Source organism: Rheinheimera sp., assembly GCF_036782235.1.
Lineage (GTDB): Bacteria > Pseudomonadota > Gammaproteobacteria > Enterobacterales > Alteromonadaceae > Pararheinheimera.
This window is the reverse complement of record NZ_DAIPZL010000013.1, coordinates 1-86597: the sequence shown is the minus strand read 5'-3', so window position 1 is coordinate 86597 and position 86597 is coordinate 1. Positions and strand designations below refer to the sequence as shown.

Below are 86597 nucleotides of genomic sequence, written 5' to 3'. Positions count from 1 at the left end.
TGAAAACCGTTACCAAGAACGGCTGGGAAGTGTCTAGTTTATTGGTGGCGATTCAAGATTTTTGGGGTGGTGACCAATGTTCTGCGGCAGATGAATCGTTCATCTAAAGGCTAAATGTTATGGATAAAGTCTTTGCATTAGTAGACTGCAATAACTTTTATGCTTCGTGTGAGAAGTTGTTCTGTCCAGATCTGACTGATAAGCCCGTTGTAGTTCTTTCCAATAACGATGGCTGTGTTGTTGCACGATCCAAAGAAGCAAAAGCTTTGGGAATAAAAATGGGGGTTCCATACTTTCAGATCCGTGAACTGAGGGAAAGCATGGGATAGTGGTGTTATCGTTGAATTACGTGCTCTATTCAGATATGTCATCGTGAGTGATGACTAAGGTTGAACCATTAGTATCGTCAGCTGAGCGCTACCCTATAGATTAAGCGTTTTTGGATCTAACCGGTGTTGCTTTATGTTTAGACTTAAGTGAGTTTGGTTATAAGCTCAGAATCGAGGATATTTTTCGTTACATGCAAAAATAGCGTTAAAAAAAATTGACAAATTTGAATTTGGTAAATATCTTGTTTCACTCTTGATTTCAAAGGTGTTGATAGTGTTTTTTTAAGGTTAATTCAAATTTTTTCACTAAATTATTTCATCATATTGTGTCAGAAAGAATAGATGTTAGTGCTGTAAGTAGTTAGTGAAAATTTTTCAAAATTCAGTATGGATGACAACGCAAGCATGGATGCTATAAAGTTAAGAAATAGCTTTGATTTGCTACTATTTTGCAGCAGATTTATATCTGGTGGCAACTCACTAAAAGAACAACGACTAGTTTCAAGAAAAAGATTCTTGCTCGCTATGTGTGGTATATCGAAATTTGACTCTGAAGCATTGAATCTTTGGTTACAATCTAGCAGCTTTTGTAACGCGGTAAAATTTCTTTCTACAAGAGATTTAATAGATTTAGAATCTTTATGTACTGTGAACAAAATGACTTTGCGAGGACATCACTTGGCCGGCAAGGTTAGAACTTTTCAAAATTGGGTTGGCCCCTCTTTAGATAAAGCAATTTATGTCCCCCCCTCTCATATAGATCTTGAATATTTATTGGACAATTTTATAGTTTCCTTAAACTCCAATAAGAATAATGGTCTAGATGCAATAATAAAAATTTACTCTGACCTTATCAAGATTCACCCCTTTGTTGATGGAAATGGAAGATGCTCCCGAGTTGTCTGGCTATCTCTTTTAAAAAGACCAACGCAATGTGTACCGCCTTTTATATATAGGTTAATTTGCTCGGATCCGGTAAGTCATGATGTTGCAGTAAGAACATACCCAGAACATATAAATGATTATTGGAATAGTATGAATCAATGGGGAGGCAAAAAAACCAATGAGATTATTACTTATATTGATCTAAAAATGAATGAATTGATTAGTTTGTTTTCTTTTTTTTTATTGAGCGAAAAATTATGCAATTTAATATCGCACCTTAGTAATTTTCCATATGTAGAAATAAACGGCGATGTTGAAATTTTTGGGTATTCCTTAAATGATTTGAAATATGAATTTTCCTTATTGGAAAGTATTGGCTTTGTTAGCAAGAGAGGTTTGAGAGCTGAAAATAAAACATTTTACGAATGTAGTTTTTTTTACAAAATGCATATAGAAATGGAAGATATAATAATGTGTAGGAGGCAGAGTTGAAATTACTAAATTCTAAAGTTGCATTTGCAATTTCATTGATTTTAGCAGGGAATGTTGTAGTGCAGAGCTTTATCGACGATGATAATGATTACGCCAACAATACAACACTAAAGTCAGGTTGGGGTTGGCTTGGGATAAATTCAGCTAACGCTGCAATGTCTTGTGATACGGATGATAATGGAGGTACTCGCTGCAGTATTGTTGTAGATCCTTGTGATGTGTATAATTGCAATCCTCCTCCGCCACCGCCACCTTATGACCCAGCCCCGCCACCAGAAGATCCTCCAGAAGATGGAGGCGGAGGAGAAGGCGGTGCTGATGCTCCGCCTGTTGATCCTAACCTAAAGGATTCCGACAATGATCGTAAAAATGACTGCTGGAAAGGTCTTGTAGGTGATAATGCAACAGGAATTAATTTAAGCAGCGACTGGGGGTGGAGAGGCTATGACTTCCACCCTGCTTGGGATATAGCAACTGCAGGGCAAACAGGAGTTAAGGCACGTTTTTGGGGCGATGCAAAGGTTTTAAATTACGGTTATGATAATAACAATGGATGGTATGTTGAATATGAAACTACTTTATCGAAGCATTTTGTTAAAGTGATTCATTTGCAAAGTATCGATAAAGGTGTCGAAAGAGGCAAAAATTATTTGATGGGTGATTTCTTTGGTGTGGTAGGAGGAACTCCGTTGAAGGAAGATGGAACTAATAAATACCCAATTCATTTGCATATGGCTATTTATAGTAGCGAAGCCAGTTATAATGAGTCCCGTATTAAACGCAGAGCTGCTGATACAGAATTCAAAAAAGATTTAGTAGATGCACAGTATTCTATTGATCCTGCAAATTTATTTAAAAATAATATATGCATTTTTCCTTCGTCAGTGAAGAGCTCAAATAATATGGCTCCACCAGACCCAGACGCACCGAAGCCTCCATGCTCCAACTGTAGTATTCCATAATTAAGGAGTTTATAATGAAAAATTTAATGTTATCGTTAATCCCATTTTTATCTTTTTTTTCTGTTGCTGATGTTCAAACAACAGCATACGGAAAAAATAATTACTGCGAAGTAACTTATGAAAATAACTCTTCTGCTTTAAATTCCATGCAAAATGGAAAAAAGTTGAAATCTATATTGCTAGAAAAAAATGTTAAGCTGAGTAAGTTTCGTTCTAAACATTATTGCGTATTGATTGATGATGCCACTAAGTCAGTGTCATTTTTTAACAAACAAACCGGTGAATTGTTTTCTTTCAAAAATTTTTCTTCTGTTGAAGAATCACCAGATGGTGATTTTGTTGCTATTGCAGAAAAGTCACTTAAAGAAAATAACGAATACATTAGCAAAATAACTTTATTATCAAAGAAAGGGAAATTTTCAATAAACAAGAATTTTGATGAGGTCATACAGCCAAGTGATTTCTATATGATATTTTCTTATGATAGCAATTTTCTGAATTTTTATGGTGTTAAGGACGGAGAAATATCATACAATACTATCGATCTGAAAAAATCTAAAGTGTATTCTAATCTTGCCAGCAATGAACTAACATACGACCGATGGCTTGCTGGGCAAGTTGAACAGAATTTTTCATTTACTGGACACTACCCGATAAATAATAATGAATACGTTGCGAAAACAAATCTTGGCGATATTTTGTACGTTGTAAATAATGATATAGTTTGGAAAGTCACCCCAAAAAGTAATGTGTCAACGACTGCTATCTTAGCTGTAGGAAGTATTTATGTCGTGGCAAAATCACCAGATGAAGGGTTGGTTTTGTATCGTAAAATAGATGGAAAGAAATTTAATGTAATAAGTGAGAACAATTTAAATATTTCTAGTGATGAAATTATTTTTAAAACGGACTTTAAATCTTCTAACATTGTAATAATTTATGCCAAAGATATGGAAGCAAACCATGTTAAAGTCTATAAGTTGAATCTAAACAATAAAAAAATGAAAATAATGGATGAAAAAGAAAATTGTGGATTTGATTTAGACTGCTAACTTCTGCGGCTAAGTAGAAATTATCTACCAATTTCATTCGTCAAATTTGCAAATAGAGATCTGATATTCTCAGATCTCTATTTTTCACTGGAATAACTTCTCGGTTACCCTTCCGGAAAGGGCAAGCAGGCTCTGTTCGAGCCCGCTTACATTTTAATCTTCCTCTTCTATATCGATTTCAACACCGAAGTAATCGTAGCCTGCGCAACTAATCCGCTCAGAATTTACACCACAAGCAACCAGACTTTGAATAAAACCAGCAGATTCATTTTCTGAATAATAGATAACATGCCATGACATATCAGGCAGCACATCGGCGATTCGTCTGAAGTAAGGATGGTCAATCTCGTTCAATGAGTTACCAATTACAACTACGGTTTCGATATCCTTAAGATTTTCAAAAAATTGACTGTGACGGGCCAAAACTTCATCTACTGGCTTTTTGAGTGCATGCAGTGGGTAGCGAGCGTTCCCTAATGCATCAGAAAACATGTCACGCGTTGAATCACCATTTTCATCAACATCTGGAACATCGTGAATTTCTCTTCCATGTCCAAAAATTAGCTCATCATGGTTGTCAACATTTCCATGAATATGCAATACACGATTACTATTGATCCCATATACAGATTGCAGCGTTGACGTATAGTTAAATGATATAAATAAGGCATCTTCCGGAAACTCAATCTTTGCAGCAGCTTCACTGACATCAATCTGTTGAATCCATTCAGCAAATTTTTCTCGAATTGATTCTACATGAGCATCGGTTTGTTCGGTCATTTCATCTTCCAGACCATAAACAAAGCTTGGCCTGAAATCATCTGCAGTCACATCTATTTCATTATATTCAGCTAATAGAATCTCGGGATCAAAAGCACCAAGTGCATTCTCAAAATCATACCAAGGGTTGTTGTTATTGAAATCAAGCGAATAGTAGTTTTCTATGTCAGAGAGTAATTTCTGTGCGAAGTCTGCAAAGTGCCCATAACTCGTTGGCAATTTATGCCACATATCAAAACCATTTCCGATGATATAAAGTGTACTCATCAATTCCGACCTAACCTGGGATGTTCAAGGGTTGTTTTTTTAAATGATGCCGCTACCTTACCCCAATATCATTAATTCGAAAACACCTTATCTATCTGAATTGACTAGATTTATTCGTCATTTGTGCTTGCAGACTACAATCCAGAAAAGTCCCAACGGTTCCTAAATCAATTGAAAAATAGCCATTTAAATCAGACATCTAACTCCATCACCCCTTGAGGCGCATAACACAATGTAATTGCATGGTGTTTCGTCATATCCAAAAGTGGCCGTGCTCCGGTTCATCCCCTTGCCAAACCCGGTACTTCCGGACAGACACAATCCGACTTAGATCATAGAAAATCGTCATCTTTCACCAAAAAAAGATAGCCAGGTTGGTTTTGGCTATCTTTGGGTGGATTTAGTCTTCTACCGTGGTTACCACGTCGAACACTTCCATCCGTACGTACTCAATGAAGTTCTGTTCGAACAAACGGTACATTTCTTCACCAACGGCAAGAACTTGTGGCCGGTAGCCGCGCATCTCAAAGCAGTTCTGGCCGAAGTCAAAATCCAGCTCTTTGGCAAGCTCTGCACACCAACCCAGCCCCACAAACGAGAAGCTGGTGATGTAGTCAAACTGCCAGGCGTTGTTTTTCCAAACCAGTCTGACTTCAACTGGATGATAACCACCAGCATTTGCTGAATAGTCCGGGTCCCGAAAGTTAATCGTCACTGCAGTTAGGGCATCAAGACCTTCTGTTGCTGTGATTAACCGTTGTAGCAATGTTTGCGCGAATTCATTGCTGACAGGCAAAGCAAGGCCATTCAGCACAATCGTCTGTTCCATAATGTATTCTCTTCGTTGATTTTCAGGGCTACGGGGTTGCAGCCTTTGCGGTATGAACAGGGTTAATTGCTCAGCCAGCGAGGGCCAGCAGGGTTTTGCATTTCAGCTCAAAATCAGCGGGAAGCTCGTGCAAGAAGGTTCCTTCCGGGCTTGGTTGGATAAGGCCGATATCAGCGCTTCGTAAAATGCCCGATAAGAAGGACACGTTGTTACTGCTTTTACCGACCATCACTTTTCTGAACACATTACTTTTGAAGTGCTGGTCTTTCAGTGGCTTCAACAGTTCAATGATGGCAGTGACACTGACCCATTCTTTTGAGTGCAGGCCACCACCTTCATTACCGCTAATTCGCAGATGTAAGCTGTTGTCTTCATCTTTTAAGGCCAGTTGAAAGAACACGGCCCCGGTTGATTTTGGACTGAGCTTACTGGCCACACCCTTATCAATTAAAAAGGTGTATCCCGCATCTGGATTGATAGCGTCAGTTGTTTCAGTCGCCTGGTCAGCTGCAACTGGTTCTTTTACTGCTTTAGTTGTCTTTGGTTTCATATCAATTTCCTTCAGATTTCAGTGTGCATCTGACTGGCGGATGCGTGATGGTGGGGTTTAATCACATTGCTTAGCGCGGCAATCGCGCTCATCAACACGGCTAAATCATCGATGTAACCGGCCCATATCAAAGGATCAGGCATGGCATCAAATGGATTTAGAAGGTAGAGGAGGGCAGCGACCACAACAGTCTTTGCCCAGGCAGGGCAGTCAGCATCGAGCAGCAGCGCATATAACAACAAAGCGGCCAGCATTAACTGCTTCAACCCTTTAATGTCTTTGAGCTTCTTGAGCATCGACTCATGAGGGACGCCGCTCATGGCTGGGCCCTTGTGCGTGCATCGGGCGTTAAAACAAGATAGGTCCCTGTGCCACTATCTGTGGTAATTGCCATCAACAGCTCATAACTGTCTGGCAAATACTCCACAACATCCGGCACAGATAACGCCTGCATCAACCGGTGATAGGTTGCTTCTCTGGGTAATACAGACAGCTCCAGCAGGTCATCACAGATAGCTAATAAGCAACCTGTTTCAGTCCAAAAGCCAATAGCACTGTCTTCGTCGCCAAAAGGCTCAATCAGGATTTGTTTCACCACAGCAAACACATGGTGCGGTAATGAGACGTTGTCTGGTGAAGGCCAGGCTTCAATCAATTGCATAGGTTTTGCTCCATAAATGAAAAAGCCCCAATCCGCGAACAGCAAAACTGTTCGACGGATTAGGGCTTCTGGGTTAAAAGTAACTGTTAGATTTGAAACAAGTCAGAGACTTTCTGACTGGTGTTCTGGATAGAGCGTAGGCTCAGTTTGGCGTAACGCTCTGAGCTTTGAATGGACTGGTGCGCAAGCTGGGCTTTCACTTCATTAAGGGAAAATCCAGCTGACACCATGTTACTGGCTGTTGTATGTCTTAACGTGTGAACACAGATGTTTTCCACATCGGTAATACCAGCCTCCAGTAACATCGTCCTAAACGAAAAGCGGATATCGCAAATCGGGCGTCCTTTCTTTATTCCGGGGAAGATGTAGGGGTTACCACGAACCTTAGGCACCATAGCCAGAGTTTCCAAAGCTAAGTCGGTCAGGTAAACAACCCGGCCACGCTTATTTTTAGTTTGCTCTGGTGGGATGATAAGGGTCCGCTTGTCCAGGTCCAGATTGTCATAAGTTGCATAACGCATTTCCGACGAGCGGCAACCCGTTAACAGCAACATGATAACCAAAGCCCCGACAGCTGGTTTCTTATAGTTTCGCGCCACTTTGATGAGTGCCTGCGACTCTTCCAAGTCCAGAAACCGGGTTCGGACATTGTTTTCCCGAAATAGCTGGATTTTGGCAGCCTGGTTCACCTCCACCAAACCAAGCCTTACTGCATGTGCACAAATTGTTTTTAACAACGCTAAGATGCGATTACAGGTAGCAGGGGTGTAGGGTTTACCATGTCGCTTGCGTAACTTTAAGCCCAGCTGAAATTGCTGCACCTGGGCCGCAGTCACTTCTTCAAAGCGCATATCGCCAAACGCCGGACCGATGAAATATTCAAAGCGCTGCTGATCTAATTTCCAGGATTTGTTCTTCCCCTTGATTAGCGGAAGATAGATATCCCAGAAAAATTGACTCACAGTCGGTATCTTCTTTATTTCATCCCGTTCAGCCTTTGGGTCATGACCTTCAGCGATCTGTTGTAGATGCTTCCGGGCAATCTTGCGAGCAAGCGTTACATCAATATCCGGGAAGCGTCCGATAGCTATTGAAGTCTTGCGCCCAGAATTGGTACTGTAACGAAGTAACCATCGTTTATTGCCTGATTTGCCAGAGAGGCACTTAAGTCCAATAACTTCAGTATCTGACACTTCTAAGTCAGTACCTTTTGCATCAGGCGGATTAGCGGGAAGCGCTTTAATACGCTCGTTGGTGAACTTGAATTTTTTCTCCATCTGAATACCTCACAGTGACAGTATCAGGTGGATTAATATATATTTAAAAAATCAGATAATTCTTCACTTTACCTTAGGCAAAGGAATGACACTAATAATCGCAGGTTATAAGCAAAAACAATTTTTATGGGGAAAGCCGCAGGATTATATTCCAGATCGAAAATCAGGAATTTTTATGGTGGCTGATAGCCTTATTAGCACTCAAACCCCCGGAGGTAGAAGAGCTCTTCTCTCTGAATTTAGGAAAATTGTAGAAATTCCAATTCAAATATGGGAACCACATTTTGTAGGAGAACATTTTAGCGATTACATTAAAGTGTTCACCACTTACAAATGCCTGGTGGCATTTGCTGGAAGCACACTTACTGCTCAACACATAATTAATAACATTTCAGGACATCTGGCTAAGTTAAGAATCGATTTTGAGAATATAGAAGAATTTAAATGTATAGTAAGAATGATCTGCGAAAAAAACAATCTTGTTAAAAATGGAATCTCGTCAGTATATGACGATGATATTTTCATTCCTGAGCGTGACTATCAAAATCTTGTGTCAGCCGAGTTTGTATCCGATGTCGTCGAACACTCAATTAACAAAGCTCTTGAATCCAAAATGAAGCATGTCATTGATATAGAGGCTCTTACTGCTATGCGAACAGAGATACTTCTCGGTCTCACTTGCCCTGTCAGCCGAATTGACCACCTATACAAATATCATTTTCTGTATCGAGAAATCCCTGGCGAAGGAGTAGAAACTTACTGTCAAAAAGAGTTGATTCAGGCAGATGAAGTTGGCGTTCTGGGGATGGTGAATACGTATAGTACAGAAGCATTAGAAATAGCTAGAAACTCGTTTAGAACAGGCACTACATTTCAAGAAGACATTACAAAATTTGTTGTTGAATCTGTAAGGAATGACAATACCAATGAAATTGGCCTTCCAGTCGCGGTTAAAACTATTGAAGGGAACAGCGTGAAGCAGGAATTTATTAAATAGAATAAATAATATCATTTTGGTAAAAGTACTTTAAAGGCAATATGTTTCATTTAAATTACCGGCTTCTTTCAAATTAACCACTTACAGGGGACATATTGTGTCGATAGCAAAGCATATTGAAAACGTCAAAGAACGTTTACGTAGAGGTGAGTACACTTCTGAAGCTGCTGTATCACAGGGTATCGTACTCAAAACGCTAAATGAACTGAACTGGCCGGTTTTCGATACTAGCATTGTCATTCCTGAATACTCACTTGAAAACCGCAGAGTAGACTATGCGTTATGCCACCCAGCAAATCGTCCATCTGTATTCATTGAAGTAAAGAAGGTTGGTTTTTCAGATGGTGCTGACCGTCAGCTTTTTGAATATGCATTCCACCTGGGCGTACCCATGGCTATCCTCACTGATGGTCAAGAATGGAGTTTCTATTTACCCGGTGAACAAGGGAGATACGATGAGCGACGAGTTTATAAACTTGATCTACTTGAACGCGACGTTGAAGAGGCTGTAAGCCGACTGCAAAGATATCTGCAGTATCAAAGAGTTTGCTCAGGTGAATCTTTACGATCTGCCAGAGAAGATTACCAAAATGTCGCACGGGGTCGAGAAGTCGAAAATGTTTTACCAAAAGCATGGTTGGCATTACTTGAAGAACCCGATTCTCTTCTTCTTGAGTTGTTAGCTGAAAAGGCTGAAGATCTTTGCGGTTATAAACCAGATTTGGACGCGTGTAGCAGGTTTCTAGCCAGGAGCCAACCACAAGCCTCAACTGTACAGATAGCTCAAACTGTGGTGCTTAAGAAACCACAAAATCCGGTAGTTAAAACCGAAAAGTCATCAGTAGTTAAAGCAATACCGCCAGTCACATTAAAACCCAATGATAGTTTCTCATATGTAATAGGCGATACCACGTATCAGGCGAATTCGGCGCGCGAAGTGATGATTAAAATATTTCAGTACATTGCTAAACAAGATACTGGTTTCCTAGACAGATATGCGTCCCGTAAGCATGGAAAAAAACGGCGTTACCTCGCGAAGAATAAGTTTGAGTTATATCCGGGACGAACAGACTTATGTGAAGAACATTCAATTGAGGTCATGCCGGGTTGGTGGATCGGAGTCAATTACAGCAGAGTGAATATTCAACAAATTATCGACCTGGCATTGGAGGTGGCTCGACCAAATGTTAGAGGCGCTATAAAAGTTAATGTCCTGTGATTATAAAGATCTCACGCATAGAAGTAATCGTATATTTGTTTGGGAGGTAGGGATTGACTGAACTCGATTTATATCTATTGGCTACGCTGTTTTGCTGCGTTTCAGCCTTTTATATGGGATTAAACGGTAGACTCCTGGAACTAAATAGAAAATCCCACATAGACGAGAACGGTAACCCTACGATGCCAAAGAACTCGGTATGTTTAGCAACTTATTTAGCGTTTTTTGTTGCGCTTGGTTACTATATTGCTTGGCTTGACCTTACTAATCAACCTATTTGGAAACTAGCCCCCATTTTCATACTCAGCTTCGTTAGCGCTTCTGCCGGAAGCACAACGATGACACCCAGTTTAAATATTGCAGTGCCTACTGCGGGTATTTTTGCTATCCCAGGGTTTTATCATGCAGTCCGTTACCTAGGAGTTATCTAAACTCGAGCATTATCGGAAACGTGCCATTATTTTAAGTCCGCGAACTATTACTTAATATTACATTTAACTTCATCGTATCAACATCTTAAATGATTCATGAAGAACACATGCGAACTATAGAATCAAATTTGCAGCACTCAAAAAAACGACTTATCTCTGTAGGTAGAGTTGCCGAAAGATAGTCAATTATTAGCGAGTTAATGGATTTTAAGAAGTTATCCAGCGACTGAATAAAAGGTTTGGAGTAAGAAATGGCAGATTTCACATTCATATCTGGTCAAAGTTATAAAAAATCCGATATTTACAAAATCTGTCATGTGCCGACGGATAAACAAAAGGGTAATTGGAATACAGGCTATACACAATGGAACGGGGATTGGTTCATTTTTTGTAATATCGGCACTGCGGGCCGAACAGGTCACGACTATGCAAATCGATTTGAAAATGAACTTCTACATTGGTATGGCAAAACAGCGTCACATGTTGACCAAGATTCTATTAAGAGTTTGTTAAGTAGGCAAAACAAAGTTCATGTTTTTTATCGCACAGATGACCGGAGCCCATTTAAATACGCAGGTGAAGCAAGCCCTCATAGCCATAAGCGAACATCGCCCGTTCAGATCACATGGTCTTTCCAAAAGAATTTAACGCAGACAAAGCATGCAAATTCAGCTTTAAATGAAACGCCAGATTTGCCGATGAGCATATACAACAAACAAGATCAAAGCTTTCCAGAAGAACTATCTGGAGGTACTACTTACCCCGAAGGAGCAATTAAGCAAATTTATGTGAACGCATTCGAGCGAAATGCAAAGGCAGTGTCGGATTGCAAAGCACATTATGGAACGTCCTGCGTAGTGTGCGGGTTTGATTTTGGTAAGATCTACGGGGAATTAGGTCAGGGCTATATCCACGTTCACCATCTAGTACAGTTGGCAGATATATCAAAAGAATACAAAGTAGACCCAATAAAGGATCTTCGCCCAGTTTGCCCAAATTGCCATTCGATGTTGCATCAACGTCGCCCCCCATTATCAATTGAAGAGCTAAAAAAGATTATTGGTCTTAATTAAGCAAGTAGAAAAATAAATGCAAGTCTGAGTTCAATCTGAACGAGGCATATAAGCAGGCACAGATCGTAAACGTTCTCCATAAAACAAGACTTGTACCGGAAGTACTGGAATTTTAGTGGGATGTTCAAAATACATTAAGCAAGCATCCCGTTCCTAAAATGTCATTCGTTTGCAAGTGATTGCAATTAATGCGAGCTAAAAACTAGACAAAACAAAACAGGGTATGGACCGGAGCGTCCATAGCTCTAGTTAAAAACTGCCAAAAATAAACTAATTTTAAGCTTTAATTCAGTCAAATTTTTTCAATGAAATCAAAAGCGTAAGGAACATTTGCAAGAGCAAATCCTAACAATGAAAGAGGTAATTGAAATAAGGGAATTTGGTGCCTGGGGTCGGACTCGAACCGACACGATATTTCTACCGGCGGATTTTGAATCCGCTGCGTCTACCGATTTCGCCACCCAGGCTTTGAGGGGTCTTGCGGGGTAAACAGCGCTGATTATACAAAGCTGGGCTGGCTTCGCAAGCAAAAAATCAATGACAACAGTTAATTGCGTAATTTTTAAGCGTGGCCTGTTTGGGCTTTGGCTGTTGTTGCCGCGCCTTGCCATGTTAAACTGCGGGTTTTCCGGCTTGAGCCGGCGAAGTGCGGGCCAGAATAAGTTGGGCTCAGACAAACAATTCGCCCGGCAAAAAAACGAGAGTTCAGATGATGTTTGCAGATACGCCAAGGGCGGGGCTGGTGCGCAGATTAGGCGTGCTGCTCTATGATTTTATGACGCTGATCGCTTTATTAATGCTGGCTATGTTGCTGGCGTTGGCGCTGGTGGCCGGTTTGGAAAAAGCCGGTGTACTGTCGTTGGTTGGTTATCAGGATGCCGCTGAATATATTCAGCGCCATGCCCTTTGGTTTCAGTTGTATTTGCTGGTGTGGGTGTTGTGGTTTTACCTGTATTTTTGGTGTAAAGCCGGCCAAACCCTTGGCATGCGCGCCTGGCGCTTATTGCTGGTGCAGCAAAATGGTGCGCCTGTCACCTTTAAACAAGCGCTGATCCGTTTATTTACTTCACTCGGTGGCCTTGGCAATTTATGGTTGCTGGTGCGCTGGAAACAAAAACTGGCGCTGCAGGATCAGCTGTCTGGCACCATGGTGCTGGTCTTAAGCAAAGAGCAAAGCCAGCAATTAAATGTACACCGTCAGGCGCGTTGATCTTTCTGGCTGCATTTGCTGTTTTAGCCGCCGTCACAGAGGCGATGGCGGGCTAAAACTGATATTTAACCCTGTTGCCGCTGTTTTTGGTTAAAAGCCGGTAAAACTGACAACCAACTGCTGCTTTGCACGCTGTTTTAGTCTGTGTTTTTAATCCACTGCTGAAAATTACAACAATTCTGTTTGAACCTAAGCTGCTGCAAGCTGCACAGGCGGCAACTTTGTGCCAGCGTTTTTTTCTGCTGCAGCTCTAAGCAACAAAGCCCTGCAAACCGCGGCTGGTAAGGGAAGCGTCAAGTTGTGCGTTGCTGCTGCCGTTTTGCTGGTTTGGCCTTTTTATTGTTTTAGTTAAAACACAGCTCAAGTTTTGCCGTGGGCGCCCGATATAAAAGTATCAGGGATCAGCAACGGGACCATATCATGCAAGAACATCAACGCCTGCAAAAAATTCGCGACATAGGCATTCGTTTGCATGAACTTGGCCTGGTCAGCAAAAAAGCTGAAGCCTCTTACGCATCTCTTGCAATTAACTACTTGTTTAGCTTGTATAAAATGCCAAAACCAAGCGGAATGTCCTTGCAGGAAACTTTGCAGCTGCTGGCTGAAGCTGTAGTGCAGGAGCACAAACTGGCGTACCGCCGGTTAAGTGCAGATTCTGTGCTGGAGTTTTTTAGTCACAGATATCAGGTGTCTGCTGCCTCACCTTTGGTGCATCCTTCTTATCGTCGTCGGAATACGGCATCAGCTAGCCTGCAATTTGCCTGATCTTGAAGTTTTGGGCGGGGAACGAGTGGCACTGAGCAGTTCACTGCAACAAAAAGGCTAAAAGTTAAAAAAGGAAAATATCAGCCGCTGCAGCCATATTTTTTGCGACGCATGTTGGCAGGGGTGGGACAGGAACCCCGGGCAGGAACGCCAGACTGATATTTTCCAAAACAGAAATAAACACCCGGGCCTGAACCCGGGCAGTAAAAAGTTACGTTAAATCAATACCTCCGGCAAAGCTGCGATATAAAGCCACCAATAACTGAAAATTCTGCTGACTTAACCTGGCTTGTTCATCCCGCGCCGCCAGTAGCTCCCGTTCTGCATCCAATAACTCCAGAAAATCGGCATTACCTGCGTCAAAACGGGCTTTGGAAAGCGCAACAGCTGTGCTGGTGGCGGCCACTTGTTGCTGCTGAATGAGCTGCTGGCGCCGGCTTAGGTTGTAACTTTCCAGGCTAAATTGCATATCACGCAGTGCATTAAGTACCTGCTGGCGAAAATCGGCCAGCGCCATTTGTTCACTGGCTTTGGCAGCTTTAATTCTCGCCTGCACTGAAGTCCAGTCGGCACCTTGCCAGCTTAAACTTGGCGCAACACTCCAGGCGCGTTGATCGCTGCCCAAAGTTAAACCCGGCGCTGAGATAAACCCCAGAAAGCCGCTGACCGAGACATTTGGATATAAATCAGCGGTGGCCACGCCAATATCGGCAGTGCTGGCGGCTAATTGCCGCTCAGTCTGTGCTATATCAGGTCTGTGGCGCAGCAGATCTTTGGCAACAGCTATCGCCTGGGGTTGTTTTAGCTCTGGCAAGGCTGGTGTGCCTGCTGCAGTTTGTTGTAACTGCAGCTGCTGCGGGCTCAAACCAAGCAAAGCCGCCAGCGTGGTGAAAGCGCGGCTTTTAGCGGTTTCAAACTGCGGCAAGCTGGCTTCCAGCTGATACAGCTGGGCTTTAATACGCGCCAGCTCTAAATCTGACGCCATACCAGCGTCGCGTCTGGCCAGAATTAATTTTTCAGTTTGCTGCATATTGGCCAGGTTTTGTTTGGCCACCGCCAGGCGCAGCTCGGCGCCCCGGTAATCGCCATAACTTTGTGCCACCTGGGCAATAATGCCAATTTGCGCATCTTGCCAGGCAAAGACCGCACTTTCTGCTCTGGCATTGGCCGCTTCGCTGGCGCGTTTTAACTTGCCGGTTAAATCTAAATCCCAGCTTAAAGTGCCGCGCAGTTGTGATTGGCGGTTGTAGAGTGCATTACCATCCTGGCTATTGGCAGCGCCTGCCACTTCGGCCGGTGTGCGAGTTGCCTGATAGCTGCTATCCAGCGCAGCTTTAGGCCAGAGGTTGTCGTTGCTGTCGGCAAATACCGCATAAGCCCTGGCCACATTGGCCTCTGCTTTAGCCAGCTGCTGGTTTTGCTCAAGCGCAATTTGAATAAGCCGGTTCAGCTCGGCGTCCTGAAACTTTTGCCACCATAAAGTGGCGTTGTCAGGAAGCGCCATGGCGCTTCCGACTTCAGGCATCGCCATGCTGGTGTTCAGTTCAGCAGGGCGCTGATAATCAGGGCCAACAGTGGCACAACCCAGCACAGTGCTGACCACCAAAGCCAGCAGCGCCAAGCGGGGTTTGGGCAGCAGGCTATTGCTGGCCATATTGAGTGTTGCACCGAATTTTGTGTTTAAGTTTGTATTAAAAAGCTTAGCCATGAGTCAGCTCCTGCGCGGTGGCCGCAGTGGTGCGGGCAGCTCTTTTAGCCAGCACATAATAAAACAGCGGGGTTAAAATCAGACCAAAAATGGTGACACCAATCATGCCGGCAAATACCGCCACCCCCATGGCCTGACGCATTTCAGCACCAGCGCCGGTAGAGAACACCATAGGCACTACCCCCATAATAAAGGCAATGGACGTCATCAGAATGGGGCGCAGCCGTAACCGTGCTGCTTCTAAAATGGCCGCCAGTGGCGCCATGCCGTGGTCTTGTTTTTCCTTGGCAAATTCCACCATCAAAATGGCGTTTTTGGTGGCAAGGCCAACCAGCACTATGAGGCCAATTTGGGTGAAAATATTGTTGTCACCGCCGTATAACAGCACACCGCTGATGGCTGACAGCAAGGTCATAGGCACTATTAAAATAATGGCCAAAGGCAGACTTAAACTTTCGTATTGCGCTGCAAGCACCATAAACACCAGCAGCACCACCAGCGGGAACACCAGATATTCGGCACTACCGGCCAGAATTTGCTGATAAGACAGTTCTGTCCACTCGTAGGTCATGCCGGCTGGCAGGGTTTCGGCCAGAATTTTTTCAATAGCGGCCTGGGCTTCGCCAGAGCTAAAACCAGGCGCCGGACCCCCGTTAATTTCGGCAGTGGTGTAACCGTTGTAGTGCATCACCCGGTCCGGGCCTGCGCTGTGCGCCACCTGCACAAATGAACCCAGCGGTATCATATCGCCTTGATTATTCACAACTTTAAGCGCTGCAATTTGAGCAGGGTCCTGCCGGAAGCTTTCATCAGCCTGCACATTCACCTGATAGGTGCGGCCAAACTGGTTAAAGTCGTTGGCATAGGTCGTGCCCAAATAACCCTGTAACGTCTGGAACAGCGTGTCTAAAGACACACCCTGAGCTATGGCTTTGCTGCGGTCCACGTCTAAATCCAGCTGTGGCACATTCACCTGGTAACTGGAAAATACCCCAGCCAGTTCAGGCGTTTGCCAGGCTTTCATCATCACTTGTTGCGTCACTTTGGCAAGTTCGACATAACCTAAGTTGGCTCTGTCCTGAATTTGCAGGCGGAAACCCCCAATGGTGCCTAAACCCTGTACCGGTGGTGGCGGGAATATGGCAATAAAAGCGTCCTGAATACCGGCAAATTTGGCATTTAAATCCGCAGCTATGGCCTGTGCCGACAGCTCCGGGCTTTGCCGCTCGTCAAAGTCTTTCAGCGGTGTAAACACAATGCCGCTATTGGGGCTATTGGTAAAACCATTGATGCTAAGACCAGGGAAGGCCACTGAGTTGGCAACACCAGGGTGCTCCAGTGCAATACGCGACATTTCTTTGATCACAGCTTCTGTGCGTTCTAACGAAGCCGCGTCCGGCAACTGGGCAAAGGCCACCAGATATTGTTTATCCTGGCCCGGCACATAACCTGTGGGTGTGCTGTGGAATAAGCCTGCGGTTAAAACCAACATACCCACATAGATAATACCAACCAGAGCACCAAAACGAATCACTTTGCGCACCAGCAGGCCATAACCTAAAGATGCTCTATTAAACAAGCGGTTAAATGGCTGGAATAACCAACTGCCTAAAGTTCTGTCTATCAGGCGGGTCAGTTTATCTTTAGGTGCATCATGGGCTTTTAACAACAAAGCCGACAACGCCGGGCTTAAAGTTAAAGAGTTAATAGCCGAGATAAAGGTAGAAATCGTAATGGTCAGTGCAAACTGCTTATAAAACTGGCCTGTTAAGCCTGTCATAAAAGCAGTTGGAATAAAGACCGCCGCTAACACCAAAGTGGTGGCAACAATTGGGCCTGTCACTTCTTTCATCGCTTTTTGTGTGGCCTCAAGCGGGCTTAAACCATCGGCAATATTACGCTCAACGTTTTCAACGACCACTATGGCGTCGTCCACCACAATCCCAATGGCCAGTACCAGACCAAATAAACTTAAGGCGTTCAGCGAAAAACCCATTAAGTGCATAAAAGCAAAGGTACCGACCAGCGACACCGGCACTGCCACCAGCGGAATAATAGAAGCACGCCAGGTTTGCAGGAATAACACCACCACCAGCACCACCAACAGCACAGCTTCGAGCAGGGTTTTGACTACAGCTTCAATAGAACCACGCACAAACACCGTTGGGTCGTAGACGATGTCGTAACTTAAACCTTGCGGGAAACTTTTCGACAGTTCCGCCATTTTGGCGCGCACATCATCAGAGATTTGAATGGCATTAGAGCCCGAAGCCTGAAACACCGGAATGGCCACAGCGTCTTTGTTATCCAGCAGAGATTTCAGCGCATAACTGCTGGCTCCCAGCTCTAATCTGGCCACATCTTTTAACCGGCTGATTTCACCTTGTGGCCCCACTTTAATAATAATGTCGCCAAATTCTTCCACTGAAGTCAGCCGGCCTTTGACATTGATAAGGAGCTGAAAATCGCTTTGGCCTGAAGGCTGGGCACCTAAACTACCGGCAGCTGCCTGTTGGTTTTGTTCACGAATGGCGGCCACTATATGCTGAGGGGTGAGATTCAGCGCTGACACTTTATGTGGGTCCAGCCACACGCGCAGGCTGTATTCACCGGCACCAAATAACCGCACAGCACCCACACCTTCAATGCGTGCCAGTTCGTCTTTGACGTTTTGCGCCGCATAGTTGGATAAATACAGCATGTCGTAGCGGTTATCCGGCGACGTTAAATGCACCACCATGGTTAAATCCGGTGAGGATTTTTCGGTGACAATCCCCAGGCGTTGTACTTCCTGTGGCAAGCGTGGTTTAGCGCGGTCAACCCGGCTTTGTACCTGCGTCTGGGCGCGGTCGACATCGGTGCCAATGGCAAAAGTAATGGTCAAGGTCATCCGGCCATCAGAAGTGGCCTGGGATGACATATACAACATATTTTCCACACCGTTAATTTCCTGCTCTAACGGCGAGGCCACGGTGTCGGCAATCACTTTTGGATTGGCGCCAGGGTAGTTGGCGGTCACCACCACTGTGGGTGGCACTACTTCCGGATATTCGGTAATAGGCAGTTGCCACACAGCTATGGCACCACTGATAAAAAACAGCAGCGACAGCACAGCGGCAAAAATCGGTCTTTTAATAAAAAATTGCGAAAGCATAAGGGCTCCTTAACCGCGGCTATTGCCAGTGGTATTGCTGTGTTGGCCGTTGTTTTGGCTGAGTGAGACCGGCGCTGTGTGCAACGGCTCTTTGCTCAGTAACTCTGTTGCCTCATCCAGTTGTTGCTGACTGCTTTTGAGTGCCTTTAAGGTTTCAGCAGAGGTCATGGCTACAGGGTTGGGTGTGATCTGCATGGTGGGGCGTACACGTTGTAAGCCATTGACCACTATGCTTTCATTGCCCTTGAGTCCTTGTTTGATAATGCGCAGGCCCCCGACTTTTTCACCCAGAGTGACAGCGCGGTATTGCAGTTGTTGTTTGTCATCCACCACCAGCACAAACTTGTTGCCAAGGTCGGTGCCCACCGCTTTGTCGTCAATCAGAATGCCGTTGTAGCTGGCGCTGCCCATCAGTTTGATTTTGGCAAAAAGACCTGGGATCAACAGGTTATCTTTGTTGTCAAACACTGCTCTGGCGCGGATGGTGCCGGTTTGCGGGTTCATACTGTTATCGAGAAAATCCAGCGCGCCGCTAAAGCGGTAGTTGTTGTCAGACGCCAATGCCATTTGCACCGGAATAGCGGCGCGGCTGTCAGCACGTTCACCTGTGGCAGCCTGGGCCACATATTTCAGATAACTTTGTTCGTCGGCATCAAAATACGCATAAATTTTGTCGGTAGAGACAATACTGGTCAGCTGGCTTTGGCCGGCATGCACAAAGTTGCCGCTGGTGATCAGCGCATTAGACACCCGGCCGCTGATCGGCGCTGTTACTTTACTGTGGGTTAAATCCAGTTGTGCTTTATCAAGGGCCGCACTGACAGCCGCCACCTGGGCTGCACTTTGTTCCAGCCTGGCGCGGCGGGCGTCCAGCAGTTCTTCGGCAATAGCGTTTTGCTTGCGTAATTGTTCAGCGCGCTGCAGATCATTTTTGGCCAGCTGCAGCTGACTTTTGGCTGCTGTTAACTCGGCGCTCAGTCGTTTGACTTCAGCGACAAAAGCACGATCATCAATCTGAAACAACAAATCACCCTGTTGCACCAGCTGACCTTCCTGAAACAACACCTGGGTCAGGTAACCCGATACTCTGGGCACCAAAGCCACAGTTTGTGGTGCCTGTAAGCGACCGGTAAATTCGTCCCATTCGGTAATGCGCTGTTGCACCACAGTGGCGACATCAACAGTGGGGCCAGCCTGGGTGGCTGTCGGCGGCGCAGCTTCAGGTTGACTACAGGCGGCGATAACCACAGCGCTGATGCTGGCGAGCAAAAAGTTTCTGACAGGATGTAAGTTACGCATAACAAGGTCCTTATAAGCTTGAGCTAACGGCAATCACTTCAGATTGCTGGATTCTGTACTGAATGGTATATTGTACTGGTCGGTAAATATATAGGATGTGATGTCGGAGTCAACCTTTATTTGTACCAAGTGGTAAAAAATGACAGACGATTTTCTGCTAAGCACAATGCAGTTTGGTTCTATCAAAAATGATCTCTGGCGCAGGGCATCGTTTAACTGGTTGAATTGCCTGAGTGTTGCGGCTGCTTTTTTACTGAGCCTTTATAAGTGGCAATATTTTTGTACCGCTTGGTAGATATCGCTGACTTTACAAGGCTTTTAAAGCTGTTTACTCTGTCGGCATTAAATTACCTTGTTGTCGTTATGGTTATTGAGGAGTTTTGTGATGTCAGACAGCCAGACTCAGGTAGGGCGCCCACGCGCTTTTGACCTGGATAAAGCTTTGCAAAAAGCCCTCGAGGTGTTTTGGGAAAAGGGTTATGAAGGGGCGTCGCTGCCGGATCTCACCGAAGCCATGGGCATTAACAAACCCAGTTTATATGCTGCTTTTGGTAATAAAGAGCAGTTGTTTTTAAAAGCGATTGAACTGTACGAAAACCGCCCTTGTGCTTTTTTTAAGCCCGCTTTATTACAACCAACAGCGTATCAGGTGGCCGAACATATGCTGTTTGGCGCAGCGGCGGCCAATGCCGATCCAAGTCATCCAAAAGGTTGTGTGGTGGTGCAGGGCGCTTTGTCGTGCAGCGACAGCGCCAATAATGTGAAACAGGCATTGATTGAAAAACGCCGGAACGGTGAGCTGCAATTACAACAACGGCTGGAACAGGCCAAAGCTGCCGGAGAGTTGCCCGCTGACGCCGACTGTGGTGCGCTGGCCAGTTATCTGGTGGTGCAAATTCAGGGCATGTCGATTCAGGCGGCCAATGGCGCCAGTGCCGAACGGCTGCAGCAAGTGGCTGCTATTGCACTGCAAGGTTTTAAGGCGATGTTGCAACAGGTCTAAGTTTATTTCATCAGTTGTTTTACCTTAAGGTTTGGTTTTTTGGCGGATCGCCTGTTTACAATGCCCTGCAGTGGAAAAACTGCCCGCCAGTTGTGACCAGCCATCCCCAGGGCTGTGCTGGGCACAAATAACACCGCCGGTGACGTTGCTTTGCCACAAAAACCAGGGCGCCGGCGCAGCTACGCCCAGAGTGCTGCTGGCTATCCCCAGGAATATCAGCCATTTGATGCGGTTTTTCATCTGAACTCCTCTATACAAGCTGAAACTGCAGTAAGCTTCTGCGCGATAAAACTGCGCTGAGATATAAAGCCACGCTGATACACAACACTGCGCCAATATTGGCTAGCAAAGCCGATGCCAGTTCGCAGCGTCAATTTTTCCTGCAAGTCAAGCCCGCCGCCATTCTGACTGTTTTGCCAGCAAATTGAACCCGCACTGCAACTTTGCAGTCAGAGTAAAACATGCGTCAGTTGAGTTGTGGTTTTCACCTGTGGTAGCGAAGACCTGATTGCACGCGTGACACCTGAGAGCAACACAAGGAGTCACACGCTATGTATCATGCCACTATCCCCGACAATGAGCCGATGCGGCTTGCCACTTTACACACTTCACAGTTATTAAATTGCCGTGGTAGCGAGCAGTTTAACCGCTTGATCCGGCTTGGCAGGCGCTTATTACAAATGCCGATGTGCGCCATTCATCTGGTGGATGCTGAGCAAATCCGTGTATTGGCGGCACAGGGTTGCAATTTATCCGGTAGTGCGCGGCAAAGTTCCTTTTGTGGTCACACTATATTGGGCGACGATGCTTTAGTGATCCAGGACACCCGCCATCATCCGTATTTCTTTGACCATCCGCTGGTGCAGGGGGCCGATGGCATACGCTGTTATGTTGGCGTACCGCTGCGGGCTTTTAATGGCTGCAAAATTGGCACCTTATGTTTGATGGACAAAATCCCCCGGGAAATTTCGGCGGATGATTTAGCTGCGCTTAGAGATCTGGCGCTGTTAACAGAGCAGGAAATGGCGTCCTGTCAGCTGGCCATTATTGACGACTTAACCAGTCTGGTGAACAGGCGGGGCTTTGAAACCATGGCCAGATTGCTGCTCAACAGCAGTGAAAGGCAGGGGTTGCCGGCAGTGTTGTTGTATTTTGATTTAGATGGTTTTTCTACACTCAATCATGCTTATGGTGAAGCTGAAGGCGACAGGGCTTTGATGCGTTTTGCCCGGTTGCTGAAACAAACCTTCAGAGGCAGTGATGTGATAGGTCGGCTTGGTGATGATGAGTTTGCCGTGCTGGTGGCGAACAGTAATGCGCTGCAGGCCGAGCAGATAGTCGACAGGTTACGTCAGAGCACCCAATTGCAGCAAAGTCAGGAAAGCTGGAGCAGCCCGCTGCAATTTAGTGTGGCTGCGGTGCATTATTTGCCGGATCAGGGGCCCAGCCTGGAGCATTTATTAAGCCGGGCTGATCAACTGATGTATCAGCGTCAGCAAGGCCAGCGTTTGTGCTGACCGCCATGCGGTTTGTGCAAATCTGTTTTAAAAAGCCATAAAAAAACCACCGCAAGGTGGTTTTTTTATGGTTCTGTCGGCGCAGTGTGAATACAACCTAATCACTGCACTTAAGCGTAACAGCTTAAGCTGCTGTTACCGGCAACTTTTGAATTAAAGCGCCAATGCGGTCCAGTGAGCTGAAGTGTGCGTAAATAGCTGGTAATACACCAAATTTACGCAGTGACAGGAATTGTTCATCGCTCAGGGCGTCAAACTTTTCACGGTTAATCACAAAAAAGCCATCTAAACGGTGCTGATTGCCGGCGGCATCTGTGTATTGCAGGCCATCCGCTTTAAATAAGTCCATTTCTTCCATCTGTTTAACAATATTACGGCTGACAGTGTTGGAATCGATATAATCGCGGAAGAACTTATTTACACCTTCAAAAAACTCAGTATTGCTGCCATCTTCGTTAAACATCGGCTGACCTTCGGTGCGGCTGACGTTTTCGGCTTGCTCGTTCACGCAAAGTACCAGCTGCTCATCACTGGCTTGAGCCAGAGTGAAAGGGTAAGTGCGGATAGAAGCCGGCAGGTAACCGCCAGTGTAAGTGTCGTTTTCAACAAACAGGTTTTGCTGTTCTTTTAAGCCATACACTGCTACCGCGTTGTAACCGCTGTTGTCCTGGTTTTTTAAGAAGAAAATCGGGAAAAAAGGCGCAGCAGCGACAAATTCCTGCAGCATCAGCGGCGCCACATTACGGCCGTTGACGGCTTCTAATGAAAATTTTGGTAATATTTTTAAGTCTTTGTGAGTTTCATTGCTTAATGGGACTGGCTTAGCGAGCATAATGATTCCTTTAGAATGTCAGGGGGCCGGGCAGACAGCGGTCGAATTCGCAGCGCGCCAGCGCAGCAGGCGTAAGCTGTGGCGCCATTGCCGGCCTTTTTTAAGATACCGCAGCACCATACTATAAAAATATGACAAAATACCAGTGCAGTTTTGCAGAAATATGCTACCTAAAACGGCATCATCAGCGCCTACCAAAGCAGGTGCAGAATTAACGATCTGAATTTACAAATGAAAGCCAGGCTCGACCTAGAGCAAAGTGCACAATAAAAGTAGCAAATCAGCGCAACAGTCCGGCCTGAACCGCTATGAAGTGCTTATAACAGTCATTAGATCCCAGCCTGAATCTTTGCAGGAACTGGCAAGTTAAATCAGAAGATTTTATGAATTTATTGCTAAAACATCGTATGACCTTGCCAACGACATTGTTGTTGTTAGTGCTGTTGATTTTGTCCCCGCAGCTGTATTTGTTGATGCAAAAAGGCAATGTGCTGACGCTGGTGCAACATGGCATTTTGCCAGCGTTGCTATTGCTGTTATTGCTGCTGTCCGTCAGTCGCAATCTCGCTACCGGTCTTTGGCTCTGGTTACCATTTGCGTTATTGGCGCCGCAGGAGTTGTTTTATCTGTCGACTTATCAAAAAGTGACAGACGCCCATGCCATGGCCATTATTGCTGAAACCGATTTGGCCGAAGCCGCCGGTTATTTGTCGGGCCTTGGCTGGCTGATTTTACCGGCCATTATGCTGGTACTAATGCTGGTCGCGGTCGCCAGCGCAGTCTGTAAAGTGCAGGGGTTACAGTGGCCCCGTTATGGCCGGCCTCTGGTGTGGCTGCTGACGTTGTGCTGGGGCGGTTGGTTGTATCAGCAAGAGCTGGTGTATCGGGACTTGTATCCGGTAAAACAGGGCCGTAATGCCACTGAAACTGAGCTTTCTAAACGCCCTTTGCCCAATAGCCATAATTTGTATCATCAGAGTTATCCACTGAACTTACTGCTGGCGGCCAATGAATTCAGAGTGCAAAAAGCGGCTCTGGCCGAGGTGGCCGCCACTGTGGCCGATTTTCGCTTTGGTACCAGTCAGAGCCTGCCTGTCAGTGCACAGCCGCCCGCAGCAGAGCGACAGATTTATGTGCTGGTGATTGGCGAAACCTTAAGGCCGGACCGGTTGCAACTGAATGGTTACCAGCGCGCCACCACACCTAGGTTGGCTGGCCTTGGCGATGTGGTGAGTTTTACCAATATGGTCAGCCCCTGGGCCTGGACCCGGATGTCGGTGCCGGTGATTTTGTCGCGTAAGTCGGCGCAGGATCACAGCTATTTTTCGCGGGAAACCTCGTTAGTGGCCGCATTTAAAGAAGCAGGTTTTGCCACCGCCTGGTTATCCACCCAAAGTCCGCTCGGTGTACATGACAGCTCTGTGGCTTTGCACGCCAGCGAAGCGGACGAAGTGCAATATTTAAATCCGGTGGGCTATAAAAAAGAAGGTTTTTACGATGATGTGCTGGTGGGTGCTTTTACCAGGGTACTGGAAAAAGCAGCACCTAAGCAGCTGATTGTATTACATACATTGGGCAGTCATTTTAGTTATGCCGACCGTTACCCCGACAGTTTTGATTTATTTCAGCCTTCAGGGAAAGGCGAGGCGCTTGGTATGCACCAAAGAGCCAATAAAGAAAAACTCAATAATGCCTATGACAATACAGTGGCTTATACCGATTTTCTGCTGTTTAACCTGATCCGTCAGCTGGAAAAACAACAAGCCATCAGCAGCCTGTTACTGGTATCGGACCATGGTGAAAACCTGTTTGACGGTGATTGTGATAAAAGCGGCCATGGCCATAACACTGAGTTTGACTACAGGGTAGCGGCTTTGTGGTGGGGCTCGGCTCAGTTTAAAGCACAGTACCCTGAGCAAACACAATTGCTGCAACAGCGGCGTGACGCACCTTTAATGACCAGTCAGACTTTTCATACCATGCTGGATTTAGCCCAGCTCCGATATGCCGACGAACGGCTGGCACAAAGTTTTGCCTCCACGCAGTTTGCACTGCCGCGCCGTATTCTGGCCTCCGGCATCGACTTTGACGCTGCCACCCGGCTCGGCGCCTGTAAAACTTTACCCAGCCCGGTCCAGCCCTGAGTATGGCCCGTTGTCAGCAAGGGCCACATCACAGCGCAAGCCGCCCTAAGGCTGGCAATTCGTTGTCATTCACAGCAACAGCCAATACAGCGCCGACACTGGTCGGTGCTGCATTGTCATATTGTTGTCATATAACAGCCATAAAATAGCCATCCGAACGACATGAAAATGACGCTAAAGTGTCACTTTACAGACACTTAACTGTGATAATGCGGAAAATTTCCGTGCTGTTGCCGGTTTCTCCCTTGAATTTTAACCAGAGCGGTTATACTCAACGGGTTTGAGCTGTCGAACCTTTTTCCTCAATGCTGAGAAGGATTTACCTATGTTCGCCCACTATGCCTTTGCTAAAAACACCTTTGTTAAAAACACTTTGTTGCTTGCGCTGTTGTCCGGCTTGTCGTTACCACTGCAAGCTGATCCGCTGACGGTTTACGGTAAAATTAACGTCACAGCCCAAAACTCCGATGAAGGCGAAGGTTCGTTCAGCGAGTTAAAAAGCAATGCCTCACGTTTTGGTTTAAAAGGTGATTACGCCCTGGATGGCGAACTGACGCTGGTGTATCAGCTGGAGTGGGAAGTAGATCCATCTGATGAAGCCAACGAAAAAAATATCAAAGCCCGTGACCAGTTTATAGGCATTAAAGGCAGCTTCGGTACCATTAAAGCCGGCCGCAACGACACTGCACTGAAGCTGTCACAAGGCAAACTGGATTTATTTAACGATTACGAAGCCGACATTAAAACCCTGTGGCGTGGTGAAAACCGTATGAGCAATTCGCTGGCTTATGTCAGCCCGTCTTTTAACGGTTTTTCAGTGCAGGTGAGCCATGTGATGGAAGATTCGGCCAAAGGTCAGGATGGTCAGTCAGTGGCGCTGATGTATGGTGACGATGGTTTAAAAGACAGCGCCATTTTTGCATCAATTGCAATGGACAACGATATCAGCGGTTATGACACCAGCCGTGCTTTTGTACAAACCAAACTGGCCGGTTTTAAACTGGGTGCCGGTGTGCAGCAGCAGGAACCTATGGCCGGTGGTGCCAAAGATGACGGTTGGCTGGCAAACGTAGCTTACCCAATTGAAAACTATGAATTAAAAGCGCAGTTCCAGACGCTGGAAGAGCATGAAGGTTACAGCCTGGGTGCCGACTATAAACTGGGTAAAGACACCAAGTTATTCGCCTGGTACTCCAGCTTTGATTTTGATAACAAAGCCGACAGCGATTATCTGGCCATTGGTTTAGAACATAAGTTTTAATTCAGCGCAGCTGTATTATTAAACAAAAACAAAACCCCACTTTTACAGTGGGGTTTTTGTTTGCAGCCTATTGTGCTGTTGAACTGATCAGATTTACAACCCGGCTTATAACCAGCCTTTGCGTTTAAAAAACAAATAAGGTGCCAGACCCGCCATTAACATCAGCCCAATCGCCAGCGGGTAACCAAATTGCCAGTTAAGCTCCGGCATAAACTGAAAGTTCATACCATAACTGCTGGCTACCAGGGTGGGCGGCAGGAAAATCACCGACACCACAGAGAAAATTTTAATAATGCGGTTTTGTTCAATATTGATAAAACCCATGGCCGATTGCAGTAAAAAGTTCACCCTTTGTGAAAACGACTCGTTGTGTGGCAATAACGACTCAACGTCACGCAGTACATCCCGCGCCTGCTCCAGCTGATCTACCGGCAAACGAGCTTTACGCAGCAAAAAACTCACCGCACGCTGGGTATCCATCAAACAAAGCCGTACTTTCCAGCTCATATCTTCAAGTTCTGTTAAACGTGACAAACTGTGTTTAAAAGCTTCGTCCTGTTTGCCTTTTAAAATCACCTGACTGATGACTTCAAGCGCCAAAGATATTTCTTCAATAGTATCTGCCAGCTGCTCAATTTTGATTTCAAATAAATCCAGCAGCAGCTCGTAGGCATTGCCCACCGACAATAAATGGTTGCGCGCGCGCATACGGTAGAGGCGGAACACCGGCAACTCACGTTCGCGCAGCGTAAACAGCCGGCCGTCGCGGATGGTAAAAGCAACTGTGGTGGTGCCGGCTAAAGCTTCCTGATAAAAAAACAACGAGTGAATATGCAGACCGTCTTCGTCTTCAAAAAAACGGGCTGACGCTTCAATGTCATCCAGTTCCAGTTTTTCCGCCAGTTGCTGACCAAACTGGTCGTTGACAAACTGTCGCTCCTGCAAATCCGGCTCTTGTAAATCCAGCCAAATAGCCTGTGACACATCGGCATGTTGTTGTAATTCCAGCCGCTGTAACCGTTGTTGTTGCAGGTTAAAAATTCTGAGCATGGCCTTCTCCTGCCAAAGCAGATCCAGCTGAGCAAACCCGGTAGTGATTTTGATGTGAGAAGAAAAAACTCACGCGCCCCGGTCAGGCCGCATGATGGCTCGGACAGGAGTCAGTTAAAACCAAAAAATTCGACTGGGTATGTCCAAGGCATGGGTCTCTGAATAAAAAGTTGCGGCGATCATAAGAAGGCGGTTGGTTGCCGTCAAGCTGGAAATACCAGCGGGTGGTTTGGTTTTCTGCTTGCGGCAGGATCTGGTTGTCAGCTGGCAGCTGAGGTTGCTGTAGAAGCGGGGTCTCGCCCCCGCAGGCGAGTCACTTTTTGTATCGACAAAAAGTGACACAAAAAACGCCCCCGCATCAGCGCCATGCTGCAGGCGCTAAATAAACCAATAAAATCAGTGTCTTACATATTTTGCTGCTAGTGCGAGCACCGCATCAGCAGCCATGCTGCAGGTGCTAAATAAATAAATCAAATCAGTAGTTTACATATTTTTACTGCTAGTGCGAGCACCGCATCAGCACCATGTTGCAGGCATTACAGAGCAACGTCAGCGGTTGAGGGACTGCAAGTACAATTTACGCTGTCAGTCATAAAAAAGCCCCGGTTTTTACCAGGGCTTATTCTCTATTCACAGTGTGCAGCCACTGTCGCTAAACTCGGCAACGGCTGCGATGGTTGCTCACAACTGCTGAACGCAGCAAAAGCATTAAAACCTCTGGCTATAACTTAAACCCACACTGCGGCCTTGCTCGCGGCGCTGTAAAATTTCGCCTTGTTGCAGAATTTCCACGTCTTTATTCAGCAGGTTTTTTGCCGACACTTTAATGGTGCCTTCTGGCAACACATTGTAAGAGTACACAAAGTCCAGCGAGTGGAATGGCTGCTCATAAGCGTCATCTTTGCCGTCGATACCGGCAAAGGCAATACGTTTACCAAAGACGTTGTAGGTTAAAGTAGCGGTGTGCGCTTCGTTGTCAGAGTCAAAACCCAGCTGCATATTCACCACATATTTGCTGTGGCCGGTCAGCGGGCGCTTTAAGTTGGTCAGGTTGGTTTCACCCAGCGATTCAATTTCAATTTCGGATTCGCTGTACGTGAAGTTACTGACCACAAAGAAGTTGTCCATCAGCTCGCCAACACTGCCTTCAAACATATCCAGTTTTTGCAAAGCTTCAGCTTCCACACCGTATACTTCACCGCCGAGCGCATTTCTGAATGACATCAGAAGGTTACCGTCAGAGCCTTTGAGTTCAACCGCTTCAATAGGGTTGGTTAAGTCTTTATAAAACACACCCAGGCTGTAGTTGCTGCCGCTGTCCAGGTATTGCTCCCAGCGTAAGTCATAAGCGCTGATGCTGGTGCTTTTTAAACCGGAAAAGCCAATGACTTTAAAGTCAGTAATAGGGTCGATAAAGAGCACTGGGGTCACTTCACGTAAATCCGGCCGCACTACGGTTTCAGAAAAACCAAAACGGTATTGGTTTTCTTCCGACTGCATCCAGGTCACGGCCAGAGAAGGGTAGAGGTCGTCTTCCTGGCGTGGGAAGTCGCTCAAATTGCCTTCAATTGCGCCTGTGGCCGGGTTCAGCGGAATAGACACCTGACGGAAGTCTTCATAACGCACACCGGCATTGACCCGCCATGTCATGTCGTAAGTGGCTTCTACACCGGCATAAGCGGCATCAGTTTGCTGGGCTGCCACATAATCGTCGGCCTGGGCTGTCACGTCAGATAATAAAAACTTCTTCGCCGGGTTGCTGATATTGGCATCGGAGAAAATCGCCGAATAAGCCTGGCTTAACTCTTCGTTGCTAAAACCGCGGGTGTCCATTTTAAATCTGTTGGTGCTGGCGTTACGCTGGCGTTCAAAATAGGCATAACCAGTGCTCAGGGTCAGCTCAGTGTCCCCTAATGTCATGGGGTATTTGGCATTCCAGCTGGCATTTTCGGTGTTGTCTTCCAAAGTACCAAATTGATAGATAGCGGCGTTGTCGCTGCGGCGCATAGTGCGGTTTTCCAGGCTGCCATCGTTGGCCAGCTGGCGCACATAACGGTATTCCACTTCGTTTGGCGCATAACGTTCGGCTTTGGCGTCTGTGTATTGCCAGTCCAAAGCTAAATCGTTCAGGAACGTCAGGGTATGACGGCCACGGATCTGATTGGTCAGCATGGTGCGTTCTTCATACAACACTGAATAATCTTCGTTTTCGCGGTTTTGTTCGTTGATGGTTTCAATCGAATCACCGGTTTTGATTTTCAGCTCATCTTTGGTGTCGGCCAGATAAATGCTGGAGGTTTCAAATCTGTGGTTTTCGTCCCATTCCAGACCAAAGTTCAGCATGCCCGACAGTTTCACCTGATGTTCGGTACCACGGATATCGTCGTAACGGTTCAGTGGTGTTAAGTTGTTGCCCGAGCTGATGGAATAATAGCGTTCCTGCTCTTTAAAGTTTTCTGAGGATTTGTCGTAACTTACACCCGCCATCAGACCAAAAACCGTCTGGCCTATGTCAAATCTGTTGCCATAAGACAGGCTGCCATCGTACTCAGGGCCAATGCTTTTTTTGCGAAAATCCATATTGCGGTTGAGCTCAAGGCCCAGGCTGCGGTTAATGGCTTCGGCTTTGGCCAGGTTGTCAGCACTAACACCGCCAAGGCCCTGGGCAATTTTCACCACATCCAGCGAACCGTACTGATCCAGCGCTTGGGTAAGGCCAGCTGATAAACCGCGCGAACCATCGTCTTTACCGCGCCAGTCATCACCACCGCCCTGATAATCCAGACCATCGTCTGAGCTTAAGCTGTTATAACCGGTGCCAATAGAGAAGTTAAAAATTTCCTCGCGTGGGATACTGACGGTGCGGATATTCACATTACCCCCACCAAAGGCAGCCGGTAATTCAGGTGAATAAGCTTTTTGTACCACCATACTTTCAATAATACCGGCCGGGAACATATCCAGCGGCACCACGTTGCGGGTTGGATCGGGGCTGGGTACCTGGGCGCCGTTGAGTAAGGTAGACGAATAACGTTCACCTAAACCACGCACGTAAATAAATTTGTCTTTGACCAGCGTCAGGCCAGTCACGCGGCGCAGTGCACTGGCGGCATTGCTGTCACCGGCACGGGAAATTTGTTCCATGCCTAAAAGTTCAGCCACATAAGGCTGTTGGCGGCGCTCTTCGGCTGTGGCTGCTGCCGAACTTAATAAACGGCCTGATACATTAATACGTTCAACCTGCTCGGCCAGCGGTTGCAGTGCAACCGGCGCGGCATCCGGGGTCTGGCTTTCGGTAGCAGAGGCGGGCATCAAAACTACGGCAGCGCTGGTGGCTAAAGCCAAAAGCACACCCAGGTTCACGCGACTGTATTGAAAACTATGCTTGCTGCTCATCTTTATTTATTCCTGTGGGCTCACTTGGTGGCTGGGCATCAGATGCGGTGCAGCCGGCGTCAAATGTAGCGAACTGTTGTCTTATCAGTGTCTTGTGTTTGTCTTGCTGTTGTCATAAGGCCGCAGCAAAAACAAAGCCGCCGGTCATCAAACCGGCGGCTTTTGACTTATTGGCCTAAACCAACAGTCCAGCCTTTGGTCCAGTCGCTGCTGGCATCTACAGCACCCACAGTGGCGGATTTGCTGAAGAAGCTGTTTACAGCAGACATATCTTTTGGTGTTGTGGTGTCGATGGTGTAAATGCCATTCAGCACAGCTGCCTGATCGGCCGCCGTTTTGTTGCCTTGCTGGCCTTCAAACCATTGTTTCACTGTTTGGTTGGCAGATACTGTGCCTTTGAATGGCTCAGGGCAGCCAATCACAGAGTGCGTCATCACCAGGGCACCTGATGCGGCCAGCGCCTGAGACTGGGCAGTTTCAATTTCCAGACACTCACCCATGCCGGTTGGGCCTGCAATGACAAAGTTATGCAGCTGGGCATTGGTGCCGGCGCGTAATAACACACCTTCAGAGTCTTTTTCGGCCGACTTGTAGCTGTTGCCGATAATGGTCATATTGGCGATAGTCGGGTTAGAAACCGGCGTGGCCGAGAAGTTAGATGACTGGTTGTCAGCTTCAATACCCCGGTTGGCTTCGCCGTTGTTGGCGTCGTGTTTCACCAGCACATACTGGCCTTTACCTGTCCAGCCATCTGCCCAGTCCAGTGAGTCGTCACCATTGCTGGTCAAAACCAGGTACTTCACGTTGACAGTACCGCCGAAGAACTCAACACCGTCGTCCAGGTTCTGGTGTACCTGAATGTGGCTCACTGTAGTGCCGGCACCCACACCGGCGAAGGTAATGCCGTTTAATTCGTTGTCCTGCAGTACTTCATAGCCTGCGTGTTTCACCCGCACATATTTCAGTACGCCTGAGTTGTCGTTCACATCAGCACCACCATAAGGGCCGGCGTTGCCTTCAGCTTCAATTTTACAAGCGGCCAGATTGGCCTGGTCACACTTGTTGCTTGGTGCTTTGCCCAATAACACCATACCGCCCCACTGACCGGCCGCTGTTGGTGCGCCAATCACATCTTGCAAAGAGGTAAAGGTGATAGGGTTTTGCTGGGTGCCTTCGGCGTTAATTTTTGAACCTCGGGTTACCACCAGGAAGTCTGCACCTGAGCGGCCATAGACGGTCACCCCAGGTTGTACTGTTAAAGTGGCGGCTGTGGTGTTGTCCACACCAATACGCACCCGGCCATTTAACACATAATCAGCACCGGCCACTAAAGTGACGTTGCTGGTGATATCACCTTTGAGCTCACAGTTTAATTTACCGGTTAAAGAAGCAACTTCAGTGGTGCCGGCAGGGCAAGCGGCAATGGCTGTGGCTGGATGCAAGCCAAAAGTCCAGCCTTTGGTCCAGTCTGATACACCATCAAAAGCACCGATGTAGTCGACATCGTCAAACCAGGCGTCAACAAAGTTGGAGACGTTGTAACCGTTTTTCAGTGCAGGCGAAGTTGAAGCTGGCATATAACCACCCAGCAGCGCGTCAGTGGCCATATTGCCAGGCTGCGCCATAAACCAGGCTTTTACATCCAGTAAAGTATTGCCGGCTGCATCTTTTGGATTTTTAAACGGCTCTTTACAGTCGATAATAGAGTTGCGCATTAACAAAGCGCCGCTTTGTGCGTGCTGTACTGACTGTGGCGTTTCAATTTCCAGACATTCGCCCATACCGGCCGGGCCTTTGATAATGGCGTTGTAAATTTCACCTGCGGTACCAGCGCGCAGCAAAATACCTTCAGAGTCGGCGTCGGCAGATTTGTAGTTGTTGCCAAGAATTGTGATGTTGGCGATTTGCGGTTTGCTCAGCGGTGTTGCTGAAAAATTACCGGACTGGTTGTCGGCTTCAATACCGCGGTTGGCTTTGGCGTCGGTTTTGCTGTGCTGGATCAGCACATGCTGCATTTTACCTGTCCAGCCATCTGCCCAGTCTAAGGAGTCGTCACGGTTACCGGTTAACACCACATGTTTGGCATTGACGGTACCGCCAAAAAACTCCACACCGTCATCCAGGTTGTTATGCACCTGAATGTAATCCACAGTGGTGCCTGAACCCACACCGGCGAAGGTAATGCCGTTTAATTCGTTGTCGGTTAATACTTCAAAACCGGCATATTTCACCTGCACAAACTTTAAAATACCGCTGTTATCTTCCGGCTTGTCTCCGCCGTATGGGCCGGCGTTGCCTTCAGCTTCAATTTTGCAGCTGGCAAGAGCGGCAGCGTCACATTTGTTGCTTGGCGCGCGGCCTAATAACACTAAACCACCCCATTGGGCAGTGGAGTCTTCGTTCACAGAACCGATCATGTCGTTGACTGAGGTAAAAACGATTGGACTTGAGCTGGTACCTACAGCACGGATTTGTGAGCCACGGGCAATCACCAGATAATCTGCCCCTGATTTACCAAATACTGTGGTGCCTGGTTCAATGGTTAATACTGCGCTATTGGCATTGTCATTACCCACCGCAACTTTGCCGCTTAAAGCCCAGGCAATATTGGCTGTTAAAGTGGCATCCGCGGTTAAAGTGCCGCTGATTTCACAGATAGGTTTAGTCACCCCCCCTAAAGCAGCACCTTGTTTGGCAAAGGCCGGGCAGACAGAAGCTGGTGGTGTGGTTGGATTGGTTGGGTTCGTTGGATTGGTTGGGTTGCTGCTGCTGCCGGTATTGATCACAATATCACCACCGCCACAGCCGGCCAGCGCCAGCGCTGAAGCCATAGCGCTTAATTTCAGAATTTTTGCAAAAGCCATCTTCTTCTCCATAGAGCCAGAAATCAAAGTCAGGGATTAAAAAACTGAGCTGAAGGTAAAAGAAGGCTGTGACTCTTTTGTGACAGAAAATCGACACTGAGATGACAATGTGACACAGGGCAGCAATGACAAGGGCTGGCGCTCTGTTGGCAGAAAAAACTTCATAAAACTGTCACAGTTTGTGCTGTTGTTGGTGGTGAGGTTTTCGGGAAGATGTAATAAATATCAGTGCTGGCATAGGACAAAAACAGTTTCACAGGCAAGCCCGACAATGCTGGCTTTGGCGGCTGGCAATGACATTTCATTCGCAAAAAACGTGCTTTTGGAAAAAGCCGCGCTTTCTTTCATAAAATTGTCATAATGGCAGCAGATACTAAGTCCAATACAACAGGACAGGTGGGTGACAGGTTATGTCGAGAAGAATTTTGATAGTGGAAGATGAAGCACCAATCCGCGATATGCTGTGTTTTGTGCTGGAGCAAAATGGTTATCAGGCCAGCACGGCCGGTGACTTTGACGCTGCAATCAACCAGCTGGTCGAACCTTATCCGGATTTAGTATTGCTGGACTGGATGTTACCTGGCGGCAGCGGTATTCAGATCGCCAAAAAGATGAAACAACACGAGTTAACCCGCGCTATTCCTATTATTATGATCACCGCCCGTGGTGAAGAAGAAGACAAGGTGCGGGGGCTGGAAGTGGGCGCTGACGATTATGTCACCAAGCCATTTTCACCCAAAGAGCTGATGGCGCGCATTAAAGCGGTGATCCGCCGTGTGGCGCCAACCAGCCTGGATGAAGTGATTGAAGTGCAGGGCCTGAAGCTGGATCCGGTGTCACACCGCGTGATGGCCGCGGAAAATCCGCTGGAAATGGGCCCAACTGAATTTAGATTATTGCACTTTTTTATGACCCATCCGGAGCGGGTGTACAGCCGCGAGCAGCTGCTGGACCATGTCTGGGGCACCAATGTATATGTAGAAGACAGAACAGTGGACGTGCATATCAGAAGGTTACGCAAAGCCATTTCAGTGGCAGGGCATGACAGATTAGTGCAGACAGTGCGTGGCTCTGGCTACCGTTTTTCGGTAAAGTAACACGAAGTTTTCAGGCTGTCTGACAGCTGAGCCGGTCCCTGATGTTGGCTGGCAGCTGCACAAAAGCCGGTAAGCCAGCAGTCGCTGGCTTTTATCCCAAAGCAGGTGTTATGCGGTTATTACTCTCCAAACGCACAATAGCGCTGCGGCTGATTGGCCTGGCAGCGCTGGCTTTATTCTTCGGCTGGTTGTTTAACCTGGCCACCGAATTTTTATTATTGTTGTGTGTCGGCATTATTGGCTGGCATTACAAGCATTTGTTTTTACTTGATAAATGGTTGTGGCGTGACAGAAAACTGTCGCCGCCGGCCGGTGATGGCAGCTGGCAACAAGTGTTTGATGGTATTTATTACCGTCAGCGCAAATCCCGCAAGAAAAACAAAGAATTACGCGCTTTAGTGCGCAGGTTTCGCGACGGCGCTGAAGCTTTGCCCGACGCTATAGTGGTGCTTAGCAACGACTGGACCATCGTCTGGTGTAACAAACTGGCGCAGCAACTGGCCGGTTTACGCTGGCCGATGGACGAACGCCAGCGTATTGATAACCTGATCCGCAATCCTGAGTTTCAACAGTTTTTGCAGCTGCAGCAGTTTGATACTGCGCTGGAGCTGGTGTCGCCTTTAACTGAGGATGTGACACTGGAATATCGCATGCTGCAATACGGTGAAAAACAACATTTGTTGATCATCCGCGACATTACCCAGCTGAAACAACTGGAGCAAATCCGCAAAGATTTTGTCGCCAATGTGTCGCACGAGCTGCGCACCCCACTGACAGTGCTGCAGGGTTATCTGGAAATGATGGACGCGAGCAGCATGCCGCCTGGCCCAGTCTGGCAAAAAGCCCATGGTGTGATGCTCGATCAGACCAAAAGAATGGATGCGCTGGTGCAACAGCTGCTGACGCTGTCGCGTATTGAAGCAGCCGCCAAAGTGCATTTTGATGAAGTGGTGGACGTGCCGGCCATGCTGGCGCTGCTGGAGCAGGAAGCCCACAGCTTAAACCGTGATAAACAGCATCAGCTGTTGTTCCGGATAGACCCTGATTTAAAAGTGACAGGTATCACCGAAGAGCTGCGCAGTGCTTTTTCTAACTTAATTACCAATGCCATTAAATACACACCAGATGGCGGCATTATTGAAGTAGTGTGGCAGCGTGAACACCAAAAAGCGCTGTTCAGAGTCACTGACAATGGTGAGGGCATTGCCGCCCATCATGTCAAACGTTTAACAGAAAGGTTTTATCGGGTGGATGAAGCCCGCACCCGCACCACAGGCGGGACTGGTCTGGGCCTTGCAATTGTGAAGCATGTGTTGTCGCGCCATCACTCCAGGCTGATGATTTTTAGTGAACCCAAACATGGCAGCAGTTTTTCTTTTGCCTTGCCGCCAGAGCTGGTATTGCCGGTGACAACAGCCGCAAAAAACAGCCGTAAATCTTCGGCCTGATTGTTAAGGTTTGAGTTTAAGGTTTGAGTTTTGGCAGCTGTGACTGATTAAACTTTTTGTTTTAGCGATGCCGGCGCAGCAGTTTTTCCACTTGCTCTGGCGCTTTGATGGCTTGTTGCTCCATAACACTAATAGCGCCTTGCTGCAGATACTTCAGCAGCAAGGGTTCAGTTTTTTGCTGCAATGGCTGTTGTGAAAACGCCAGTCGGTATTGCACCTGAGGTAACACGTCAAAACTACGCACCAATGAGCTTGGTTGTTGCAGCTCAGCCAAACGCCGGTAAAAGGTGTTTTTGTTCAGTACCAAGAGTTCAGTGCGGCCTTTGAGCAACAGCTGCACCGCCTGAATATGGTCAAATACTTCCCGGTACGACGGCGCCTCGCGGCTGACTTTGGCAAATTCCTGCCCCAAAACATGGCTGGCATTTTGAAAACCAACCAGCGGATAGGCTTTTAAATCTTGAATCGTTTTGATATTGCCGGAGAAGTCCTGCCGGGCGAACACCAGATTATGCACCTGTAAATAGACCGGACTGTAATACAAAGTATCAAGCAACTGGCCCGACTGGCGGGTAGCGACATCAATCTGGCGCTGTGCTAACAACTGCGTCAACTTGGCATAAGGCGCCACAATAAATTTCACCTGATATCCCAGTTCGGTAAACAGGCGGTAACACAGCAGTACATCCAGATGATAATTGCTGCCTTTGCGGCTCATATTCACCTGATCGCTGTACCCTATGCCTACCAGCAGTACAGGTTTGGCTGCCAGGGCTGCACTGCTGCAACAGAAAAACCAGCATAAAAGGCTACAGAGCAACAAACGCGGCAACATCATGAAAATCCTTATCACAGAGTGCAACTGAAGTTACCAATCTGCATTCCTGGATGCTTTTGTTTTTGTTTACGAAACAGCTAAAGCATAGCAGAAGGCTTTAAAACTCAAGGCTGGAATGGCAAATTGTGTCGCACGGCCGGGCTGGCGGCCCAGGCTGAGCAGGTAAAAAAAAACGCGGCTTTTGCCGCGTTTTTAGCCTCAGATGTCGTTTGATTAGGTTTTTTGCAGAAAATCCACTGCCAAAGCGGTCAGGGCGCGCACGCCATTTTCCATGGCAGGTTCATGAATTTTAAAAAACGGCGAGTGGTTCGGGGCAGTTTTTTCCACACTGACACCCGGTTCGTTAATGCCTAAAAAGAAAAACACGCCAGGCACCTGCTGTTGATAAAAGGAAAAATCTTCTGAAGCAGTAATAGGTTTAATTGGTGCTACACCTGCATCGCGGCCAGCCCATTGCAGGCTGGGCATGGCCCATTGGGTGAGTTTGACATCATTCCAGGTCACAGCGGCAAAACCACGCTGGCTAAACTCGGCGCTGGCGCCGCTGGCGGCAGCAATATGTTCAGCGGTATGTTTCATTTTGCTCAAAAGCTGTTCGCGCATGTCCGGGTCAAAGGTGCGGACTGTGCCACCCAGAGTCACTTCATCCGGAATAATATTCCAGCGCACCCCGCCATTCACCTGGCCTATCGACAGCACTGCGGGTGCTTTGGTGACATCCAGCTGGCGCGCCGGTATTTGATGCAGCGCTGTGATCAGCTGACCCGTCACAGCCACAGGGTCAACCCCACGCCATGGGCTGGAGCCATGCACCTGCACCCCTTTGACTTTAATTTCAAAGCTGTCGGCGGCGGCCATTATGCCTTCATCTTTGACTTGCAGCTGGCCGCTAGGCCCCGGCCACACATGTACGCCAAAAATGGCATCGGGTTTGAGTTTGCTGAATAAACCCTGTTTTAGCATTAACGCAGCACCACCTTCTTCACCGGCCGGCGGGCCTTCTTCGGCCGGCTGAAAAATAAAGACCACAGTGCCTGTGAGATTTTTTTGCTGTGATTTCAGCACCGTAGCAGCGCCTAATAACATAGCCACATGGGCGTCGTGACCACAGGCATGCATCACACCGACTTCCTGGCCGTTAAATTCAGCTTTGGCTTTGGATGCAAACGGAATGTCCACCTGCTCTGTTACCGGCAGTGCATCCATATCAGCCCGCAGCGCCACCACAGGACCAGGTTTGCCACCTTTTAGAATACCGACCACGCCGGTATGGGCAATGCCGGTTTGTACTTCAAGTCCGAGATTTTTCAGCTCTTTGGCCACCAGCTCGCTGGTGCGGAATTCACGGTTGGACAACTCAGGATGCTGGTGTAAATCACGGCGCCAGCTAATGACTTGTGGCATCAGCTTGCTGATCTGTGGCTCCAGTGCAGGTTTTAAATCGGCGGTGGCAGCTTGTGCATAAAAAGCGCTGAAACAAAACAGGGCAGGCAGGCAAATACGCATGGTCGATCTCCGTGGCGCTGGCCACCGGCAGGTGGTCATCACTCAATAAAAGAACTTCATAAAAGAACTAAATGACAATACTCAGTTACAGCACAAGGTATCGGCTTTTGGCCAGCATCGCAAATCTTGGCTTGCAGCTACTGGGCGCTGGCAATCACAGCCAGCTGTTATTCTTCCAGCAAGGTTTGCCTGAGGCCAGGGCACTGCAGTTCAATACCAACAGTGGCCAGATGCTCTTTTTCTGCCAGCAAATCGGCTGCCAATACACTTTGTTGTTGATACCACTCAGCGGGTATTTGTAATTCCAGCTGGCTGCCTTTGGCGTGCAGCTCAAGTGCCGGTACCACATCGTCACGGCGCTTTTGATTCAGCAAAATGGCCAGACGGAACAAGGCCAGCGCCTGATGTACCTGCTGGTGCTGGAATAAATAAAAAGGCGGAAATTTATCAGGTTTAATTTTGCGACGGTGAAAACGTACCAGGCAAGACAACAGCTGTTGTTGCTCCTGGTTAAAACCCGGCAGGCTGGTGTTTGACAGAATATAAGCGCTGTGGCGTTGCACACTGGACGAATTAATTTGCAGGCCGGTTTCATACAAAGTGGCGGCCCAGCCAAGCAGCTGCGGCCATTCATCGCCAAGTGGCCAGTTGGGTTGTACCTTGGCATGTAACATCAGTACGGTTTTTTTCACCCGCTCGGCCTGCTCTGTGTCTATGGCATAACGTTTTACCAGGCTTGCCACCGTATGGCTGCGGATATCCTGATGTTGCAGCCGGTCGCTCATTTCGTACAACACGCCTTCACGCAGCGCTGCATCCACATACAACATCTGGTCGATATCCAGCATATTAAAAGCGGCGATCAGAATAGCCAGGCCAGGGCAAAGCAGTTGTTTTCTGTCTTCAGTCAGGCCGGGTAAATCCAGTTCGTCGCAGTTTTCGTGCGCCAGGGCCAGCTGTTTTATTTTTTCCAGATGCGCAAGCTCAATACAATGTGGATGCCAGCCCAGGCCACTAATAATGTCTTTAATGGTTTTAATTGTGCCTGAGGTGCCCACCACCTGTTGCCAGCCGGTGGTTTTGTAGTTGTTGACTATATTCTCAAGCTCTTGCTCTGCTTGAATAATAGCGCGCTCAAAACGTTTTTCGCTGATTTTGCCTTTGGCAAAAAACTGTCTGGCGTAACTGACACAGCCCATGTTGCGGCTGGCCAGGCGCAGCGGCTGAAAATCTAAACCAATGGCAAATTCGGTACTGCCACCGCCAATGTCCATGACCAGGCGCTGGCCGGCATAATGTTCAAAATGCGCCACACCCTGATAAATAAAACGGGCTTCTTCCTGGCCGGAAATGACTTCAATAGGGTATGGAAATACCGCTTTGGCTTTATGCAAAAAGCTGTTGGCGTTTTTGGCGCGGCGCAGGGTGTAAGTGGCAATCACCCGTACCGAGCCGGACGGCACGCCCTGCAGCGTGTCGGCAAATTGTTTTAACACCACCAGGCCACGGTGCATGGCCTCGTCGCTTAGCATCAGCTGTTCATCCAGACCATCGGCCAGCTGAACCTTTTGTTTTTCCCGGTGCAATAACTGCAAAGCGCCATCCATGATGCGTGCTATCACCAGATGGAAACTGTTGGAGCCTAAGTCAACTGCAGCAATAAGTTCGGCTGCAGCAATTGCACTGGGAGTTAACTGGGTCATGGTTCTGCCTGAATCGTCGGACCAAACTGCTGACTGGCCAGATAATCATAAATGGCCTGTTGCGAGCGGATATTCTTTTTATTGCCCCGTTTGACGTAGGCATTCTGTTGTAACTGGTCAATGATACGGGCTTTCACGTTGTCGTGCCATTGCAAATCCAGTATCGTCATAATTTGCTGTTTGATCCGCGCATCATAAATAGGCACACCCACTTCCACCCGCTGGTCGATATTGCGGGTCATCCAGTCGGCGGACGACAGGTATAAGTCGATGTCTCCGCCATTGTGGAACTGATAAACCCGCGCATGCTCAAGGTAGCGGTCGAGCACACTAATGACTTTAATATTGTGGCTTTTACCGGGAATACCCGGCACCAGCGAGCACATACCGCGGATGATCATACGGATTTTCACCCCGGCCTGACTGGCTTTGTAGAGTAAATCCACAATGTCGTTGTCGACCAGGTTATTAATTTTCAGCAGAATTTCTGCTTTGCGCCCGCTGACAGCAAAGTCAATTTCACGCTGGATCAGGCCAGTCAGTTTGGCGCGGCTCCAGGTAGGGGACACTATTAAGTGATTAAATTTAAATGGTTTATAGCTGTATTCTATAAACTCAAACACCTGATCCACTTCATCACAAATTTCGCCATGACAGCTGAACAAACTCATATCGGTATAAACCCGGGCGGTTTTTTCATTAAAGTTGCCGGTGCCGATATGGGCGTATTTCACCACTTTGCCTTTTTCCTGCCGGCTGATTAAACAAAGTTTGGAGTGAATTTTTAACGTGGTGAGGCCAAACACCACCTGGATGCCGGCCTGAGTCATTCTTCTGGCCCAGTGAATATTGTTTTCTTCATCAAAACGGGCTTTGAGTTCCACCACCACTGTGACTTTTTTACCGTTACGCACAGCGTCCAGCAGTGAATGGATGACCCGCGAGTTTTTGGCCACCCGGTACATCGTCATTTTGATCGAAGTGACTTTCGGGTCAAAAGACGCCTGGCGGACCCACTCGGTAAAATAGGTAAAGTTGTGATAGGGGTAATGCAGCAGCACGTCATTGCTGCGAATGGCATCAAAAGTGGTGGTGTGCTGCTCAAAATCCGGGCTTGGCAAAGGCGGCAGCGGCGGATATTCCAAACTGGCGTGGCCAATATTAGGGAAGCTGATAAAGTCTTTAAAGTTGCGGTAGCGTGAGCCCGGAATAAGGGAGTCAAAAGAGCTGGCGCCAAGCTGTTTTTTCAGAATTTTCAGCATATGTTCCGGCATAGTGGCGTCGTACACCAGCCGCACCGGCTCAGATTCAAGCCGCTGACGAATACCTCTGGACATTTTATCTAAAAGGCTTTGGTCCAGGGTGTCACTTAAGTTGTATTCGGCGTCTTTGGTCAGTTTGAGTGAAAAGGCCTGAATGTCACAAAATTCAAAAAAACCACGGAATAAGTCGTGCAGACAATGAATGATTAAATCATCCAGCATCATAAACTGGTGACGGTAACGGCCGCGTTTTTTGGTTTTATTTAAATAAATCGGCAGTTCAATAAAACGTGACACTTCTTCGGTGGGCACCTGCACTATGGCGTATTCGGCTTTATTGGCACCGGTCATTTCCACCATCAGATAAGTGGCGTTGTCTTCTAACCTTTTTGACAGCTTTAAATCTTCATTCGACAGCAGAATAGGCGAAATATGCCGAAGCACCCGCTCGCGGAAATAAGTACGCACCCAGGCCGACTGGGATTCATTCAGTTTATGCTGGTCGATAAACTCAATGTTATGTTTACGCAGTTCCAGCAACAACTCCAGATAAATGCCGTTAAATTTGTCACCCAACCGCAGCACCTGACGCTGAATGTCCAGCATCAGCTGTTCAGCATCTTCTTCATCACTCTGGTATTTTTTCAGCAGTATCCGTCTTTTAACATCTGCTACCCGCACCCGGTAAAACTCATCCATGTTATTGGAATAAATACCTAAAAAGCGCAGGCGTTCAATCAGCGGGTTGCGTTCATCTGCTGCTTCCTGCAGCACACGTTCATTAAAGGCTAACCAGCTCAGTTCTTTGGGGAAATAATGCAATTCAGTTACTGTCTGTTGTTGTGCATTCATAAGGTGACCATCATCCGCAGGGGTAGCGGCACTCTATGGCAATTTGATGAAAGATTTATGAACAAGATAGCCGTAGCGGGCTATCTTGTCTGTTTGCTGGTGCTATTAATGCAGATCTTCAACATCAACCACCACATCAGAAGCAATAGCTTCCAGCGCGCGCACCACTTCTTCCTTATTTAAACCTTGTGGTAATTCCACTGTGGCAATAGCGTTAAAGAGCGGCACGCCCCAGTTGGGTGCACTTTGTTTTGAGCTTTCAAAGTGAATAATGTTGGTGCCTTTATGTTTGATCACCGAAGACAGTTCACGCACTATGCCTGGCCTGTCGTTGCCTGTGATGACAAACTTCAGTTGTTGTTGTGGGTTTACTTTGGATTCGATGCCCTGGTGAATTTTTACATCCAGCTCCTGCATGGTTTCCAGCGCCGCTGTTAAAGCAGCTGCATGTTCTTCTGCCACTTCAACCTGTAATATACCGGCAAAATAACCGCCCAGATGGCTGAGATTACTGGCAGTCCAGTTCCCATGATGAGCATTGATCACAGTTGCCAGCTGTTCAACCAAACCTGCTTTATCTTTACCAATCAGTGTCAGAACCAACTGCTTCATAGCGCAATTCCTTGTTTTAAGTTGTACATCATTCACAAACTTGTTGTTGTAGTTTTAACTGCTTAGTGCTGGTATGTCCAGCTCAGGCGGCGGCGTTAGTCGCAAACAGCCGCTGAAATTTAGCAAGCCGAAACTATAGACCTTCAGCTTAAAAACTCCAGAGTGCACAGCGGTAAAATTTATTGGTAGTCATAATATTGTCATATTTACTTCTTATGATTGTCATATTCGGCTCATAAGATGACATGAATTCGAACCACAGGCCGAAGCCTGATTTTGCCAACAGAGGACAGCATAGTGAAAGCTTTGAACATGTTAACTACCGCAACTTTGGTTGCCGCTACTTTATCGTTTAGTGTTGCCGCCAGTACCAAAGTTGATCCGGCGCTGCCAGATTATCAAAAGGCCAGCGGTGTGTCTGGCAATATTTCCAGCATTGGTTCTGACACTTTAAACAACCTGATGACCTTATGGGCGGAAGACTACCGCAAGGTTTACCCGAACGTGAATATTCAGATCCAGGGCGCCGGTTCTTCTACTGCACCAACAGCCTTAACTGAAGGCACTGCAAACTTTGGCCCTATGAGCCGGGCGATGAAACCATCAGAAGTGCAGGCATTTGAAGCCAAGTATGGTTACAAACCAACTGCTGTGCCTGTTGCTATCGACTTACTGGCTGTTTATGTTAACAAAGACAACCCAATCAAAGGTTTAACCATTGCAGAGGTTGACGCCATTTTCTCGGCAACCCGTCGTTGTGCGTACAAAGAAGATGTCACTCGCTGGGGTCAGCTGGGTTTAACAGGCGCCTGGGCCAACCGTGACTTCACCACTTACAGCCGTAACGCTGTGTCTGGTACCTACGGTTATTTTAAAGAACACGCTTTATGTAACGGTGACTTTAAAGCCAGCATCAACGAACAACCTGGTTCTGCTTCTGTAGTGCAGGGTGTTAGTGAATCCATTAACGGTATCGGTTATTCAGGGATTGGTTATATCACCTCTGGTGTCCGTGCTTTACCTCTGGCGAAAAAAGCCGGTGAGCCTTTTGTGGAGCCAACAGCTGAACACGCTTTAGATGGTAAATACCCACTGTCGCGTTTCCTGTACGTGTACGTCAACAAACACCCAAACAAAGAGTTAGCGCCAATGGAGCGTGAATTCGTGAAGATGGTGTTGTCTAAACGTGGTCAGGAAATTGTGGTACGTGACGGTTATGTCCCAGTGCCAAATAAAGTTGCAGCCAAAGTGCTGGCTGAGTTAGGCATTAAATAACAAGACTGCATTAGAACAACTTGCATGCAGAATCATAGCGGCGCCATTGGGCGCCGTTGTTTTTTGGGCAAGCAGTGCATCGATATACAGATAGCCGCCGGCTCAGGTTATTGATTTTTCAGTCATTCTGACATTTTTGTGTCAACTGTGTGACAAAAATGCCCGATGTAATATTTCTGACATATTTCTGCTCTATAGTTTGCAGCATCCTAAAGTCAGAAGTGGATGTGCAACAATGCAACCTAACCAAGCCAGTTCAGCCAGCGCGCAGACCGATATTCAATCGTTGCTGCCCAGCGGTGAACGCCGCGCCCGGTTACGCCGTTGGCGTAGTCTGAAAGATCAAATGTCCCGTTATGGCATCGCCTTTGCCGGTATCAGTGTGGTACTGGCATTTACCACTATTTTTGTGTACCTGTTCTCAGAGGTAGGGCCGATTTTCTCTTCGGCATCAACAGAGCAGCAGCAGAGTTATCAAAGCCCGGAACAAGACGCTATTTTTGCCAACCTGGAGCGTTATGGCGAAGTGGGTTTGTTGGCCAATAAAGCCGGTGAACTGCAGTTTTTTAACGCTCATACCGGTGAGCACAGGCAAAAACTGCAACTGGCCTTGCCAGAAGGCGCCAGCATCACCAGTTTTTCCCGGGGTGAACCCCGCTCCGGCATTATTGCTTTTGGTTTATCCAATGGCCAGGTGCTGGTGGCCAAGCACGAATACAACTTAAGTTACCCTAATGACAAAAGGCAGATAGTGCCGGTGGTGACTTACCCGCTGGGTGAAACACCTTTGCAACTGGATGCCAAACAACAGGCCATTTTATCGCTGGCGGTGCAGGAAGGTCCTTCAGGCACAGCTATTACTGCTTTTACAGCCGATGGTCGTTTGTCTTACAACCTGTTTGAAGCCAAAACCGAGTTTTTAACCGGCGAAACGACCTTAGAACGCAGTGAATATCAGCTGCCGGATGCACCAAAAACAGTGTTAAAAATGCTGGTGGATACCACCTTACAAAACCTGTTTGTCGCTGATACTGAAGGCAATATTCATTATTACGACATCCGTGACCCGGCATCAGCCCGTTATGTAGAAGCCATCAGTGCGGTAAAAGCTGGTCAGCAGCTAACTGCACTGGAATTTTTGGTGGGCTCAGTGTCGCTGATCGCAGGTGGCAGTGACGGTTCTCTCAGTCAGTGGTTTTTAGTGCGTGATGAACACAACAACTTCCACTTAAAACATATCCGCGACTTTGAGCAACATCCGGCAGCTATTGTGCAGATTGAACCTGAATATTCGCGCAAAGGTTTTATGGCCATTGATGCCAAAGGTTATTTGGGCATTCATTACGGCACCTCAGCCCGCACCCTGATGCTGGAACCTTTGGGCGATGGTCTGCAACCTGCACGTATTGCCATTTCACCAATCAACCAGAGTTTCCTGGCTTTTGATAAAAACGGCACAGTGCAGCATTTTGCGCTGGACAATGCCCATCCTGAAGTCAGCTGGAAAGCGATGTGGAACGAAGTCTGGTATGAAGGTCGCGCTGAAAAAGACTATATCTGGCAGGCATCTTCAGGCTCTGATGAATTTGAAGCCAAAATGAGCCTGGTGCCGTTGGCGTCAGGCACCTTAAAAGCGGCATTTTTTGCCATGTTATTTGCCACGCCGCTGGCTCTGATGGGCGCTTTATACACAGCGTATTTTATGGCGCCGGCATTAAGAGGCAAGGTCAAGCCTACCATTGAAGTGATGGAAGCTTTGCCCACAGTGATCCTGGGCTTTTTAGCCGGCCTGTGGTTAGCGCCTTTTATTGAATCTTATTTAAGTGCAGTGTTCTCCATTTTACTGCTGCTGCCGCTGATGATGATTGCAACTGCTTATCTGTGGCGTTATGCCCCGGAAAAACTGCGTTTTGCACTGGGCCATGGCTGGGAAGTGGTGGTGCTTATTCCGGTCATCATGTTGCTGATTTACCTTTGTGTACAGGCAAGCCCGGTGATTGACCACATGTTTTTTGCCGGCAATTTACGTCAGTGGCTGACTGACAACGGTATTACTTATGATCAGCGTAACGCGCTGGTGGTGGGCATTGCCATGGGCTTTGCGGTTATCCCCAATATCTTTTCGATTGCCGAAGATGCCATTTACAACGTGCCAAAACACCTGACGCAGGGCTCATTGGCACTGGGTGCAACACCATGGCAAACCATGATGAATGTTGTGTTGCCAACAGCAAGCCCGGGCGTATTTGCGGCCGTGATGGTGGGTTTTGGCCGTGCCGTGGGCGAAACCATGATAGTGCTGATGGCGACAGGTAATAGCCCTATTGTGAACTTTAACCTGTTTGAAGGCATGCGTACTTTGTCGGCCAATATAGCAGTAGAACTGCCGGAAACTGCAGTGGGTAGCACTCACTTTAGGGTGTTGTTCCTGGCTGCACTGGTGCTGTTGGTCTTTACCTTTATTTTTAACACTGTCGCCGAGCTGATTCGGCAGCGTTTACGTCAACGCTTCAGTAGCCTGTAAGTTGGAGTCATAGTGATGAAAGCGTGGTTTAGAACAGGAACGCCGTGGATTTGGTTAAATGCCGGTGCTATTGCCCTGAGTCTGGTGATGGTACTTGGTGTGCTGGGCCTGATCACTGTGCAGGGTGCCAGTCATTTCTGGCCGGCCGATTTGCAGCAGGTCAAACTGACCAAAGCAGACGGCAGCACACAGATGATTCTGGCTGAGCTGGTCAGAACTGAAGAAGTCAGTGCTTCTGTGCTGAAAGATTCGGGCATAAAGCTTGAAACCCAGGCCGAGTTTTATCAGCGCCATTTGTTAAAAATGGGCAACCGGGATTTATATGGCCGTGACTTCAGCTGGTTTCTGCAGCCGCAGTTATCAGACTGGTCACAACCAGCAAATGCCATTGTGATTGAGCGGCGCGAGTGGGGGAACTTTTATGGTTTCCCATTGCGGTTGTTGCAGGATGGTCAGGTTGTGGCAGAAGGCGACAAATTGTGGCTAGAGCTGCAGCAACGTATTGCGCGTGCCAATGAAATTTACCAGCAAATTGCCCTGATTGAAAAAGGTGATATCGGCCGTATCAACAAAAAGCTGGAAGCCTTGCGGCTTAAGGAAAGAAAACTGCAGCTCGCACAGGCCGATGCCGTGACTTTGCAGGCACACAAGGCCGAAGCTTTAACAGAAAAAGCGGCGCTTGATGCTGAATATGCTGTGCTGCAACAACAATTAGAACAGCTGTACGCCGCAACCAAAAGAGACGTTTTGTTGGTGCAAAGTGCCGAAGGCAAAGAGCTGGAAATTAGCCTTGGCAACATAGTCCATGCCCATTTCCCAAATGCCATGAGCACCACAGACAAACTGCAGCACTACGTTGCTGCAATCTGGAATTTCCTCAGTGACGAACCAAGGGAAGCCAACACTGAAGGTGGGATTTTCCCAGCGATTTTTGGCACCGTCACTATGGTGATCCTGATGTCGATTATCGTCACACCTTTTGGTGTGCTGGCTGCTATTTATCTGCGTGAATATGCCAAAGATGGTCCGCTGCTGCGGGTGATCCGGATTTCGGTCTACAACCTGGCCGGCGTTCCTTCAATCGTATACGGCGTGTTTGGTCTGGGCTTTTTTGTCTACATTATGGGCGGCAGTATTGATGCGCTGTTTTATCCGGAATCCTTACCTGCACCAACTTTTGGTACCCCGGGTTTATTCTGGGCATCTTTGACGCTGGCGTTATTAACTTTGCCAGTGGTGATAGTTTCAACTGAAGAAGGTTTGTCACGTATTCCAAGCACAATCCGGATGGGCAGTCTGGCGTTGGGCGCGACCAAGTCTGAAACTTTATGGAAAGTTGTGGTTCCGCTGGCTACGCCTGCCATGATGACAGGGTTGATCCTGGCTATTGCCCGTGCGGCCGGTGAAGTGGCACCGCTGATGCTGGTTGGGGTGGTGAAACTGGCTCCGACTTTACCTGTGGACGGTAATTTCCCCTTTGTGCATTTAGACCAAAAAATCATGCACTTAGGCTTCCATGTTTATGATGTGGGTTTCCAGAGTCCGAACGTTGAAGCGTCGCGGCCGCTGCTTTATGCCACAGCATTGGTGTTGGTGATCCTGATTATGGTGCTGAACCTGGCTGCCATTCAGTTGCGCAACAGGCTGCGGGAAAAATACCGCAGTGAATCAGACTAAACAGAACACAGATCAAGGGCAAAACTTTGGTTTTGCCGGCAAAAGGCAGGCTTGCTGCCTGCCAGAACAAATTTTGCAGTAATGAGAGAAGAATCATGACCCAACAACAAATGATATTAAATGACGCCGAACTGAACCTGGCAAATGAGAAAATTAAATTAGAAGTCAACGATTTACGCTTATATTACGGCGAGTCGATGGCGCTGAAAAACATTAACCTGCGCATTCCGGAAAAACGCGTGACGGCTTTTATCGGCCCTTCAGGTTGTGGTAAGTCCACCTTGTTGCGTTGCTTTAACCGCATGAATGACCTGGTGGATATTTGCCGTATTGAAGGCAAAATTCTGATGGATGGCCAGAATATTTATGACAAAAAAGTGGACGTGGCTGAGCTGCGCCGCCAGGTGGGGATGGTGTTTCAAAAACCTAATCCATTCCCGAAAACCATTTATGAAAACGTGGCTTATGGTCTGCGCCTGCAAGGGGTCAAAGATCGCCGTGTGCTGGACGAAGTGGTGGAAAACTCACTAAAAGGTGCCGCACTTTGGAACGAAGTGAAAGACCGTCTGCATGACAACGCTTTTGGGTTGTCCGGTGGTCAGCAACAACGTCTGGTGATTGCCCGCGCTATTGCCATTGAACCTGAAGTGTTATTGCTGGATGAACCGGCTTCGGCACTTGACCCTATTTCCACGTTAAAAATTGAAGAGCTGATTTATGAGCTCAAGGACAAATACACCATAGTCATTGTGACCCACAACATGCAGCAGGCGGCTCGTGTGTCTGACTATACTGCCTTTATGTATATGGGCGATTTAATTGAGTTTGACGCCACCAACAAGATGTTTACCAATCCATCGCAACAGCAGACTGAAGATTACATCACTGGTCGTTTTGGTTAAGCGCTTAGGGCTTTGATAAAGAGGAATTGATGATGGATAAGCTGAATCTGACAAAACACATTTCCAGCCAGTTTAATGAAGAAATTGAACAAATCCGCAACCACGTTATGGCGATGGGTGGTTTGATTGAACAGCAACTGTCGGATGCGTTAACCGCTATTGCCCAAAACAACGCAGAGCTGGCGCAGCAAGTGATTGCGACTGATTTAAAGGTCAATGAATGGGAAATCCGTATTGATGGTGAATGTACCCGTATTATCGCCAAACGCCAGCCGGCGGCCAGCGATTTACGACTGATTATGGCCATTATCAAAGCCATTTCCGACTTAGAACGCATTGGTGATGAAGCCGAGCGTATTGCCAAAGTGGCGCTGGAATCATTTTCCAGTGCACAACAGGATTTACTGGTCAATCTGGAAAACATGGGCCGCCATGTTGCCCAGATGTTACATGACGTGCTGGATGCTTTTGCCCGGATGGACGTGGAAGCTGCGCTGGCTGTTTATAAAGAAGATAAAAAAGTCGATCGTGAATATGAAGCTATCACCCGTCAGCTGATGACTTATATGATGGAAGACCCACGTTCTATTCCAAAAATTATGAATGTGCTTTGGTCGGCCCGGGCGCTGGAACGTATTGGCGATCGTTGTAAAAACGTGGCTGAATACGTGATTTCTTTTGTCAAAGGCAAAGATGTGCGTCACAGCGACGAAGACAGTCTTGAGCAAAATGCCCGCAGCTGATCACCATCTCTGCAGCTTAGCAAGGCGTTAAAAAAACAAATAGATAGTGCCTTGTGGCGCTATCAGAAAAATAACCGGCAATGCAGCCAGTTCTGACTAAAATTCAGGCTGGCTTTTGTATTTTCAGCGCAGAATTCGTTTTTATTCAGCACCTGATGCAGTACAATGCGCGCCGACTTTCGTCCATTTAAAAAACCAAGAGGCACACTTATGCCAAGTGCATTTTTAGCTGTTTTTGCTAAATCACCGATCAAGCCGATCGAAGAGCATATTCGCAAAGTATTAACAGCCAGCGAGCAGTTATTACCATTTTTCGCTGCTGTGTATAACAAAGACTGGGAAAAAGCAGCGGAAGTCAGGAAGACAATTGTGGCGCTGGAGAAAGACGCCGACAAGTTAAAACGGGATATCCGTATTCACTTACCCCGAGGTTTGTTTTTACCTGTGGACCGTACCGACATTCTGGAGCTGGTGTCACAACAAGACAAAATTGCGAACAAAGCCAAAGACATCACAGGCCGGGTATTAGGCCGTGAGCTGGAAATTCCGGCGCCAATTCAGGCCGAATTTCACGCTTATCTGCAACGTTGTGTGGATGCGGTGGCGTTGGCTTGTGATGCCATCAATGAGTTAGACGAGCTGCTGGAAACGGGTTTCCGTGGTCGTGAAGTCGATCTGGTGATCAAAATGGTCGAAAAAATCGACGAGATTGAACACGACACCGATCAAATGCAGGTGAGCCTGCGCAAGTTCGTCCGCAAAGCAGAAACTGAGTTAAATCCGGTTGATGTGATGTTCCTGTACCGCACGCTGGAGTGGGTAGGCGACTTAGCCGACACTGCACTGCGCGTGGGTTCGCGTCTTGAAATCATGTTAGCTCGTTAATTCTCAGGGTAGTTAAATCATGGAATTATTGTCTCAATACGGCTTTTATTTGCTGGTTGCCGCCGCTTTGTTCGGCTTTTTTATGGCTTATGGTGTAGGTGCAAATGATGTCGCCAACGCCATGGGCACTTCAGTAGGTTCAAAAGCCTTAACTTTAAAACAAGCCTTAATTGTGGCTGCAGTATTTGAAGCTGCCGGTGCCTGGTTAGCCGGTGGTGAAGTCACATCCACTATCCGCAGTGGCATAGTGGATGCGGCCGCTTTTGCGCCTGTGCCTGAACTTTTGGTGTACGGCATGATAGCGTCTTTATTGGCTGCCGGCACCTGGTTATTGGTTGCTTCTTATTTTGGCTGGCCTGTATCAACCACTCACTCTATTGTTGGCGCCATTATTGGTTTTGCCTCAGTAGGCGTGGGCATGGAATATGTGCATTGGGATGAAGTGGGCGGTATTGTTGGCAGCTGGGTGGTAACCCCTGTGCTGTCAGGTATCCTAGCTTATTTGATTTTTATGAGTGCACAAAAGCTGATTTTTGATACCGAAAACCCATTGGCCAATGCCAAAAAATATGTGCCTTTTTACATGTTTTTTGCCGCTTTTATTATGGCTTATGTGACAGTTTCAAAAGGTCTGAAACACGTTGGTCTTAAATTCAGCACTGCTGAGGGGATCTGGTTATGTTTGGCGATCGCGGCCACTGTTGCTGTGATTGGTAAAATTGCCATTAGCCGGCTCAAGATTGACCCGGATGCCGATAAAGAAATGCACTTTACTAATGTGGAAAAAATCTTTGGTATTCTGATGATTTTTACCGCCTGTTGTATGGCCTTTGCCCACGGTTCAAATGACGTTGCCAATGCGATTGGCCCTCTGGCTGCTGTGGTTGGTATTATCCAGTCGGGTGGTCAAATACTGGATAAAGTCGCGCTGGATTGGTGGATTTTACCTTTAGGTGCCGTGGGTATTGTGATCGGTTTGGCGACTTTGGGTGCCAAAGTGATTCAGACCATAGGTGAAAATATTACCCATTTAACGCCAAGCCGTGGTTTTGCAGCTGAAATAGCAGCGGCAAGTACGGTGGTCATTGCTTCAGGTTTAGGTTTGCCTATTTCCACCACTCAGACCCTGGTTGGTGCTGTATTAGGTGTTGGTATGGCCCGTGGTATTGCTGCATTAAATTTAGGGGTGATCCGTAACATCTTTATATCGTGGATTGTGACTTTGCCGGTTGGTGCTTTCCTGTCCATCGTATTTTTCTATACCATCAAAGGTATTATGGGCTCGCTTTAAGCTTTTAAAAAAATAAAAAACCCGCTGCGGCGGGTTTTTTATTGCTGAAAGGTGCCGCTCTTGTGTTGTTGCTAGTTTCAGTTGTGACTGCTTTAGCAAAATCTGAATTTTCACTTGCTGCGCCAGCGCTTATCCACTAGCATCAATTAATCGTAATTACAGGTAAAAATCTTTCTTTTTAACGGATTTAATGATGAAACGATTGCCCAGTATTAAACAACTGCAATACCTGCTGGCTTTACATGAACATCAGCATTTTGGTCGTGCTGCCGACGCCTGTTATATAGGGCAATCTACCTTAAGTGCCGCCATTGCTAATCTGGAAGAGACAATGAATGCGCAGTTGCTGGAACGCGACCATAAAACCTTTATTTTTACCCCACTGGGCGAGGATGTAGTGCGCCAGGCACGTTATATCATTGAGCAATGTGAAGAGCTGACCGATTTTGCCCGCCATCAGGGCAAGCCGATGACTGGCCCTTTCCGCTTGGGTTGTATCCCAACTATTGCACCTTTTGTGCTGAGCGAAGTGATGGCGCTGTGCCGCGAGCGTTATCCGGAATTACAACTGCTGCTGCGGGAAGACACCTCAGACAATTCACTGCACGCATTGGCCGAAGGCCGACTGGATATGGTGCTGTTGGCATTGCCTTATGAAACCGGTGCTTTGCATACTGAAGTGCTGGCACAGGATGCATTTAAGCTGGTGCTGCATAAAGACTGGCTGGATAGGGGGTTTCAGAACGATATCAGCCAGTGGCCGGATGAAAGTATATTTTTACTGGAGCGGGAACACTGTCTGACCAATCATGCGGTAAAAGCCTGTGAGCTGGAAGACTCACGCAAAGTGAATCCGTTTTTTGCCACCAGTCTGCATACCTTGACCCAGATGGTAAACAACAAACTGGGGGTGACTTTTATGCCCCAAATGGCCATTAACAGCGGTTTGCTGGACGGCACTGAACTGGTTAGTCAAAGCCCGGCGACGGCCGGTGCGTACCGCGATATAGGCGTAGCCTGGCGGCCTACCTCCACCAAAGCCCGCAGTTACCGTATGATGGCTACACTGATTGCCGAAGTGCTGCAAAAAAAATGTACTGTGTGATAAATCTGACGGCTGAAAATAAAAAAACCAGCATCTTTATGCTGGTTTTGCTTTACAGCGTAGAGCTTCAGGGGCGTTGCCGGTATTTACTAAAATACACCTGATGCAGATGGGTATTTTTGTCCGGTAGCAGATACAACAATAACAATGAAAAGAAGTTCAACAGCGGAACCAGGCCAAGTAAGGCAAAAAGCCAGGGCGGGTAACCTTTTTCCAGTGCCAGCTGATGACAATACCAGCTTAAAATTAACAAACTGCAGCCAAATAACCACAGCGTAAACCAAAGTTCCATTTATGCTCCTTCTTGCGGCGTCCTGCCGTATTTTTCACTGCGGCAATTATAGTCAGGCTTTATCAGTGCGAAAAATAAAAATAACAAAAAATAAGCATTTAACGATGAATCTTGATGTTGCACCTGATTTTGCAACAGCATTTTATGTTGCTACCGGTTTGAGTTCAGTGACAAAGCTCAGTACAATGGCGCCCCTTTTTTAGTTTGTCAGTAAAGCGGACTAGCCCCATGTTAAGAACAGACTTTAGTTTTGAGCTGCCCGAGCAGTTGATCGCCCGTTTCCCACAACCAGAACGTTCAGCCAGCCGGCTGCTGCGGTTAAAGCGGCACAGTGGTGAATTATCCCATCATCAATTCAGCGATATCCTTGATGCCATTGCACCCGGTGACTTGCTGGTGTTTAACAACACCAGGGTCATTCCGGCCAGGCTGTTTGGCCAAAAAGCGTCAGGAGGTAAAGTTGAAGTGCTGGTGGAACGACTGCTCGATGAGCGACGTTTTTTAGCCCATGTCCGCGCCAGTAAAGCGCCAAAACCCGGCACTACATTGCTGCTGGAAAATGACGCCGAAGTGGAAATGCTGCAGCGTCAGGGCGAGTTGTTTGAGCTCAGAGTCACAGGCAGCGAGCCTGTGCTTGCCATGCTGGAACGGCTGGGGCATATGCCGCTGCCGCCTTATATCGACAGACCGGACAGCGCCGCAGACCGCGAAAGGTATCAAACGGTTTATAACAAAAAACCAGGCGCAGTGGCTGCACCAACAGCTGGCCTGCATTTTGATGAACCTTTGCTGGCAGCACTGCAAGCCAAAGGTGTGGAGTTTGCTTTTGTGACTCTGCATGTTGGCGCTGGTACCTTTCAGCCGGTGCGGGTGGACAATGTGCTTGAACATCAGATGCATGCTGAATATATCGAAGTGCCGGATGAAGTGGTTGCCGCGGTAAAAGCCTGTAAAGCCCGGGGCAATAAAGTGATTGCTGTGGGCACCACTTCAGTGCGGTCGCTGGAGTCGGCGGCACAAATTGCCAAAAACAACGGCAAGGAACTGGAAGCCTACAGTGGGGACACCCGGATCTTTATCTACCCTGGTTATCAGTTTGCCGTAGTGGATGGCCTGATCACCAATTTCCACCTGCCAGAATCGACGCTGATTATGCTGGTATCTGCGTTCAGCTCCCGTGAATTTGTAATGAATGCCTATCAAACAGCCATTAAGGAGCAATATCGTTTTTACTCTTATGGCGATGCCATGCTTATTCTCTGAATCCTGCCGCTGACTCTGCTGTTGTCGCGGCTAAAAGGCCGTGACAAGGGTAGGGTTCGGCATTTCTTTCTGCTACAATCGGGCGGTTTTTTGACAAGCGCTGGACTGTTTTTCCGGTGATACGAGGTTATTGTGAAATTTGAATTATTAACCACAGACGGCAAAGCCCGTCGTGGCCGTATGGTATTTGACCGCGGTGTTGTTGAAACTCCGGCATTTATGCCGGTGGGAACTTACGGCACAGTCAAAGGCATGACGCCAGAAGAGCTGGAAGCGACAGGCGCTCAGATTTGCCTTGGCAATACATTTCATCTGATGCTGCGCCCTGGCACCGACATTATTAAAAAACATGGTGACCTGCATGATTTTATGCAGTGGCAAAAACCTATTCTGACCGACTCTGGTGGTTTTCAGGTATTTAGCCTGGGTGAACTGCGCAAAATCAAAGAAGAGGGGGTGACTTTCCGCTCTCCGCTCAATGGTGAAAAAATCTTTTTAACACCGGAAAAATCCATGGAAGTGCAGGCTGCGCTTGGCTCTGATATTGTGATGATTTTTGACGAATGTACGCCGTATCCAGCCACTGAAAAACAAGCGAAAAAGTCGATGGAAATGAGCCTGCGCTGGGCTAAACGCAGTAAAGAAGCGCATGGGGACAACCCTTCGGCACTCTTTGGTATTATTCAGGGGGGCATGTATCCAAACCTGCGGGATGTGTCGTTGCAGGGGCTGGAAGAAATTGGTTTTGACGGTTATGCCATCGGCGGTTTGTCGGTGGGTGAACCTAAACATGAAATGATCAAAATTCTCAATCACACCACAGATCAAATGCCGGCGCATAAACCGCGTTATCTGATGGGGGTGGGCAAACCTGAAGACTTAGTTGAAGGTGTGCGCCGTGGTATTGATATGTTCGACTGTGTGATGCCAACCCGTAATGCCCGCAACGGTCATTTGTTTGTGCAAACTGGCGTGGTGAAGATCCGTAACGCCAAATACAAAGACGATGTGGCGCCACTGGACGCAGAATGTGACTGTTACACTTGTAAAAATTACACTCGGTCATATTTACATCATCTGGACCGTTGCAACGAAATTCTGGGTGCAAGGCTCAATACCATTCACAACCTGAGGCATTATCAAATTTTGATGCAAGGTTTACGGGATGCAATAGCCGCAGGTAAGCTGGATGCTTTTGTGGCCGACTTTTACCAAAAACGTGGTCAGGATGTGCCGGCACTGGATGTGCTGCCACCTTTGCCGGTAACAGTACAAGCATAAAAATCTGAGTTTTTTAATTTAAGGGGACAACCATGAGTTTATTTATTTCTAACGCTTACGCCCAAACCGCACCAACTGGCCAGCCAGGTGGTGGTTTAGACATGATCATCATGCTGGTGGCATTTGGTTTAATTTTTTATTTCCTGATTTACCGTCCGCAAGCCAAACGTTTAAAAGAGCATAAAAACCTGATGGCAGCGCTGGCCAAAGGGGACGAAGTGCTGACCGGCGGTGGTTTAGTGGGTCGTATCAGCAAAATTGCGGACGACAAAGATTTTGTCATTATCGCGCTGAACGACACGACTGAAGTGACAGTGCAAAAAGGCGCTATTTCTGCTGTGTTGCCAAAAGGCACGCTGAAGTCGCTGTAACAGCCGCTTTTTTCACAAGGAATTATCCGTGTTAAACCAGAACTCTATCTGGCGGTATCTGACGGTTGTGGTAGTGCTTGCGGTCGCTTTGATCTACGCACTACCAAATATTTACCCGAATGATCCGTCGTTACAAATCAGCGGTACCCGTGGTGCCGAAGTGAGTGCTGACAAAGTGACTGTGCTTGAGCAGGCACTGACAGCAGAAAATATTAATTTTAAAAGTGTGGTGTTAAATAAAGGCCAGATTTTAGCCCGTTTTAACAACACCGAAGACCAGCTGAAAGCCCGTGAAGTAGTTGCGACTGCTTTAGGTGATGAAGTGGTAAGCGCACTGAATATGGCACCGGCTACACCAGCCTGGCTGGATGCGATAGGCGCAGCCCCGATGAAGCTGGGTCTGGACTTACGTGGTGGTGTGCACTTCCTGATGGAAGTGGACATGAAAACGGCGATGGATAAAAACATCAACGATTTAGTGCAGATTTACCGCACTGACTTACGTGAAGCCAAAGTGCGTTACCGTTCGGTCACGCCGGATCTGGTCAATCAGCGTGTGATGCTGGCGTTCAGAACTGCTGAAGATGTGGCAGCGGCCAAAGCCGTGTTGTCGAAAAAAGATGCTGACATGGTATACACCGAAGCCGACGACAACAGCCTGGTGGTGTCATTCAGCGAAGCACGCCTCAAAGCCTTGCGTGAAGATGCGGTAGCACAAAACATTACCATTATCCGTAACAGGGTCAATGCCATTGGTGTGGCTGAACCTTTGGTACAGCGCCAGGGAGCTGAACGTATTGTTGTGCAGTTGCCTGGTATTCAGGATACAGCCCGCGCTAAAGAAATTTTAGGGGCAACAGCCACACTGGAATTCCGTCTGGTCGATGAAACTGCTGATGTACAAAGTGCACTGGCGGGTCGGGTACCTCCAAGCTCACAACTATTTAATGACCGTGCCGGTAACCCTGTGGTGCTGCAAAAACGCATCATGCTGACTGGTAACCATATTGTGGGTGCCAACACCAGTTTTGACGAAAACGGCCGGCCTCAGGTGAATATCGACCTGGACGCCAAAGGTGGTTCAACTTTCTCTAATCTGACCAAAGATGCAATTGGCAAAGCCATGGCCACTGTTTTTATCGAGTACAAACCAACAGATAAAAAAGATGCCAACGGCAAAACCATTATGGAGAAAAAAGAAGAAGTGGTGAGTGTCGCGACTATTCAGGCACGCCTTGGCCGCAGTTTCCGTATTACCGGTTTAGATGCACCGGGTGAAGCCCAAAACCTGGCCGTATTATTACGCGCTGGTGCTTTGATTGCGCCCATTCTGATTGTGGAAGAACGCACTGTTGGCCCAAGCTTAGGTCAGGAAAACATCGACTTAGGTATGAACGCTATTCTGTGGGGCATGCTGTCAGTGCTGGCGTTTATGGTTATTTATTACAAGTGGTTTGGTTTGGTTGCCAATATTGCGTTAACCGCCAACTTAGTGCTGCTGATTGGTGTGATGTCGATGATACCTGGCGCCACTTTAACCTTACCTGGGATGGCCGGTATTGTACTTACTGTAGGTATGGCCGTTGATGCTAACGTACTGATCTTTGAGCGGATCCGCGAAGAGCTGGCCGAAGGGCGTTCCGCAGCACATGCCATTCACGAAGGTTACAACCGTGCTTTTGCCACTATTGCCGATTCGAACATTACGACGCTGTTGGTCGCTCTTATCCTGTTTGGCATTGGTACAGGCCCGGTGAAAGGTTTTGCCGTGACACTGGCACTGGGTATTGTGACCTCTATTTTCACTGCTGTGGTGGTGAGCCGGTTAATTGTCAATATGATCTGGGGCCAGCGTCGCGGCACCAGCCTGCCGGTTTAAGGAGTCAGCAATGAGACTATTTAATTTTAAAACCGCACTGAACTTTATGAAGTTAAAGTGGCCGGCCTTGGTATTTTCTACCTTTCTGGTTCTTGGGTCTTTAGTCAGTCTGTTTACCCAAGGCTTAAACCTGGGGTTGGACTTTACCGGTGGTACTGTGATCGAAGTCAAATTTGAACAGGCTGCCGACTTAAATAAAGTCCGTACCGCACTTGGCAGCAGTGGTTTTGCAGATGCTCAGGTGCAGTATTTTGGCAACAGTCAGGAAGTGATGATCCGTATTGCCCCCCGTGAAGGCGTGGAGCAAAAAACTATTGGTGAACAAATTCTGACCGCCATTCATACCGTAGCAGAAACACCGGTGACAGTACGCAAAGTCGATATCGTGGGTTCTTCGGTCGGTGACGAGCTAAAAGATGACGGTTTTCTTGCCGTTCTGGCCGCGTTGGTTGGTATCATGATTTATGTTGCCGCCCGGTTTGAATGGCGTTATTCAGTAGGTGCTGTTGCGTCTTTACTGCACGACGTTGTCATTACGCTTGGCCTGTTTTCAGTATTCCAACTGGAATTTGATCTGACAGTACTGGCGGCTATTCTGGCACTGATTGGTTATTCTATTAACGATACCATCGTTGTGTTTGACCGTATCCGCGAAATGTTCCGTAAATTACGAGATGCCACAGTGGAAGAAACAGTGAACGAAGCAATCACTTCAACACTGAGTCGTACTACCATGACGTCTTTTACCACGGCGTTAACGCTGATAGTGTTGTTTTATATGGGCGGCGCTATGATCCATGGTTTTGCCACGGCGTTACTGTTTGGTATTGCCATTGGTACTTATTCTTCGGTGTATATCGCCAGTTCTGTTGCTGTTATTTTAGGTGCAAGCCGTGAAGACTTATTGCCAACAGTGATTGAAAAAGAAGGTGAAGGCACTTCTGCTTTATAACAAAATAAGCCAGTCTGATGACTGGCTTTTTTTTGCCCCGAAAGGAAGGTGACATGAGTAAACAACATAGCCCAGGTTTTCTGGCACTGGTTAATGCAGCCAAAAGCCGGGTCAAAGAAATCAGTATTGAAGAATTTTTACAGCATCAACAACCCTGTGTCCTTATTGATGTGCGGGAAGACCGCGAGTGGCAGGCCGGACATTTGCCACAGGCCATGCATCTTGGCAAAGGTATTATCGAACGTGATATTGAACAGGTGGTGCAGGACAAACAGCAAACCATGGTGCTGTATTGTGGGGGGGGGTATCGCTCTGCACTGGCAGCCGATGCGCTGCAGCAAATGGGTTATCAGCATGTGCTGAGCCTGGCCGGAGGTTACAGTGCCTGGGTGGCCAAAGGTTTAACACTGGAAAAACCCGCCAGTTAAATCAGCAGGGCCAGCAGTTAATGTTGGCCTGCTTTTCCTGCTGTTCTTGATAAAGCTCTCTGGCGAAGTTGCTTTGAACTCAAGTTAGGCTGTTCTACTGCTGAGCTGCCAGCTATGGCGGCTCTAGCGCTACCTTCTGGTAATTCGGCCGATAGCGGCTAGACTTGGCTTTATCAAAGGAATGAACAACTCCCGAAGGATGCTTTAATCCAGGTGCAGAGGTTCATATGCAGAAAAAAGTCTTGTGTTTTATCTTGTTGTGCCCTTTCGTTTCAGCCTTTTCGCAGGCAGACATAGCCCTGATAGTTCACCCAAATAATGCGGCCTCAGTGTCAGACTCAGACATCAAAGCCTTGTTTCTCGGTAAACAACGTAGTTTTAGTGACGGCAAGCAGGCGATCCCGCTGGTGGTGGTGGAATCTGAAGCCAGCCGCTCTGAATTTAATACCAAGGTGTTGAGTAAAACCGATGCTCAGCTGAAAGCTTATTGGTCAAAACTGACCTTTACCGGCAAAGGCACGCCACCCCGTGAAGTCAGTAGCGATGAAATGATCCAGCTGGTGTCTGACAATCCCGCCACCATAGGTTTTGTTGACGCCAGTAAAGTCACTGCTGCAGTCAAAGTTGTTGCTACCTATTAGTCGCTAATTACTGAGCGAGGAACTGTTATGAAAACATGGCTTGGTGCTGTGCTGGTGCTGCTTTGCACCATGGGAGCTGCTGTTGCTGATATTCAGTGGAGCGGTTACGGCTCGCTGGTGGTGGGCAAAACCCTGGGTGGTGACCCGGATCCAACAGGTGAGGTCGAGTTCCCGGTGGATTTTTATGATTATGCTTTTTACCAGAATGAATGGTCGATGGAACCTGAGTCGATGATAGCGCTGCAAGCGCGGATGGATGTGATGGAAAATCTGACTTTTACCGCCCAGCTGGTGGCTAAAGGTGCTGATGATTTTTCACCGGATATCGATTGGCTTTATGCCACCTACCGTTTTTCCGATGATTTATACCTGATGCTCGGCCGGCGTAATTTGCCGATGTATTATTTTTCTGAGTATATGGAAGTGGGCTTTGCTTACCCCTGGGTGCGTCCACCAGCCAATTTATACTGGTGGGAAATTACCCAGTTTAATGGTGCCACCCTGGTGAAAGACTTTATGGTAGAAGACTGGAATTTCAGCCTGAGTGGTTTTGTTGGCCATGAAACCCAGAAAAACATTAAATCCCATGATTTCTGGCGCAACAGGGGCGGTTATTATTTTCCGCCTGAAGGCACCTATATTGCCGGTACTGCGGATGTGACCTGGAGCAAAATTATGGGCGCCAATCTGGCAGCCAGCAACGACTGGATAGATTTGCGTTTATCTTATTTCCGCACCTTTTATGAAACCTTCGCCGACGTGATGTTTTTTGATGAACTTGATCTTGATGGTGACGGCGTGACGGATCAGGTGGTGGAAAGGCGCACAAATCCGGATGGTACGCCTATTCGCTCCGGTGCATCGCCTTTGACTGAGTTTGACCTCGACTTTTTTGGTGCCAGTGGCTCCTTTAATTTCACCCATGTCACGCTGTTGTTTGACTACAACTACGTGATGTACGACGACGGTTATGGCTCGCGTTTTCCAACCTACCTGCTGACCGCCATCTACAACCATGATGTGTGGCAGCCCTATATTGGCATGTCGCAGGCGTTGTTAAAAATCACTGAGGATTACCAGGGATTTGGCACCGGGGAGGCGGAAGAGCACCGCATGGTTACAGTCGGGCTTAAATATAACTTCCATCCGAATGCCAGTTTAAAAGTGCAGTATGACGACTTCCAAGATAGTGGCGATCGTCTGCCCTGGTACGACTTTAGTTATCACAATGACGCCAGGCTGTTTAGTGTAGCCCTGGATTTTGTGTTCTGATAAAAGCGGTTGCCGGCACTTTGCTGCCGGCAACTTTGCTACCCGCCACGATGCACTGCTCTGCATGCTGATTGAATCTCTGACTAAAAAACATCCAAAAATTTGATCTGTATTAAAGCTGCTGTTGTTGGCTTGGCTACACTTTTTTTGCTGTAAGTCACCATGCTGAAATTTAGTTGAAAAAGGAGCAACGTATGAGCCTGATCCCGCGTAATTTTCCTGATCTTGATTCGCTGTTTGATAACTTTTTTGCGCCAACGGCCTGGAAATCTGAGCAGAATCAGTTCTTTGCGCCGAAGGTAGATATTAAGGACAACAAAGACCATTACCTGATCAGCGCTGAGCTGCCGGGTGTAAAAAAAGAAGATATTCATATCAGCCTGCAGCAGGGCGTGTTGACGCTGGAAGCAGAAGTAAAGCAGGAAGATAAAGAAGAAAAAGATGGCAAAATTATCCGGCAGGAGCGCCGTTATGGCCGTATTCAGCGCAGTTTTACTGTGGGCAATACGGTGCATGAATCCGATATCAGCGCCAGTTTTACCGACGGCATTTTGTCGATTAAAGCACCGAAAAAAGCTGAGCCCGAGCAGCAAAGCCGCAAGATCCAGATCAGTTAAAACTTAGGCTCGCAAATACGGCAACAAAAAGCCCCGCAATTGCGGGGCTTTTTACATAAAAAACAGAGGATTATTTCATTAAAGAGTCGGTCAGATGCGGACGCATGCCTTTAAGCATCGCAGCCAGCACTTTAGGGTTACCTGCCACAATATTGCCGCTTTTCATTTGGTTATTGCCACCGACAAAATCGCTGACCAGACCACCGGCTTCACGCACCAGTAATTCGCCTGCAGCTGTGTCCCATGGCTTTAAGCCAATTTCCCAGAAACCGTCTAAACGACCGGCTGCAACATAAGCCAGATCCAGAGCGGCTGAGCCGGTACGGCGTACATCTGCTGCTGTGGTAAAAAAGGTTTTAAAGGTTTCGGTATAAGCGTCTAAATGATGTTTGTGCTTAAACGGAAAACCTGTCGCCAGAATAGTACCGCCTAAATCAGTGGCATTGCTGACACGGATACGACGACCATTGAGCTGAGCACCGGCACCACGGCTGGCGGTAAATACTTCACCACGCAGCGGGTCAAAAATAACGGCCTGTTCCAGCTTGCCGCGGTAACGCAAAGCAATGGAAACTGCAAAATGAGGAATGCCTTTGATAAAGTTGGCGGTGCCATCGAGCGGGTCGATGATCCACTGGTAATCACTATTGTTGTTGCTGTATTCGCCACCTTCTTCCGCGATGATATCGTGGTCAGGGTAGGACTTACGCAAAATCTGCACTATGGCCTGTTCGGCTTCTTTATCTACGTTGGTGACAAAGTCATTGGTACCTTTTTGAGTGGTCTGAACCATGTCCAGTTGACCACAGGCCCGGGCGATAATATTGCCTGCGCTACGCGCAGCACGAACAGCGATGTTTAACATCGGGTGCATAGGATTACCTTATTGTATAAAGAACAGTCAAAAGAGCGGCGCGTATTATATCGGCTCAAACGCAAATGTACAGCTGAATTTTGTGTGTTCAGATCCTGTTCCCGAATTCCGAAGGCTGCTGGCAGCATGCCCCCAATAAGCGGCAAACGCCGATGGTTCTTGCGGTAGAGCATCCGGCACAGACGAAGATTAGATGAAGTATTTCTGCCATGAAAACAGTTTACTGGGAAATTTTGCAAACTTGTGTCAATAAGCACATTAAAACTAAATTCACTTTAGATTAAGTTGGTTTTTGTACAATGTTATTAATTAATTAGCTCTGTATTTTATTTTTTTAAGCTATTGTTTTTAAAGTGAAATATTTCAAGTATTTGTGGTTTGATAGTTTTTAATTGAATTTGTCGTTATTCGTCACTATTTTAGTGTTAAAGCTAGATTCACCCTGTTGGCAGCCGGAGGTTTATATTGGATGCAGTTACCATCAATCAGATGTTGCTGATTGGCGCATTTCTGGTCGCGGCCAGCATTATGGTGAGTTCGGTGGCCAGCAAAATTGGTGTGCCTATTCTGGTTATTTTTTTATCGGTGGGCATGATTGCCGGTGTTGACGGTCCAGGTGGCATTAAGTTTGATGATTACAGCCTGGCCTATCTGGTCAGTAACCTGGCGCTGGCGGTGATTTTGCTCGACGGTGGTATGCGCACCAACGCCCGCAGTTTCCGGGTTGCGCTTTGGCCTTCGTTGTCGCTGGCAACTGTGGGGGTGGTACTGACCGCAGGTTTAACCGGTATTGCCGCGGCCTGGTTGTTTAATTTGGAGCTGTTGGAAGGTTTATTAATAGGCGCTATTGTCGGTTCTACCGACGCTGCTGTGGTATTTAACCTGTTAAACGGCAAAGGTTTAAACGAGCGGGTGGGGGCAACCCTTGAAATAGAGTCTGGTAGTAACGACCCGATGGCGATGTTTTTAACTGTTACCTTAATTGCCATGTTGGTCAGCGGTCAAACCGCTTTTGAGTGGACTGTGTTGGTGAGTTTGGTACAGCAGTTTGGTATCGGTATTTTACTGGGCCTGGCTGGTGGCTGGTTTTTGCTAAAGCTGATTAACCGTATTCATATCGCTGATGGTTTATACCCGCTGCTGGCGGTCAGTGGCGGTATTATTCTGTATGCTTTGTCTGGTGCTATTGGCGGCAGTGGTATTCTTACTGTTTATGTCTGTGGTTTGGTGCTCGGCAACCAGCCTATCCGTAACAGGCACGGCATTTTACATATGTTTGATGGCCTCGCCTGGCTCAGTCAGATAGGCATGTTTCTGGTGCTGGGCTTATTGCTGACACCCAGTGAATTATTGCCAATCGCGGTACCGGCTTTGTTGTTGTCGCTTTGGATGATTTTATTCGCGAGGCCGCTCTCGGTATTTATCGGTTTATTGCCGTTTCGCGGTTTTAGCTTTAAAGAGCGCAGTTTTATTTCCTGGGTTGGCCTGCGTGGTGCCGTGCCGGTAATTTTGGCGGTATTTCCACTGATGGCAGGTTTACCCAATGCCCAGCTGTTTTTTAATGTGGCGTTTTTTATTGTATTGGTGTCGTTATTACTGCAGGGCACCACGCTGGGTTTTGCCGCACGTAAAGCCAAAGTGGTGGTGCCTGCCATGCCTACACCCATTTCCCGTGCCGGTATTGAAATTGCGCTGGCCAGTCAGTGGGAGCTGTTTGTATATAAACTGAACGAGGAAAAATGGTGTATCGGTCATGAACTTCGTAGTTTAAATATGCCTGATAACACCCGTATTGTGGCGTTATTCCGTGACAATGTGCTGCTGCACCCTTCGGGCAGTTCTAAACTGATGGCCGGTGATGTACTTTGTATTATCGGACATGATGCCGATTTGCCTGTACTTGGCCGTATGTTCAGTGAAACACCACAACGCAACTTTGACTTTGAGTTTTTTGGTGACTTTATGCTTGATGGCTCAGCCAGACTGGATGATTTAGCCATGTTCTACAGTCTGGATCTGAGTGAGTGTGGTGATTGTGTGCTGCTGAACGAATTTATCGCCCGCAAACATGGTGGCAAGCTGGTGGTTGGCGATACCGTCAGCTGGTCTGGTATGCTGTGGACAGTGGCTGAATTACAGGGGGCTGACATCAGCCGTATTGGTGTGAAGGCGTTACCAGAGCCTGCCAATACAACTCTTGTCTAAAGCAGGGATTTAGTTGCTGCCATAAAGCTGCTGGCGTTTAACCATCACCCAGCAGCAAAAAGGCGGTAATAACAAAAATTTAGCGGTATCCAGTAAACCGGACCACAATAAACCGGACTGTAAATAATGCTCCTGCCCAAAGGGTGGGGTCATAAAAATCAATGGCAACAAAGTTGAGCAACAACTTAAACTCAGCCAGTTGGGTCGGAAAAAGCGCTGAATCAACCAAGCAATCACCAAAGCTGCCAATAACACACCAAAACCATGGGCCAGATGCATCCAGGCGAATAAACCATCCGTTGAAGCAACAAGACCAACAGGCCACCAATCCGGTTTTTGGGCGGCAAGGGTATAACCCACAGTGAACATCAGCAGCAATTGATAAAAAGCACTAAGGCCAAGTGCACTGAGCAAATATCCTAACTTTTGTTTCATAACTTTCCTTTGTTGTTTGTTCAATCCGATCCAGCCAGCAATAACAAGGCTGAACGAATATCCGTTGTTTGTATTTTTACAACACAACTTTGTGCCAAAGCAAAAAAATGTTGTTGGATCAAACTGATAACCTCTGATAAATCAAGCTGCTCATCGCTTAGATAAAGCTGATGTTTTGCATTCAGCCGGTATACCCGACCCACACTATCAATCAAACGGTCTGTATCTGGCAGCAGATGCAATGGTTGTTGCAGCAGCTGTTCCAGCATTTGCTTATCCTTGATCAGTTCCGCTTCCTGCTGTCCCTGATAACTAAGGAGCAGCGGAAACTCGGGCTGTATTTCGGGTAGTCGCATTTTTGTTGTCCTGAGTTTATTGCAGCAAGATTGTGTATCACAGCACATCACCAGCCAATGACCTGGCATTAGAAACACAGATCAGCAGCAAAAAAAACGGCAGCCACAGCTGCCGTTGTATTGTCAGGAACCGATTAATGACGGAAATGACGTACGCCGGTAAACACCATGGCAATATCATGTTCATCTGCTGCTGCAATCACTTCTGCGTCGCGCATAGAACCACCTGGCTGGATCACGGCTTTAATGCCGGCAGCAGCAGCAGCGTCAATGCCATCGCGGAACGGGAAAAACGCATCAGAAGCCATCACTGAACCTTTGACTTCCAGGTTTTCGTCGGCAGCTTTAATACCGGCAATTTTTGCGCTGTACACACGGCTCATCTGGCCTGCGCCAACACCAATGGTCATTGAGTCTTTGGCATACACAATAGCGTTGGATTTGACGTACTTGGCCACTTTCCAGCAGAACAACAAATCACGCAGTTCATCTGCTGTTGGCTGACGCTTTGATACGACTTTTAAATCGTCTAATCCAACCATCTTCTGGTCACGGTCTTGCACCAATACACCACCGTTGACACGTTTAATATCAAAACCTGTTGTTTTATCAGACCACTGACCACAGACCAATAAACGTACATTTGGTTTTTTCGAAATAATTTCAGCAGCTTCACTGGTTGCTGTTGGCGCAATAATCACTTCCACAAACTGACGGCTGACAATAGCTTCAGCTGTCACTGCATCTAACTCGCGGTTAAAAGCAATAATGCCGCCAAAGGCTGAGGTTGGATCTGTCTGATAAGCGCGGTTGTAAGCGCTAAGGATGTCGTTGCCAATAGCCACACCACAAGGGTTGGCGTGTTTGACGATCACACAGGCAGGTTCAGCAAATTCTTTGACACACTCAAGGGCTGCGTCTGTGTCGGCGATATTGTTGTAAGACAGCTCTTTGCCTTGCAGCTGAGTGGCGCTTGCAACTGAGGCTTCCTGAATATTGTGTTCTACATAAAAAGCAGCTTGCTGATGGCTGTTTTCGCCATAACGTAAATCCTGTTTTTTCACAAACTGGCTGTTAAAAGTACGCGGGAATTTACTTGGTTGAGCATCTACTGTGTCATAGGCCGGCAGCATGGCGCCAAAATAGTTGGCAATCATGCCATCGTATTGCGCAGTATGTTCAAAAGCGCTGATGGCTAAGCTAAAACGGGTGGCGTGTGTGGTGGCGCCCTGGTTGGCCGCCATTTCAGCCAGTACTTTGTCGTAATCAGCAGCATTCACCACAATAGTCACATCAGCGTGGTTTTTTGCTGCAGCACGCACCATAGTCGGGCCGCCGATATCAATATTTTCTACCGCATCTTCCAGGGTGCAACCGGCTTTGGCAACAGTGCTGGCGAAGGGGTACAGATTCACCACCACCAAATCAATGGCGTTGATGTTGTTGGCCGCCATCACAGCTTCGTCCTGGCCACGGCGCGCTAAGATACCGCCATGCACTTTAGGGTGCAGGGTTTTGACACGGCCATCCATAATTTCCGGATGACCTGTGTAGTCAGAGACTTCAATTACAGGAATGTTTTGCTCTGCCAGCAGCTTGGCAGTACCACCGGTAGATAACAGTTCCACACCTTGCGCCGCTAAAGCGCGGGCAAATTCAACAATGCCAGTTTTGTCAGAAACACTGAGTAGTGCGCGACGGATTGGACGAGCTGAGGTCATATCGGTTCTCTCTTTAGTATCTTCGCTAAACAAGGGATAAATAAATTCTGCTCTGTGAGCTGTTCTGACTGTGCGGACTTCCGGCGTATTTGTCGGCTTTAAGCAAAACCGGAAAATCGGGCTTCAGCTGCAGAACCTTGTTTGTGGTGCCGGTGCAGCAATTTGCCGGGCGCCAGAAACAAAAAAGCACCCGAAGGTGCTTTCTGGCGGGACTCCTCCCGCGGGGGCATTAGCTCATGCCGTATTGTTTCAGCTTCTTGCGCAGCGTGCCGCGGTTGATGCCCATCAGATTGGCGGCGCGGGTCTGATTACCGCGGGTATATTTCATTACTTCTTCCAGTAACGGTTTTTCCAGCTCTGACAACACCAGTTCGTACAGGTCGTTGACGTCCTGACCGTTTAACTGTTGCAGGTAGTTCGCCACCGCTTTTTGTACCGCGTTACTTAAAGGCTGCGGTTTTTCCTGAGTCTGTACATGGGCGTTGGTGATAAATGGCGAAGTCACGTTTTGATTAAACATTACCAGGTCTCTTTACGTTAGTTGCTGCTAGTTGTTCGAAATAGGTCCACAGAGCATCAAGCTGCGGTTGTTGCTGCTCGATGCCGTTAAATTCACTGCGAAACGCGCCTTCGGCATCATGTTCGGCCAGATACCACCCCACATGTTTGCGGGCGATACGCGGGCCAAGCACTTCACCATACAGCTGGTGTAAGCCTTTGACGTGTTCCAGCATAATATCCCTGACTTGCTGCAAGTCGGGTGCTGCCAACAATTCCCCTGTGGTCAGGTAATGAACCACTTCCCGAAAAATCCAGGGCCGGCCCTGTGCTGCCCGCCCAATCATGATGGCGTCAGCACCGGTGTAATCCAGCACAAACCTGGCTTTTTGCGGTGACGTGATGTCACCGTTGGCGATCACCGGGATCGACACTGCCTGTTTGATAGCGCGGATGGTGTCGTACTCCGCTTCTCCTTTATACATACAGGCTTTGGTTCGGCCATGAACCGCCAGACATTGAATGCCGTTATCTTCCGCTATCCGTGCTATTTGCACGCCATTGCGGTTATCGGTGTCCCAGCCGGTGCGGATTTTCAGCGTGACCGGAACTGATACAGCCTTGACCACGGCCTGAACAATTTTCTCAACAAGATCCGGATACTGTAACAGCGCCGAACCCGCCAGTTTTTTGTTCACTTTTTTCGCCGGACATCCCATATTGATGTCGATGATTTGGGCGCCGTGTTCAACATTAAACACCGCAGCTTGGGCCATCTGATCTGGATCGGCACCGGCAATTTGTACTGAACGAATGCCAGACTCATCACCATGTGTCATCCGATTTAGCGATTTTTCGCTTTGCCACACCAAAGGATTACTCGACATCATTTCTGACACAGCTAAACCTGCGCCAAACCGACGGCAAAGCTCACGAAAAGTGTAATCCGTGACTCCAGCCATCGGAGCACAAATCACATTGTTCGATAATTGGTATGGACCGATGCGCACCGCTATATCCCTAGGCTCTACCCCGAAGGGGCGCTAAGTTTACGGATTTTTGCACACAAAGCAAAGGCTATTATTTAAACAAAAATGCAAATTTATTGGCCTTTGGCGGGTTGACAATCGCTAAACGGCTGAAAATTAGACTCAACAAAATAGGGAACACAGCAAAACAGGCTTTAATAAAATCAGATAATTGTATTGCTGTTGTTTTTTGCAGCAGCACTTTGACCTGTTGCATCTGAACCAGGCGGCTGTTATCGGCCACAGCTTGATAAAAAAGAGCACCTGCAAGCAGGTGCCCAAGTCATCTCCCAGGAACATGAGTGATGAAAATGGTGTGCCCTGATGATGTGGTGATCAGGGCAACTGAGTGTTAAGGGGCTGGTTGGCGGATGCCAAGCCAGGTCATTTTGGCCGGGGTTACCTCAAGCGGCAGTTTGCTCACCGCCAGACTGGTTAAATCAAGCTGCAACAGCTGTTTATTGGCCGGATCAGTAATAAAGATGTCGTCATTCTGACCATTCACCGCAATTACCGGCGGGTTGCTGCTGTCGATATTGTTCAACAATGCCAGTTTGGCTTTGATGCTATAACCTGTGGCGACTTGCTGGATAGTGACAGCACCACTGTTGTCGAGTTGCACAAAATAGTCGCCGTCGGACGACATGGCGTAGCTAACCCTGGTTTGAGTGCCACCCTGGCGCCAGTCCAGTTTTTGCATGGTGAGGCTCACCGGATCGATCAGATACATGTCCTGTCCGGCAAAACCAATTACCTGTGTCAGGTTTTTATGGCCAGTCAGGGTACCGATCCGGCCTGTCATGCCCGCAGGATTGGCCAGTTTTACTGCACTGAGTTCATCGGCTTTTTGTTGTACAACCAGCACACCGTCAATACAGCCAAACAGGCTGTAGTCTTTGACCGAATAACTGCCATGCAGTCCGGGGCATTGTTCGCTAAACCGCTCTTTGAGCTTAAAACTGTTGCCTTCCTGCTGATACCATTCCACCTGGGTCGGCAAGGTATTGGCGGCGTCGGCCGGCCGGTAGGTGGTTAACAAATGCGAACCCCTCGGTTCTGCCGTGCCGTGCATATTCAGTGGCAGGGTCAGACTGGCGCTGGTTTTAGCAGCTGCAATGTTAGCGTCGGTCAGAATGGTGACGCTGGCAGCTTGCATGGGGGCTGCGGCACCATCAAAAAAGATAGCGGCCTGATTGCCATGCACTTCATAGTGGGTGGGGGCAATGCCTTTGAGCACAAAGCTGCTAAGCGCAGGTGCTTGCTGATAATCGTGCAGATGATCTGCATGATCTTCCTGATATAAACCACCATCGATAAAGCTGATCTGATGGTCATTGCGCTGCAGCAATACAGCATAACGTTGGTTGGGGCTGGCATAAATGCTATGCACCGGCTTTTTGCTGTCAAATGAGGTCAGCATTTTTTTATGTTTAATATCATAAACATAAACCAGGTTGTTGCCACTGCTACTAAGCACCAACAGCCCCTGGCTGTCTATTTTATGTTGAGGATGTTCGGGTTGTGCTTTGCCTTCATTGCTGTGTGTTGAAGAGTCACAACCGAAGAGGCCAAGCAGCATTACAGTGGCAAGGCTTGCAGGCTGGAAAAAAACTTTGGACACAATTCATCTCCCTGATTAAAGAGATGTTATATTATAACGATATTGCGCCACTGAATATTGTTTTAAAGACAAAAATACGCACTTGGGCGCAAATCAACCTTAGCCGCCTTTGTTTTGCTGCTTGGTAATAGCGGGATTGGCACAGCCTGATATAACGGCTATCTCAGCGAAAGATTGGTTGTGCAGCCTGTGCCGGCTTTCTCTGGTGCAGTACGAGTGACGCAGATGTATTAAAGCGGTGTTGTTGTGGCTATAAAACGGAGTCTGATAAATCAGCTGGGGCCCACACAGCAGTGGCGCGGACTCTGATGACTGCCATCAATAAGGTCTGGCAGTCTGAACAGTTACGCTGTGATTTCGGTACGCAGTTGTGTAGTTGAGAAGGAGGCGTAACACCTCCTTTTGGCGGTTCATGGGTGAAAGTGTTTTGTTAAGCCTGCTTTTTGCGGGCGCTTAACCGCACCCATTCTTCTTTGACTGCAACAGGGTCAAAATCAAATTCAGCGGCATAAGCATCCATCACACTTTGGGCCTGGCTTTCCAGAATACCGGACAACGCCAGCAAACCACCAGGTTTGACATAAGCGCTGATAACGCCAGACAACTCAGCCAGCGGGCCGGCCAGAATATTGGCGACTACCACATCCACTTCCAGTGTTGGCTGATCTTTGGGTAAATAGAGTTCAATCTGGCCGGCCACGCCATTGCGCTCAGCGTTGGCGGCGCTGGCTTCAATAGCTTGGGGGTCTATATCCACACCTACCACTCTTTTCGCGCCGAGTTTGAGTGCTGCTATACCCAAGATGCCTGAACCACAGCCAAAATCGACCACTGTGGCTTCAGTGAGATCCTGTGCATCCAGCCACTCCATACAAAGGGCGGTAGTAGGGTGGGTGCCGGTACCAAAAGCAAGACCGGGGTCCAGCATCACGTTCACTGCAGTCGGGTCAGGAATATCACGCCAGCTTGGGCAGACCCATAACCTTTTGCCAAACTGAATAGGATGGAAGTTGTCCATCCATTCGCGTTCCCAGTCTTTATCTTCGAGCTGTTCCAGCTTGTACTGCACGCCGTTTTTAAACAGGCTGACCTGCTCTAACTGTTTGATCACTTTATCCATCTTGTGTTCGGCATCAAACAAACCCACCACCACAGTGTTGGCCCAATAAATCACTTCACCAGGCAATGGTTCATAAATAGGGGTGTCTTTGGCATCCACAAAACTAACGGCCTGAGCGCCCCAGCTCATCAGCATATCGCTGACAGTTTCGGCGTGTTTTTCAGTGGTATTTACCCGCAGTTGGATCCAAGGCATGGTGATTTCCGTTTGATGCTGAACATAAAAGAGCGGCAGTTTAGCAGTTTTCTCTGCACAAGGCAGCGCTTGCGCGGCCTTTGCATCATTTTTGCGAAGGGTTGAATGAGGAGCTGCCCGGGCCAAGGTACCACTGGGTTTTGTCAGCATAGGTAAAAACCGCTGATTTTCAGCCATTTTTTTGGGCTCAAAGGCAGATTTTGATAGACTGAGGCCAACAGAGGTTTGGTGATTGTAGGTTGTGATGAAAATTGTTCACATTATTCTGACGCACAGTTTTGCCGGCAGTGAACGTTATGCCGTTGAGCTGGCCAATACGCAGGCAGAGCAACAGCATCAGGTGACGGTGATTTTGCACAAAAGGGGTTGTGAACAAAGAGCCAATGCCATCAGGCACCGGCTTAGCGACAAAGTGCAGGTTCAGGTGGTGGATGGCTGGAAATTTTTTGCTATCTGGCAAGCGCGTAAAATGATCCGCACGTTAAAACCCGATGTAGCCCACGCCCATTTAAGTGCCGGTTGCCGCGTGTTACAAGGGCTCAAAGGTTTATGTCTGAGAGTAGCCACTTTACATATTTGCTATAAAAAACAGCAGCATGCCAAGCTTGATGCTTTAATCGCTATAGCGCCGTGGCAGCTGGATGCGATACCGGCTTCACTTCAACAGCACTGCATTCAGCTGGATAACTGGACCAATACCCAACTGACAGCGCCAGCGGCTAAAACCGAACTGCGGCAAAAGCTTGGGTTGGCGGAAAACGAGCTGATTTTTGGCACTTTAGGCCGGGTGGAAGCGACCAAAGGCCACGACGTGCTGGTGCGGGCTTTTGTCAAAGCCAATATTCCCAACGCCCGTCTGGTGATAGTCGGGGATGGCAAGGCCATGCCTGAGCTGAAAAAACTGGTCAATGACAAGCTCGCCGGTGACAAAGTGTTGCTGGCCGGTTTTTCCACCACACCACAAGACTGGCTTTATAGTTTTGATGTGTTTGTCAGTAGCGCGAGGTACGAGCCTTTTGGTCTGGTATTTTTAGAAGCGATGCAGGCTGGTTTACCTGTGCTGGCCACAGTTTCACAAGGTGCCCAATATTTACAGCCATTATTTGGCCGCGATTTAGTGCCGGTTGATGATGTGGAAGCGCTGGCAAATGCCATGTTGACACTTGCAGCAGCGAAGCCTGAGAAAATAACATACCCCATGCAGCGTTTTGATATTCAGGCGCGGGTACAGGATGTGGTGGATTTTTACCAGCAAGAGCTCGCGAAGTTAAACTAGCTGTGGTGTCGGCACTGATGCTTGTAAGCAAAGTCGTCGCCAACTTATTAAGCCTCTGGTTTTCGTCTTTAGCGTTACAGGCAGCAACTCAAAACCAAAAGGCTCCCGCGGGAGCCTTTTTTACATAACTATGCTTTACAAGCATCGGTGAGTTATTTCATTCCCAGTTTATGTTCCAGGTAATGAATATTGGTGCCACCTTTATTAAAGTTGGCGTCCGACATAATTTCTTTATGCAGGTCGATATTGGTTTTAATACCACCCACTAACAGCTCAGACAGTGCGTTACGCATCCGGGCAATGGCAATTTCACGGCTTTCACCGTAAGTGATCAGTTTGCCCACCATGGAATCGTAGTTTGGCGGTACTGTGTAATCGGCATAAATATGCGAATCCCAACGCACACCATTGCCACCTGGCGGGTGGAAACGGGTGATGGTGCCAGGAGACGGAATAAAGGTTTTTGGATCTTCAGCGTTAATACGGCATTCCACGGCATGGCCACGAATCACAATATCAGACTGCTTAATCGACAGCGGCATGCCAGAGGCAATACGCAGCTGCTCTTTAATTAAATCCACACCTGTGATCATCTCAGTTACCGGGTGTTCTACCTGAATACGGGTGTTCATTTCGATAAAAAAGAATTCGCCGTTTTCAAACAGGAATTCAAAAGTACCGGCACCACGGTAGTTCAAATCGATACAAGCCTGCACACAACGGCCACCGATAAAGTCGCGTTGTTCCTGAGTAATGCCAGGGGCCGGCGCTTCTTCCACGACTTTCTGGTGGCGACGCTGCATAGAACAGTCGCGCTCACCTAAGTGAATGGCTTTGCCCTGACCATCGGCCAATACCTGAATTTCGATATGACGTGGGTTTTCCAGGAATTTTTCCATGTACACCATGTCATTACCAAAAGCAGCTTTGGCTTCAGCTTTGGTCATTTCAATAGAAGACACCAGCTCTTCTTCGCTTCGCACCACACGCATACCACGACCACCACCACCTCCGGCTGCTTTTACGATAATTGGGTAACCAATACGTTTGGCAATAGCTTTGTTGGTGTCCGCGTCATCGCCCACAGCGCCGTCAGAGCCTGGTACACAAGGTACTCCGGCTTTTTTCATCGCTTCAATGGCGGAAACTTTATCACCCATCAGGCTGATAGATTCAGGGCGTGGGCCGATAAATACCAGGCCACTTTCTTCCACTTGCTGCGCAAAATCGGCCCGCTCTGCTAAAAAGCCGTAACCCGGGTGAATGGCCTGGGCATTGGTGACTTCAGCGGCGGCAATTAAAGCCGGGATGTTTAAATAACTTTGTGGAGAAGGCGCCGGACCAATACAAATGGTCTCGTCGGCCAACAACACATGTTTGAGGTTCCGGTCGACGGTGGAATGCACCGCGACTGTTTTAATACCGAGTTCTTTGCAGGCGCGTAAAATACGCAGCGCAATTTCTCCCCGGTTGGCAATCAGCACTTTTTCTAACATGGGTCGGCCTTTTGAATTATTCGATCACAAATAAAGGCTGGTCGAATTCAACCGGCTCGCCGTTTTCTACCAGAATAGCGGTGATGGTGCCTGCTTTGTCAGACTGGATCTGGTTCATCATTTTCATCGCTTCAACGATACACAGGGTATCGCCAACTTTGACGGTTTGGCCCACTTCAGCAAAAGCTTTTGAAGTTGGAGAAGCGGCGCGGTAGAAAGTACCAACCATAGGTGAACGCATCTGATGACCTGTGATGGCAGGTGCGGCTGCAGCAGCGGCCGGCGCTGCTGCAGCTGCAGGTGCTGCGGCTGGCGCTTGCATTGGCGCTGCCTGATATTGCATTGGTGCATAATGCTGAACCGGACCACCGCGGCTGATGCGCACTGACTCTTCGCCTTCGGTAATTTCCAGTTCGTTAATACCTGACTCTTCCAGAAGCTCGATCAGTTTTTTAATTTTTCTAATATCCATGACGATGTTGCCTGACTCTTAGTTGAAATTATGGGTTGATGTTCGTGGTGGTTAAGCTCGACACTGCAGCCTCTAAGGCATAACGGTAACCGTTGGCACCAAGGCCACAAATCACCCCTTTTGCAATGTCGGATAAATAGGAGTGCCGGCGAAATGCCTCGCGGGCATGTACGTTCGACAGATGAATTTCAATAAAAGGAATAGCCACGGCCAATAAAGCGTCGCGAATCGCCACGCTGGTGTGGGTAAAAGCGCCTGGATTGATCAGAATAAAATCCTGTTTGCCAAGGCTTTGCTGAATGGCAGTTACCAGTTCATGTTCTGCGTTGGATTGCAGATGGCTCAGTTGCACATTCAGGCTGCTGGCGTGGCTAGTCAGATCCGCAACAATTTGTTCTAAAGTGGCGGCACCATAAATATGGGGTTCGCGTTGTCCCAGCATATTCAGATTGGGGCCATTCAGAAGCAAAATACGTAAAACTGATGCCATTTGTCGCCTATTCCGTTGAAGATTCATCATCTGCTTTCATCTTGCCAAAGGTTGTCTGAAAAAGCATCTTTTTCAGTAAAAACCGGCAGGGCTGTGCAGAGTTGCCGCTTATTATAGAGAAATCGCAGCAAATGGCAGCAAAATACTGGTCTTATCAGCGGAGGGGAACTTTTTGTGGTGATGTTAGAGCTGCAGGGCAGGTTGTCGGGCTACAAAGGCCAAATCTAATGTTCTGGCGCTCTGTAGCCCTGTTTTAGTGAAGAATTAACCCTGATTCAGTTGTTTTAAATGGGCGGCAAATTCGGCTGGCGGCATAAAACCTGTGACCCTGGATTTGGTCAGTTCGCTGCCATTTGGCGCAAAAAACAATAAAGTGGGCAGGCCAAGCACACTAAATTTATCCATCAGTTCGACATCCTGCTCTGTGGCTTTGGTCACATCAATCCGCAATAACCGGATCTTGGCCATCTCGGTTTTGACGGCGGCGTCGGCAAAAGTAATATGTTCAAACTCTTTACAGGCCACACACCACTCGGCAAATAAATCCAGCATCACATATTGGTTTTGGGCTTCGGCTTTTTTTAGTTCAATGTCTAAATCGGCCAGGGTTTTAATATCAATAAACTGACCTGCACTGACTTGGGAGGTATTGCTGGCAACTGCAGCAGCCGGCGCCGACGAGGGGAGCCAGAAACGCAGGTTCCACTGTGCTGTTGCTATCACTAACAAGGTCGCCAGCAACCAGCACAAGGCTTTGGCCAGCGGTTTTTGTAATTGTTGCTGCACTGTGTGTAAAAACAAGGCGGCGCCAAGCGCAAGGACAGAAGTCAGCACAATCAGCACAGAATCCGGCAAAATACGTTCCAGTAATACCAGCGGCACTGACAATAACAAGAAACCAAAACCGGCTTTGACCACGTCCATCCAGGCGCCGGGTTTAGGCAGCCACTTGCCACCACTGCTGCCAATTAACAACAGCGGCAGACCCATGCCCAGGCTCAGCACATAAAGCACCAAAGCGCCGTAGGCCATATCACCACTTTGCGCTATATAAAGCAGCACACCGGTAAGCGGTGCCGTAGTGCAGGGGGAGGCCACCAAACCCGACAAGGCTCCCATGATGAGTGCCCCTTTTAAACTGCCACCTTGTTGTTTGTTACTTAAAGCACCCACTTTTTCCTGCCAGCTACCCGGCAGTTGCAACGTCAGCACACCAAACATGGCAAGGGCCAGCAGCACAAATAAAATGCTGATGCCAATAAGTACCGCAGGGTGCTGGAAATAAGCCTGAAACTTCACACCGGCACTGGCCACCACTAAACCCAATAGTGAATAGGTAATGGCCATGCCCTGTACATAAGCCATCGACAACCGGAAGGCACGACCCGTGCTGAGTTGCTGGCCTTGTCCGGCAATAATGCTGGTGAGGATCGGGTACATAGGGAATACACAAGGCGTAAAAGCCAGGCCCAAACCGAGTAAGAAAAACAGCCCTAAAGTCCAGAGACTGCGATCATCGGTCAGTCTTTCAGCCAGTTCCACCTGTGATGATTTAGGCGCCGTTATAGCATCTGTTGTTGTAGTTTCTGCTTTGTCTTCTGTTGCAGTCGTGGTTGCACCTATGTCATTCAATACTGCGGCGCTGCTATTGGCAGCCTGTGGCTGAAACAGTGGAATTTCGCGGGTTTGTACCGGATAGCATAAACCGGCCTTGGCGCAGCCCTGATAACGTACTTTTAATACCGCATCTTTATCGATATTCGACAAAGGCACCGACAACACCACCTGATGCAGATAAATTTCCGTTTTGCCAAAATATTCATCTTCATAAGGCATACCAGGCGGATAAGTAGGGTGAGAAAAATTCACCGCCACACCGGCCAGCTTAAATTTATCTTTATACAGGTAATAACCATCGGCAATTTGCCAGCTGATTTTCAGCGTGTTGTCTTGCTGTACAAAGTCCAGCACAAAAGCCTGGTCAACAGGCAAAAACTGGTTACCTTGTAATTTACTTAATAAATCATTGGCTTGGAGCGGCAAACTTGCCAACAGCAGGTAAAGAAAAACAGCAAATTGTTTAAACATCAGGACCACATTCCTTTTTTATTCGGGGGCGCGCTGGTGAGCAGCTGATTATACGCAGCTTGTTACCTTCTGGCTTTTTTTGTCTGGTCAATCAGGCAAAAATCTTCTGCAGTTATCCACCAGACCGGACAAGAGCGCACTTTGTTGCAATAAGCTGAAGAAAAACTTAAGTAACTGATTGATAGCACGAATAACTTCTATCTGAAAAGCCAGGCAGACTGTCATTTACAAAGAATTTTTTAGCAAAGCCCTTGGTTTTTTTAAGGCCTTACCCCATATCCCAGTCACTTTAAAAATTCAGCAATTTGACGGCAACGTTAAAACCCAAAAACGCTTTAGGAGAAATTAAGCATGAATATTCGTCCATTACATGACCGCGTGATCATCAAACGCCTGGAAGCAGAAAGCAAATCGGCTGGTGGTATTGTTCTGACCGGCGCTTCTGCTGAAAAATCGACCCGGGGCGAAGTGGTAGCGGTAGGCAACGGCCGGATCCTGGAAAACGGTACTGTACGTCCATTAGAAGTCAAAGTGGGCGACAAAGTGATCTTCGGTGCTTATGTAGAGCGCTCAGAGAAAATTGACGGCCAGGAATATGTCATCACCAAAGAAGACAACATTCTTGGCATTATCACTGAATAATCCCGGTTTTTATCAAATCATTCTGATTTCAACGAATTTTCGAGGAATTTAAACATGGCTGCAAAAGACGTACGTTTTGGCGATGAAGCCCGTAATAAGATGCTCAAAGGCGTCAACATTTTAGCAAACGCAGTGCGCGTGACCTTAGGCCCGAAAGGCCGTAACGTGATTCTGGACAAATCTTTTGGCGCCCCATTAATCACCAAAGACGGTGTATCAGTTGCCAAAGAAATTGAACTGGAAGACAAGTTCGAAAACATGGGCGCGCAGATGGTGAAAGAAGTTGCTTCTAAAGCCAACGACGAAGCCGGTGACGGTACTACTACTGCAACAGTGCTGGCACAAAACATTATCAACGAAGGCGTAAAAGCTGTTGCTGCCGGTATGAATCCAATGGATTTAAAACGTGGTATCGACAAAGCTGTTGCTGCTGCTGTTGAAGAATTAAAAGCTTTATCTCAGCCTTGTGCCGACAGCAAAGCTATTGCTCAGGTTGGTACTATCTCTGCAAACTCTGACGATGAAATTGGCCAGATCATCGCCAATGCCATGGACAAAGTGGGCAAAGAAGGTGTGATCACTGTTGAAGAAGGTCAGGGTTTAGCCAACGAGCTGGCTGTGGTTGAAGGTATGCAGTTTGACCGCGGTTACCTGTCGCCGTACTTTATCAACAACGCTGAAGCTGGCCAGGTTGAACTGGACAACCCGTTTATCCTGACTGTGGATAAAAAAATCAGCAATATCCGTGAATTACTGCCGGTATTAGAAGGTGTTGCTAAGTCTGGCAAACCACTTTTAATCATCGCTGAAGATTTAGAAGGCGAAGCTTTAGCAACGCTGGTGGTAAACAACATGCGCGGTATCGTCAAAGTTTCTGCGGTAAAAGCCCCGGGTTTTGGTGACCGTCGTAAAGCTATGCTGCAAGACATTGCTGTATTAACCGGTGGTGTGGTGATTTCTGAAGAAATTGGCCTGGAGCTGGAAAAAGCCACACTGGAAGACTTAGGTACTGCGAAACGTGTGGTGATCACCAAAGACAACACCACTATTATCGATGGTGCCGGTGAGCAGGACGCTATCGACGGTCGCGTGAAGCAAATCCGTCAGCAAGTGGAAGATGCCACTTCAGATTACGATAAAGAAAAGCTGCAAGAGCGCCTGGCCAAATTAGCAGGTGGTGTTGCTGTGATTAAAGTCGGCGCTGCCACTGAAATCGAAATGAAAGAGAAAAAACACCGCGTAGAAGACGCGCTGCACGCAACCCGCGCTGCCGTTGAAGAAGGTGTGGTACCTGGCGGTGGTGTGGCTCTGGTACGTGTGGCCGCTAAACTGGCTGAGCTGCGTGGTATCAATGAAGATCAGAACCACGGTATCAAGATTGCGCTGCGCGCGATGGAAGCTCCACTGCGTCAAATCGTGGATAACGCCGGTGAAGAGCCATCAGTGGTGGTCAATCAGGTCAAATCAGGTGCCGGTAACTACGGTTATAACGCTGCAACTGGTGTATACGGCGATATGCTGGAAATGGGTATTCTGGATCCAACCAAAGTGACCCGCTCAGCACTGCAATTTGCGGCATCTGTGGGTTCTCTGATGATCACCACCGAAGCTATGGTGACAGAGCTGCCGAAGAAAGACGCTCCTGCAATGCCAGATATGGGCGGCATGGGTGGCATGGGCGGCATGATGTGATGCTCGCTGCAGCACCTACAAGGGCGCTGCAACCCATCTTTGTGCTGACTTTTTATGTCAGCTGCATAACAAACCCGGCATCTGCCGGGTTTGTCTTTTTGCCCGCAGGAAAAACAGCGGAGCCCTCGGCTGTGTGCTGATAGCTATTTTTGCCGGTGAAAAGTGGCAGGCAATCACCTGTCTTTTGCCGTATTGTTGCAGCTGAATTAAAAAGCCGATTAGCCGGTGCTCGTGCTGGCAGGCAAGCATTCCGTTATGAATTGCATCTCTTTGCATTTATTCACTTCTTGCAACGTTATTTTTTGCAAAAAACGATTATATTAGGTCTGATTATATAAGGCGTGTGAGTTCCGGGAAGCTCGCCCGCGCAAACAGATAAACAAGGGGGCATCTATGCGTAAGACACTCATAATGTTCAGCACCGCAATGCTGTTCAGTGTTGCAGCAACTGCGGCGACAGGGCCGGCTGAAGTGAAACTGACGTGGCAAAATCCGGAAAAGTATACCGATATTCGCCCAGGAACCGGCACCAAAAAAGCCTATCAGCAAAAGGTGATCAAGGCATTTGACAAGATGTGGGCTGAATTTGCTGAGAAACTACCAGCTGGTTACAAATTTGAGGTCGTGATCACGGACCTGGATTTAGCGGGGGATGTTGAACCTATGTACAGTGGTGCAGGCAGAACCATGAATGATATCAGGGTGGTGAAGGATATTTATTTTCCGAAGATGAATCTTGATTATGTGCTGTATGATGCGAATAACGTTGAAGTCGCCAAAGGCACAGCTGTGAAAATAAAAGATATGGGGTTTATGCAATCCGGTTCGCTCGGTCATAACAGCCGTGAATTTGGTTATGAACAACATATGCTGGAAAAATGGTTTGAAAAAGAGGTGCTGCCTAAAGTGCAGACAACTGCGGCAAAATCATAAAATCGCTACAACAGCGTGGCGATTTTTTGATAAATCGCCACTGCTTCTTCTCTGCTCAGTTGACCGCTGCTGGCAGCCCGTCCGATAGTACTACTTACTTTCACCGAATCATTTTTTTCAACTTCCTGTTCATCGGCAGCTTTTGTTGTGCTGGTCTGTGATAACAGAGCAACCGAATTGTCTGTATTGACGTTTGAAACGGTTTCTTTGGTTATGTCAGTGACTCTTGCAGTTTTGTCTTTCGCTGGGAAACGCAGTTCTTGCTCAGGAGCATTGGTGTATCGCAGTTGTGTTGATGAAACTGCAGTTGTAGAAAGATCCATAAGATTCCTCCACTTGCATTGTACCCATAAGACTGCACAGCAAAAACCACAGCAATGCTCATTAATATTAGCTTAACGGCTCAAAGCTGTACGAAATTCCAGCAAGGTCTTGTGCAGCAGCTGTAATTGTTTCACCACCAGCTCCAGTGTGGCGGTATTAAATTGTTGGGTCAGGCGGATAGACGCAACCTGTTCAGCTGTTTCTGACAAGTACGGCAAAAAACGCGGGCTGCTGATTCTGAATAATGAATCTGCTGGAAAAATAGCCTGATGTTTAGCTTGCCCCTGTTGTGCCAGTTCATCCAGCAGGGCATCGGCATCAACTGCTTTGCGATAAAGTTCTTTTAAATTCTGATCAAGTTGATTCAGTAGCTGTTCCATAACAGACCCTCATAAAAATATGTCGGTTATTATGCCACAACCACTGTATTGAGCGGGAGAGTAAGCAAGGTTGCGTTTAGAACTCAGGAAAATGTTGTGGCAGCAGTTTTCATCAGGTCAGATTTGTTATATCATCTCATTTCTTTTTTTGGCAGCAGCAGGCACCCGAATGTTTGATCAAATTCGTCATACTCTGGATAAAGTAGGGATAGCAGTTACATCCTTATGTGCCATCCATTGTATTATGCTGCCGGTGTTATTGCCCGTATTGCCTCTGCTTGGGTTAACTTCGGTACATAACCATGCGCTGGAACGTATCGTGTTACTGATCACTATGGTGCTTGGTTTTATTACTATTTTTGCCGGTTTTCACCGTTACCACCGCAAGTTATATCCGTTTTATTCGTTGTTTTTGGGTGGTTTTATTTATTGGCAAAAAGACTTGTTAGGCCATGAATATGAGCATTATGTGCTGATTGTGGGGGCTGCTTTTGTGGTGCTGGCGCATGTGTTAAATATCCGGCTCTGTAATCATTGCCATAGTTGCGAAAGTCATTAATTTCACTTTGATCAGGTGTAAAAAGCGGACTTAGTCAAACCAGCTTTTGGCTTCATGTGGAAAGTTGCAAAAAATCCCATCAACCCCCAGCTGCTGTAACCTTATGGCTTCACGTTCATTATTGACCGTATAAACAAAAACTTTGAGTCCGCGTTCTTTTGCATCCTTCACCATCCTTTCATCAATAAAAGCCCGGTCACAGTTGACTGAAACAGCGCCAAGTTCAGCCGCAAAAGCACAATAATCAAGTGGAATAGATGCAGTTAGCGCACCAATGGCAAGTTCAGGCGCCAGAGTTCTGATCTGTTGCAAAAGCGGATGATGAAATGACGAAATCAAAAGTGTTGACCAGTCGGTACCCAATTCGCCGCGTGCTTTATGTAGCAACTTGACCAGAAGTTCGGCCGTGTTGTGACCTTTGAGTTCAATATTCAGTACACAGCGGTTTTGCACCAGCTTGAGCACTTGCCACAAAGTAGGTATTTTTTCCCCCTGACCGGCGTCCAGCTGTTGCAGTTGTGGCAGCGAATAATCTTCCAGCTCCCCAGTACCGTTGGTGGTGCGGTTCAGCTCGCGGTCGTGGATCACCACCAGTTCACCGTCAACGGCATACACATCAATCTCAATACCATCAGCGTCACAATCTAAAGCAGCTTGAACGGCTTTGAGAGTATTTTCCGGGAAGTGACCGCTGACGCCACGGTGGGCAAAAATAAACATCGGTCACCTCCGGTAAAATTTAGTGTTTTTTAGCGGCAAAAGCTTCGCCCATACGCGTGACAGCGCCCGGGTACTGTTGTGGCAGGAATTCTATTTTGTCCGGTGCAAAGGCGAGGATCACAGTGGAACCCAGCTTAAAGCGGCCCATTTCAGCACCTTTTTCCAGATGTACGGCATTGGCACCTGTTGCCGGGTAGCTCCAGCGGAAAATCTCTTTGCCTGTGGGTGGGGTAATAGTACCAGCCCAGACAGTTTCAATACTGGCGACAATAGTCGCGCCCACCAACACCAGCGCCATAGGCCCAAGTTCAGTATCAAAAATAGTGACGACACGCTCGTTACGGGCAAATAAACCAGGCACATTGGCGGCTGTTAAGGGGTTGACTGAAAACAGTTCACCAGGCACATAAATCATTTCACGCAAGGTACCGGCAACAGGCATATGAATACGGTGATAATCTTTTGGCGCCAGATAAATACAGGCAAATTCGCCGTTTTGGTAAGGGGCAGCTGTTTCTGCGAGACCACCCAGCAAAGCTTGCAGTGAATAATCGTGGCCTTTGGCCTGAATCAGTTTATCACCCTCAATTTTACCAAGCTGACTGATAGCACCATCGACCGGATGAGCGATGATGTTGTCATCCTGTACTACAGGGCGTAAACCATCTTTAAGCGGTCGGGTAAAAAACTCGTTAAAGCTTTTATAATCAGAGGCATTTTCATACTTTGCTTCGGCCATATTAATGCCATAGGCTCTGATAAAAAGTTTAATCAAAGCATGGCTTATAAAACCCAGGCGGGCTGCAGCCAACAAACCCACCAGACGGGAAATCAGATGTTTGGGCATGATGTACTGCAGGGTGATTTTAAATTTATCCATCAGCGCGGATCCTTAATCAACTTTAAAAAAATTTGGTTTATCCTGTTCCATACTCAGCAGGATTTTATGATAGTTATCAAAACGTTCTTGCGACACTTCCCCAATTTCTATGGCGTGGTGTAAAGCACAACCCGGGTCGTTGCCATGTTTGCAGTCGCGGAATTTGCAACGGCCAAGCCAGGGGCGGAACTCTTTAAAACCCCAGATCACTTCATCAGGCTCTAAGTGCCAGAGCGCAAATTCGCGGATGCCGGGTGAGTCAATCAGATTACCGCCATCGGGCAGATGATACAAACGGGCCACAGTCGTCGTATGCTGGCCAAGGCCAGAGTTATCAGACACTTCCTGTGTTAATACCTGCACCTGAGGCAATAAATTGTTCACCAGCGACGATTTACCCACCCCAGACTGGCCAACAAAAATACTGGTGCCGGACTTTAAATAAGCATCGAGCTGCGTCATGCCTTCGCCGGTTTTGGCGCTCAACAGCAGCGTTTCGTAGCCAATTTTACGGTAAATATCGAGTTGCTGTTCCACTTCCTGCCGTTGCTCAGCAGTTAACAAATCAATTTTGTTTAGTAATAACAAGGGCTTGATTTGCATAGCTTCGGCAGCTACCAGGTAACGGTCAATAATATTCAGCGACAAAGAAGGCAGTACCGCCGACACTATAATCAGCAAATCAATATTGGCTGCGACTGGTTTTAAGCCATCGTAAAAATCAGGCCGCGATAATACTGAGCTGCGTTCCTGTACTGCTTCAATGACACCGCTGATGCCGGCTTGGGGCTGTAGCGCGCGGCGCCACACTACTTTGTCACCACAGACTAACGAGCTGATAGTACGGCGGATATTGCAACGTTCAATCACGCCGTTCTGATCTTCCACATCGGCATGTTGGCCAAAACGGCTGATCACAACACCTGCTTCTGCTTCACCTAATTGGGTGTGCTGCAGTTGTTGTTCGGCTTTGGCGGCTTTTTTTTCCAGTCGTTCCAGCCGTTTTTGCTGGTTACCGGCAATACGATCGGTTTGGCGTTGACTGAGGTGTTTCTTTTTCGTCACTGTATCTCAAGAGCCCTGCGGGCGTTTTCCAGTTGGCGTCAGGCGTAGTATGATACTAGCATTCACTCAAGTAACAAAGTAGCAATGCCACAAGGTGCCTTTTATGTCTGTTAGCGAGAATAATTTAGTCTGGATTGATTTGGAAATGACCGGCCTGGAGCCTGAAGTTGATGTAATTCTGGAAATGGCCGTGATAGTCACCGACAGTCAGCTGAATATTCTGGCCGAAGGCCCGGTGTTTGCCATTAAAACGCCCGACTCTGTGTTGGATAACATGAGCGCCTGGTGTGTGGAGCAACATGGCAAAAGTGGTTTAACCCAGCGTTGCCGCGAAAGTAACACGGATCTAGACAGTGCCGTAGATCAAACTATCGCCTTTTTATCGCAGTACGTGCCGGCAGGTAAATCGCCGATGTGTGGCAACAGCATAGGGCAGGACAGACGTTTTCTGGTGAAATACGCCCCTAAACTGGAGAGCTTTTTTCACTACCGCAATCTGGATGTGAGCACCGTCAAAGAACTGGCCAAACGCTGGAATCCGGAAGTAACCAAGCTGGTGAAAAAATCATCAAGTCATCTGGCAATGGACGACATCCGCGACTCAATTGCTGAATTAGTCACCTATCAGCAGCACTTTTTCCGTTTGCCGTCATAAAATGCTTGCAAACTCAATTTGATTTTGTAAAATGCGCCCCGCTTGGTTGCGAAGTTAATCTCTGGTTGACGCTGCAATCAAGCGGGAAGAAATTGATGCGGGCATAGCTCAGTTGGTAGAGCGCTACCTTGCCAAGGTCGAGGTCACGA

The 86597-nt window shown here is 47.6% G+C and carries 77 protein-coding genes and 1 tRNA gene; 40 read left to right on the top strand and 38 right to left on the bottom strand.

The window, feature by feature from the left end; all coding sequences use genetic code 11:
• Positions 1-119 precede the first annotated feature (119 nt).
• From V7P87_RS13785 to V7P87_RS13770, 4 genes are all read left to right on the top strand, one after another.
• Positions 120-329 (top strand): Y-family DNA polymerase, encoded by a 210-nt coding sequence (locus V7P87_RS13785; RefSeq protein ID WP_333797945.1) that lies wholly within the window; start codon positions 120-122, stop codon positions 327-329.
• 387 nt (positions 330-716) lie between these two features.
• Positions 717-1706 (top strand): Fic family protein, encoded by a 990-nt coding sequence (locus tag V7P87_RS13780; RefSeq protein WP_333797944.1) that lies wholly within the window; start codon positions 717-719, stop codon positions 1704-1706.
• Positions 1703-2668, top strand: a complete 966-nt coding sequence (locus tag V7P87_RS13775; protein WP_333797943.1) for a hypothetical protein — start codon at positions 1703-1705, stop codon at positions 2666-2668. Before V7P87_RS13780 ends, V7P87_RS13775 begins: the two co-directional genes overlap by 4 nt.
• 14 nt (positions 2669-2682) lie before the next feature.
• On the top strand, positions 2683-3720 hold the full coding sequence (locus V7P87_RS13770; RefSeq protein WP_333797942.1) for a hypothetical protein: 1038 nt from the start codon (positions 2683-2685) through the stop codon (positions 3718-3720).
• A 153-nt stretch (positions 3721-3873) separates the two neighbouring features.
• Here V7P87_RS13770 and V7P87_RS13765 read toward each other — a convergent pair whose 3' ends face one another.
• From V7P87_RS13765 to V7P87_RS13740, 6 genes are all read right to left on the bottom strand, one after another.
• Positions 3874-4767 carry a bacteriophage abortive infection AbiH family protein gene (locus tag V7P87_RS13765; RefSeq protein ID WP_333797941.1) on the bottom strand — a complete coding sequence of 298 codons (894 nt, stop codon included), beginning with the start codon at positions 4765-4767 and terminating at the stop codon, positions 3874-3876.
• A 400-nt stretch (positions 4768-5167) separates the two neighbouring features.
• Positions 5168-5596, bottom strand: coding sequence for a DUF2787 family protein (locus V7P87_RS13760; RefSeq protein ID WP_333797940.1), 429 nt, complete (start codon positions 5594-5596; stop codon positions 5168-5170).
• Positions 5597-5666: 70 nt separating this feature from the next.
• Positions 5667-6146: a hypothetical protein gene (locus V7P87_RS13755; protein WP_333797939.1), complete on the bottom strand. Its 480-nt coding sequence runs from the start codon at positions 6144-6146 to the stop codon at positions 5667-5669.
• An 11-nt stretch (positions 6147-6157) separates the two neighbouring features.
• Positions 6158-6466: a YkvA family protein gene (locus V7P87_RS13750; protein WP_333797938.1), complete on the bottom strand. Its 309-nt coding sequence runs from the start codon at positions 6464-6466 to the stop codon at positions 6158-6160.
• Entirely contained in the window at positions 6463-6807 is a 345-nt protein-coding gene (locus V7P87_RS13745) for a hypothetical protein (RefSeq protein ID WP_333797937.1), read from the bottom strand. Before V7P87_RS13745 ends, V7P87_RS13750 begins: the two co-directional genes overlap by 4 nt.
• Positions 6808-6893: 86 nt before the next feature.
• Positions 6894-8084: a tyrosine-type recombinase/integrase gene (locus V7P87_RS13740; RefSeq protein ID WP_333797936.1), complete on the bottom strand. Its 1191-nt coding sequence runs from the start codon at positions 8082-8084 to the stop codon at positions 6894-6896.
• Between the two features lie 85 nt (positions 8085-8169).
• On the opposite strand from V7P87_RS13740, the gene V7P87_RS13735 reads away from it, so the two are divergent.
• From V7P87_RS13735 to V7P87_RS13720, 4 genes are all read left to right on the top strand, one after another.
• On the top strand, positions 8170-9081 hold the full coding sequence (locus V7P87_RS13735) for a hypothetical protein (RefSeq protein WP_333797935.1): 912 nt from the start codon (positions 8170-8172) through the stop codon (positions 9079-9081).
• A gap of 97 nt (positions 9082-9178) precedes the next feature.
• On the top strand, positions 9179-10300 hold the full coding sequence (locus V7P87_RS13730; protein ID WP_333797934.1) for a hypothetical protein: 1122 nt from the start codon (positions 9179-9181) through the stop codon (positions 10298-10300).
• A 53-nt stretch (positions 10301-10353) separates the two neighbouring features.
• Positions 10354-10731, top strand: a complete 378-nt coding sequence (locus V7P87_RS13725; protein ID WP_333797933.1) for a hypothetical protein — start codon at positions 10354-10356, stop codon at positions 10729-10731.
• A gap of 251 nt (positions 10732-10982) precedes the next feature.
• A complete protein-coding gene (locus tag V7P87_RS13720; protein ID WP_333797932.1) occupies positions 10983-11804 on the top strand; it encodes an HNH endonuclease in 822 nt (273 codons plus the stop codon).
• A 380-nt stretch (positions 11805-12184) separates the two neighbouring features.
• Here the strand turns inward: V7P87_RS13720 and V7P87_RS13715 are convergent.
• Positions 12185-12271, bottom strand: a tRNA-Leu gene (locus V7P87_RS13715).
• A 242-nt stretch (positions 12272-12513) separates the two neighbouring features.
• Here V7P87_RS13715 and V7P87_RS13710 point away from each other — a divergent pair.
• Positions 12514-13014 (top strand): RDD family protein, encoded by a 501-nt coding sequence (locus tag V7P87_RS13710; RefSeq protein ID WP_333797931.1) that lies wholly within the window; start codon positions 12514-12516, stop codon positions 13012-13014.
• A 420-nt stretch (positions 13015-13434) separates the two neighbouring features.
• Entirely contained in the window at positions 13435-13779 is a 345-nt protein-coding gene (locus V7P87_RS13705; protein WP_333797930.1) for a hypothetical protein, read from the top strand.
• Between the two features lie 211 nt (positions 13780-13990).
• Here V7P87_RS13705 and V7P87_RS13700 read toward each other — a convergent pair whose 3' ends face one another.
• Genes V7P87_RS13700 through V7P87_RS13690 form a run of 3 tightly spaced genes read right to left on the bottom strand, consistent with a single transcriptional unit; the run spans position 13991 to position 19940 of the window.
• A complete protein-coding gene (locus V7P87_RS13700; protein ID WP_333797929.1) occupies positions 13991-15487 on the bottom strand; it encodes an efflux transporter outer membrane subunit in 1497 nt (498 codons plus the stop codon).
• Positions 15480-18641, bottom strand: coding sequence for an efflux RND transporter permease subunit (locus V7P87_RS13695; protein WP_333797928.1), 3162 nt, complete (start codon positions 18639-18641; stop codon positions 15480-15482). The genes V7P87_RS13700 and V7P87_RS13695 overlap by 8 nt, the downstream gene beginning before the upstream one ends.
• Before the next feature lie 9 nt (positions 18642-18650).
• Positions 18651-19940, bottom strand: a complete 1290-nt coding sequence (locus tag V7P87_RS13690; RefSeq protein ID WP_333797927.1) for an efflux RND transporter periplasmic adaptor subunit — start codon at positions 19938-19940, stop codon at positions 18651-18653.
• A gap of 385 nt (positions 19941-20325) precedes the next feature.
• Here V7P87_RS13690 and V7P87_RS13685 point away from each other — a divergent pair, with 385 nt between their 5' ends.
• Positions 20326-20943, top strand: coding sequence for a TetR/AcrR family transcriptional regulator (locus tag V7P87_RS13685; protein ID WP_333797926.1), 618 nt, complete (start codon positions 20326-20328; stop codon positions 20941-20943).
• 24 nt (positions 20944-20967) lie between these two features.
• Here the strand turns inward: V7P87_RS13685 and V7P87_RS13680 are convergent, their stop codons facing one another.
• Positions 20968-21183 (bottom strand): hypothetical protein, encoded by a 216-nt coding sequence (locus tag V7P87_RS13680; RefSeq protein ID WP_333797925.1) that lies wholly within the window; start codon positions 21181-21183, stop codon positions 20968-20970.
• Between the two features lie 311 nt (positions 21184-21494).
• Here V7P87_RS13680 and V7P87_RS13675 point away from each other — a divergent pair, with 311 nt between their 5' ends.
• A complete protein-coding gene (locus V7P87_RS13675; protein WP_333797924.1) occupies positions 21495-22460 on the top strand; it encodes a sensor domain-containing diguanylate cyclase in 966 nt (321 codons plus the stop codon).
• A gap of 124 nt (positions 22461-22584) precedes the next feature.
• Here the strand turns inward: V7P87_RS13675 and V7P87_RS13670 are convergent, their stop codons facing one another.
• Positions 22585-23292 (bottom strand): SapC family protein, encoded by a 708-nt coding sequence (locus V7P87_RS13670; RefSeq protein WP_333797923.1) that lies wholly within the window; start codon positions 23290-23292, stop codon positions 22585-22587.
• A gap of 383 nt (positions 23293-23675) precedes the next feature.
• Between V7P87_RS13670 and V7P87_RS13665 the strand changes: the two genes are divergently transcribed.
• Together V7P87_RS13665 and V7P87_RS13660 are read left to right on the top strand one after the other, a co-directional pair.
• Positions 23676-25436, top strand: coding sequence for a phosphoethanolamine transferase (locus V7P87_RS13665; RefSeq protein ID WP_333797922.1), 1761 nt, complete (start codon positions 23676-23678; stop codon positions 25434-25436).
• Between the two features lie 325 nt (positions 25437-25761).
• A complete protein-coding gene (locus V7P87_RS13660; protein ID WP_333797921.1) occupies positions 25762-26697 on the top strand; it encodes a porin in 936 nt (311 codons plus the stop codon).
• 105 nt (positions 26698-26802) lie between these two features.
• On the opposite strand, the gene corA is transcribed toward V7P87_RS13660, so the two are convergent.
• The 3 genes from corA to V7P87_RS13645 all read right to left on the bottom strand — a co-directional run bounded on the left by corA (position 26803) and on the right by V7P87_RS13645 (position 34007).
• Positions 26803-27747: a magnesium/cobalt transporter CorA gene (corA, locus tag V7P87_RS13655; protein ID WP_260655775.1), complete on the bottom strand. Its 945-nt coding sequence runs from the start codon at positions 27745-27747 to the stop codon at positions 26803-26805.
• A gap of 708 nt (positions 27748-28455) precedes the next feature.
• Entirely contained in the window at positions 28456-31143 is a 2688-nt protein-coding gene (locus V7P87_RS13650; RefSeq protein ID WP_333797920.1) for a TonB-dependent receptor domain-containing protein, read from the bottom strand.
• Positions 31144-31310: 167 nt separating this feature from the next.
• The gene (locus tag V7P87_RS13645; protein ID WP_333797919.1) at positions 31311-34007 is read right to left on the bottom strand and encodes a hypothetical protein; all 2697 of its coding nucleotides are present in this window, start codon (positions 34005-34007) and stop codon (positions 31311-31313) included.
• Between the two features lie 410 nt (positions 34008-34417).
• On the opposite strand from V7P87_RS13645, the gene phoB reads away from it, so the two are divergent.
• Together phoB and phoR are read left to right on the top strand one after the other, a co-directional pair.
• The gene (gene phoB, locus V7P87_RS13640; protein WP_260655780.1) at positions 34418-35104 is read left to right on the top strand and encodes a phosphate regulon transcriptional regulator PhoB; all 687 of its coding nucleotides are present in this window, start codon (positions 34418-34420) and stop codon (positions 35102-35104) included.
• 110 nt (positions 35105-35214) lie between these two features.
• On the top strand, positions 35215-36552 hold the full coding sequence (phoR, locus tag V7P87_RS13635; protein ID WP_333797918.1) for a phosphate regulon sensor histidine kinase PhoR: 1338 nt from the start codon (positions 35215-35217) through the stop codon (positions 36550-36552).
• 61 nt (positions 36553-36613) lie between these two features.
• On the opposite strand, the gene V7P87_RS13630 is transcribed toward phoR, so the two are convergent.
• The 5 genes from V7P87_RS13630 to V7P87_RS13610 all read right to left on the bottom strand — a co-directional run bounded on the left by V7P87_RS13630 (position 36614) and on the right by V7P87_RS13610 (position 43325).
• Positions 36614-37390, bottom strand: coding sequence for a substrate-binding periplasmic protein (locus V7P87_RS13630; RefSeq protein WP_333797917.1), 777 nt, complete (start codon positions 37388-37390; stop codon positions 36614-36616).
• A 213-nt stretch (positions 37391-37603) separates the two neighbouring features.
• Positions 37604-38896, bottom strand: coding sequence for an amidohydrolase (locus V7P87_RS13625; protein WP_333797916.1), 1293 nt, complete (start codon positions 38894-38896; stop codon positions 37604-37606).
• A gap of 167 nt (positions 38897-39063) precedes the next feature.
• Positions 39064-40599 (bottom strand): exopolyphosphatase, encoded by a 1536-nt coding sequence (gene ppx / locus V7P87_RS13620; RefSeq protein WP_333797915.1) that lies wholly within the window; start codon positions 40597-40599, stop codon positions 39064-39066.
• Positions 40596-42713 carry a polyphosphate kinase 1 gene (gene ppk1, locus V7P87_RS13615; RefSeq protein WP_333797914.1) on the bottom strand — a complete coding sequence of 706 codons (2118 nt, stop codon included), beginning with the start codon at positions 42711-42713 and terminating at the stop codon, positions 40596-40598. Before ppk1 ends, ppx begins: the two co-directional genes overlap by 4 nt.
• 105 nt (positions 42714-42818) lie before the next feature.
• Complete coding sequence (locus V7P87_RS13610; RefSeq protein ID WP_333797913.1) at positions 42819-43325, bottom strand: glycine cleavage system protein R; 507 nt, start codon at positions 43323-43325, stop codon at positions 42819-42821.
• Between the two features lie 312 nt (positions 43326-43637).
• Between V7P87_RS13610 and V7P87_RS13605 the strand changes: the two genes are divergently transcribed.
• The 8 genes from V7P87_RS13605 to V7P87_RS13570 all read left to right on the top strand — a co-directional run bounded on the left by V7P87_RS13605 (position 43638) and on the right by V7P87_RS13570 (position 53727).
• The gene (locus V7P87_RS13605) at positions 43638-44600 is read left to right on the top strand and encodes a PstS family phosphate ABC transporter substrate-binding protein (protein ID WP_296296096.1); all 963 of its coding nucleotides are present in this window, start codon (positions 43638-43640) and stop codon (positions 44598-44600) included.
• Positions 44601-44835: 235 nt separating this feature from the next.
• On the top strand, positions 44836-47124 hold the full coding sequence (locus tag V7P87_RS13600; RefSeq protein ID WP_442967975.1) for an ABC transporter permease subunit: 2289 nt from the start codon (positions 44836-44838) through the stop codon (positions 47122-47124).
• A 15-nt stretch (positions 47125-47139) separates the two neighbouring features.
• A complete protein-coding gene (gene pstA, locus V7P87_RS13595; RefSeq protein WP_333797912.1) occupies positions 47140-48801 on the top strand; it encodes a phosphate ABC transporter permease PstA in 1662 nt (553 codons plus the stop codon).
• A gap of 95 nt (positions 48802-48896) precedes the next feature.
• Positions 48897-49703 (top strand): phosphate ABC transporter ATP-binding protein PstB, encoded by an 807-nt coding sequence (gene pstB, locus V7P87_RS13590; protein ID WP_442967974.1) that lies wholly within the window; start codon positions 48897-48899, stop codon positions 49701-49703.
• Positions 49704-49735: 32 nt separating this feature from the next.
• Positions 49736-50446 (top strand): phosphate signaling complex protein PhoU, encoded by a 711-nt coding sequence (gene phoU, locus V7P87_RS13585; RefSeq protein WP_260655788.1) that lies wholly within the window; start codon positions 49736-49738, stop codon positions 50444-50446.
• 210 nt (positions 50447-50656) lie between these two features.
• A complete protein-coding gene (locus V7P87_RS13580) occupies positions 50657-51331 on the top strand; it encodes a TIGR00153 family protein (RefSeq protein WP_333797911.1) in 675 nt (224 codons plus the stop codon).
• A 19-nt stretch (positions 51332-51350) separates the two neighbouring features.
• Positions 51351-52622, top strand: coding sequence for an inorganic phosphate transporter (locus tag V7P87_RS13575; protein WP_333797910.1), 1272 nt, complete (start codon positions 51351-51353; stop codon positions 52620-52622).
• Positions 52623-52815: 193 nt separating this feature from the next.
• The gene (locus tag V7P87_RS13570; RefSeq protein ID WP_333797909.1) at positions 52816-53727 is read left to right on the top strand and encodes a LysR substrate-binding domain-containing protein; all 912 of its coding nucleotides are present in this window, start codon (positions 52816-52818) and stop codon (positions 53725-53727) included.
• A gap of 67 nt (positions 53728-53794) precedes the next feature.
• Here V7P87_RS13570 and V7P87_RS13565 read toward each other — a convergent pair whose 3' ends face one another.
• Positions 53795-54019, bottom strand: a complete 225-nt coding sequence (locus tag V7P87_RS13565) for a hypothetical protein (RefSeq protein ID WP_333797908.1) — start codon at positions 54017-54019, stop codon at positions 53795-53797.
• A 228-nt stretch (positions 54020-54247) separates the two neighbouring features.
• On the opposite strand from V7P87_RS13565, the gene queA reads away from it, so the two are divergent.
• The 9 genes from queA (at position 54248) to V7P87_RS13520 (ending at position 62723) form a co-directional block, all read left to right on the top strand.
• Positions 54248-55282, top strand: a complete 1035-nt coding sequence (queA, locus tag V7P87_RS13560; RefSeq protein ID WP_333797907.1) for a tRNA preQ1(34) S-adenosylmethionine ribosyltransferase-isomerase QueA — start codon at positions 54248-54250, stop codon at positions 55280-55282.
• A 132-nt stretch (positions 55283-55414) separates the two neighbouring features.
• Complete coding sequence (gene tgt / locus V7P87_RS13555) at positions 55415-56563, top strand: tRNA guanosine(34) transglycosylase Tgt (protein WP_333797906.1); 1149 nt, start codon at positions 55415-55417, stop codon at positions 56561-56563.
• Between the two features lie 32 nt (positions 56564-56595).
• Entirely contained in the window at positions 56596-56934 is a 339-nt protein-coding gene (gene yajC, locus V7P87_RS13550; RefSeq protein WP_333797905.1) for a preprotein translocase subunit YajC, read from the top strand.
• Positions 56935-56962: 28 nt separating this feature from the next.
• Entirely contained in the window at positions 56963-58813 is a 1851-nt protein-coding gene (gene secD, locus V7P87_RS13545; RefSeq protein WP_333797904.1) for a protein translocase subunit SecD, read from the top strand.
• Between the two features lie 10 nt (positions 58814-58823).
• The gene (gene secF / locus V7P87_RS13540; RefSeq protein WP_333797903.1) at positions 58824-59765 is read left to right on the top strand and encodes a protein translocase subunit SecF; all 942 of its coding nucleotides are present in this window, start codon (positions 58824-58826) and stop codon (positions 59763-59765) included.
• A gap of 53 nt (positions 59766-59818) precedes the next feature.
• The gene (locus V7P87_RS13535) at positions 59819-60193 is read left to right on the top strand and encodes a rhodanese-like domain-containing protein (protein WP_333797902.1); all 375 of its coding nucleotides are present in this window, start codon (positions 59819-59821) and stop codon (positions 60191-60193) included.
• 329 nt (positions 60194-60522) lie between these two features.
• Positions 60523-60834, top strand: coding sequence for a phosphate ABC transporter substrate-binding protein (locus V7P87_RS13530; RefSeq protein ID WP_333797901.1), 312 nt, complete (start codon positions 60523-60525; stop codon positions 60832-60834).
• Between the two features lie 27 nt (positions 60835-60861).
• On the top strand, positions 60862-62106 hold the full coding sequence (locus V7P87_RS13525) for a hypothetical protein (RefSeq protein WP_333797900.1): 1245 nt from the start codon (positions 60862-60864) through the stop codon (positions 62104-62106).
• 194 nt (positions 62107-62300) lie between these two features.
• Positions 62301-62723: an Hsp20/alpha crystallin family protein gene (locus V7P87_RS13520; RefSeq protein ID WP_296294451.1), complete on the top strand. Its 423-nt coding sequence runs from the start codon at positions 62301-62303 to the stop codon at positions 62721-62723.
• Between the two features lie 70 nt (positions 62724-62793).
• Here V7P87_RS13520 and suhB read toward each other — a convergent pair whose 3' ends face one another.
• Positions 62794-63597, bottom strand: a complete 804-nt coding sequence (gene suhB, locus V7P87_RS13515) for an inositol-1-monophosphatase (RefSeq protein ID WP_260655802.1) — start codon at positions 63595-63597, stop codon at positions 62794-62796.
• 465 nt (positions 63598-64062) lie between these two features.
• Between suhB and V7P87_RS13510 the strand changes: the two genes are divergently transcribed.
• Positions 64063-65802, top strand: a complete 1740-nt coding sequence (locus V7P87_RS13510) for a potassium/proton antiporter (protein WP_333797899.1) — start codon at positions 64063-64065, stop codon at positions 65800-65802.
• A gap of 9 nt (positions 65803-65811) precedes the next feature.
• Here V7P87_RS13510 and V7P87_RS13505 read toward each other — a convergent pair whose 3' ends face one another.
• From V7P87_RS13505 to prmA, 7 genes are all read right to left on the bottom strand, one after another.
• Positions 65812-66237: a hypothetical protein gene (locus tag V7P87_RS13505; RefSeq protein WP_333797898.1), complete on the bottom strand. Its 426-nt coding sequence runs from the start codon at positions 66235-66237 to the stop codon at positions 65812-65814.
• Between the two features lie 20 nt (positions 66238-66257).
• Positions 66258-66593 (bottom strand): DUF4144 family protein, encoded by a 336-nt coding sequence (locus V7P87_RS13500; RefSeq protein ID WP_333797897.1) that lies wholly within the window; start codon positions 66591-66593, stop codon positions 66258-66260.
• Positions 66594-66727: 134 nt separating this feature from the next.
• Entirely contained in the window at positions 66728-68314 is a 1587-nt protein-coding gene (gene purH / locus V7P87_RS13495) for a bifunctional phosphoribosylaminoimidazolecarboxamide formyltransferase/IMP cyclohydrolase (RefSeq protein ID WP_333797896.1), read from the bottom strand.
• A gap of 229 nt (positions 68315-68543) precedes the next feature.
• The gene (gene fis, locus V7P87_RS13490; protein WP_008897208.1) at positions 68544-68834 is read right to left on the bottom strand and encodes a DNA-binding transcriptional regulator Fis; all 291 of its coding nucleotides are present in this window, start codon (positions 68832-68834) and stop codon (positions 68544-68546) included.
• Positions 68827-69822 (bottom strand): tRNA dihydrouridine synthase DusB, encoded by a 996-nt coding sequence (gene dusB / locus V7P87_RS13485; RefSeq protein WP_333797895.1) that lies wholly within the window; start codon positions 69820-69822, stop codon positions 68827-68829. The genes fis and dusB overlap by 8 nt, the downstream gene beginning before the upstream one ends.
• A 370-nt stretch (positions 69823-70192) precedes the next feature.
• A complete protein-coding gene (locus tag V7P87_RS13480) occupies positions 70193-71461 on the bottom strand; it encodes a hypothetical protein (protein WP_333797894.1) in 1269 nt (422 codons plus the stop codon).
• Positions 71462-71891: 430 nt separating this feature from the next.
• Complete coding sequence (gene prmA / locus V7P87_RS13475) at positions 71892-72776, bottom strand: 50S ribosomal protein L11 methyltransferase (protein ID WP_333797893.1); 885 nt, start codon at positions 72774-72776, stop codon at positions 71892-71894.
• A gap of 244 nt (positions 72777-73020) precedes the next feature.
• On the opposite strand from prmA, the gene V7P87_RS13470 reads away from it, so the two are divergent.
• The gene (locus V7P87_RS13470) at positions 73021-74052 is read left to right on the top strand and encodes a glycosyltransferase (protein ID WP_333797892.1); all 1032 of its coding nucleotides are present in this window, start codon (positions 73021-73023) and stop codon (positions 74050-74052) included.
• A gap of 152 nt (positions 74053-74204) precedes the next feature.
• Here V7P87_RS13470 and accC read toward each other — a convergent pair whose 3' ends face one another.
• The 4 genes from accC to V7P87_RS13450 all read right to left on the bottom strand — a co-directional run bounded on the left by accC (position 74205) and on the right by V7P87_RS13450 (position 78598).
• Entirely contained in the window at positions 74205-75548 is a 1344-nt protein-coding gene (accC, locus tag V7P87_RS13465) for an acetyl-CoA carboxylase biotin carboxylase subunit (RefSeq protein ID WP_296294477.1), read from the bottom strand.
• Positions 75549-75564: 16 nt separating this feature from the next.
• Positions 75565-76020, bottom strand: a complete 456-nt coding sequence (accB, locus tag V7P87_RS13460) for an acetyl-CoA carboxylase biotin carboxyl carrier protein (RefSeq protein WP_296294479.1) — start codon at positions 76018-76020, stop codon at positions 75565-75567.
• 28 nt (positions 76021-76048) lie between these two features.
• Positions 76049-76510: a type II 3-dehydroquinate dehydratase gene (gene aroQ / locus V7P87_RS13455; RefSeq protein ID WP_296294482.1), complete on the bottom strand. Its 462-nt coding sequence runs from the start codon at positions 76508-76510 to the stop codon at positions 76049-76051.
• Positions 76511-76774: 264 nt separating this feature from the next.
• A complete protein-coding gene (locus V7P87_RS13450) occupies positions 76775-78598 on the bottom strand; it encodes a protein-disulfide reductase DsbD (RefSeq protein WP_333797891.1) in 1824 nt (607 codons plus the stop codon).
• Positions 78599-78949: 351 nt separating this feature from the next.
• On the opposite strand from V7P87_RS13450, the gene V7P87_RS13445 reads away from it, so the two are divergent.
• The 3 genes from V7P87_RS13445 (at position 78950) to V7P87_RS13435 (ending at position 81865) form a co-directional block, all read left to right on the top strand.
• Positions 78950-79240 carry a co-chaperone GroES gene (locus V7P87_RS13445; RefSeq protein ID WP_296294486.1) on the top strand — a complete coding sequence of 97 codons (291 nt, stop codon included), beginning with the start codon at positions 78950-78952 and terminating at the stop codon, positions 79238-79240.
• A 54-nt stretch (positions 79241-79294) separates the two neighbouring features.
• A complete protein-coding gene (gene groL / locus V7P87_RS13440; RefSeq protein WP_333797890.1) occupies positions 79295-80932 on the top strand; it encodes a chaperonin GroEL in 1638 nt (545 codons plus the stop codon).
• Between the two features lie 426 nt (positions 80933-81358).
• The gene (locus V7P87_RS13435) at positions 81359-81865 is read left to right on the top strand and encodes a DUF3016 domain-containing protein (protein ID WP_333797889.1); all 507 of its coding nucleotides are present in this window, start codon (positions 81359-81361) and stop codon (positions 81863-81865) included.
• Between the two features lie 5 nt (positions 81866-81870).
• On the opposite strand, the gene V7P87_RS13430 is transcribed toward V7P87_RS13435, so the two are convergent.
• Both V7P87_RS13430 and V7P87_RS13425 read right to left on the bottom strand, forming a co-directional pair.
• On the bottom strand, positions 81871-82188 hold the full coding sequence (locus V7P87_RS13430; protein ID WP_333797888.1) for a hypothetical protein: 318 nt from the start codon (positions 82186-82188) through the stop codon (positions 81871-81873).
• 72 nt (positions 82189-82260) lie between these two features.
• Positions 82261-82569 (bottom strand): prephenate dehydrogenase, encoded by a 309-nt coding sequence (locus V7P87_RS13425; protein WP_333797887.1) that lies wholly within the window; start codon positions 82567-82569, stop codon positions 82261-82263.
• A 169-nt stretch (positions 82570-82738) separates the two neighbouring features.
• On the opposite strand from V7P87_RS13425, the gene V7P87_RS13420 reads away from it, so the two are divergent.
• Entirely contained in the window at positions 82739-83128 is a 390-nt protein-coding gene (locus V7P87_RS13420) for a MerC domain-containing protein (protein WP_260655820.1), read from the top strand.
• Positions 83129-83158: 30 nt separating this feature from the next.
• Here the strand turns inward: V7P87_RS13420 and V7P87_RS13415 are convergent, their stop codons facing one another.
• From V7P87_RS13415 to rsgA, 3 genes are read right to left on the bottom strand one after another with little or no spacing between them, the layout of a single operon-like run.
• Entirely contained in the window at positions 83159-83848 is a 690-nt protein-coding gene (locus V7P87_RS13415) for a glycerophosphodiester phosphodiesterase (protein ID WP_333797886.1), read from the bottom strand.
• A 19-nt stretch (positions 83849-83867) separates the two neighbouring features.
• On the bottom strand, positions 83868-84728 hold the full coding sequence (asd, locus tag V7P87_RS13410; protein ID WP_333797885.1) for an archaetidylserine decarboxylase: 861 nt from the start codon (positions 84726-84728) through the stop codon (positions 83868-83870).
• Between the two features lie 12 nt (positions 84729-84740).
• On the bottom strand, positions 84741-85793 hold the full coding sequence (gene rsgA / locus V7P87_RS13405; protein ID WP_333797884.1) for a small ribosomal subunit biogenesis GTPase RsgA: 1053 nt from the start codon (positions 85791-85793) through the stop codon (positions 84741-84743).
• 103 nt (positions 85794-85896) lie between these two features.
• Between rsgA and orn the strand changes: the two genes are divergently transcribed.
• The gene (gene orn, locus V7P87_RS13400) at positions 85897-86448 is read left to right on the top strand and encodes an oligoribonuclease (RefSeq protein WP_296294504.1); all 552 of its coding nucleotides are present in this window, start codon (positions 85897-85899) and stop codon (positions 86446-86448) included.
• Positions 86449-86597: the final 149 nt, after the last annotated feature.

Bases quoted from the DNA above. Each gene is read 5' to 3' on its own strand.
- V7P87_RS13520 (WP_296294451.1), top strand. From the start codon at position 62,301: ATGAGCCTGATCCCGCGTAATTTTCCTGATCTTGATTCGCTGTTTGAT.
- V7P87_RS13445 (WP_296294486.1), top strand. From the start codon at position 78,950: ATGAATATTCGTCCATTACATGACCGCGTGATCATCAAACGCCTGGAA.
- V7P87_RS13430 (WP_333797888.1), bottom strand. From the start codon at position 82,188: ATGGATCTTTCTACAACTGCAGTTTCATCAACACAACTGCGATACACC.
- V7P87_RS13745 (WP_333797937.1), bottom strand. From the start codon at position 6,807: ATGCAATTGATTGAAGCCTGGCCTTCACCAGACAACGTCTCATTACCG.
- V7P87_RS13675 (WP_333797924.1), top strand. From the start codon at position 21,495: ATGTATCATGCCACTATCCCCGACAATGAGCCGATGCGGCTTGCCACT.
- V7P87_RS13770 (WP_333797942.1), top strand. From the start codon at position 2,683: ATGAAAAATTTAATGTTATCGTTAATCCCATTTTTATCTTTTTTTTCT.
- V7P87_RS13765 (WP_333797941.1), bottom strand. From the start codon at position 4,767: ATGAGTACACTTTATATCATCGGAAATGGTTTTGATATGTGGCATAAA.
- V7P87_RS13580 (WP_333797911.1), top strand. From the start codon at position 50,657: ATGCCAAGTGCATTTTTAGCTGTTTTTGCTAAATCACCGATCAAGCCG.
- V7P87_RS13450 (WP_333797891.1), bottom strand. From the start codon at position 78,598: ATGTTTAAACAATTTGCTGTTTTTCTTTACCTGCTGTTGGCAAGTTTG.
- V7P87_RS13650 (WP_333797920.1), bottom strand. From the start codon at position 31,143: ATGAGCAGCAAGCATAGTTTTCAATACAGTCGCGTGAACCTGGGTGTG.
- V7P87_RS13425 (WP_333797887.1), bottom strand. From the start codon at position 82,569: ATGGAACAGCTACTGAATCAACTTGATCAGAATTTAAAAGAACTTTAT.
- aroQ (WP_296294482.1), bottom strand. From the start codon at position 76,510: ATGGCATCAGTTTTACGTATTTTGCTTCTGAATGGCCCCAATCTGAAT.
- V7P87_RS13500 (WP_333797897.1), bottom strand. From the start codon at position 66,593: ATGCGACTACCCGAAATACAGCCCGAGTTTCCGCTGCTCCTTAGTTAT.
- yajC (WP_333797905.1), top strand. From the start codon at position 56,596: ATGAGTTTATTTATTTCTAACGCTTACGCCCAAACCGCACCAACTGGC.
- ppx (WP_333797915.1), bottom strand. From the start codon at position 40,599: ATGACCCAGTTAACTCCCAGTGCAATTGCTGCAGCCGAACTTATTGCT.
- V7P87_RS13740 (WP_333797936.1), bottom strand. From the start codon at position 8,084: ATGGAGAAAAAATTCAAGTTCACCAACGAGCGTATTAAAGCGCTTCCC.
- V7P87_RS13785 (WP_333797945.1), top strand. From the start codon at position 120: ATGGATAAAGTCTTTGCATTAGTAGACTGCAATAACTTTTATGCTTCG.
- V7P87_RS13420 (WP_260655820.1), top strand. From the start codon at position 82,739: ATGTTTGATCAAATTCGTCATACTCTGGATAAAGTAGGGATAGCAGTT.
- V7P87_RS13780 (WP_333797944.1), top strand. From the start codon at position 717: ATGGATGACAACGCAAGCATGGATGCTATAAAGTTAAGAAATAGCTTT.
- V7P87_RS13680 (WP_333797925.1), bottom strand. From the start codon at position 21,183: ATGAAAAACCGCATCAAATGGCTGATATTCCTGGGGATAGCCAGCAGC.
- pstB (WP_442967974.1), top strand. From the start codon at position 48,897: ATGACCCAACAACAAATGATATTAAATGACGCCGAACTGAACCTGGCA.
- ppk1 (WP_333797914.1), bottom strand. From the start codon at position 42,713: ATGAATGCACAACAACAGACAGTAACTGAATTGCATTATTTCCCCAAA.
- V7P87_RS13630 (WP_333797917.1), bottom strand. From the start codon at position 37,390: ATGATGTTGCCGCGTTTGTTGCTCTGTAGCCTTTTATGCTGGTTTTTC.
- V7P87_RS13705 (WP_333797930.1), top strand. From the start codon at position 13,435: ATGCAAGAACATCAACGCCTGCAAAAAATTCGCGACATAGGCATTCGT.
- V7P87_RS13435 (WP_333797889.1), top strand. From the start codon at position 81,359: ATGCTGTTCAGTGTTGCAGCAACTGCGGCGACAGGGCCGGCTGAAGTG.
- asd (WP_333797885.1), bottom strand. From the start codon at position 84,728: ATGGATAAATTTAAAATCACCCTGCAGTACATCATGCCCAAACATCTG.
- V7P87_RS13700 (WP_333797929.1), bottom strand. From the start codon at position 15,487: ATGGCTAAGCTTTTTAATACAAACTTAAACACAAAATTCGGTGCAACA.
- V7P87_RS13575 (WP_333797910.1), top strand. From the start codon at position 51,351: ATGGAATTATTGTCTCAATACGGCTTTTATTTGCTGGTTGCCGCCGCT.
- orn (WP_296294504.1), top strand. From the start codon at position 85,897: ATGTCTGTTAGCGAGAATAATTTAGTCTGGATTGATTTGGAAATGACC.
- V7P87_RS13605 (WP_296296096.1), top strand. From the start codon at position 43,638: ATGTTAACTACCGCAACTTTGGTTGCCGCTACTTTATCGTTTAGTGTT.
- V7P87_RS13505 (WP_333797898.1), bottom strand. From the start codon at position 66,237: ATGAAACAAAAGTTAGGATATTTGCTCAGTGCACTTGGCCTTAGTGCT.
- secF (WP_333797903.1), top strand. From the start codon at position 58,824: ATGAGACTATTTAATTTTAAAACCGCACTGAACTTTATGAAGTTAAAG.
- V7P87_RS13470 (WP_333797892.1), top strand. From the start codon at position 73,021: ATGAAAATTGTTCACATTATTCTGACGCACAGTTTTGCCGGCAGTGAA.
- corA (WP_260655775.1), bottom strand. From the start codon at position 27,747: ATGCTCAGAATTTTTAACCTGCAACAACAACGGTTACAGCGGCTGGAA.
- V7P87_RS13690 (WP_333797927.1), bottom strand. From the start codon at position 19,940: ATGCGTAACTTACATCCTGTCAGAAACTTTTTGCTCGCCAGCATCAGC.
- V7P87_RS13665 (WP_333797922.1), top strand. From the start codon at position 23,676: ATGAATTTATTGCTAAAACATCGTATGACCTTGCCAACGACATTGTTG.
- V7P87_RS13610 (WP_333797913.1), bottom strand. From the start codon at position 43,325: ATGAAGCAGTTGGTTCTGACACTGATTGGTAAAGATAAAGCAGGTTTG.
- groL (WP_333797890.1), top strand. From the start codon at position 79,295: ATGGCTGCAAAAGACGTACGTTTTGGCGATGAAGCCCGTAATAAGATG.
- accB (WP_296294479.1), bottom strand. From the start codon at position 76,020: ATGGATATTAGAAAAATTAAAAAACTGATCGAGCTTCTGGAAGAGTCA.
- suhB (WP_260655802.1), bottom strand. From the start codon at position 63,597: ATGCACCCGATGTTAAACATCGCTGTTCGTGCTGCGCGTAGCGCAGGC.
- V7P87_RS13735 (WP_333797935.1), top strand. From the start codon at position 8,170: ATGACACTAATAATCGCAGGTTATAAGCAAAAACAATTTTTATGGGGA.
- purH (WP_333797896.1), bottom strand. From the start codon at position 68,314: ATGACCTCAGCTCGTCCAATCCGTCGCGCACTACTCAGTGTTTCTGAC.
- phoR (WP_333797918.1), top strand. From the start codon at position 35,215: ATGCGGTTATTACTCTCCAAACGCACAATAGCGCTGCGGCTGATTGGC.
- pstA (WP_333797912.1), top strand. From the start codon at position 47,140: ATGAAAGCGTGGTTTAGAACAGGAACGCCGTGGATTTGGTTAAATGCC.
- V7P87_RS13695 (WP_333797928.1), bottom strand. From the start codon at position 18,641: ATGCTTTCGCAATTTTTTATTAAAAGACCGATTTTTGCCGCTGTGCTG.
- phoB (WP_260655780.1), top strand. From the start codon at position 34,418: ATGTCGAGAAGAATTTTGATAGTGGAAGATGAAGCACCAATCCGCGAT.
- V7P87_RS13535 (WP_333797902.1), top strand. From the start codon at position 59,819: ATGAGTAAACAACATAGCCCAGGTTTTCTGGCACTGGTTAATGCAGCC.
- accC (WP_296294477.1), bottom strand. From the start codon at position 75,548: ATGTTAGAAAAAGTGCTGATTGCCAACCGGGGAGAAATTGCGCTGCGT.
- V7P87_RS13570 (WP_333797909.1), top strand. From the start codon at position 52,816: ATGAAACGATTGCCCAGTATTAAACAACTGCAATACCTGCTGGCTTTA.
- phoU (WP_260655788.1), top strand. From the start codon at position 49,736: ATGGATAAGCTGAATCTGACAAAACACATTTCCAGCCAGTTTAATGAA.
- V7P87_RS13760 (WP_333797940.1), bottom strand. From the start codon at position 5,596: ATGGAACAGACGATTGTGCTGAATGGCCTTGCTTTGCCTGTCAGCAAT.
- V7P87_RS13720 (WP_333797932.1), top strand. From the start codon at position 10,983: ATGGCAGATTTCACATTCATATCTGGTCAAAGTTATAAAAAATCCGAT.
- V7P87_RS13415 (WP_333797886.1), bottom strand. From the start codon at position 83,848: ATGTTTATTTTTGCCCACCGTGGCGTCAGCGGTCACTTCCCGGAAAAT.
- V7P87_RS13600 (WP_442967975.1), top strand. From the start codon at position 44,836: ATGCAACCTAACCAAGCCAGTTCAGCCAGCGCGCAGACCGATATTCAA.
- fis (WP_008897208.1), bottom strand. From the start codon at position 68,834: ATGTTTAATCAAAACGTGACTTCGCCATTTATCACCAACGCCCATGTA.
- V7P87_RS13750 (WP_333797938.1), bottom strand. From the start codon at position 6,466: ATGAGCGGCGTCCCTCATGAGTCGATGCTCAAGAAGCTCAAAGACATT.
- prmA (WP_333797893.1), bottom strand. From the start codon at position 72,776: ATGCCTTGGATCCAACTGCGGGTAAATACCACTGAAAAACACGCCGAA.
- V7P87_RS13645 (WP_333797919.1), bottom strand. From the start codon at position 34,007: ATGGCTTTTGCAAAAATTCTGAAATTAAGCGCTATGGCTTCAGCGCTG.
- V7P87_RS13565 (WP_333797908.1), bottom strand. From the start codon at position 54,019: ATGGAACTTTGGTTTACGCTGTGGTTATTTGGCTGCAGTTTGTTAATT.
- V7P87_RS13755 (WP_333797939.1), bottom strand. From the start codon at position 6,146: ATGAAACCAAAGACAACTAAAGCAGTAAAAGAACCAGTTGCAGCTGAC.
- V7P87_RS13685 (WP_333797926.1), top strand. From the start codon at position 20,326: ATGTCAGACAGCCAGACTCAGGTAGGGCGCCCACGCGCTTTTGACCTG.
- V7P87_RS13670 (WP_333797923.1), bottom strand. From the start codon at position 23,292: ATGCTCGCTAAGCCAGTCCCATTAAGCAATGAAACTCACAAAGACTTA.
- V7P87_RS13625 (WP_333797916.1), bottom strand. From the start codon at position 38,896: ATGCGTATTTGCCTGCCTGCCCTGTTTTGTTTCAGCGCTTTTTATGCA.
- V7P87_RS13660 (WP_333797921.1), top strand. From the start codon at position 25,762: ATGTTCGCCCACTATGCCTTTGCTAAAAACACCTTTGTTAAAAACACT.
- queA (WP_333797907.1), top strand. From the start codon at position 54,248: ATGTTAAGAACAGACTTTAGTTTTGAGCTGCCCGAGCAGTTGATCGCC.
- V7P87_RS13525 (WP_333797900.1), top strand. From the start codon at position 60,862: ATGAAAACATGGCTTGGTGCTGTGCTGGTGCTGCTTTGCACCATGGGA.
- V7P87_RS13710 (WP_333797931.1), top strand. From the start codon at position 12,514: ATGATGTTTGCAGATACGCCAAGGGCGGGGCTGGTGCGCAGATTAGGC.